Here is a 115,343-nt window from a genome sequence, read left to right as displayed (position 1 = left end):
CACGCAATCCAGAGGAAGTCGAAATCACGTCCCATACCAAGTTGCCATCTCTGCAACTTGGTATAACCGCGCGCGGGCTGCCTGCAGGCCCGATTGAAGGTCCCAGCAATCGGTACGCCGGCGCAAGACTTCAGTATAGGGGCGTTACTTTCCGTCTTGTTCCTGCAAGCCGAAGCTCTGCAGTAACGCGGGAATCACCTCCGGTTCGCGCGACTGATCCAAATCAGTCCAGAAATCGCGGGTCACGAAGGAAAGCCCCTGATAAGCCGCACCGGAGCCGCGCCCGGGATAGGTCATCACGTAACCGCCGCAGTATTCGTCCACACTGTAGGGCGAGACCGTAGGATCGCGATTGAAGGCCGCATCCGCTGGCGTATTTTGCCAGGACAAAGAGGTCAGGATCACATCGGGGCAGGATTCGACAATCACATCCAGAATCTCCGAAATTGCTTCCGAATCCGTCTCAGAAATCAGAATGGATTCCTGGCCAACCGTCTCTGCGCCCGCGCCCGGCGCGATATCGCTGAGATCCTGCAGCGTCAGAAGCGGATTTGTCGCGTTTGCAACGGGCGATGCATCAGCGACCCGGGCAGGTTCATCTCGGCGTGGAGCCTGGGTCGACGGCAAGGTCTGGTTCACGGGATCGACGGTGGGTGTCGTCGTCGGCTCAGTCTCTGTTGTCGTCGTGGTGTCATCAAACTCGGGCAGCAAGGCCGAAACGTTGAAGGTCGAGGGCAGCGGCTCGTCGTCGACCCGCTCGAAGCCTTCTACCAGCAGAATCTCCTCGCCCTCTGAACCACTCGCAATCAGCGTTGACGATCCTGTCGCATCGACTTCGCCAAGGCCTACTGAGTCGCCAACAAAATCTCCGAAATTGACAACCCCGTTACCCGAGGAAAGGGTTAGATCGGGATTGATCTCCTCCGGCTCTCCCCCGGAACCGTCCACGAATCCAGTAAAGACGATGTCGCCACCAGCCGTTTGGATCGATAGGTCGGCGGAGATGATTGCATCGCCGTCTAAGGTAAAGCCCTCATCAGCCACGATGTCGACCGTCGAACCGGTAATGAACACGTCACCGGCCGCGCTCTCGAGAACGACTTCAGCGTCAGCGGTCAAGTTATCACTCAACGCTATATCGTTGTCCGCATCGATGAAAATAGAGCCGCTCTCAGAGGTAATGGGGGAGGAAACAGTAACGTTCGCGACATCCGACCCGACTGTGATATCGCCGTTGGCAATCACCGGGTGAGAAACAAAGACACTCCCGCCGGTCGACACGAGACTGATGGCCTCGGCCGAATCGAGCCCCTCAACTGAGCTGCCTATGCTGACGAAGATGTCATCGTTTCCTTCGATGAAGATGCCTCCACTGTCCGTAGTCAGGGCCGCAACGCTTGCCTCACCGTCAATTGTGATCGGACTCTCCGAATCTCCGATTCCCGACCCTGCGATCAGCTCGAGGATACCGTCGCTTCCTATTGAGATGATTGTGCTGAATTCGCCGTTGTTGATGATCGCACCAACACCATCCGACGAAACGCCATCGGCCTGCAGGCTGATGCTCCCTTCCGCTCCGGAGTAATCTATGCCGCCGGACTCTGCAAAAATAATATCGTCGTGTGCGATCAAGGTCAGGTTTTGGGCGCCGGGCCCTCCAACGATCTCGGCGAGAACAATGATATCACCGTCTTGCGAATTGCTGCCTGCAGAACCGGTCTGAACCACGACATCTGCAATATTCAGTGCATTGTCGAGGGTGAACAGAGACAGGATCGAGTCATCGTCTGTCGAGGTAAAGGGATCCCCAGTGCTGCCGTCACCGGTGATATCCACATCCCCTTCAGTGGCATCGATAGTGATGTTGTTCGGATCGAGCAGCAGAGTTCCCCTAGCACCCTGCGGGGCCGTCAGATCAACGCTTCCCTGAAAAGCGAGATGCTGTTTGCCCGAAACCTCTGAAAAACCGCCGTTGCCACCAGTCGCGCCGCCGCGCGCGGTGACATTTCCTTCAAACCGCGTAACCTGATCCGCCCAAACGATAACGCGGCCGCCGTCGCCCTCGCTCAGCGCATCGGCCTCAACCCTGGCGTCTTTGCCGACATAACTGAACTGCGCGTTCGGCTCGGCACCGGCACCTTGATAGTTGCCCCCAATTAACACCTCCCCGCCCCCGATATCGCCGGAAACATCGATCAGCGCGTCATCGAACAGTCCCACCTTTTCACCCAAAACCGCGACCCGGCCACCGTGCTCCCCCGTTTCCTTGCCCGAAGCGTCCAGTGCTCCGCTCAGATTTACGATACCGGAGTCACCTCCGTTCAGCACGATCCGGCCCGCTGTCTGTTCGACGCTGCGTGCCTCGATGATTCCTTCCATATTGATGACATTGGCCACCAGAGTCTGGGCGTCGGCCACCGTCAGGGCCACCACGCCGCCGTCGGCGTTAATTGCCCCGAGGTTTGCCACCTTTGCCGCGCCCGATAATTCGTCGGGCATCTGCCCCGAAGCACCCTGTGTATCGGCAACGGCCAGTTGGATAAGCTGATCCCCGTAAAGGTCGACCGTAAAGGCACCGCCGGACGCCAACTCCACCCGCCCGAGGCGTGCGCCGATCAGGCCTGAGTTCTCCACCCAGGGGGCCACCAGCGCGACCAGGCCGCCTTCCGCCGCCGTAATCTGGCCGCGGTTGATGACGAAGCTCGAAGAATCGGAAGCTGCAGAAAAGTTGAGGCGCCCGTTCATAAAGTCGTTGTTGTCGATATCCGACGTACTCGCGATCAGGCCGTTCACGTCAACCCGCGCCGTATCCGTAAACACCACGCCGTTCGGATTAATCAGGATCAGATTGCCATTCGCGGTCAACTGGCCGGCGATCCTCGAGAGGTCGCCGCCAACGACCCGGTTAAGCGCAACGGACGCTTTGGACGGCTGCACGAAGTTCGTGCGCTCCGCTTGATCAATACTAAAGCTTTGCCAGTTGATAATCGCTTTGTCGCTGGACTGGTGCACATCCAATCGGCTCGGCGAGGTCTCGACGATCGTCGCGGAGCCTCCGACGACCTGCCCACCCTTCGGATTGGCGTACAAAGCGGAAGGCAACAGGACGCCCACCAGCGCGAGCGCCAGGCCCATGCGATGCGTCACCAACGCCGTGGACGAAAGCAGCTGATGCCGGCTTCGGTCGCCTCTACAGAACCAATATCCCTGCCGTCGCGCTGAAGCCGTTCCCTGCCAGTTCTTATTCATGCTCTTCGACCTTTATTACCTTCACCAACTGCGTGAAGTAAGACCCACTCTAACCCTCGGACTCTCACGGCACTTTGTGTCGCGCTCATCACACCGTTCCATATTTACCTGCCTGCGGCGCCCGGCCAGCCAGGGTCTGGCAAAGTGGCGGCAAAATTCCACACCTTAAACTTGCAATTCTTGTACCAAATCCCGTTGCCAGGTTTAGCGCATAAATTTCAAATGCTTGACTTCAACACTCTCGAAATACCGGTCGATAACCTGCCAAAACGCCCGACAGTTTGTCGGAATTTTTTACAGATTGATGTCGAGCACGACCTAAAACCTCTTGATGATGCTGAAGAAAAGCCGCGGTTTCTTATCACCGTCGTCTCGGTCCACCGTCGGAGAGCGCGTCATCGGAACGGCGAATTCCAACGATCCCCAGAAATCCTCGATCAGATTGGCGCGCGCCCCAACTCCGATCGACGCCAGGCTCTGCCGATTGTCCCGATCATTGTTGTCGATCTGCCAGACGGCTCCCACATCAGTGAAGCCGTAAAGTTCGAAACTGTCGATGTATTCCAACTCCGAAGCATCACCGTATTGCAGTTCGAAGCGCGCAGCCAGACAGTGATCTCCGCTTATCTCGAAAGGATCGTAAGCGCTGCCGTATTCCTCGCCGCCGAGACCACATTCCTCGGAGGCAAGCAGCTGACTGAAGGCATACTGCCCGGTAACTGCGGCGCTCAACGACCATCCGGGTGCCAGAGTCTGCTTGCGCCGCACCGAGGCGACCAGCTTGGTATAGTCGCTGCGGCCATTTGCGCGGGACAGGTTATCGGATCCGGTTTCGGTCGCATCGAGGATATCGATGCCCTGCCTCAACTCTGCACCCAGGAGCGTGATGCCCCGGAACTCATCGATAAAGTCATAGGTCCCGCCGACAAAAACGGAACGGATCCGGTCTTCTGAACTCGTCACTCCCAGGATCTTGGTCTCGGAATTCCTGTAATCGAAGCCGCCGACAAGAGACAGGTTCTGACGGCGGGACCGGATCATCGGGTGAGAAACCGTCAATGTCACAGCTTCGGAGCGCCCCTCGATATTAAGGACATCAAGGGTCGAACCCGGCTCGGTATCGGTCAGCGAGCCGATCACGGTCAGGGTCGTGCCATCGCTGTTGAGCTGCTGGGTATGAGTCAGCGCCGCAAACTTAAGCTCACTGATCTGTGCCGTTCCAACGACTTCCAGTTCCGTACTTTCATAGAGCCCCAGAAGATTATCCGCCCGAACACTCAGGCCGGCCTGATAAGGCCCCAAAAACCTGGAACCCCTGTTGTTGACCGAAGCCGCCCCGGAGAACGTGCTCTCTTCGAGAACGATCACGAGTTCGGAGGCCCCTGGCGTTGTGATCGACGGCCGGAGAATCGATTGTGCAATCACCCCCGGCAAGTCGTTGAGCAGCAGCAAATTGCGCTCCAGCACGTCCGAGTGCAGCGGCTGACTGTCCAGGATCGCCTGAACCTTGTCGTCGATCTGCGACATTGGCCCACTCGGTTCGCCTTCAATCACGACGTTGTCGATATAGCCTTCGATAACTTCAATTTCGGCGATGCCGTCGATGATTTCCTGAGGCGGCACCAGCGCCCGCGAAAGAATGTAGCCGTCGTTGCGGTACTTGATCGTGATGGCCGCGGCAATTTCGTAAAACTGAGTGAGAGTAATTTCTTGATTTAGCAGGCCTTCCCAAATCGGACGCAGTTCCTCTTCGGTGTAAACCGTGCTGTCGATGACCAGAAGGTCGGTCAGGACGAAACGCACTTCCCCGGCGCCCGGCGGCGGCGTCGACTGACCTATATCGGGAATGTCGATGGGCGGCGCCGCCTTAGGCAGCTCCGGTTGCTCAAGTTGTTTCTGAATCACGCCCGGCTCGACCGACGGCGGGAGCTGCTGCGCCATCACCGGCGCAGGAAAAGTGAGGGCAAAAACAACGGCTGCAAACAGCAAGCCGTATATAGATCGTGTGAAAACGCTGCGCATTTCTCCCCCCTCATTTGAAGGATCCACGCATACGTGCATTCGCCGATATCCCCAGGCCTGCAGCGGAACCAAGAAACACCCCCTTCGATACACCCGTTAACCAGCCTGTTCGACCTCGCCCCACCAACAAAATCAGGCTGTTTTTCTATTCTTGCAGTTTTACTTCATCAATACACGCCAAACCATTCGGAAAGGCGTTTTTTCAACTGAGACGATAAAAACAACTGGTAGCGTAACTCACTGATTTTAGCAAGACAAACCCATGTAGCCTCAGCTTGGATCACAAGCTAATTGAAGGTACCTTTCGGTCCGGTTCGGACGAAGAGATAAGCCCACTCACCTCGGAACGCAGAGTTCTCCGACCGAAGCTTGTTGATACGGTTGCGCAACCACGACAAATAACCCTCGGCATCCTCACTTAGCGGCCGCGGCTCATCGTGCAGCTTGATGTTTGTGCCCAGCACGACGGCGATGTCCTGACTGAAGGGCGGCGCAACGCGCATTTCAAATCCCGAGCCCGATGCGTCGTCATCGCCGATATCAAAGCGGGCATTGGCCGGATGCCTGTTGGCAGAAAGATATTTGTTGGGCAAAACGTGCACGACTGTGCCGTCCTTATCGAAGTAATCGACGTAAATATGAGCATCGAATTCCGGTGCCTGCAGCGAGAAAACCACCTTCTGCGCCTCCTCGAACGAGAGGATCTGGGCTTGGGCCTCCTGACCTACCTCCAGTGGGTCGTTTTCCTGGTCCTTCGATTGAGGAAGTCCGAGTCCTTCTACGGCGTCAAGCACACCGCACTGCGGCGCCGATAAAACCAACAGGCTGCTGCCGATGGGAATCGCACCGCCGACGGAGCGTTCCAGCATGGCCACGACATCTGCCTGCATAGCCGCTGCAGGCACATGTCCGCGAATCTCGAGGACGCCGCTGTCGGGCTGAAATGCGGCCTGCAGGCGGCTGCAGGGAAACTGCGCCAGTGCACCGCCGATCCCATCACGGACCGAGCCTGCAAAGGACGCACTCTGCGCGACCTCACCCGGCTGCATGAATGACTGGATTGCCGCCACAGACTGTTCGTCGAGGACCGTGTTGGTATCACCGGACCAGGCGATTGATGCCGTTGTCGCCACCGCGGCTTGCGATACGCTGGCCGGCGCCACCGCTCTGGCGAATTCGCGCGTCACACTGGGCTGAAGAGAGGTCGTCTCCGGATTCGCCGCCAGAGCAGAATCCGTGGCAGGCGCGATACTGTCGAGCCCCAGCCCGCTGGCGGTGATCTTACGCAGCCGGTCGGCAGCAATCTTCGAGGAATTCACGCCAAGCCCCTGCGCCGCCGCGCTCTCCAGCTTCCGGCTCTGTGCAGACACGGCCTTTGTTGTCTTTACGTAACGCTCCGTACTCGAAAGCACCGCGCCGGCACCTCGTGACGCCAATAGCTTCCGCGCCGGTACAGCAGCACTGCCGGTGATCTCGGCGGTCGGTACGACAGCGCGTGCGGCGGTTCCACGGTTATCCAGTGCCGCGACAGCTTTCACGGCCGACGAAGGATCGGCGGCCGTGACGTTTCGTGCAGTTGCCGCCGAGGGCGCAATTGAGGTCCCGGCGACTGAAGCCACCGTAAGCTGGTCGCTGGCAGGCGCCGAGGCGCGCATTGTCTCGCCCGCGGGCTGTTGGCCTTTTGTAACTGTGACCTGCGGCGTTGTCGCCGCCACAGACCGGCCCTCCGGCGTCACCGGCCGCGCGCGGCTGCTCGGTACGCTTCGCACGCCGAGAGACTCGCTGGCGGCCTCGGAGGCTTCCGCGGTTTCACCCTTAGTGTCCCCCGCTTCGGCCCGGTGCGCGGGAACATTCATCGCGGACATCTGAAAACGTGTCTTGATCTCTTCGGTAAAGGGAACCGAGTCGGGCTCAACCGCCAACAGGACGATTAAGATCAGTAATAGATTTACAGCCAATGACGCGGCTATTGCGGAAATCCAGGCCAGCGCCGGTTCGCCTCTGCGTGCTGCGGCATAGGTCATGTTGCATTCGGCGTCACGACCAGCACGATCTCAGCTTTCGCGAGCCCCTCCAGCGCCGTAACCAACTGTAGCAGATGCCGTACGGGCGCCTCCGCGTGGGCATTGATGCGTACCAGTAACGGTGCGTCCGAGCGCCTCACCGCTGCCTCAAGAGTCTCCACAAGGTCAATACGGGTCTGTTCCACTCCATCGAGGGCCAGACGCCCGTCGACAGAAACGCTGACGGTTGCGCCTCCGGCAGGCAGCGAATCGCCGCCGACCGAGATCGGAGGCGACAATTCAAACGGCGATGTCGCATCCATGCGGCCCACCAGCATGAAAAAGACCAAGAGAAAGAAAACGACATCGATGAGCGCAATGATGGTCTCATGGTGTGGGCGAACGGGTTGGCGGCGCAGGCGCATCACTGTGCCTCGATTCGGACAACCCGTACGTCCTGCGCGCCGGCTTGAGCCAGCAAGTCCATCAGGCTGACAAGCGCCTGCGTGGTGGCAAAACCGGACGACAAAACCAGAACCGGCTTTGAAGAGCCCGCTGCGGCCCGTGTCGAGACCATCGTTTGTAGGGTTGTGGGATCAACAGGACGTCCGGACACGTAGGCGCGCCCATCGGCGCTCAGCCTGACCATGAAACTCCCCACTCCAGTCATGGATGTGGATTTAGCTGCGGGCGCATCCCGCTGATCGGCGGTCGGACGACTGCTTCCCACCAGGGGGATCATGTCCAGATCGAGAAAAGTCGAAGTTACCATGAAAAAGACGAGTAGAATAAACATGACATCGATCAAAGGTGTCATCGATATCAGCGGCCCGAGTCGTCTTCGTCGCGCTAACCGCATTTCACTGAGCCCTCAATCCTCGCCTGAGCGATCGTTGCGCCCGTCTTCACGACTGTGATCGTCACGACTGTGATCGTCACGACTGTGATCGGCCACAAAGAGGCGGGTGACGCAATCCTCGATCACATGGCCCACCCGATCCAGCCTGGCTCCCAACAGGTTCGCGGCAATCGCAGCTGGAATGGCGACGATCAATCCCATTGCCGTGGTCAGAAGCGCCTGCCAGATACCGGCGGCCAGAACGGCTGCATTGGCGCTGCCGCCTGCCAGTTCGAGTTGCTGGAAGGACGCGATCATGCCGAGCACGGTCCCCAGGAGCCCTAAGAGTGGGCTGACTACAGCCAGAACTTCCAGCGTGCGCAGATGGCGCCCCAAAATCTCCAGGCGTTCGTTGGCAATACGTTCGACTTCTTCGCGCAGCACCGCGGCATCCCAACGCGTAATCATCCCTTCCATGGCCGCGACAACGACCTCATTGACCGGGTTTGCGCTGTCAAGAAGCAGCTTTCTGGCTTCGACGGGAGATCCGCTTCGCCAGGCTGCCAGAGCGGACTCCCGATCGGCCCGGCCGGACAGAGCCCCGCGGAACTGGATCAGCTTCAACACAACCAGCGCAAGGGAGTAGATCGAAAGCACACCGAGGATAATGACGATGGGACCGCCCGCTTCTAGCCAGTGGGAAAAGGTCTCCATCATGGTCCGGACTACCTCGCTTTACGCCTCGGTTATTTGACCAGCGGGGCGGTCGCGCGCGACTTCAGATCGATGACGGAAAAACAGTCGGGGGCCTCGCCTTGATCTGGTTCGCATTGCACGATCTCATGCAGCAAAATCTCACCGATACTGTCGCATTGGGTTTCCGGAATCTCGAAGAGCTTCAAGGTTGTGCGCTCGGCGGGCAAAGGCGCAGCTTCGACTGTCAACAGGCGGTCGATGATGCCTTGTGAATCGAGTATCGCGAGAGACATCTCGAAGGCCTTGAACGTAAACTCAGTGGTGTTCCGGAACAGAAAAAAAGTCCGGCAGCCGCTTTCAATCGGCTCAAACTTGTTCAACTCCACTGTCAGCCGGCCGCTTTGTGCCGATGCGGTACCCGACCATAGAGCGAGCACAACGATCAAACTAGCCGAGACCCATTTCACCGTCCGCATTCCCAAGCCTCCCAGCTTTTGCCGCTCACCGCGCCAGATCTTGTATTGCGCGTTTTCGGATTGCTCAATTCCAGTCTTAGCGTCTGGTATCTTTTCGGACCGGCTCATTGTCAGTCCGGTTCACAGCCTAGGCTAACTGGATCGCTTGTGGCAAGACGGCTTACTTAGCAGTGCGACGACAAGACTGCAGCAGGCGACGAATACGAAGACCGAGATGAGGGAACGCCTTGGTCTGAGAACGTACAAAAATCTCCCTTGCCATCCCACTCCAACGGCCGCTCTTGGGATACCTGCGGGTGCAATTCGCTTTGTGCGCCCCAGGACAAATGAGCCAAAATTAGGTACCCCCTACCAACGTCGACAGAGAAGTATCGAACTTTTCTCCGGCGACCTTTGGTTGCCGCCGAACCTCCTACCCGACTTGGTGCAGCGGTCTTCGCCTTATCTGCCAACCCGCATGTTTGGAGAGATTATCTGGGCTGCCGTCAACAGCCGGGTCATTCCGCGGGCGTCGGCAGGAGGAGTTCATGACCTTCGCCGCCTGGCATTACCGCAGCGAAGAGCGCCGTCGCTATCGTTGACCCCTTTCAACAAGGCGACGGCTCGCTGCCGGGCGAGCCAATGAGCCACGACCTAAAGCCTGTCTCTTACTTTGACATGCAGCCAGGCAGATTGCTCGTTGAGAGAATAGAGCGGCCGGTAATGCCCGACCTCGGACCAGGAAACCACGCGGTCGCTCAGGTTATCCAGAACCAGACTCTCCTCACCTAATTCGACCACCAGCACCGCATGGGCGACCCTGCGGCGCTTGTCCTCGAGCACAACGACACGAAGCTGCTCGGCAGGAATTCCAAGCTGGCGCAGCGACAGGTATTTCGAGATCGCGTAGTCCTCGCAGTCTCCGCCTCTGGTGAGAAATTCCGCCGGCGCGGCCCAGTAGTCCTTGGCGCCCCAGTTGTCCCGGTCTTCAATGAAACGGGTTTGATTTATGTAGCTGTTGATTGAGCGCAACTGCTCGGCCGGATCCTCTTTGCGAAGAGATTCGACAAACCGGGACCAGTTCAACAGGCGGCAGGGTCTTCCGAGGTTACGCGCGCAGGTGGCCTCATCCGTCGCGTCCCGTGCCCAGTCTTTCTCCATGACCTGCAGCCACTTCGAATAGGCCGGAAAGCGTTCCGTTCGAATAAAGCGCCCTTCTGGAAATGCGTCACCGTAAGACGCATAAACAGTTGAGACCGAGCCTACTTGGCCCAACAGCATTAAACCGATCACTACACCCAATGAGCGGTGAATAATGCTTGAGTGATTTACAAATACCACAAGGCATACCTCGCCATTTCAACGAGGCATCTTCCGAAATCGTCGTGAATATTTGTTTATTTATTATAGTGAATGAAGATTAACCATATTTACTTCAACACTATCAGCGTTCTTTGGACCGGCACGAAGGCCGCTATTTCCACAATTTAGTCCTACCCGCCATTGAACACCCGTTCCACGTCCAGTCCGTAACCCAGCAGACGCTCATCGGTCCCAGCCAGGCCGTTCAAGAGAAAACTCGTCGGCATACCCTCGGCATCGCACCCATTCGGCAAGGCAAGCCCGGGCAGATTCAAAAAGTTGCCGAGCATGGTATTGCGAAGCGCCTTGAGGTTAATCCGATGGAAGAGATCGTCATCGGCTTCCAGTGGCGCAATCTCGGGGGCCGTGATAGCTGTCGTCGGCATGGCGATCAGACTGTCGCCCATGCGGGCGGCAAGCTCACGGATCAGGTCCGCACGCGCCCGCTGTAGGGAAATCATATCTGCCGCCGACATCCCCTTCCCGCCCATAATGCGCGCAACGACCCGGCGGTCGATACGGCTTACTTGGTTGGACTCCACCAGCGCGCGATGCTCGACATAAGCGTCGGCCGCGGTGATTGACCCGAACTCAGCCGCCAGTTCAGCCGCCTTGGAGAAGATATCCAGAGGACCGCGCGTGACTCTTACACCCGCCGCTTCGAGTGTCCTTAGACTGGCCTCGAAATTTTCGGCCACCGCCGGATCGAGGTCGTCGAGCACGATGGTCTCAGGCACAAAGAGACTGAGCCCCTCGGCGGACCGGTGCTGAACAGGCGACCGTCGCAGTCCCCGCAAGGCCGCATCGAGCGACACACAATCCTCGACCGAACGCGCCAGGGGCCCGACCGTATCCAGCGTGCGCGATAGCGCGAAGACACCCGCGCCGTCAATCCAACCCTCGCTCGATTTGTAACCGACCAGTCCGTTGAAGGACGACGGAATCCGGACCGAACCACCTGTATCGGTGCCAATCGCGCAGGGTGCCAGCCCGGCCGCAACCGAAACACCGGAGCCGGAAGAAGATCCGCCAGGCGCACGCGGCACCGACGGGCTGTGCGGATTGGCCGGAGTGCCGAAATGCGGATTTAGGCCGATGCCGGAATAGGCGAACTCAGTTAAATTGACTTTGCCCAAGGCGACCATGCCGGCCGCCGTCACATTGGCAACGCAGGGGGCATCTCTTTGTGCAGGCGGTGCGTCGCGATAAATGTCCGATGCCGCCGTGGTCACCTCGCCCGCTATGTCGAAGAGGTCCTTCCAGGCGAGCGGCACACCATCCAGCGCGGAAAGCGGCCGACCTGCCGTCAACCGCGCTTCGCTGGCCCGGGCCTCAGCGATCGCGCGTTCCCTCGTAATCCGCAGAAAGACGTTGCTGTCGCTGGCAGCCTCGATCTTCTGCAAAAGATGTTCGGCCAGCGCGACCGGATTAGCCTCTCCCGCAGCCAGCGCACGGCCTATTTCAGAAGCGGTGCAGCGGGACAAAACGGCAAGATCAGTCATGGCAGAAAACCTCCAGGCATTTAGTCAGTCGAAGATTAAGTTTAGTGGGCGTTAAATCAGAACGGATAATCCGACGAGCGAACCGACAGTGGATATCAGAATTGCCCGCGCAATGGCGTCGACGGGAACTTCATAATGCAGAGCGATGACAAAAGCGAGCGCACCGCAGGGTCCGGCGGCAACCAACAGAGCCGGATCAATGGCGGCGACCGGCAGCGCGAGAAATGAAAAGACGGCCCAGGCGATGGCAGGATGAACAACAATCTTCAGACCGGCGATCGCCCAGGCCACGGCCGTTCCGACACCGCCGCCGCGGGCACTGAGCACCAATCCGATCGCGAAAAGCGCCGCCGGTGAAGCCGCCGATCCCACGAAGTCTGCAAAGACGCCGAGCCCCTCGGGCATAGACAGTCCCGACAGATTGACCGCAATCCCCAGGGCAATGCCGATCACATGGGGATTTTTTAGGGTCTGTCCGATCACGCGCAGCGGTGCCACGTTCTGGGCGCTAAGCCAGTCCATCATCAGAATGGTGCCGGCGTAAAGCACGACGGAATCGACCGCAACGATGGTCAGAATCGGCGGACCCGCATCTGCGCCATAGGCATTGAGCGCGACCGGAAGGACGAAAAAGACATGGTTGACGAAAGCTGAGGCCATCCCCAGTAACAGGGATTCGCGCAGCTCCCGGCGAAAGCCCCAGCGGGCAACGGCGAAGCCTAAGAAATAGAGCAGGAATTCGCTGGCAAGGTAACCGCCGGCAAGCAGGGCGTCGAAAGCCTCGCGCGGCGCCTCTGCCAACAGTCGGAACAGGAGCACGGGCAACGCGACGAAGAAGACGAAACGGTTGATCGAGCGTGCATCTTCGCCATTAAAGAGGCCTGCCCGGCCGAAGAGCCAGCCGACGACTCCCACCGCGGCAACCGGCGCCACATCTGTCAAAAAGGCTTCAAGCACCCTGGTTAGACCGCAAGGGCTTCATCCGTCAAACGTGCTGCCATCTCCAGAAACGCGATCAGAGACCTCCGGATTGCTGTTTCATCGATGTCCCGAACGATGAAAACAATCCGCGAATCCCGCCCGTCGTCCGGCCAGGCCCCCAGATGCATAGGCGGATGCACCACATGCTGCACACCTTGAATCACGACAGGTGTCTCGCTCTCACGCACATTCAGGATGCCTTTAACCCGCAGGATACGTTCGCCGTGGGCATGAAGCAGCGCGGTCAACCAGACGCCGAAGGCCGTCCAGTCGATGGGGCGCGGATAGCTGACCGTGAAGGAATGTACGGAAGCTGTGTGACCATGGGAATGATGATGATCATGAGCTGACTCGTGGGACTTGGTAGCATCGTCCTGGAGCCAACGGACGATCTCGGTGGACCGCCAACCTGCATCACCAATGTCTTCGGCAAACAGAAGCTGTGCCTCGAAATCCGCACCTGTCGAACGACCCCGCACGGCAATTGCGTTTATCGCGTCCACACGGGTTTCGAGCGCATCGACCGCCGCTTCATCGGCCATATCGGTCTTGGTGATCAGAATGCGATCGGCAACTGCAAGCTGCTTGGTTGCCTCCGGTTGCTGCGCCAGCGTCGCCAGTCCGTTCACGGCGTCCAGGGTGCAGATGATGTTGGCGTTGCGGAAGTGATTGCGGATCACCGGTTCCGCCGCGATGGTCGAGACAATCGGCGCCGGATCCGCAAGCCCTGTGGTCTCGATCACGATCCGGCGGAAGGGTGCGATCACCCCTTTGGCCGCCTTTTCTTGCAATCCACGAATGGTTTCCTGCAGATCGGAGCGGATGGTGCAGCAGATGCAGCCGCTTTCAAGCAGCAGAACACCCTCCTCCACCTCCTCCAGCAAGATATGGTCGAGCCCGATCTCGCCGAACTCGTTGACGATCACCGCAGTGTCGGAAAAATCCGGCCGCTGCAGGATCTCACGCAGCAGCGTGGTCTTACCCGAGCCCAAAAAGCCGGTGACGATGTTAACCGGAATCATCGCCCGATCCGATCCAGCGCCGCGAGATAATTGGGATCCAAGGGATCGACCGCAACGCCGCGCAGTTTTTCCGCTGCGCCCCAGACCGACTGGATGTCGTCGACGATCTCCTGCCGACCGGTCGGCGAGGAAAGAACATAGGCCGAGGCCTGAAAATCGCCGACCTTCATACGCAGCGGTGCCAGAGCCGCATTGACGATCCGGGTCCGCTGCAGGCGTTCGGCACGAATGGTGCGCCGTGCCGCGCCGGTAAAGGCGTCGGGATGCGCCGAGGTTTCGGTCCAATGGACGATGCCGAGCAGACCGCACAGGCCGCACATGTTGCTCTCCGGAAAAACGTTGGGCGGACCGCAGATAACGCCCCGCCCGATTGGATTTTAGCTGCGCGGATTACGCTTGGCGAAGTCGTCCGCGATAGCGTCGAAGGTCGTGAAGGACACGCCCGGATGGCTGATAATGTGATTGTAAAGCCGCTCCAGCATCAGCAACACCTGCGGTTTTCCGGATACGTCAGGGTGGATCGTGAAGGTCACGACCGCATAGTCCATCTCCCGGTAAACCCAGTCGAACTGATCGCGCCACATCTCTTCCAGATGACGCGGGTTGACAAAACCATGGCTGTTCGGGGCCGCCTTCATGAACATCATCGGCGGCAGGTCATCCAGATACCAGGAAGCCGGGATTTCGATCAAGTCGGTTTCCTGACCGCGCACCAGCGGCTTCATCCACTCCTCAGCTTTCTTCGTGTAGTCAATCTTGGTCCAGCTGTCGCCGACTCGCACGTAATAGGGCGAGAAGTCATTGTGCATCAGGGAGTGATCGTACTTGATGCCCTTCTTCAGCAGCAGCTCGTTGGACACCGGCGAGAACTCCCACCAAGGCGCAACATAGCCGGTGGGCCGACGCCCACAGAGATCCTCGATCAGCGTGATGGATTTGTCCATCACCGCCTCTTCCTGCTCCGGCGTCATGGCAATCGGGTTTTCATGGCTGTAGCCATGCATACCGATTTCGTGGCCGGCCTCGGCCACTGCCTTCATCTGCTCAGGGAAGGTCTCGATCGAATGACCGGGAATGAACCAGGTCGACTTGATGCCCCAGCGCTCGAAGAGCTTGAGGATCCGCATCGAACCCACCTCGCCGGAAAAGAGGCCGCGTGAAATATCGCAGGGGCTGTCTTCACCGCCATAAGATCCGAGCCAGCCGCCGACGGCATCCACATCGACGCCAAACGCGCACTTGATTTCCTTAGCCATACTCTAAGTCTCCTCTTGTTGGCGGGCCGCGGGGCGGCCCTTATGTGAAGAACTGCGTGGTTAAATGTACCGTCAGTTAAAGAGCCCAGCCCGTCCTAAGACCCGCCCAGCACGACCGTGGCGCGCTCGGGCCGCCAGCGGAGATCGACGCTGCTACCCGGCTCGATACCGCGACCGGCGATGTTTTCCATGTGGCTTTCCAGACGAACACTAAGCGTGCTGTCGAGCTCTACGGTGACGTAGACAACCTGTCCGGCTTTATCGATCGCCGTGGCCACGCCGCTCACCCGGTCGCGCAGCTCGTCCGAGGCCGAAGCACCCGCGGCGAAGATCTCGACGTATTCTGACGGCACGACGATCATGGCGTTTGCGCCGCTCGCTGAATCGGTGCGCTCAAAAGACGGCACACCCGAGAGAACACCAAAGCGCGTCGCCACGCTGGCCCGCCCGTCGTGGACTTCGTCCAGCGTACCGTCAATCATCTGATTGCGGCCGATGAAGCGGGCCACAAAGGGCGACTTGGGTCGGGTGTAGAGTTCAAAGGGTGCGGAGATCTGCTCCACGCGCCCCGTGTTCATCACCACCACCCGGTCCCCCATCGAGAGCGCTTCGGACTGGGCATGCGTTACGAAAATAAAAGTGATGTTGAGCGAACGCTGCAGCAGTTTGAGTTCTTCCTGAATGGACTTCCGCAGGTTCGCATCCAGCGCGCCCAACGGCTCATCCAACAGCAGGATGTCCGGTTCCGTTATTAAACCGCGCGCCAGCGCCAGGCGTTGCTTTTGCCCACCGGACAGCGCCCCTTCCTTGGCACCGGCTACATCGCCGAGTTGGAGCTTTTCGATGATCGCATCAACCCGGCGTTTCTTCTCGTCCGCGGCGACCTTGCGGACGGTCAGGCCGAACTCGATATTCTCCCGCACGGTCATATGGGGAAAAATCGCGTAGTTCTGAAAGATAGTCGAGGTCGGCCGCCGCTCTGTCGGCACCTTGGTAAAATCCTTACCACGAATGAGCAGGCTGCCCCCGGAAATATCCTCCAGACCCGCGATCATGCGCAGGGTCGTGGTTTTGCCGCAGCCCGAGGGGCCAACGAAGGAGATGAACTCTCCCCGTTCCACCTGCAGGTCGAAAGCCTCTACGGCAACCGTGCCGCCGGGATAGACTTTGCGCAGCTTTTTCAGTTCCAGATCGTGCTGGCTCATCAACGACTTCATTTCTTGCTGAAAAAAGGCTGGGAGGGACCAGGGATCGTTCCCTCCCAGTGTTTAGTCAGGGACCAGGGTATTGGTCAGGTATCAGGCGCTCAGGAATTCGTCCCAACGCATGATCAGGTGGTCGTACTCGTCCGGCCACTGGTGCCAGTAGGACACGTGCTTCGCGCGCTCCGCCAGCGAGCCGCCGTCACGCAGATCGCCTTCCTTGATGCCGCGCTCGGTGGCACCGATCCAGGGTTTGCCTTCATACCAGAAAGCATACTTCTCGGCTGGCATGGCCGTCTCGATGTTGGTGGTCGGTGAGTAGTAACCCTGCTCCGACACGATGACCGCAGGCGGACCCGACAGCCAGTAGTCGGCATAGGCCTTCACCGCATCCGCGTTGGAAGAATTCGCGATCAGTGAAATACCGATGGACCAGGCGCGATAGCCTTCCTTCGGCACGGCGTAGGAGCATTCGATGCCCTGGGCCTTCACCGCCATAACAGCCGGCTGCCAAGCATCGGCCAGGATCATCTCGCCGGAGGCCAGCAGATTGACCAGTTCGCCGAAGTCACCCCAGAGCGCGCGGAACTGGCCTTCCTTCTTTTTCGCGATCAGGAACTTCGCCGCTTCGTCGATTTCCTCTATGTTCGGATTGCCCGGGTTCGGTACGTTCAGCAACCCGAGCGAGTTCATGGCCAGGATGGCCTGTCCGAAGGCGATCAGCGGATCGACGTTCAGACCGGTCTTACCCTTGAACTTAGGATCGAACAGCGCAGTCCAGGTGTTGGCTTCTTCCGCACTTACCAGATCCGGGCGGTAGCCGATGGAATCGAAATTGTAGACCGTCGGTACCATCCAGAGCTGGGTCTTGGCATCGTCCGCCCAAATCTGGCCGGAGATCTGCGCCCGCGGTTCCATCTTGGGGTCGGCGTCGGTGAAGGTCGATCGGATCTTGCCCCAGTTGGAAAGATCGGAGGTCGCAATGGGCGCAATGGTCTTGGTTGCCGTCATGGCCGGCAGGCGTTCGCCAATGATCTCCCAGCAGTCGTAGGCATTGGAGCCCGACAGCAGCTCGGTCTGGGTGTTCGGAAAAATATCGGCCTTGCCGTTCACCGAGCCCACGCCCGACTTCGCCTTGAAGTCGTTCAAAATACGTTCTTGTACGGTCACCGACAGACCGACGGTCCGCAGGTCCTGGCTGCCAATACCGCCCGCGGCCCAGGACAACGACGGATGCATAAGTGCGGTGGCGGAGCCTAATGCCCCGGCGTTCGACAGAAACCGGCGCCGATTCATTGTAAAGCTATTCATGGAACCTCTCCCTTTCGTCTCATGGTTTGTTTTCTTTGTTTACGCACAAAGCCGACCTAGTAGCGGCCGACCAACAATCCCCCGTCGACAGTGACGACCTGCCCGGTCATGTAGCGGGCCGCAGTGGAGGCAAGGAACAGAATGACGTCCGCGATATCTTCGGGTTCGCCGACGCGGCCCATTGGAATAAAGTCCGCCGCGGCTTCCAGGCCTTCGGGCCCAAGCGAATTTTCTTTAGAGAGTGCCTGTGCAGTCCGGATGTATCCCGGAGCAACACCGTTCACGCGCACGCCGGAGGCGGCGAGTTCGACGGCGAGACCACGCACCAGTCCGACGACGCCCGATTTTGCCGCCGAGTAATGCACATGCTCATCCCAGCCGTAGGCGACCCCCATAATCGACGACAGGCAGACGATCGAGCCTTTACCGGCAGCGCGCATCTTCGGTGCAGCCGCACGTACGATCCGGATCATGCCTTTCAGATCCACGTCGAAGGTCTCATCCCAGCGCTCGTCCGTGAGTTCCTCAAGCGGCACCTTGATGGCGATGCCCGCGTTCGCGACCACGCAATCCAGTGCGCCATGGCGGTCTTCGACGGTGGCAACCAGAGCATTGGTTTGATCAGTCGAGGTCACATCGAGGGAATGAAACTCCGCCGCCCCGCCTTCGCTTTCGATCTCACCGGCAAGGGCCGCGCCCGCGTCTTTCAGGACGTCGGTCACGATCACCCGATACCCCGCCCTGGCAAAAGCCTTGGCGGTCGACCGGCCGATGCCGATGCCGGCGCCGGTGATCAAAACGGTTTTTTCAATCAGTTGTGACATACAGCCTTCCCTTCACAGCATCACGTCGCCAGAGTTGGGCCCGAGCACCTGCCCCACGTAGATCCTGGCATCTTCCGATGCGAGGAAGGCCACCGTTGCCGCGACGTCTTCCGGCTCTCCGAAACGCCCGAGCGGCAGTTCGGACGCTTTCGCCGCGCGCCAGCTATCCGACAGCGCCATAACCAGTTCGGTGTTGATAGGCCCGGGCGCCACCGCATTCACCCGAACGCCTTCGCTGCTGACCTCGCGCGCCAAGGCTTTGGTCAAACCGATCATTCCGGCTTTGGCCGCCGAGTAATGGACCAGCTCTACGCCGCCGATCTGACCCAGTTGCGAAGCGATGTTGATGATGACGCCGCTGCCCCTTTCGCGCATCGGACCGACCGCGCGGCGGCAACCCAGAAAGCAGCCCCGAAGATGCACGGCGATCATCCGGTCCCAATCGGCAACCTCCATGTCGGCGAATCGGGTCTGCTGTACGATCCCCGCGTTGTTGACAAGAAGACTGCAGTTGCCCCAGTGTTTTTCACAGAAGCCGAAGGCACGTTCGACATCCGCCTGATCCGAAACATCGCCGCGAACTGCATGCGCCTGCCCGCCGGCACGCGCAATCACCGCCACAGTCTCTTCCGCGGCCTGGAGTGAGAGGTCATTGACAACGACTTTCGCACCCTCGGAGGCAAGCCGCTGGGCGATGGCCCGCCCAATCCCCGCGCCGGCACCGGTGACAATGGCGCAGTGTTCGTTCAGCCGGCTCATGCCACATCCTCCTGGATACCGGAAGTGCGCAACCGGGAGCGGCGGGTCGACATGCCCATCAGCACGCCGTAGACCGTCAGAAGTGCAAAGGAGAAGAGCGTCGTCAGCACGCCGAAGGCAAAGAGGTTCGGGTGAATTTCCACCGCGAAGGTGCCGTAGATGGCGATCGGCATGGTGACTTCGGACCCGCCGGTGAAAAGCGTGCGCGGAAATTCGTCATAGCTAAGGGTAAAGGCAAAGAGCATTGCCGACAGCACACCCGGAAAGATCATTGGAAAGGTCACTTTCCGGAAAGTCCGGCCCGGCGGCACGCCCAGCATCCAGGCGGCTTCTTCAACCGATTTGTCAAAGCGGTTGAAGATCGCCAGCATGACCAGGAACGCGAAGGGATAAGTGTAGACCACATGCAGCAGAAACGCCGTGCCCCACCAGGTACGCGCGACATCCATCTGGTCTGCAACCAGCGCCATGCCCAGCCCGAGCAGCACACCCGGCACCATCATTCCCAGCACGACCAGGTAGAAGACGAAGCCCGAGCCTTTGAACTTTGAACGGAAAGCCTGCGCGGTCAGCGTTCCCAACACGGTGGAGACGACCATGGTCGCAAAGGCCAACGAGAGCGAACGGAACAGGGCTTCGCCGATCGGCAGGGGTGCGACACGCGACACCGGTGCGATGCCGATCACATGCTGATACCAAAAGGTCGACCACTCGATGATCGGGAACTGCGGTCCGCCTTCCGGTCCCTGCTGAAAGCTGATCAGCCCCATGACCACGAAAGGTCCATAGAGGAAAGCGATGAAGAGGCCGGTGTAAAAGGCGAGGCCCCAGCGGAGTCTGATCAGATGATACATGAGACGCTCCTCATCACAGCTCCTTGCGCAGGTTGACCACCCGCAGCAGTCCGGTAATCACGATGGCCATCACCGCGGTCAGGACCACACCAATCACCGCGGCAAAAGCCCATTTCAGAGAACCGACCTGGGTGACGATGATATTGCCGAGCAGGTTGACCTTGCGTCCGGATAGGGCGGCGGAGGTCGCAAACTCGCCCAGTACCATGACCGAGACAAAGATCGCTCCGACCACAACGCCCGGCAGGCTCAAGGGAAAAATGATTTTGCGGAAAATCGTGAAGGCATCCGCGCCGAGATCGCGGGCCGCCTCGAGCAGACTCTCGTCGATGCGGGCCAGCATGAATGCGATCGGCCCCACCATGAAGACGACGTAGATCTGCAGCATGCCGATCACGACCGAAAGTTCGGTGAACAGCAGCACCTCGATCGGCTCAGCGATCAGGCCGAATTTCTGCAGAACGATATTGATCGCTCCCTCCTTGCCGAGCATCGGCCGCCAGGCGAGAACCCGGATCAGAAACGACGTCCAGAAGGGAATAACGCAGGTGACAAGCAAAGCGGTCTGCACCGTCTTGTTGCGCACGAACTGACCGATGAAGAGCGCTGTCGGATAGCCGATAACAAACGTCAGTGCGAGCACGATCAACCAGATCCGGAGCGTACGAATCAAAGCACCGAAGTAGGTTTCCGAAGCGAAGAAAGTCACCCAGGATTTCGTGGTCAACTCCGAATTGATGGCAAAGGTCGTCTGGGTCCAGAAGCTGACGTAGACCATCATGATCAAGGGCACGACCAGGAACAGCAGCATCCAGAAAACACCTGGTGCCAGCAGCAAATACTGACCGTTACGGCGCCAGAAACTCTCTTTATGAGCGTCGCTCTTGATCTGTCGTTCGGCAACCGCGCTCATTGCAGTCTCCCCTCGGCAGCGGGCATATCGAGCAGCCGTCCATCGCCGCCGTACAGAAGCACCTGGCTCAGCGGCCAACTAAGCGCGCAAGTCTCGCCCTGTGCGTAATCCTCGGGATCGTCGCGGCTCAAATGGCGTTCGACTTCGAAGACCCCGCCGTCCGGCCGGCGAAAGAAGTAGATGACGCGCGATCCCATGAATTCGCTGGCGATGAATGCCGCCTCCATCGAGGCCATGCCGGACGCAATTTCCTCGCCGATCCCGCCGATCGCAACCTGATCAAAACGGATCACATAGTAACCGGCCACCTGCGCCGGTTCGGGAAGAGCGAGACGGCTATCGCCGTGTTGGAAGCCGCCGCCTTCGACCCGTCCAGGCAGGATGTTGTAGTTGTTGACGAGTTTCGCGACCGCGACCGTTGCCGGACGTGTGAACAGGCGATCGGGCGTGTCTACCTGAATGGCGCGGCCCTGATCCAACACGATTAGCCGGTCACCCATGGTCAGCGCCTCGGCTTCGTTACCGGTCACATGCATGAAGGTGACGCCCAGCGTTGCCCGGATGTGGCGCAGCTCAATCGTCATGCGTTCGCGAAGATTGGCGTCGAGCGCGCCCAGCGGTTCATCGAGCAGGCAGATTTTCGGTTCGGTCACGAGGGTGCGCGCAAGAGAGACGCGCTGCTTCTGACCACCGGAAATCTGTCCGACCATGCGATCGCCCAATCCGCTCAACCCGACAAGTTCGAGCATCGCGTCGCAGCGTCTGGCCACTTCGTGTTCGTCCTGTACCGGATCGACCAGACGGTAGCGCAAACCGAAGGACACGTTGTCCCGCACCGACATGTGGGGAAAGAGCGCATAGGTCTGCTGCACGAACCCAAGCCCGCGCAAATGACTGGGCTTTCCTGTGATGGCCTCGCCGTTCAGCGTGATGGAACCGGAATCGAGCCGATCCAGACCCGCAATCAGACGCAACAGTGTCGATTTTCCCGAACCGGACGGACCCAGAATCGTCAGGTACTCATCGTCCTGCACGTCGAGCGAAAAGTCGGCGATCGCCGGTCTGCCATCATAAGATTTCTCCAGACCCGACATCACCATCATCGTCAGCAGACTCCAAATAGAGGGAAAGCGCGACGTCTCGGCGTCACGCGGCAAAGATTGTGTCTTTCGTGTTCAAGAGTCAATTATTAATTATCAGAAAACTTGGAAATCCCTGTTTTTCCTTGGATTTTTTATCAAAATGAGTTATAAATTACACATTAAAAACGTACCTCGTGCACGAAATGCAATATTAAAGGTTGATAAAATAACCGTGGCAGATAGCATCGCGACCGGCTCTTCCTTTGAGCTTGATCAAGCAACCCCCCGTTACGCGGCCATTGAAAGTCTTATGGCCTCGGCGATCGAAAACGGTCGCCTCCCCGCCGGAACGGTGCTCACTGAGGAGCCAATTGCGCGGCTCTTCGGCACCAGCCGCACACCGGTCAGGACAGCGTTGGGGGATTTGCTCGAACGGGGCCTTTTGGCCCGCTTCGACGGCCGTGGTTTTGTGGTCCGGGGCACGGAGGGGACGGCCCCGGCGCGCACGCCCCTGACTCGGGAGATGTTCGGCCTGCCCGAGGACGAACCGATTCACCCCATGCCGGTGACGTCAGAGCGAATCGCCCGCGACTTTGAAACCAAGCTGATCCACGCCCTGCCCTTTGGACAGTTCCGGGTCAACGAGCAAGGCGTCGCGGATCACTACGACGTCAGCCGGACGGTCGTGCGCGAGCTGCTTTCACGCCTTCAGGACCGGGGTCTTGTGCAGAAGAACCGCCAGTCCCACTGGATCATCGGCCCCTTGACGGCGCGTGAGGTCGCGCATTATTTCGCCGTGCGTGGAAAGCTCGAACCTCTGGCACTGGCCGAAAGTGCGCCGCTGTTGCCGCCGCGGGAGGTCAAGGCCATGTGGCAGCGTCACGAAGCGGCCCTGGCCCAAGGACCGAACCTTGAGGCAGACGCATTGGAAGAGCTCGAGACCGACATCCATATTCGCCTGCTGGCCCGTTCACGCAATCCGCACCTGCTGCGTATGGTGCACCAGAGCCAGCTAGCGCTTGTGGTCAATCGCGTCTTTGCCTCCTTCGTCGGCGCCCAACCCTTTCAGGTCGCTCTGCGCGAACACGCGATCATTCTCGAATTCATCATGCGCGGCGCCTATCCGATGGCGGCGCAGGCACTGGAGGAACATCTGCGGTTATCGGCCGACCGCACACGCCAACGACTTATGGCGATCTCGGTCTTCCCGCAACCCGACCTGCCGTCTTATCTCAAATGGCGGGAGCCCTGACACTCTATGGCCGGGAGAACCAGTGACTGGAAGAATTGGCGTCTGGCAGAATCAGCGCCCGGAGAGGGCATGTTCCCATCGCCGGACCAGATAATTGTGCTCATCCATCACCGCATCCCAGACCACGATACGTGACATGCGCTGGCTGTAGGAACCACCCTCTCGTGCGTCACCCGGCGCATAGATCTCGCAGCCATCCGGATCAGTGATGGCGTCACGAGCCGGTTTGCCTTCATACCAAAAAGCCCATTCATTGGCAGACAGATGGGGGCGTACCGCTTCGGGGTTGGACATATAGGCGCCGTTGCGCGCCATCATCGCGCCCGCATAACCATCGAGCCACCAATTGAGGTATTCGTAGGCCGCATCAAGCACGCGGTCTTCGATATGCACCGAAAGAGCCATGCCACCGAACCAACCGCGATACCCCTCTTCAGGCGTGGCGACGACCACAGGCACGCCACGCGCGCGAAGTTTGATAACTCCCGACCACCAGAGACTGCCGATCACGGGCTTCTGCTCCTGCATGGCCGCCACTGCTTCGGCTTCGTCGGCCCAGTAGCGCCGGAAATGGCCACGCTTGCGATAGCCCCGCAACAGATCGGTCAGCCCTGCAATTTCCTCAAGCGACAGGTTACCGATATCCTCGGCATCAAATTCCCCACGAGCGCGGGCGGCCAACAGCATATCGAGACTGCCGATCGCCGCATCACTCTGCAGCACGGCCCGGCCGGCCCACTCCGGATCAAGCAGACTGCCCCAGCTGCTCAGTGCTTTGGGATCGGCACCGACCCCCGCAAAACTGTCGGCGTTGTGGACCGTCGGCAGCATGGAGATGAAATCCGACGGTGCATCGCCGAGAGAACCATCGAGTTGAACGTAGAGCCGCTTACTAGGGTCGCCACCACCCGCCGATCGATTGTGCGGCGAGAGCCGGCCCGTCTTCGGCAGGGCATTGATCTGCTCCCAGCGATCGATCCGGCTGACGTCGATTCCTTGAATCGAACCGGTCGGCCAAATCAGATCGATGTCGTGGAACCATTGATCGTAGACATCAAACGACTGCGGCGCCAAGACGCCACGACGCTGTGCTTCAGTGCCGTCGAGAGTGATGAAATCCAGGACAATGCCAAGGTCCTCTTGCGCCGCCTTCCGCAGAGGTTCGATCTGTGTGACCGAAGTTCCAAGAACGCGCAGCACCGGCTTTCCGGCACTCACTGCGGGCGCCGATGTGGGCGCCGGTTTCGAGGTTGAAACGGATTTACCCCCGGACACCGTTTCGACACTCATGCTTCGGCCACGCCGACGCATTGTGGAAAGCAGGAATGATCGGTTTCAGACATCGTTACGGCCTTCCTTCATCTTTAAAGCGGCACCGCAGGAACCATCAGTGTCAAGACATCAAGGCCACGATGCAAGAGAACACAGTCTCCAGAGCCTGGAGCATTCGCTTGGTGCAATTTTCCATTTAGCTTGGCCCGCTGGCATCCAGCCATTTCACGAATGACATGTGAGTATCTCGATCATTTAGCCGCTTAGACCATGACACCGCTTTAGCATACGGAACTTCAGAAGCAGAGACCCAGACATTGAGATAAAAGTTCCCCGAAAAGAAGAGATTTCGCTTCAACTTTTCGAGGGTGCGCACTGCGAGCTGATAAACGCGATTGCTATACTCTTCATGCCAATTGTCATCGTTGTCATCATCTTGACTCACTTCATACAGCTCGTGGATAGAATCTTGGATGGCATCCAACGCATCTGTGTTTACTTGGACGTCCCAGTTATCAGGGTTAAACAGCATTCCTCATCCGTACCGAATTCTCTGAAATCTTCCATACCGGATTGAGTGGCAACCCTTGGAGAAAAGGTGATTGCTGTTTCATCGGAAGAAATCGCAAAAGCTATAGCATTCTCTTTCCCGCACCTTTCAAGACATACAGTAAAGGCTTCCTCGGTCGCCTCAACCATCTTGTGTAATAGTTCTTCTTCATCCAGCACGATGCTTGATTGTTCCGATCAGAGTGAAAGCAATGATGCCTGATTAATGACACCTGATTAATGATACTACACGTGTCTTCCCCGCAAATGGCGATGTCAGCAGTGTGCGCTTCACGGTCACTTAGACCAGGCGAGGCAACCGGCAACATAGGCGCTGTCCGGCAGTTCGTTCTATAGCTCATCACTGACGAAAACGCGGATAAATTCGCAATGGCAGAATTTTTCCAGGAAAGAGGTCAACTGGACACCGGATGCCCATCGAACTGCTTCGCATTGTCACAGATTTCGTACCATGAGGGCTTTTCGGCGACAAACTCATGGAACTGGTTCTTCAAATCGAGTCCTCCATCGAGGGCATTTGCCGCAATTGGAAAGCTGTCTGCTTCCGACAATATCTCGCCAAGCGAAGTACCACAGTTCTTGCAGAAGCATCGGCCATACTTATAAGGGGACGTCGGCTCGAAAAGCCGCACGTAATCCTGTCCCTGAATCCACTTCAGGTCATCTTTCTTCACGAATACGATAGTGCTCGCGCCGACCTTGCGGCACCTCGAACAATGACAGGTCCCAATCATTGACGGTTCAGCCAAGAGTTGGAATTTGACCGCACCACAGCAGCAGCTACCACCAATCATCAAACGATCCTCTCTGGCAAAAAGCGATTCTCCACATGAGAACATTATGAGAACATATAAAGAGATTCAATGTCAAAAATAGGCTCGCTCCAGGCTAAAATTGTAATTTCACCGGACGTCCGACAGCATGGAATCTGCCTTTCTCTGTAGAGCTATCAGGTGACCGCTGTACAGGGCATAATGGACAGTTTGAGCGACTCGAACCTTGTCCGCTGACGATCAATTTCTGACTTAGTGCCATGGAGTATCGATGCGTGGCATACAGGTGCTCGATGTTCTCTATCATACCAGGCGGCACGAGATGTTCCTGTCGGAAACACACAAATTGTCCCTGCCCGAAATTCCTCACCAACCGAACCCGCAGAAACCCCAGACGGCGGCGAAGAGCTGATCTGTTTGGGTACCCGGTAAGCTGTGTTTCGCGCACGAGGGGCTGGAGCGGCATCAGTTCCGCAGTGTCCTACATGCGCGAACCAAAGCGGAAAGATATTCCCAAACGAGAGCAGGCACTGAGTTACGCTCGATTTGCCCACCATCTTCTTTTGCTATCCAGCTGTGTTCCTGCAGCGACGATCCGCGGCAACGAGGGCCTATGCTTTGATCCTTGTTTGAATATCTGTGCGGATTTCCTGCGCCATCTTCGACACTCTCTGAAGACCTTCGTCAAGGCGCCGAGCAGTGGCTTTGTCTTCCTTTTCAAAGAACTTTTCAAAATCTCCTTCAAGGCTCATTAGCAAGCCACGAATCTCATCGAACCTTTTCATATCGGCATCTCCGCTCCGGTGTGTTGACGTAATCTCCCCAATCATCGACCTATCCCGAAGTAGATTATCTTATCAAATTTGGTTGAAAGACCAACAGGCACCGGGGTGTTGCCTACTTGATCCGGCGCGTGCTAGGACTGCGATGCTTCATGGTTTCGGACAAGGACGACTTCGGATTACCGTCGTGGTCAAAATTATCGGGGGCCAGCCAAGCGGCGATGTTGGAACGCACTTCGGGCCACTCGTCGTCGAGGATCGAGTACCAGGCGGTGTCGCGGTTCTTGCCCTTAAAAATGAGGTTGTTGTAGAAGATTCCTTCGAAACGAAAGCCCAAGCGACGGGCAGCATTTCGGGATTTTACATTCAATGCATTGCACCGCCACTGCATCCGCCGATAACCCTGATCGTCCATGGCGTTGCAAAGCATCAGGTACAAAGCTTCGGTGGCGCCTCTCGTGCGTTGCAGTTCCGGCCCGAACCATATGTGCCCGATCTCGGTCACACCGTTCTGGGCGTTAATGTCTAGAAAGCTGGCCTGCCCGCAGGCGTTCCCCGAACCGTGCGAGCGGATGGCATAGAAGACTGGATCGAAGCTCGCCGATTGTGCACGCAGCGCGGCTTGATGGGACGCCACGTCGGGATAAGGACCGTAGGTGAGATAGTCCCAGATTTTCAAGGCGTCATCATTGCCGTGAGAGGCTTCGTATAGCTCACGTGCATGCCGGCTTGGGTCCAGCGGCTCCAAGGTTACATAGTCGCCTGCCAGCGGAACACGGCTGGGAATCAGGGCGGGAGGGAGCCTGCCGACCTGCGCGCCTGACAGAGGGCGGGGATAGATCTCTTCATAACCGGTTGGCCTTGTCACGACACAACTCCTCTTGAACGGATCATCTTTTTTTGGGGACCGCATTGTGGTTTCGCCAAAACAGGTGATCTCGCTCTCAATCATATGTTTAGGGTAGAGTCACCGAAACGACGGATCGCCCGGGGCGAACCCGCCTCACCTCGATCTACTCTATGCGTTCATTACATCAACACTGGCACCCGGTCCCTTTTTGGGGGTCCAGGCAGGCGCCAATCACTGTAACGCGGGTAGCAGTCTGCGCGATGAGAATGGCCCGGCAAAAGATCCATTCTTACGAAATGAACCATGCCATTACAGGTTCGGGCCATCGATGAAATCATCGGCTCGGCCATATAATTGAGAAGTGTAAGGGTGGCAATATGCCGCCCCTGTATTCCCTATCGGGGTGATTTTACCCGTGACAGTCTTGTAAGGCATCAAGCGAGACAGTCGGAGGGAACCTAATGAACGAACTGTTTTCAGCAAGAGCGAAAGAACTGCTGTCCCAAGTTGATAACGCGCGGTTGATTTCCGCACGCAGAAATCGACTTCAAAAGGAAATGCAACAAGCGGGTGTCGCCGCATGTCTATTCTTTCTTCCGGCAAACATTCGCTACGCGACTGGCGTCTCGGTAATGGATGTTCACTGTCTTGCGGCGTCCGAGCGATATTGCATCGTTGCTGCACATGGCGAACCGATACTGTTTGAATGGGATGCGGCTGTTAAGCGCTCAAAAGAAGTTGTGAGCGATGTTCGAAATGCACTCTGGTGGCAGTATCAGGGGAACCACGGAAAAGAACTTATCAGACAGTTTGTGAATGAAACCCTCTCCACGTTGAAGGAGTTAGGCGTAAATCGAACTGAAACTGTTGCCGTGGATAGAATGGATCAGAGTGCGCTGTTTGAGTTACAGAAAGCGGGATTGAACCTGGTCAGCGCAAGCCCTCTGACAGATGCGGCGCGAGAAATTAAAACTCAGGATGAAGTAACTTTGTTTCGCGTAAATGGTGAAATCGGCAGAGATATGCTTGCTGAGTTTGAGCTGGCAATCGCCCCGGGGGTTCGCGAAATCGACCTGTTAGGGGTTCTAACGAACGCACTCATCAGACGCGATGGAATTACGCTTTTCACAAGGTTGGTTTCTTCAGGCCAAAACTCTAATCCTTGGGGGACTGAAGCAACAAATAAGAAAGTTGAGGTCGGCGAGCTGGTAGCACTGGACACTGACGCCACTGGCTACGAAGGTTATGTGATCGATGTGTCGAGAACGTTTTTGTGCGGTGACGTCGTGCCCACGCCTGAACAGCGCCGTTGCTATAGCTTAGCCAAAGAACAGCTGCTGGCAATGCGACAAGCAGTAAGGCCGGGAAGATCCTATGCTGAATTTGCAAGCATGATTCCTCCCTTGCCGGAAGCGTTCAGACCACAGGCATATGAATGTGTCGTTCATGGTGCCGGATTGATGAATGAAGGCCCCGTCATCTATCAACCTTGGAACGAAAACAATCCACACGACAAGTTTCTCGAAGAGAACATGGTTCTCTGTCTTGAAGCATATGTTGGCCGTGACGGTGGGCCATGTGGAGTAAAACTGGAAGATCAAATCTTGGTCACCAGGGACGGTGGAGAAGTGCTGATTGATTACCCATTCGATGAACGGCTGAGCAACTAGACCCATACCCAATGACCTTATTTGCCCGCTACAAAGTACCATCCCAGTTGGCACCAGGCGGACACAACGGCAGCCTTTGCATTCTGTCCCGTTCCGCATTGAACATCGGACAGTCGAGTAAAGTACTTCGGAAGTCGGCGCTGGATCGAATTGAATCCTTACAACGAAGGGCTGGCACGTAAAAGGTCTTCAGTTCTTGTCAGTTCTCTCTCTAGAATCAGGCCCTATTGATCTGCCAGGACCTAAGAACAGAAAGGCGGATAATTCAGTCATTCCGTATCGAGGCGATACTTCAGAAATTTGGCGCCCTCGTAGTCGATCTCTCCGACAAATCTTGCTCCAAGCCTCGCAAGCCCTCCGAGATTTTTACGCGACGGTGGCAAGAGGAATGTCACGAAGGGGATCCGCTCATCGGCTATGGCAAACTCAATTGCCTTCCGAGAGATAGCCTTGCCAAGTCCAAAGGAATTGGGCTTCAACACCAACCCGTAATCCCACTCGTCGCCTTCTTTCTGAAATCCTCCCCATCCGACATAGCTGTCGTTACAGAGGATCGCCCAATGGCCAAGGCCATCGCGGCGCCAACACTCTTCTTTAGCTGCAACGAATTCGGTAACTCTGTCGCGGTCCCACTTGAATGTAAGAAGGGGCATGTGCTCCGCAACACGCTCGTCAGACATATGCGCGATGATCTCGTCAGGCGAAATGTCCGGCAATCGCGCGAAGGTAAGCTTGCGTTCAGTCTTGTTGGTCAATTCAGTGCTAATTCCGGTGATGATTGAATCCGCAATGCACTCAAACACACGTACAACAGTCAGACAAACGTTCAGCAGTCAAGCGTGCGGTCCAACCGCTGAAGAGCGAGACTCAGGGTCATGGACGGCGCATTAAAAAGTCTTGATAGGGTTCGTTCGGGCAGTTCGTTGCAAAACTCACCGACAACTTCGGCGCGGGACAAAGCCGATGATAACCTTGTGAGATCCTATCGGCCATCCAGGCCTACAGCCCGGCTTATTCGGACGCCGATGTCGGTCGCCTGATAGGTCGGTCGCAGTGGTCGTTTCGAAAGGTCTATATCGCGCCGAAGCCACTCCCGATCGTGAAGTTGGTACAAAGACTGCGACAGCGCGCGATCTGTCACCGACAAAAGTTTGGACTTTATTTCGGTGAAGTGTCGGGGCCTTCCAGTCACAGCAAGAATGGGAATTGTCCAAGATCGTCGCAGTATTGCAGTTTCGGCAGAGCCGGGCACGGCATCCGCTATTTTGCCCGCGATTTTTGCGATCTCTGCTCCTTTTGGTGTCAGTCGGTATTCGGGGCGCAATGGATGGCCATGTCCGGGATTTCTCTCCAACAAATCCAGATCGGTCAAATGCACTAAGCTTGCACTGAATGCGGTTCGGCTGGCCTGCGAAGCAGACAGAAGCGGAGCCTGTCTGCCCGTTATTCCTGCATACATTAGAGCCAATATGTTCAGCGACCACGCGCGTGACGTTACCTTGACAAGTGTTTCTATGTCCATAAAGTATAGTTAATATATTTTTAGTCAGCAGGAAAGTGCTATGCCTATTGTATCTTTGGATAACACCATCACCATCGCGATGTCGGTTCGAGATCGTCATCTTAGCGCTGAATGGTATGGCGATAAGCTCGGTTTCACTCTTCTCCATCACATCGATGAAGCGGGGTGGAGCGAGCTCCAAACCAAGACAGACAACGTGACTTTGGGTCTTGGTGAACAGGCGGAGCCAGCTCCGGGCAACATGGTTCCCGTCTTCGGCGTATCTGATATCGCCACCGCACGTTTAGACCTCGAAGCAGCGGGAGTTAGATTTGACGGCGCAACAGAAACCGTCGAAGGCATGGTAAGCACCGCAACGTTTTATGATCCGGATGGTAATGCTTTGATGCTTGCGCAAGACCTGTCTGCTGCTGGCTGAAGTCCAGGCGTGTTTGTCGGTTCGATGTTGCCACAAAAGGTAAACATGGGCATCAAGCCGACAAGGCACCGGTTCGGCGATGTGGAAACCCGCCTTTCACTCCACTCGCATGTACAGTCGAATGAGAGACTGGCGTCTGAGACTACTCCGAAACCGTAAAGCGTTCGATGTAGTCCCGATCCGGTTCGATGCCGAGGCCGGCGCCGGTCGGGACCTGGACCATACCGCCTGTCGACTTGACCTGACCCTGGATGTCCAGCGGCTCCTTCAGAAGCTCATCGCGGAACTTGTTGTCCGTGGTGTCGAACTCGAGGTAGGGCTGCCAAGGATGGAGGCCGCCGGGCATGGCGGGAATTGCTGCCAGGAGCTGGAGGTTTGCCGCAACTGATACCGCAGACCCCCAGACGTGGTTGATCACTGGCGTGAAATGGGCGTGACAGAGCGTCAGGACACGCAGGTACTCGGTGATCCCGCCCAGGCCGCAGACTTCGGGCTGTGCGATGTCGAGGCCACGGTTCTCCAAGAGTTGACGCCAACCCCAGCGGCCGAACTCCGCCTCGCCGCCCGAGATGTTGATGCTGAGTCCGGCCCTAAGCTCCCGATAACCGTCGAGATCTTCTGGCGCAACAGGTTCCTCGAACCAATAGGGCTCGAGCTCCTCCAGTGCGCGTCCCACATAAAAGGCGTCCGAGGTCGTGTAGCAATGGTTGGCATCGACCATAAAAGGAAAGTCATCGCCAACGCCCCGGCGCACGGCCTGACAGAGTTTCACGTCGTTCTTCGGGCCGAGCCCCACCTTCATCTTGGCGGCGGTAAATCCCATGTCTTTGATTGCTGCAGCTTCGTCGGCGAAGCGCGCGATGTGATCTTCCAGACTCTCGCGTTTCAGCATCATGCCATAGCCATAGGCCCTGACCTCGCGCCGATGCGCGCCGCCGATCAGCTTGTGGACCGGCAGACCGGCGACCTTGCCCGCGATATCCCAAAGCGCGATATCGACCCCCGAGAGCGACTGGATCGGCATTCCCTTCTGCCCGTGGTCGCGGGTCATGTTATAGACCTTGTGCCAAATGACATCCCGGTCCAAAGGGTCATCGCCAAGGATCATCGGCTGGATGACCTTTTCGACGATTCCCTTGTTGGCCAGGGCGATATTGCCCGGACCAAAGCATTCGCCCCAGCCGGTCACGCCTTCGTCGGTTTCCACCTCGACCAGATGCGCCGTGCGCTTGGCGTAATAGAGTTGGGAATAGCCCAACTCTTCGGGCAAGTCATAAGCCAGAACATGACTCTTAACTGCGGTGATCTTCATGCGGACCTCCGATTCAAGGCGCGATCGGTCCGCTTGACCGCAAGAGGAGGCATGCCGTGCCGGACTTGAGCAATCCTGCCCATATGCATCTTGTTTGGATATTCCATGAGCGGCCTCAATCAAATAGCGTTTCAATGTTGGTCTTGATGCTGTCGCCGATGTAAAGCGCCAGCGCCTGAATTGTCGAGGTCGGGTTGACCGCTCCCGCCGTCACGAAGATCGAGCCATCGACGATGAAGAGGTTCTTCACGTCGTGGCTTCGCCCCCAGCCGTTCACCACGGAGGTCTCGGGGTTGTCGCCCATCCGGCAGGTACCCATCTGATGCCAGCCCGCGCGCCACCATACCTTGTCGTCGCTTTTTCCCAAGATCCTGCGCGCGCCCGCCGCCAGCAGTAATTCGGTCGCCCGTTCCTCGCCGTGCTTCAGCATCTTGCGGGTGTTTTCGCCAAGCCTGTAGGTGATCTTGGGCGCCGGAATACCATCGCTGTCGGTCAGTTCAGGATCGAGCGTGACACGATTGTGCTCTTCCGGCAGGTCTTCGCTCACCACTGTCAATCCGGCGAGATAGGGATAGACATTGTCCATGATCTCACGATGTTCGGCCCCCCAGGGTATCGGATTGTCGATGCCATAGCCGCCAAGAGCGTATGTCATGGGCGTCGTGGAGCGACCTGAATGCAACCCGTAACCCCGCACGAAACCACGTGAGGGATCGGATTCATAAAACTCCTGGCTGAGGATCGAACAGGCCATCGGCCCCTCGTGCCCCTTCATCGGTTCATCGAAGACGCCCACAACTCCGGTCAGCGGGTGGAACATCAGATTCTTGCCTACCATCCCGGACCGGTTCGCAAGACCATCGGGAAAGAGCTTTGAGCTGGAGTTGAGAAGCAGGCGCGGTGTGCCGACGCCATTGCAGGCGACGACTACCAGCTCAGCCTTCTGTTCGTGCAGTTGCCCGTCCGGCCCGTGATAGAGCACGCCCTTGGCGAAGCCCGTGTTCTCGTCCACCTGGATCTCGCGCACGCGGCATTCGGTGCGAAGCTCGACACCCGCGCTTTCCAGCATCGGCCAATAGGTAAAGTTGGTGCCGCCCTTTGCGCCCGCCGCACAGCCCAGATCACAGGTGCCCGCATTCACGCATTTCTGACGGCCATCGCGATCCTGACTGAGGATCGAGACGTCGGACGGCCACCAGTGCCAGCCCATTTCGTTGAACCCCTTGGCCAGTGTCTGACCCAGCTTGCCGATCGGAATTGGCGGCAAGGGAGGCGTGTACTCCGGATAACCCGGGTTTCCACCGAGGCCGGATACGCCCGTGTTCTGATCGTTGATGTCATAAAAAGGGGCCAGTGTGTGATAATCGACCGGCCAGTCTTCGCCAACGCCGTCCAGCGTCCTGGTACGGAAGTCCGAGGGCTTCATCCGCGGCCAGTGGCCCAGGAAGTTGATGGTCGAACCGCCGACGCCGTTCCAGTTGACCGGCGTGATGCAGCTGTCCTGCGAATTGATCGGATAGTCCTGCTTCAGTTGTCTTACATTCGGATCGCAGGAGAACTCGGCATAGCGCGCGAGTTCGTAGTCCTCTCGGCGGGACGGAAAATCCTGGTCGCTCAGGTGGGCGCCCTGCTCCAGGCAGAGGATCCGCATCCGGGTTTCCAGAAGCGACCAGGCAATGGCGGCGCCGGAGGCACCAGCGCCAATGATCAAAACGTCAACCGGCTCGTTTGCCATATCAGGGCCCCTGGGTCAGCGCGCCGGATCGCGATAGAAGGGGCCGCGCGCCCGGACCGGCGCGGTCAACTCCGCTATCACTTCCGGAGGCTCGGGCGGAACGCCATAGCCTTCAGGGTGAACCGGGTGCTCGCCAACGCCGAAGCACGCACGCATGTCGGGGCGGCTGTAATAGCCTTTGTAAGTCGCAATCAGCAGCTTTTTGAATTCGCGGGGCAGAGCAGCCTCCAGCTGTCGGACGACATCGGGAGACGTGCCGCCCTCCAACTTTGCCGCCTTGGCGAGCAGCGCTGATACGGCCGCGCAAAGATCGGAATTCTGGTTGGCCTCGGCTGTGAGGAAGTCGGCGATCCCAAGCTCGCCCGCAGCCGGGATGTTTCGGTCCCGGTTCGCCGGTATGAGTTGATCGAGGATGGCGTCCAGCTGCGTGCGCTCTCTTCCAGTCCAGTTTTCCATCATCCGCAACTCCTATCGTCCTCCATTGCTGCCCGAGCGGGACACCGCATCAATTGCCACGGCCAGTAAAAGAATGGCGCCCGAGACCATCAGCTTGTCGGCCGCACTTGCCCCGGTCAGATCCAGCCCATTGCCGAGCGAGCCGATGACCAGCGCGCCTAAAATCGCGTTCCAGACCGATCCCCGCCCACCGAAAAGCGAAGTGCCTCCAATCACGGCCGCGCCGATGGCTTCCAATAACAGCGAGCCGCCGGCGAACGCGGTGTAGGAAACCGAACCAAAACGCGAGGCCCCGAAGATGCCACCGATGGCGGCCATGAGGCCCACGATGCCAAATGCTGCGACGCGGATACGTTTTACTTTCATGCCGACGCGGCGCGCAGATTCCGGATTGCCACCGACCGCAAACAACGAGCGCCCAAAGGGGGTCGATGTTGTAATCCATCCCAGCAATGCGGTGATGCCTACAAGAAGAACCAGCAAAAGCGGCAGGGAACGGTAAGCGTTTAAGGTAAGAATGATGGTGATGACGAGACCCGAGAAAACGATCACTTGCCCCCAGAGCGCGAGGGGCGCGTCAAGCTCCAGGCCGCGCGCCTTCCGCTGCGCTTGTTTGCGCAGATTAAGTGTGGCGAAAGCCGCGACACAGATCAGGCCGATTGCAAGGCCCCACAAGTCGGGGATCAGAACACGGGCGATGCCGCGGACAAATTCATCGCCGACATTGAGGTTCCCGGTCGGCAGAATCTTCTGCATCAACCCCTGATATCCGAGCAAACCGGCAAGAGTCACAACGAAGGATGGGATGCCCACGTAGGCCACTAAAAGACCCTGTGCCGCGCCCATAACGATGCCTGCCGCCATCACCATCACACAGGCCAACCAGCCCGGTACGCCCGCCAGAACGAGAACGCCAAGAAGAGCCGCGCAAACGCCTGCGGTCGCGGCGGCGGAGAGGTCGATATCGCCCAAAAGCAGGACGATCGTGATTCCAACAGCCAGCGTCGCAATCACGGCGGACTGCATGAACAGGTTGTAGATGTTACGGGGGCTGAGAAAGATCGAGCGGAAGCTCTCGGCCTCGCCCGACAGCAAATCATAGAACGGCAGGGCCAGTCCAAAATAGGCCCAAATCGCCGCCAACGCCAAAAGTACGGGCACGAAGGCCCCAAACCGGGTTTCGCGCATGGCCCGAAAACGGTCGAGAAAGGAAAGCTGGGCTTCAGGCTGCATTGTTTGCCCCGTCATCACGACTTGCCCCATCATCAAGGCCGCGCGTCATGGCAGCGACAATCTTGTCCGGATCCGTCTCTGACGTGGTGTAAGTGGCGACATTGCCGCCGTGGCGCAGGACGCATATGCGGTCTGAAACCTCAAATATGTCCCGCATGTTGTGCGATATATAGACAACCGCGTGGCCCGTCTCGCGCAGGCGTTTCACGACCTCGAGCACCTGTTTTGTCTGAGCGACACCGAGAGCGGCGGTCGGCTCGTCCAGCATCACGACTGTGCTTTCGGCTCCGACGGCCCGCGCGATGGCAATGGCCTGACGTTGCCCGCCCGACAGCCCGCCGACCTTGTTCCGGACCGATTGCAGCGTCCGCACCTCGAGCCGGTCAATGGCCTTCCTTGCCTTCAATTCCATCTGCAGCTCATCGAGCGGCTGTAGAATGTGCGGCAGAAATCCCCATCCGGGCTTAACCAGCTCTGCGCCAAGCGACAGGTTTGCCGCCACGTCGAGATTCTCGCAAAGCGCCAGATCCTGATAAACGATCTGAATGCCCAGATCGGTTGCGTCGTTCGGGCTGCCGATGGTCACTGGCTGGCCATCAAGGAAGAACTGTCCCTCGTCGGCGGTGTAGGCCCCAGCCAGAACCTTCATCAGCGTGGATTTGCCCGCACCGTTATCCCCCACCAGCGCCATGACTTCACCACGCGCCACCTCGAAGTCGACGCTGCGCAAGGCATGGACACCGCCGAAGCGCTTTTGAATACCCTCAACACGAAGGTGGGTTGGCGGAGGGTGGGCCGGTGGAGCATCACGCCCCACCGGTTTATTTTCCAAAGACATTGAGCCGTCTTATTTGCAGAAATTCGTCGCTGCGGCTTCACCCTGACAGATCATGTCTTTGGTGATCGACGGATCGTTTTCGACCACATAGGCAACGCCGTCTGCTCCGACAGCCGAGTAGGAACCGACCGGCACATAGGCCACTTCAGCGCCGACGCCGTTCTTGACGGTTTGCGAGGCCAGATCCGAGAAGTCTTTGCCATTGACCAGACGCACGGTCACTTTTGCCGCTGCCTCGGCCATGTCGGCAAGAGGACGCCAGCCGCACTGGGTCTGTTTGCCGAGCAGCATCAACTGTTGCGCCTGCACCGTGCAATCCAGGCCCGAGACCGGAACACTGCCTGCCATGCCTTGTTCTTCCATCGCCGCAATGGCGGCGCCTGCGTTGCCGTCATTCGAAGACACAACGCCCTGCACGTTGTTGTTCAATTTGGTCAGCGCCTGATCCATTGAGCGCCGTGCAATCGCCGGATCCCAGCCCTGCGTCCAGTTCTCGTAACCCATGACCCGTTTGCCGCTCTCGTAAAGCGGGGTCAGGGCGCGAAGTTGACCGTTATGGATGACGGCGGCATTGGGATCGGTGGGCGAGCCCTTGAGCATGACGAGCGTGTCACCGTCTTTGGTGTTCTCGATCACGTGCATCGCCTGATCAAATCCCATGCCTTCCAGATCGGCCTGCACCCAGAACGTGGTGTTGGGTGAGTTGATCATCCGGTCATAGGCGATCGTCGGCACGCCTTCCTCGGCTGCCGTATCTGCGATGATGGCCGAGCTTTCGCCGTCAATCGGAATGACGACCAACACCTTTGCGCCCTGCGTCAACGCCTGTTCGGCCTGCCGCTGCTGCACAGATGTGTCGTTGTTGGCGTTGAAAACTTCGACTTTGATCTCTGGCGCAATCTTGCCCATCGTCGCGACGAATGCGGCGGCGTCCTGCTGCTCCCAACGCGGGTTCACGTTCTCGGGAAGAAGCAAGGCGACCATGTCGGCCGAGGCCACGCCGGACATGGCGACAGTTGCGGCAGTGGTTGCAAGCAACCCTTTCATAACATTGGAAAACATCATATCCTCCTGGAAGGTTCATCAGGCGTCTTCGCGCCGGTTGTATCTGGTGGTTAAATCTCCCCATCTCGGGATTTTGAGTGCGTTGCGAGCCTGGTTCAGCTCTGGCTCGTAACGCGGCCACGCAATCCGCCACCAAGTCGGATTCGTGGATTGTATTTGCCGTTATTTCGCGGCCGTTTCTGATTCCTTGTGTTTCGCGGTGGTGAGTCCGCCCGTCGCTTCATCAAGCCGAACAGTCGTGTCTGTCAGGAGTGCGCGCATCTTGCTTTCCGCAAGCGTCGCGTCCCGCACAACGATCGCCTCGGCAACCTGGCGATGGAAGGGGATGGAGCCTTCGTTCTCGCGCGGGTCCGTATTCGTCAGACGGATCGAGCTGAGCAGAGCCGAGAAGATCACGCCTTCCATGGAAAGCAGGATTTCGTTGTTCGCAGCGCGCAGCACGGCACGGTGGAACAGAGCATCGGCTACGACAAACTCCTCGACCGAACGCGCCTCTTCCTCCATCTTTTCCTGAGCCTTCATGATCTCGGCGTGCGCATCGTCCGCCCCATATGTCGCCGCCCAGGCAGCGGCATTGGGTTCGATGATCCGTCTGATATCCATCAACTGACGCAGGAAATCCGGTCGCGGGTCGGCCGAGAGATGCCAGGCCAACACATCGTCATCCAGAAGGCTCCAGCTGGCCCGCCGGCGAACCCTTGTCCCACTGCCCCGCCGCACTTCCAGAAGGCCCTTGCCGACGAGAAGCTTCACGGCTTCGCGCACAACGGACTTGCTGACACCGAAGCGTTTGCCAAGCCGGGTTTCATCGTCAATCAGATCGCCTTCGCGGACAACACCGCTTACGATCCGGCGCCCAAGTTCCCGGCACACATGGGTCGCGAGGCTTGGCGCAACGCCGACGGCATCCTTGAGATCATAGTAAATCAACTCAGACATAGGATAATTCAAAACATCAGATGTTTTCTTTGTCCAGATGTTTTTCTTTTCGTCGCCCATTCGCTCAGAACATGCTCTAGCAAAGCGCGCGTTCGGACGTTTCGTCGAATACGTGCAAAGCCTTCGGATTAAACGCGATTTTGGCAGACTGCCCGACCTCGGGCAGCGCAACTCCACCAACCTCGGCCATCAATTCCCGGTCTCCGACTTTGAGTGCAAGAAGCGCGTCGGCACCCAGCAGCTCCACAACCTCGACTGATGCGTGAGCCGTCATCGCGTCGGTGGAAGACGGATTTACAAGCGTTATGTCCCTGGGCCGCACGCCGACAACCACCGTCTGGCCGGGCAACACCTGATGACCATCCTCGCGCAAAAATGGGATGGTCAAGTCGGGCGCATCCATAACCAGTCCAGCCTCGCCGGCTTTCGCCACCATCGGGATCGTGTTCATCGACGGGCCGACGACGAACGTCCACTTTTATTCGACCCAAGTTTTTCAGGCGAGGTTCACCTTGCGGCCAGGGCTTGACATTTAAACTAAATATCGAGATATTTCGATTTATGAACTTAGAGAAATCGATCGCAGCCTTAAACAATCCAGTCCGCCGCCGAATTTTGGAGTGGCTGAAAGACCGTACGAACTTTCCTCCTGCGTTGCCGGAGCACGCTGATTTGGACGGAGTATGCGTCGCCTATATTCAGGAGAAGGCAAAACTCTCCCAGTCCACGATCTCAAATTATATGGGGCTGCTCAAGCAAGCAGGGTTTGTCGTCGCCGAGCGTCACGGACAATGGACGTTCTATCGGCGCGACGAAGAAAATATTCGCGCGTTCCTCGCGGCTGTTCAGAATGAACTTCTGAAACCCTGATAGACGGAAATTCTTAGTCCGGAGCTAATCTGTGAGTGCGAAAAGTGGAATATCGAAATATCTCGATGGAGAAATAAAGTGACACAACAAACCGTAAAGCCAACATCTGTGTTAGGGCATCCCCTGGAGCTGCCTTGTGGCGTTGTCCTGAAAAATCGTTTGATCAAGTCGGCAATGTCCGACTCGCTTGGCGACGGCGAGGGAAATCCCACTGAAGCACAGACGCGGCTTTATGAGCGTTGGGCCGAAGGCGGTGCTGCCCTGTCACTTATTGGCGAGGTTCAGGGCGACTCTCGCTTTCCCGAGAAACCCGGCAATCTTGTTGTTACGGCTGATGCCAATCTGCAGGCCTTGCAGACTTTAGCGAAACGAGGCTCAGCAAAGGGAGCACAGATTTGGCCGCAGCTTGGCCACGCAGGCGCACTCGCGCATTTACCAATCAGCTGGCCAAAAGGGCCGTCTGCGCTGAATGTCGAGGGCCTGCAGTGCGAAGGTATGTCACTGGACGACATTCATGAATTGCCCGGTGTATATGCAAGAACCGCGAAACTCGCGAAAGATGCAGGATTTGGCGGCGTGCAAATCCATGCTGGCCACGGGTTCCTGTTCAGCCAATTCCTTTCGCCTTTATTCAATCACAGAACGGATGCTTACGGCGGCTCGGTCGAAGGGCGCTTCCGCATTATCCGCGAAGTCATAGGCGCGGTTCGGCAGGCCGTTGGCGAATCGTACCCGATCGGCATCAAGATCAACTCGACGGATAAACTTGCTGGCGGTTTCACTGAAGACGAGGCATTGGAGGTCGTTCACATACTCAATCAAACTTCTATTGATCTGATCGACATCAGTGGCGGCACGTACTTCCCGGGGGCAGCAGCAAGCTCCGACAGCACGTCTTCATCCGGACCTTACTTTATCGACTTCGCAAAGCGAGCCAAAGAGGCGACGTCTATCCCAATCATGACAACGGGAGGGTTTGAGACGAGAGATCAGGCCGCAACTGCCATCGACACTGGTTGTACCGATGCCGTGAGCCTCGCCAGAGCAATGGTCCTCAATCCGCGACTTGCGGACACATGGTTGAGCGAAAGTGGCGGCGATCCCGAGTTTCCGAAGTTCGATGCTCCACCCCGCGGCGGTGTGACCGCGTGGTACTCGATGCGTCTCACTGCGCTGGGTGAAGACAACGAGAACCAATTTGATCTTGAGCCTGCCGAAGCTTTGGAGATTTACGATGCGCGGGACGCTGAACGCTCGATCAGATGGCGGAAAAAGTTTTCGAAGTGACGTAACAGGATGATGGTGAGAACGAATTCCGGCGAACCAAAGGACCGACAATTATGCCTTGGAACTGGAACCTAGTTTCGGAAATCTCGCAAACCGCCAGCGGGATCGCAGTGGTCATTTCACTCCTGTATCTTGCGGTTCAAATTCGGTTTGCGCGGATCGCAGCAGCAGACGCCTCTCGGACGGCCCGAGCAATCGGCGTTCGAGAAAACGTACTTGCGATGGCGGATAATGCTCAGCTGAGTGAACTCTGGATGCAATCAGCCAGCCTGGAGACGGTCTATGAAGGCTTAGGGAAAGAGATGAAGGTAAGTGCGGCCGGTGCGGTCCAAGTTGACAATATGTGCCAAGCTTGGATGTGGGTGCACTGGGGACAGTACAAATCCATCAAGACAAGTGGTGATCTAAAGGAGTTGGAAAATATCATATCGGTTTTTTATTCCGTTCCACCGATGCGCAATTGTTGGCAGAAAGGTCCATACGGAAAGAAGGTATTTGACGAAGAATTTGTTCGGTTCGTAGAAACCTCGATCTCCAAACGAAGTATGTCAGCAATTCCAGCCGCGCACCGGCAGCATTCCGCATCCGAAAGATAGGTCGCAAAAAAATGTTCACTGCAGCGCCCACCAATAACAGCTCTGCCAATTTTGCCGCCGTTCAATTTGCCGCCGTTCAATAAGTCTTACCCTTGGGATGGGACGGAAGCGCCGGGTCAATTTCTGACCATTCGACTTTTGATTGGCACCAACTCTGATGAGTTGGTTGGACCAGTGACTGAAGGTCGAGAATTCCAGCCTTTACATAGACCCGGCCCGGATGCTCGGGAGACGTCCCAAAAAGCGGAGAACCGCAATCCAGGCAAAAGTTGCGGGTCAGTTCGTTTCCACTATCGGCATGCTTCGTAAAGGAGCCGATCCTGCCTCCGAGCACACGAAATTGATCGACTTCGAAAGGAATGGCGACACTGAACGCACTGCCCGTGGACTTTCGGCAATCCTCGCAATGACAATAGCTTCCCCTCCCAACAGGGTTGCCACATAAAATCTGGACCTCCCCGCAAAGGCAAGACGCGGCAATTTCTTTGGGCATTGGTCAGTCCAACTCTTTTGCGATCAACCAAAGCTATTCGAATTTGGCTTGATTTCATACCTTCTCAAAGGCAGCGCGACAGCACAGTTCGGCAGTTCGCTGGAAAACGCGCGAATGACGGCAGCGCAGAACAAAGCACGCTGCCGAAGGGTACGGCCTAGGACTGAGACTTTTCCGTCAGTTTCGTACGGCAACAGCCGGTTTTGCCAGGCGCCCAGATTTCAAGCTCATAATCGAACCCGGCCTCCTCCCACACCGCTTTATCGAAGGCGGTGGCGCAGCTCAAGAGCGTGCAGACCTCTTCATCGCTGCACCCCATATCAAGCCATCCGTCCTTGAGCGGACAGGTCATCATTTGAACATCAAGACTGCTGTCGCTGATCTCTTTGACCTCGGGCGAATAGGTAACGCCCTCATCAGGGCCCTTAAAAAACTCTTCGAGCATTCCCGAGAAGTCCCGAGGGGCAAGATGCGCCAGCGACGCACCGACTTCGAGCCCATGCGCCCGGCTGGCACTTTGCATCACACTGATTGCTTCGGCTTCGCCGTAGCGCTGTGACAATTCACGAAACACAGCAAGGTAAATCCTGCCGCGATCTCTCACGGCGCTGTAGTGAAGGGTGTTTTTGTCTGTCTGGGTCATTCCACTCTGGGTCATTCTGTTGCCACCGCTTCAATTTCCAACAACCAGGCTTCATCAAAGATACCGGCGATGATAACCGTCAAGGCCGGCTCGTACGGGTTCAGCACCTTGCGGCGCACGGCGCTATTTTCAGCGCGATACTTTCGGTCCGACAGATAGGTGGTATGCCGGACGATGTTGACCATCCCAAGACCCGCCGCGTTGAGCTGTGCCTCGACATTTGCCCATGCCTGCTCGGCTTGCTCGACAAAGGTCTCCGGCAAGGATCCATCCGGCCGCACCGGTATTTGCCCGCTGACGTAAACCGTCCGCGTGTGACTTGATACGGCGACGCACTGGGCATATCCGCTCTTTAAGTCGTGGGCTTGTGGTGATGAGATGTAGTCTACAGTCATGCAAAGTCTTCTTTCGTTGCTCCAAACACAGCTGCAAGGCTACGGGCCGAAACCAGTATCTCACAAAGCAAAAGACCTCTTCTGGAGGGATAGAATTACTAAGTCTGCAGACGCGGCCTATTATGCCATTCTGGGCCGAGTAGAAACGAGATGAGACGAGATGACTTACAGGCTTCCATCATTGAATACGCTGCGCGCTTTCGAAGCCGCGGCCCGGCATCTCAGCTTCAAGACCGCAGCGAGCGAGCTTGGCGTAACCGCCGGCGCCGTAAGCCAACAGGTGAAAAAACTTGAGACCTCATTGGGCGTTTATTTGTTCCGCCGTCTGCCGCACGGGCTGCTTCTGACGCGCGAAGGCGAAACCTATCTGCCTTCGATCACAAAAGTCTTTGAGGACCTCACTCAAGCCACGGAAACAATCGCGCCCCGGATCAACAGCAAGAAATTCAGGGTCGGTATGTGTTCAGCAGTTAAGGCAATGTTGCCGGCCAATTGGCCAAATCACAGCGACGGTCTGCGCAATCACGTCCGGGACTGGATTGAAACCAGGGATGTCGAAAAGCTCCGGACCAACGAAATTGATTGCCTTATCCGACCGGGCGGAGGTCCATACGGAGAGCTCGCCCTCGTCATCATCCCAATCGCAAGCAGCCCAGAAGCCTTGCACTTCGTTTGCAAACCCGGTCTGGCCGACTGTAGTCAGTCCAAGGCCATCTTGCATGACCTGATGCGCATCTGCAGCGAAGGTCCGCTCCCCGTCCACGACAATCATCTATCGCACGGCAATTGACGCATGTCGCGTTCAATTGAATAGGTATATTCGAAGGCGGTCCGAGGCTACGTCTGCGGAGCACAACGCATTCGGATCGACTAGAGAGTGCAATCAAACGCGACATGCGCTAACGCCTAAAAAGCTCCAGCCAAGCACTCGCCGCAATCTGGATCGGGGACTTGCTGATCGGGACTGAGTCGATGTTAAAGACCGCTTCAACTCGCTCTCAAGCCGGATTTTTCCGCATTGATATCAAAAAACCAGCGAGGACGTTAATGGCAGCGTTCATGTCCCCGGAAGATGCGAATTCTTCCGGCCTATGGCTGACGCCCCCCCGGCACCGCACAAAAAGCATGGCAACGGGGCACAGGTCCGCCATGGCCGAGGCGTCATGCGTGGCGCCCGAGGGCAAGAAAATACAAGGTCCGCCTGCCTGCGGCATCGCGTCTTCCAGATGTTTCGACAGATCACGCGAACAAGGCTGCGCCGCTTGGCTGTATGTGCGCTTGCAGTCGATCTGCAGGCCGGTGTCATCGGCAAGCTGCTGGGCAAAGCGATGAAGCCTGTCACCCGCAGCCTGACGCGTTTCATCCTCAGGCGATCGGATTTCGGCGGTCAACTGCACCGCACGTGGCACGGCATTTACAACGTTTGGCGCGACCGAAAGCGCCCCAACCGTGGCGCGCAGATCCGATGTACTTGTGGCAATCCGGTTGACTTCGGTCACCACCGCAGCGGCCCCGACAAGCGCATCCCGACGGTCTTCCATCGGCAAGGTGCCCGCGTGCCCGGTTTCCCCGATAACCGAAATCTGATGACGTTCGATACCGCAGATCGCGGTTACGATGCCGATGGCTTCGCCTTGCCGTTCCAGGACCGGACCCTGTTCAACGTGCGTCTCAAGAAAGCCAATGGTTTCCTTCGGGTCGCGTCTTAACTCGCCGATCGCTCCGGGGTTCAAGCCGAACGACACCATGGCGTCATGCAGTGACACGCCGGAGTCATCCTTCATATCAAGAACGGAAGAGTCATAGCTGCCCGCGAGCGCCCGTGATCCCAGCAGTGCCGTGGGAAACCGCACCCCTTCCTCGTCGGCGAAGGCGAGAATCTCGACCGAAAATGGCAGCTTGACGCCGTCGGCTCTAAGTTTCTCGAGCGCAATAAGAGGCACGACCACGCCCATGATTCCGTCATAAGCACCGCTCTCACGCCCTGAGTCCTGATGCGATCCCATCAGAAACGTGCCGCCTTCCGGCGGTCCCGCCAGACGCCCGACCAAGGTTCCGGCGTCGTCCAGCGAAACCTTCAGGCCTGCGGTCTCCATGCAAGAGGACAGCAGATCAAGGGCGGCTCTGTGTTCGGGTGTGAAAGGTAGCCGCGTAACACCGGGGCCTGGTTCGGAAAGATGCGACAGTTCGATCAACAGCGCCTCAGCGCGCGCGCCCCAATCAGTCAAGAATACGCTCCTTATCGTTTAAAACGGGCACTTGGCGCGCCCAATCGGCATAGGCGCCGCTCGTGGCCCGGTCATAGAGTTGCCGGAGCGCCGCCACAGGATTATCGGAATGGTGGTCGATCCGAAGGGTCAAAGCCGGCCGGTCCGGATGAAGGATCAGAAGCGCGGCAGACAGCAGGCCTCGAAAATCGCCGCCCGCGTCTCGTGCAGCCTCGAGCGAGGCGAGCAGACGCTGCTCGAAAGAGCCTCCGGACGCGGTGAAACATGAGACCATCGCCTGCAGAACATCTTGATTACTCAGCATGTTTCCCGCAGCAATCCCCTGCTTGAACACGACGCTCCCCTTTACATCTTGGTTCATCGTTCCGGTGAAGGCGCCGGCATCTCCTTGCAGATCAAGGGCCGCGAGTTGGCGGTGTTCGCGCCCGCTGTCGCCGGATGTCACCTGCTCCACGGCGCTCTGAGCGTCTGACCCGGCGCGCATCACGGACAGCACGTCTTCGCCCCAAAATGTCGAGGGTGAAGCCCCCTGGCTCGCAGAGAGGCCTGCCGAAAGGTCACCGCGCAAAACCCAACCGCCGACGCAAAGGCTGCCGGTGGCTGCGGCTCCGCCCACGGCGCCGGTGCCGGGGTCACGTGCAAGAATCGAAAACGTCATAATTCACCTTAGTTGAGAGCTTGGTATTTATCATGATAAATTGACCTTTGCAATTTATCATGATAAATAGAGCGATAAAATTCCAACAGGGAGAACTGAAATGAATCTTCTATCCTGGACCAGAAGGGGTCTCATGGTTGCAGCGGCCGGAGCGGTCGTCGCCGCTGCCGCTTTGCCGATCACTGCCGCCGCGCAGACTCCGCCGGATGTTTTGATCGTAGGGCAGATCGCGGAACCGAAATCGCTGGATCCGGCGGCTGTAACAGCGGTCAATGATTTCCGGATTCTTGTGAATGTTTACGAGGGTCTGACGCGTTACAAATCCGGCACACTTGAAGTTGAGCCGTCGCTGGCGACCGGTTGGTCGATCAACGAGGACGGCACCGAATACACCTTTACACTGCGCGACGGCGTCATGTTCCACGACGGCACGCCCTTCAACGCCGAAGCGGTGAAATTCAACTTCGACCGTATGCTGGATGAAAAACACCCCTACCACGACACCGGCCCCTTCCCGCTGTCGTTCTTCTTTGGCGCAGTGCAATCGACCGAAGCCGTCGATGCCACCACCGTCAAGTTCACGCTGAACGCCCCCTATGCACCCTTCCTGTCGAACCTCGCCTACCCCACCGGCCTGATCGTCTCGCCCGAGGCGGTGAAGGCCAGCGGCAAGGAGTTTGGCCGCAACCCGGTGGGCAGCGGTCCCTTCAAATTTGCCGAATGGCGCTCGAACGAGGCCGTCGTGGTCGAACGCAACGATGACTACTGGGGGGAAGCCGCCGGCACAAAGGCCGTGGTCTTCCGTCCGATAACCGACGCCAACACCCGCGTGGCCGAGATGCTGGCCGGCGGTATCGACATGATGGTCGAAGTGCCTCCCACCTCTCTGGGCGAGTTCGAGGGTGACAGGTTTTCCGTCGCTGAGCAGGCCGGCCCGCACGTATGGTTCCTGATACTGAATGCCAAGGAGGGTCCCTTTGCCGACAAGCGGGTGCGTCAGGCGGCAAACTACGCGATCAACAAGGAAGCCATCGTGAACAACGTGCTGGAAGGCACCGCATCCGTCGCCGCGGGCCCAACGCCGCCCGCCTTCGCCTGGGCCTATAACGACGCGCTCGAGCCCTATCCCTACGATCCAGGGAAGGCCAAATCGCTGATCAAGGAAGCCGGCGCCGACGGTGCGACGCTGACCTTCTATGTGACCGAAGGCGGATCGGGGATGCTCGATCCGGTGCCGATGGGTACCGCCATTCAGGCCGATCTCGAGGCGGTTGGTTTTGACGTCAAGATCGAGACCTACGAATGGAACACCTTCCTGGGTGAAGTGAACCCCGGTCTGGAAGGCAAGGCCGACATGGCCGAGATGGCCTGGATGACCAACGACCCCGACACGCTGCCCTACCTGGCCCTGCGCTCAAAAGCATGGCCGGCAGATGGCGGATTCAACTCCGGCTACTACGCCAACGAAAAGGTGGACAAGCTGCTTGAGGCCGCCCGCACCGCGACCGATCAGGAAGAACGGGCCCGTCTGTATCGCGAGATGCAGTCCATCGTGCAGGAAGATGCGCCCTGGGTCTTTGTCGCCAACTGGAAGCAGAATGCGGTGACGAGCGACCGGGTCAAGAACTTTGGGCTGGAACCCTCGTTTCTGTTGCATCTGCAGAAGGTCGTGAAAAACTGACCTGTGAAACTCCGGGCCGGCTTGTTCCGGCCCGAAGCTTACGGCCTGTTGAGAGTGAGGACGCGGCCGAGGTTGCGCAGAAACAACGCACGCCCGCGTCGCTCACTCAAATTCTCAACAGACCGTCGCACCTGGGGAGCTACGATGGGCGGCTATATCCTTAAACGACTGGTTTCGGCTGTCCCCGTCCTGCTGGGGATCACGATCATCGTTTTCCTGATCATGTCGCTTATCCCCGGCGATCCGGCAACCGCGATCCTCGGCTCCTATGCTACGCCCGAAAACGTCGAGAAGCTCAACCGCGACCTGGGGCTGGATAAGTCCATGGTGCAGCGGTACTTCATCTGGCTCGGCAATATGCTGACGGGTGATTTCGGACGCTCCTTCTCACTCAACCGGCCGGTGATCGATGAGGTTCTGGAGCGCTTCAACGCAACGCTGATCCTCGCCGGCACCAGTTTTGTTCTCTGCGCGATCCTGGGAATCCTGGCAGGTGTTGCTTCGGCGGCGCGGCAATACGGGCTGGCGGACAAGGCGATCACCTTCGTGGTGCTGATCGGCATTTCCGTGCCGTCCTTCTTTCTTGGAATGATGATGATTCTGCTGTTTGCGGTAGACCTGCGCTGGCTGCCGGTCAGCGGCATGTTCGCAATCTACGGCGGCGGCGATCTGCCCGACCTCATCAATCACCTTATCATGCCGGCACTGGCACTCGCGGCTGTCGCCACCGGCGTCATCGCCCGGCTGTCACGCTCCGCCATGCTGGAGGTGCTGCGCCAGGACTATATCCGCACGGCGCGCGCCAAGGGCGTGCCGGAGCGCCGGGTGATCATGGGCCACGCCCTGCGCGCCGCCATGGTTTCCGTCATCCCGGTCCTCGGCATCCAGGCCGGGTTCGTTCTGTCGGGCGCGGTCTATATCGAGATCGTCTTTCAGTGGCCCGGCGTGGGCCGGATGCTGGTTGACGCAATCCTCAAGCGCGACCTCTTGCTGGTTCAGGGCGGGGTGGTGTTCGTGGCGGCCTGTTATGTGATTTTCAATATCGTCGTAGACGCGGCGCAAAGCCTGCTCGATCCGAGGATCAAAACGTGAGCGGCTTTCTGAAACTCCTATTCCGGAACCGGCTGGCGGCGATGGGCGCGCTTGTCCTGATGATCATACTGGCGTTGATCCTGATCGCACCGCTTCTTCCTCTGCAGGATCCGGACGTGACCGCCACCGCCGACCGCTTCAAACGGCCTTTTGCCGATGGGCATCTGCTGGGCACCGACCACCTGGGGCGCGATCTGCTGTCACGTCTTCTCTGGGGCACAAGGCTCAGCCTCGCAGTTGGCATCGCCGCGGCGCTGATCGCCGCCGCCATCGGTTCGGCCATCGGCATCACCGCCGGATACTTCGGCGGGCGCACCGACAACATCATCATGCGCGGCGTCGACATGCTGATGGCGTTTCCCTATATCCTTCTGGCGCTGGCCATCGTCGCCGCGCTGGGCCCCGGCCTGATGAACGCGCTGATCGCCGTGGCCGCCGTCAACGTCCCCTTTTTCGCCCGTAATATCCGTGGTGTGACCGTCGGACTTGCAGGACGCGAATTCATCGATGCCGCCCGGCTGGCCGGCAAGGGGCACATGCGGATCATCCTCACGGAACTTTTGCCCAATGTCCTGCCGGTGATCATCATCGCCATGTCCACCACCGTGGGCTGGATGATCCTCGAAACCGCGGGGCTCAGCTTCCTTGGCCTGGGGAGCCAGCCGCCGCAGGCCGATCTGGGCTCGATGCTGGGCGAAGCACGCTCGGCACTGATCTCGCACCCTCATACATCGATCGTGCCCGGGATCATGATTTTTTTGATCGTGATGTCCATCAACCTTCTGGGCGACGGCGTGCGCGACGCGCTCGACCCCCGCCTGCGTTCGGGGGCGCTCTCCCGGCCTCGTGCAACGACGCTGGTTGAGCGCACAGGCGATATCCCGGCCCGCACAGATGACCTGCTGGCCATTCAGGATTTACACACGGAATTCCACGTCGGCAGCCGCATCTATCGTGCGGTGGGGGGTGTCAGTCTTGCCGTCAAGCCTGGCGAATGCCTCGGAGTCATCGGCGAGAGCGGTTCCGGCAAATCGGTCACCGCGCTGTCGGTCATGGGACTGGTCGCATCCCCTCCCGGCGTGATCACCGGCGGTGCGGTGCGGTTCCAAGGGGAAGACCTGATCGGAGCGCCCTATGAAACCCTGCGCCGCAAGCGCGGCGACCGGGTGGCCTATATTTTTCAGGACCCGCTCTCGACACTGCACCCGCTCTACACGGTCGGCCAGCAGCTGGCCGAGGCCATTCAGTCACATCACAAGACGAGCAACACGGAGGCGCGCGCCCACGCGATCCAGCTGCTGAGCGATGTGCGCATTCCCAACGCGGCGGCGCGCGCCGACAACTACCCGCACGAACTTTCCGGCGGCATGCGCCAACGCGTCGGTATCGCCATGGCCCTGGCCAATGAACCGGACGTGATCATCGCCGACGAACCGACGACGGCACTGGATGTGACGGTGCAGGCACAGATTCTTTCGCTGCTTGACGATCTGCGGCGTGATCGCGGACTGGCGATCATCTTCATCACCCACGACTTTGGTGTGGTGGCGCAACTTTGCGACCGGGTGGCCGTGATGTATGCGGGCCGCATCGTTGAAGAAGGGCAAACGCAAGCCGTGCTGGATGCGCCCGCGCACCCCTACACCAGGCGCCTGATCGCCTGTGTGCCCGAACTGGGCGGTGGACGGCGGGAACTGGCGGCTATCCCCGGTCTGCCGCCGCTGGTGGACGATCTGCCGCCGGGCTGCGCCTTCGCTCCGCGTTGCGATAAGGCGCAGGCGACCTGCCGGACCGGAGAAATCGCGCTTGCCGGCACAGCCCCCCGCGCGGTGCGGTGCCTCTATCCGGAAGTGACCGTCTGATGCCCGCGCTCAAGGTCGACAACCTCGCCAAGACCTTTCCGCTGAAAAAGCCGCTGTTTGGTCCGGCCCCGCCTGGCGTGCGCGCGGTGCGGCCGATGAGCTTTTCCGTCGAGGCCGGCGAGACCCTTGGCGTCGTGGGAGAATCCGGTTGCGGCAAGTCCACGCTGGCGCGGATGCTGGTGGGACTTTTAGAGCCCACGGAAGGCACGATCGAAATCGAAGGGCGCGCGCTCGACAATGCCGACCCGGCGGAGTTCGGTAAGCTGATCCAGTACGTCTTTCAGGACCCGCAAAGCAGCCTGAACCCGCGCAAGACCATCCGGCAGGTGATGGAAGCCCCGCTCGAACGGCTGCACAGGATGCCGAAAGCGGAACGTAACAAGCGGATTTCCGAAATCTTCGCCTCGGTCAACCTGCGCGAAGAGTTCCTTGACCGCTACCCCCACGAGTTCTCGGGCGGGCAGGCGCAGCGGATCGGGATCGCCCGCGCCCTGGCCGCCAACCCCAGGATCATCGTTCTCGATGAGCCGGTCTCGGCGCTGGATGTGTCGGTACAGGCGCAGGTGCTGAACCTGTTGGCCGACCTCAAGGCGGCATTCGGGCTGACCTACCTCTTCATCACCCATGATCTTGCCGTGGTCGAGGCGGTCAGCGACCGGATCATCGTTCTCTATTTCGGTGCCGTCGTGGAGATCGGCAAGGCCGCAAGCATCTTTGCAAAGCCTCGCCACCCCTATACAAAACTGCTGGCGGAAAGTGCGCCGGTCGTTGGCCGGCCTCTGACAGCGCCCGAGCAGAAAGAAACCGAGCTTCCCGATCCGCTCAATCCGCCGCCGGGATGTGCCTTTGCCGGCCGCTGCCCGCGCGCAACAGATCTCTGCCGCGCGCAAGTGCCGGTGTTGAAAGAAATGGGAGAAAACCAGCTTGCCGCCTGTCACCACCCGATCGAAGGATGAACCCAAACTCAGCAGGCCGGTTCAGGTCGCCGAAGCGATCAAAGACTGGGTTGTCGAGCAGGGCCTGCAGGCCGGGGACAGGTTGCCTGGTGAAGCCGAACTGATCGTGCGCTTCGGCATGGCCAAGGGCACGATCCGCGAGGCGATGCGCATTCTGGAGGCGCAGGGCCTGATCAAGACCCGCACCGGCCCGGGCGGCGGCGGCTTCGTACATGAAGTCAGCCGACAACGCGCCAAGGCGCTCCTGGGCAACTATTTCTATTTCAAGGACCTGACCATCGGCGATATCTACCAGTTGCGCCTGACGTTGGAGCCGGAACTGGCCGCATCCCTGGCCGGCAAACTCTCCGATGACATCCTGCAGCAGCTCGAGAACAACATCGCCACTTATTCCAAGCCGGCCGGTGATCTGGAAGAAGAACGCGCGCAGCACATCGCCTCACTCAGATTTCACGCCATCATGGCCGAACAGGCGCAGAACCCGCTTCTGGGCTTCATCATCGACTTCATGGTCAACCTGCTTTCGGATCTGACCGTCTATCGCCGTCTTTACTCGCCGCCCAACATCGAACTCTGGAAGCAGGGACGCGATCATCAGCGCGCACTTGTCAAGGCGCTGCGCGATGGAGATTCGAACCTGGCGCGCTCGATCATGAGCGACCACATGGAAATCGCCTGGGCGCTGATGCGCCAGCAGGAAGTCGATATGCAAAACCGGTTTATTTCGGAATAGATGCCTGCTGCCCCGGTTTGAAATTCGCCCCGCCCGCACTGCCATTTTCGACAACCTTGATCAGCATCCATTCTCAGCTGCTCCCACGCTATCGAAGGCCGGCATAGAGCCTCCATCGCGCTCGTTACTGACTTAGGCACTTACGCTCGAGCAAAAGTCTCTAAGCGAGAGTGTGTGAACCACGTCCGGTATTGAACGAGAGATGAAGCACGTGCCGATGTGTTCGAGTACATTGAGGTGTTCGATAATCGAAAACATCGCCATGGGTACTTTGGCAAAAATCAGCCCGACTGACTTCGAAAGTCGGCCAGCAAAACCATTGAAACTATCCACTGAAACGAGGCAAGGTGAGAGAACGTCTATTCATCGTGGCGCGCGGGAAGCGCTGCCTTCGGCAGGAATGCGCGCGTTCGTCGCGGACAGAGACGGCCAGCCGGATTTGTGCCGTTACAGTCTATCTCTGTTGCGATAGGCTGGGTGCATGCGTCGCCATTCGGTCGAATTGAGCGACGCTCTCTCAAAGAGGTTAGTCAATGGCAAGTCGTTGCACAGTAGTCATGCTTTTTGGCGGGCAGTCCGCCGAGCACGAGGTGTCCATCCAGTCGGCGGAAAATGTCGGTAAGGCGCTCAAAAAAGCGGGCTACAAAGTCGTATTGGTCGGAATAGACAAACAAGGGACCTGGCGTCTTGCGCCGGATGTGAGAGCGCCTGAACCGGCTTGGCCTAAGGTGGTGATATTACCTGGAGGCGGTGGTGAGATTATCGTTCTAGGCGATGATCCTAGAACAATTCAGGCAGATGTTGTTTTCCCGGTCCTGCATGGTCCACTCGGTGAAGACGGATCATTGCAGGGATTGTTAAAGCTGGCAAACGTCGCCTTTGTCGGTCCGGGCGTACTCGCGTCCGCCGTCTGCATGGATAAGGAGTTTTCAAAGCACCTGCTAAATTCTGCGGGGATTCCTACGGTAAAATCCTTGTCGTTCGATCGGGATGGCGCCGCGAATTTTTCGACTGCGGTACGCGAACTCGGATCCCCTTTGTTCATCAAGCCGGCCAACATGGGATCGTCAGTGGGCGTGTCCAAGGCACATGATGAAACCGAATATCAAGCGGCTCTCAACTACGCCTTTCAATACGACACGAAGATCGTTGTAGAAAGCTTTGCCGAAGGCCAGGAGATCGAGTGCGCAGTCCTCTCCGCAGGTGGACTGAAAGCGTCGTTGCCGGGCGAGATAGTGCCCACAAGCAATGACGGATTTTATAGCTATGATGCCAAATACCTGGACGACAAAGGCGCCAAGCTCGTTTTCCCCGCCAAGCTGCCGGCAGAAATCACGCAGAAAGTTCAGGAATTGTCGCTTGCTGCCAGCCAAGCCTTGGGTTGTGAAGGCATGGTCAGAGTCGATTTTTTCCTGAAGGCAGACGGCGAACTGTTGGTCAATGAACTGAATACCATCCCCGGCTTCACCGCTATCAGCATGTATCCCAAACTGTGGGAAGCAACCGGGATTCCACCTGACGAACTGGTCGTGCATCTGGTCGAGCATGCAATCACCAGGTTTCATCGGGAATCGGCGCTGACGTCGGATCGCGGTAGCTAACGAACTCGACGAAGAGCACGTAACCCTAGATTGAGGACTCCTATTCCTTGATGACCTTGATGGAACGGCGACGCGGTCGACCGCGTATTTTGCCGAACTACAAACTTCCTGGTTCAGGGCTCTTGGCGAAGTTCAAACCCGAAACCGTCCCTTCGTGCTCGGCGCGACGCACGGCCACGGCCTCTCTTTCCAAATGAGTGGAAGACGATCGTTGTCCGCATTGGATGAGAGTGGGCCAGATGGGATGGTCAGGGCGGCTCAGAATGGCTTCATCCCTGCCCTATCGGCAGAAATGCCGCTCATAGTTCCAAGATGGGATCATTTCGGCTATCATAGGTACGCGAGTTATAGCGGCACCTGGGGGATGTCAGTCAAATCAGACCTGACAATGGGATCATTGCTTGGGTTTATCGACACGATCTAACGATCCGTTTCTGATCGGCGCCACGCAGAGCTCGCAATGCAGGCAAAGAGATCCTGGGCCATCATCCCTCACACAGGCCCCTTGAGCACAGAGTTGCACAATGGTTCTAACAACCAAGTGTACATGCTCGAGGTTTCGATATGAACGGGACCGCCTTTCTCGTACCCACTATCCTTTGGGATCTTGGCTTCGCGGCGAAACCCTGGATCGCGAGCCCCTCTCAGCCGTGGATGGGCGGTGTTATCCAAAATCCAGTGGGACTGTACCAGTTTCTGTCAGTGCTCGATCCCTTGATCCTTGGACTGAACATGGCTGGATACGAGGTCGATGGCATCTCGTTCGCCGCTAAGCCCGGTGGTTACATACTTCCAGAGGACGCGACGGGGTGGCTTTTTCTCTCCGACCTGAGCACGATGGAACTTGTCGTCGAACCTCGCGGGTGGTCGCAAACGCAGCCCATCGCTGTTCGCGACGGTGCGGAAGCTATCGTCGCCATCGCGGTTCGACCTCGACGGATGTTCATGGACCGGGATCCGAGCTACGCTTTACCGCTGCCAACAACGGCAAGTCAATTCGACTTCGAGCAGATTCCAGCTGAGGATGGGACGCCTCCGACCAATACGGATGCGTTCTGGGACCATGCACTCGACACGCTGGTCGACGGCACTGAACTCAAGCATCTTCAACTCTCGCTCAAGCGCGCAGCACCCTCTTCGTCGGTGGAGGGTTTCCTAAGCGCTTTCCTTGCAGCGATGGAGCGCTCTGTCACCTACGTCCTCGGCTTGATCGAATATGATATTCTCGACGGCGCGGCGGCATGGATGGAAAACCCGGACCCAGCACATCCACACGGGCTACTCGGCGCTTACATCCATTCCCAATGGACCTTTCCCGGCCAACGCTGGACCTCGACACGTGACGTGAAGACAATGGATTCGGTGGGTGAGGACTTATGGACGCTCGTCTTTCCGGACGCGGCGGGTCTGGCAGACTTTCTCCATAAGGAGCTGCGCGACGAACACAATTTGGGGGACCTTGTCCCTAAATCTCGCTCCAAAAAACCCTTCAGTCGCGAGTTCGAAACCGCCGTCGAGGCGCGTTGGAACGAGCTCTACGGAACAGGGCCCTTCGCGCTCAAGCACAAGCTGAGCATCGACTCCTACATCAACTGCCTCATGCGGGCGCATAACCTGGGCGCCGTAGACATCCTCGGATCGGTTACCTCCCTCACGAGTGGCTTTGATCCGGCATCGGCCAACGTTGTCGAATTCGACGCGACCGGTTGGTACGAATCCAGGATGTCGGACGCTGGGCGGACTCTTCCGGGACTGGGATCGGAACAGGACGCGGACATCCAGCTGCTACAGATCAACCAAGCCGGACCTGTGCTCTCGGGATACTGGCAAACCCGAACGACCGACCCAGGGACAGGCTACACCGTTGTCACGGATCATATTCTGGGTGCGACAGCGGAATCACGCCCGAGTGCCCTTGTCACGGTGCAGATTGGCGACACGGCGTACGATGCGGTTCGCCACGAATACCTCTTTGCACGCACCCCCGTGGGCACGGTGGATCCGCCGGTCACAGGGAGACTGATTCTCGAGGAAATCTACGAGCCAAATGTGCAGCCGGGCGACGACACGATCTTCGAAGTCGGCATGGATATCAACTACACCTTCCCGTCAGACGACCCACATGTCGGAGCGCCCGTCCGGTTCGTGCGGATCTCTCAAAAATCCCATCTCAGTCGGGAGGCCATCCTCAGCCTTTCTAATCAAACACAGGCAGGAATCGAAGCAACTCAAAGACGCTCGCTGCACTCGGCAGAGATCGTAGCCTGGGCGCAGATGCTGGACACGGTCATCCATCACGTTGACGAATACATTCACCTGTCGGATTCGGCCAACAAGGAAAGAGAGGCCCGTGCGGCGGACCAGGCCCTGCGGAGCGGCGCGGCCCGCTACATGGAGCTCGCCGCGGATGGCACGATCATCAACGAAAACGGACAAGTGTTGGTCCTTCGCGCGTTCGCCCAACACTATCTAGCCGGACGCACTCTCGCCAACGGTCCGGACTCCCGAACCGCTTTTGCCTGGTTGAATGAAATGTTGCTTGACCAAGACCCCGTCGCCGCGGGGATCGAAAAGGCTCTGGATCTCACCCAGACCATGCAGGCAGTAGGTGGGACAAGGCCCTGGACCTACAGATGGGTGGCGGAATTTTCTGGCGCTGCTTTCGACATTCCGGCGTTGCCGGCGGCGTTCGGTGGTTTTGGAGGCACTATTGAAATTACCAAGGTAGACCGTGTTTCGAAAACGAAAATCTGGTCGGAACTTTACACACCAAGCGCGGGCTTCGTCGGCAAGGGCCCCGGCATGGGCGTTGTGTTCCAGATGGCTTCCGACGGGGAGATCGTCTGGTCGATCGACTGGTCAGAGTACAATTTTGAAGGCAAGCTCGATTTCACGTCCGGTGGTGCCGACCTTGTAGTAGGAGGAGGTATCTCTCTTAGCGTGGGCTCGGTCACATTTTATGGCAACCGTGTCTTTGTGTTGCCAATGTCAGGCAACGCGTCCGGGATGACCCGTATGTCGGGATTTCACGCCGGAGCCGGCGCGTCTGTCGTTGCCGGGGCCATGACTCTCCGGAGTCAGGCAAATCCCACACCGATTACCGAAGAGGAGATTGCTGACTATCTGGGGCGGTCGGTCGCTGTCGATCACTTACTGGATGACGAGCTGCCCTTTTTTAATGTGGGTGTGACAACGCTCACGCCGGAGGGCTGGTTCACGTTGGCCCGAGCCTGTGCCGAGCACCGAGCGGCCCTTGAATCGCCGATGACTGATTTACACCTGACTGGGCATGCCTCGACGACGGCGGGGGACAATGTCAATCTGCCTCTCTCGGCAGAGCGCGCCGCATATACCTACGATGCCATGCGAGCGCTGCTGGGTCCTGCCTTTGGGGTCGCGGAAGCCAACACCTTCGTGGGGCACAGAGGAGAGTACGACGCCCTTCTGAATATTCCGGACAACACCGAGGATCCGAAATGGCGGAGGGTCGACGTATGGTTCGACGCCAGCATGTTGGTGAGGCTCTGATATGAGCGGCGATCCGATCACCAACACGCTCTCCGGCATCTTGCTGCCCTTGGATGACGCCCTCAGCAGAAGCGACGCGCTTCGGGCGCTGCTGCATTCGCTGGGCGTAGAGGTAGAGGTCGATGGCGCCTTGCGGCAACAGCTCGATGCGTTACTCGGCCTGGGTCCAGCGTTGTCTGATTTCGCGGCGGCACTCGATCCTTTCGACCCACCCGCGCTAACCTCCGCGGCTGGGCGCGTTTTCGAGTCGATCGACGATCTGAAGAATCTGAACCCCGCTGCGCTGTCCGAACTTCCAGCTCCCCTCAACGAAACGGCGACATGGTCTCGCATGGCCGATGATCTGCCCATTCAACTCTTCGCTTCGTGGATGAAGGACGCCGCGCCGGGCGTGCTTGCGTTCCTGGAAGCTGGCGGGGTTGTAACCCGCGAGCAACCGGGGCCGCGCAGCTGGAACCCCAGATTTACGGCCGACCTCTCGCTGCTCGGTGATCTAGTGACCGATCCTCTTGGACGGATTAGCGATAATCTCGGATGGGGACAAGACTTCCAAGCTGAGCGGCTGCAGGAAATCGTCAGAGTCATCGCGGGACGGTTCGGTCGAGTCCATTGGCAGCGTGTGCCACAACACCTTGTGGATGCGCACTATGGAGGCGTGCCACCGCTCTCTCACGAGGCTCGCGCGATCGTAACCGAAATCGGCCCGTTGACGTCGCTGGACTTGGCCGGTCGCGGTTCGATCCAACTGTCCGTCGTACCGGTGGGCGATCGCGCGCTGTCGCTTCCGACGGGTGTTTACGTTGGGCTCACGGGTTGGCACGTCCCGGCGGAAGCACAACTCTCTTCAGGTTGGAGGCTGACGACGCGCGGCCTGCCGGGCGAAACGACCGGGGCAATTATCTTGTGGCCTTCCGGAAACTCGTTTGAAGACCCGATCTCGGAAGACGGCGTGGGCCTGTCGTTGGTTCAAGATCCTCCGGCGCCGCAGCTGCTTCTCGGATCACGTGACGGCAGCTACTTCGAACTCGGCTCGACCGGCCTGTCGTTGGATATTCTTCCGGGCAGTGGCGGGGCGGAGCCCGAGCTCGTGGTGTCCATTACATTTGATGACTTCCGCGTGGCGTTGGGCGATGGCGCCTTTGGCAGTTTCTTGTCGTTCCTTTTTGGGGATGCGCTCGAACAGACATTTGATATCTCGATGTCTTTCTCGACCAAAAAGGGGTTTCGTCTGAATGGAGCCACCAACACCTCAATTGCTTTTCCCGCATTGATTCGTATTGGTCTGGTCACAATCCACGAACTGACCCTTGGACTGGACAAGACCGACGAAGGCGGTGTCGTCCTACGCTTCAGCGCCGCACTGGACTTTGGCCTTGGACCACTGCAGGGGTCGATCGAAGGCCTGGGATTGGACGCGGAGCTGCAACCGGATAGCGGCGGAAACCTTGGTCCAGTCGATCTCGCCCTGCGCATTGTCCCCCCAAGACGTGTCGACCTTCTGATCAATGCCGGAATCGTCAATGGCAGCGGCTTTGTTGAGTACTTCGAAGAGACCGGCCGCTACCTAGGTGGGTTGTCACTCGACATTCTGACAGTGGGTGTCGACGCCATCGTCATAGTCGATACGCGATTGCCGAACGATCCTAACGGCTGGGCTTTCTTCGCCAGTCTGACCGCGACTTTCCCCGGCATCCCATTGGGTTTCGGCTTCACGCTCGAAGGCGTCGGCGGACTTATAGCGCTCAACCGCTCGCTCGACGAGGAAGCGCTGGCAGTCGGGTTGCGCTCCGGTGCGGCCGATGACTTGCTGTTCCCGAACGATCCGGTCGGCGGCGCACTGGAGCTGGCCGCGCAGATCGACGAGTACTTCCCATTCACTGCCGACAATACGGTCGTCGGGCCGATCATCAAGATCGGCTGGGGCAGTCCAACGCTCATCACCGGCCAACTGGGCATAATTATCAGCATACCGGAAGGCCTGATCGCGGTCTTGGGTTCGGTCGAGGCGCTGTTGCCCACACCGAACCAGCCGCTAATAACGATCCGCATGGATTCCCTTGGCGTGATCGACATAGTCGGTGGAACCATGTCGCTGACCGCATCGCTCTACGATTCGCGGTTACTTGCCACGATCGACCTAAGTGGCGACATGGCGATGTTCCTCAGCACCACGTCACAGCCCTATTTCCTGTTGTCGGTCGGCGGTTTTCATCCCGGTTTCGAACCACCTTGCGTTGTGCCATCTTCGATGCACGACCTGCGGCACATGAGGGCGTCCATAGAGATTGCCTCGAATGTCGCGGTCAGTATTGAAACCTATTTCGCCATCACCTCGAATTCCGTGCAGTTCGGCGCGGCGGTCAACCTTGAAGCCTGGGTCAACGTCGGGTTGACGACCTATTCCGCCCACGGATGGTTTGCCTTTGACGTGTTGCTGGAATTCTCTCCCTTCCGAATCGAGGCAAGTATGGCGGCTGGCGTAGGCATCTACGCCAACAACCGCGAACTCATGGGCGTTAGCCTTAGTTTCCTGTTGGAAGGCCCAAAACCTTGGGCAGCCAACGGCAATGCTTCCTTCAAATTCTTCGGTATCAAGGTCGGTTTTTCCTTCGACGTCGGCGCAGGCGCCGGGTCCGAGCCACGGCCGGTTTGCTATCCGCTGGACGAGGCCTTTAGGGTGTTGGAATCACCTGCAGCTTGGGAAGAGACTGCCTCAGCTGATGGCTTGGGTGCAGGCCTGCTCTACACGGGCTCTGCGGACGCCGGCGACGATACGATCTGGGTCCGGCCTGATCATCAGCTCACGGTCCGCCAGAACGTGGCACCGCTGGAGCGCGAACTGGAGATCGTCGGTCAAGCGGTTCCCGAGCCAGGGCAATCTTACCTGACTATAACCGGCGCCGGTTTCGGTGACGCGACGATTGAAGAGCCGCAACCCGCCAACGACTGGTTCGCTCCAGCACAGTTCGAAGAGCTCGGCACCTCGCAACGGTTATCGCGCGACTCCTTCGAAGAAATGCAAGCCGGAGTGAGCTTCGGCAATCCCGACACAGTCATCTCCCTCCACGCGCATCTCACGAGCTCCGTCGTGACCGACTACGAGGAAGGCTCACTCGAGAACGCGATCGGGACAGGTGCAGCAGGCATGGCGCTCCGCCACCGTGCACCACCTGCCGAACCGATGTTTGTCATTCAACCGACCTCCTATACGGTCGCGCGAACCAGCACTGGCGGTGAAGCCGCGCAGGTGCTCCGGCAAGCCGGCGCTGCAACCGGAGGGGTTAACCAATACACGGCCTTGGCCGCGCGCCGGACACAGATTGATTCGGATCCGGCCGGGGCGTCACAGTTCGTGGTCGTGCCATCGACTGCGACTCAAGCGGCTCGGAAAGCAGTCTGATGAAGAAACCGCAACCTCAGCCAGAAACCCTGTACTTTCTGCCATGGATGCGGCGCGGGCTCGGGTTGACGCTGACCGGGCGGGACCCGGCCGATGGCACGGAATTGCCGCGCGCCGCGCCAGTGGAAGCCTGGGTTGAAATCAACGGCCAGCGGGCTTTCGCTCCTGTCTCACTACGTCCGGCGGATCATGTCACGGGCATCGACGCTGCCCAGATTATCCGGCGCTACCCGGCACCCTCTGCCGGCGAAGCGGAGTATGGCTACTTCCCGTTGATCGAGATCGCCGCACCGGACCTGCCATGGGTGGTCACCCCGATTGGCCCGGATGAGACCGGAAATCCAAACAAACCGGGGAAGTCCACCGGCAGGCTGCGGCCCTGGGTAATGCTGGTTTGTGTTGAAGAGGAAACAGCCGAACTGGTCGTCGCGGCCAACGGCAAACCTGCACGGTTGATTGTGCCGGTGGATCAGCTACCGAATCGGACCGAGACCCACGCCTGGGCGCATGTCCAATCCGCAGTGCCGCCCGAAGACGTCGTCCCGGCCCTATCGAACCAGCCCGGCGCCGTGATTGCCCGGGTCGTATGTCCACGCCGCCTGCAGCCGGACACGGCCTATCGTGCTGCGCTTATTGCGGCCTTCGCACGCAATGAGGATATCCTGGAACCGGCCTGGCCGGCGAGTGGGATCGCTAATCTATTGGTTTACGACACCTGGACCTTCAACACAGGCCAGGCGAGTTCCTTCGAGGCACTTTGCGATCGCCTTGGACCGGTCGCCGATCCCGAACTGCAATTCGGCATGACGCCAATGAATGTGCGTGACCTAGGACCCTTCGGGCCCTGGCCGAACAAGATCAAGAACACACTCGTCGACTATACGGGAGCGCTTTGGGACGTAGGCCTCACCCCCAAAAAACTCGAGCCGCCGGCCGACAATCAATTCGAGGACGCGGTTACTGCGCTGCTCAATCGTGGCGATGTTCGGCTGGAAATCGAGCCCGAATCACCGGACCCGGTCGTCACGCCGCCCTTTTTCGGCGCCTACGCGACCGGCGTACATCAGGTGCCGGAGAGTGAACCGAGGCGTGAGATCAGCTACTGGCAGCGCGACGTAAACCTCGATCCCAACCATCGCGCCGCAGCCGGGCTCGGCGCCAAGGTGGTGCGACGAAATCAGGAACGCTTCATGGCACAGGCGTGGCAGCAGGCAGGCCAGCTTCGCGAGACCAACCGCCAACTCTCGTTTGCGCGGCTGCAAATCGAGATCGGCCGAACCGCAAAGGCACGCATCGACCGGCTCGACGCGCATCAACAAGTCGCGCTCCTGCGGCCACAGCTCTCCTTTATCCGCGACGAGGACGGACAAGCGCCGCGCCGACTGCTAACTCGCAGCAGCATCCCTAACGCGCTCCTCAGTCCCGCCTTCCAGCGGTTGACCCGGCCGGGCAGCGTTGTGACCAAGGCGGCCGTTGGGCGGGTGCCGAGCTGGTCATCGGTCCGATCGGCCGTCGGAGACCTGTTTGGAAGGTCCAGCATTCGCCAAAAACTGGTTTTCGGCCAATCGGTCAGACCTGCGGGCATGAACGGTGTGATGCCGCCACCCGACACAGGAGGTGATCTGCCGGATGATCCGCCACCACCAGGCGACGGTTTGCGCCCGGCCCGGCCAGCCGCGGCGATCAGAGCATCCTTGGCGCTCGGCACTTCCGACCAGCTCGAACTCGAAGACGTGGCCGCAGTTGCCGCCGCCGGTGTAAAACCGCTCCCCTCCGCACGCAGCCGTATGGAGGCGCGGATCCCCGCCTTGACGAGTGTTTTTTCTGCGCTTGGCGTTGCCGTCGACGAGATGCCCAGCCAGATCCGGGTCGGGCCGAAAATCGACGAGGCCCTCGCCTGGTCGCTGATCGACTTTTCCGCCGACCTCCTTATGCCGGGTGCCGGTGTGTTTCCAGATAATGCCGTGCGAGTGGTCGAGACGAATACTGCTTACATTGCCGCCTTCTTGGCCGGCGCCAACACGGAGATGACCGAGGAATTGCTCTGGCGCGAGTATCCGGCCGCGCTGGGATCGACCACTTTCTGTCGCTTCTGGGACCGCCCAAACCGGGCCGATACCGACATTTTACCGATGGAGACCTGGCCCAAAAAAGGTAACTTGGAGAATCTCGGCACCTCGGGGTCCGGTGGGCAGGCACTCGTTGTGTTGGTTCGCGGCGATCTGATCCGCCACTACCCGACAGTAAGGATTTTGCTTTGGAACAAGCGTTTGGACCTGCAAATCATGCCGTCCTTCGGTGGATCGATTCCACCCGATATCCGCTTCCTCGCCTTCGAGGTGGAGAGCATAGATGAGGTGACAGCACCCGGATCGGATTGGGAGGTCGTGTTCGAGGAGCAGATCACCGAGCCACGGTTCGGCCTCGATACGACGGAGGATCCCAAACCTCTTGAAACCTGGAACGACTTGAGTTGGGAACATCTGTCCGGCCAGGGTGGGCCGGGGTCGCATCTGGTGATCACCGGCAGCTTCGCATCCGAATTGACACTGGAAGATACGACCTGGGGCCTCAATGCCGCGCATATGGCCCGCGCCACCTATCAGGCGCCATACCGCTACACCATGCCTATAACCCGGCTGCTTGGATAGCCCGCATGACCGAAGAAGCCATCTCGAATCTTGACCCGGCGCTGCCACTCACCCTGTTTCCTGTCCGGCTCGAGGCCCGCTACAACGCGACTCACCTCCTGGTGCGGATCTTTCCGGACGTAATCCACGCCGACGGGCATCGGCGCGGCTTGAACGAGCATGAGGTGACGATCGGCAAGCAGTACTGGACCTCACTCTGGAACCAGACAGATGCCGCAGTCATCAGCGAGGCGCGGCGCTGGCTTGGTGCTCAGACCGACCCGCACCGGGCGCTCTGGGTCTCGACGGCGACACGCCCGAGGAACCTCGGCACCAGGGACCAGAAACCGGTCTTCCCCAAGCTGACGGTCGACAACGAAACCGAGCCGGTCTTCGCGCGAATGCTGCCGGATGAATGGATGTTGCGGCTTTACGACACCGATATGACGCTCGTGCGCACGCAGTTCAGCAAGGCGGTTCGGCCCGACCTCCCTATGGCACCGACGCTGTCGGGCAACATGAAGGACAGCAAGCACCCCAAGACCGGTGATCCCTTGTCAGCGCCGGAATCGTTCCTTTATAGCCAGGAGCTTTTGTGGACGATCGACTTCGATCTTGCCGAATTGATCGGCATGGGCCTGCGCATTCCGCTCGCCAACGTACCAGACCCCGTCGGCGCCTTGGTCGTACTCGGCGTGCGTGCGGAGCGAGATCCAATTGCTGAGGGTAATGCGCTCGACGATTTGCTCACAGCGCAGTGGTACACGCGCGGTCTCGACCTTGTGCCCCAGGGCACGCCGACCAACAATAGCGACGCCGGGCGCTCTCAAGTCTCACTGTCGGATCCGGACCTTGAGGAGCTGTTTGAGCGCGAGACCTCGGAACGCGAACTGCCGCCCATCGGGCGGGCGGGGTTGATTTCTTTGAACCCTGCTTTGATGTACCGGCTGCCCTGCGCGGATTCCGCTTCGCTGGCGCTCGGGCGCGTGCGGACCGGTGCTCTGGACCGCACGGCCCATGCCGAGTGGGGCGAAGGCGCCGCCGCCTGGGCGATGAATGTCGCGCTCGGCTATGCGATCTTCGGGCGGTATCTCTCCGGTCCCTTCGGTAAACTCGACGGCGCGGCCGCGACCAGCGAATTCACCGGCAACTTCCGCGACTGGTACGTAGACTGGGTCCGCGGCGCCGGTCCCCTCCCGGTCCTGCGCGTCGGCGAACAGCCTTATGGTCTTCTGCCGATCACAAGCCGTCCAGCAGCCCGTTATCTCGCCCTTGATTTTGCCGACAACTTCGAGCACCAGCTGACACAATTCTTGGAAGTCTGGAAGGCATCGCTTCCGGTCCCGGCACTCGATCCCGACGCGACCGATGGGCGACCGGCGGAGTCCAGTCAGAGCGATGTCTTAGTGGTCGGCGAAGTGCTCGGCGCCGTACCGCACCCAATCGCCTTCAAATTGCGCGGTGCGACCAATCAGCTACCGGACGACATGGCTCGTTTCGATGAACTGATTGTTGAACTCGAACAGCTTATCGAAACAGACAAATTCAACGCAGATAATAACTTACGAAATCCACAGACGTCGCTGATCTACGAAGATTGGTGGAACAACAAGAAACGCTACGTCACTGGACTGCCGGGAGAGGACCCGCCGGTGCCAGTGCCGGGTATTGGTACGCAGATTGCCAACATCGGGTTTTACCGGGACCAAACGCTGATCTTCCAACCTCGGGCAGAGTACCCCTCCGTCGGCCTCACGATCGTGCAACTCATCGAAGACGACATTCTGCCGCTGCTTGAGCAGCACAGAGACACACCGGCGAACTTTCCAGAGGCGATTGATGATTGGCTTGGCCGACCTGGCCTCGGGTCCAATCAGAACGTCCGCTTGACCCGGACCATTTATGAGGAATCAACAGAAGATATCGCCGAACTCGTGGTGAGCAACGCTGGTGATGCAGCGGAGGTGCGCACATTCATTGCGGACGTGATTGCGAACCTGGACGACGCGGTCCAGAACAATAAGGCGCCGGACGAACGAGACACGCTCGTCGGCCCAGCCTCGCCGCTCCTCTGGCAACTGATCGACATCACCTGCCGCACGGTGCCAATCGACGAAATTGGCCCGGTCCGCGCGGGCCTGCTCGTGCTCAAACTTATGATCGACCACCCAACGGTTGCCGACCCGATCGGCGAGCTGGAGCGTTTGACGCGCGAAACGCTGGGATTGGCGATGTACCGCCTGGATGCCTGGGTGACGAGCAGAGCAGCCGAACGGCTTGCGAAGAAGCGTCAGCTCAAAGCCGGCGCGCAGATCGGCGGCTATGGGTGGCTGCTCGATTTGAAGCGGTCGGACAACCCAACTTCGCAGGGGTTCATTCACGCCCCTTCCCTGACCCATGCGGCCACGGCCGCCGTGCTGCGGTCGGGTTGGAGCGCCTATGGTACCGAGAGTGGCGAGACGCCGCTTTCGGTCGACCTTTCTTCCGGTCGCGTCCGTGGCGGGCAGTGGATTCTCGACGGCGTACGTAACGGCCAGGACCTTGCCGAACTGCTTGGCGCCCGATTTGAGTGCTATCTGCATGATCGGGAGCGCGATGTCTGGATCGAAACCGTACGCCGCAAAGCCTTGGAAGTGATGGGATCGGCCAGGCCGGCGAATGCTGTTGTCGACGGATTGCTGGTGGCCCGCGCCGCGTCCGACATGGATCAGACTGACCGAGAGACCAACTTATGGCAGGCACTGGAACAAGAGCTCGCGGCCGCCAAAGACGCCGATGAAGAGCAGGATGTCCGAGAAGCTCTCGAGGCCATCGCCGCAGATCTCGATTCCGTGGCTGACCTGATCCTGACGCAAAGCGTGCACGCGATTCTACAGGGCAACGCAGATGCCGCCGCAGCGACGATTGCGGTGGCCGGAGGTGGTGACGGTGCCGTGCCACCTGTTACGGTGACTGAGACACAAAGGGACGGCCGCCTGATCAGTCATAGGGTGGTCGCCATGTGGCCCGCCCAGTCAAACGACAAAGCTACGTCGGCATCGGGTGAACCGATCCCATCCCCGCTCCGACTTGCCGAACCGCGATTGTTTGACTGGCTCGAACTCCAGCTCCCGAAACCCCAACAGGTGATCGCGGACGTGACGGTGCGGGACAGCGACGGGGAGATCGTCCGCGCCGACACAATGACGTTGGAGGCGCTCGAGCTGACGATCTGCGAAGCAGCACTGTTAGCCGGAACGCGCGCGGAACAGGACCGGTCGCGGCTCGGGCGAATGCTCGCGGCGGCGGCTGTTGGGACGGCCGGAGAAGATGAGTCTGTTGAGGTCGATTTCACCGCGCCGGCTTCGTTAGAGGATGGTGTCTTCAGTGTTAACGAGTTCGGCCTGATTGCAGCTGCCTTGATTGACGCGCTGGGCCGGAGCCGGGCGCTGCAGAGCGATGACCTTGTGTTGCCGGGGGCCGACCCTGGTCCGCCTTTGGTCGATCGAGGCGAGCTGGAAACACGGGTGTCCGGTGTCGAGGAAATGCTCGTAGACATGATGAATGATCTGTCGCAGTCCGGCGCTAACTTACGGACAGCAGCGTTGCAGCGCGCCGGCGTGATCAAGGTCGCTGGAGCCGTGACCGTTTTGGAGTCCGGTGTCGATGATGAATCGGTCGGCCCGGTGATCGGCGCCTTGAAGAAACGTCTGAAACGGGGTGATTTGCCGGCTGACCCGGTCGATGCATTGATTGAGCGACTAAGAAGGTTGACCGGCGCCGTGGTGCCGATCCTTCCGGTGTTCGTGCTACCAGCCGATCCCGATCGTGCGACCTCGGCCAGATCCTCCATGCGGGCTCGGCAGGTGACCGCCGACGGCCATCGCTGGCTACGTCAAGTCAGCCGCGTGCGCAGGGATCTCGGCCCAATGATCAATTGGCTGTTGTTGAGCGAAACCACGCTTGGAGGTCCCGCAAGCAGGTTTGGTTTGGCACAGGTGCCTGAGACTGGCGGACCCTGGGCTGCTGTGGACGAGCCAAATGGACAGGGAAACCGTCTTAGCCTGTTTTCACTGACCGGGCCTGAAACGCTGGCGCTCGACGGTGAGCCGGTCGCCGGACTATTGATTGACAGCTGGACGGAAGCTATCCCGCGGCGTGATCAGCAGACCGGCATCGCCGTGCATTTCGACGCGCCAACTGCGCGGCCACCGCAGACCGTGCTGATTTCCGTGGTGGAGGACGACCCCGGCTTCGACGCCGACGAAATCGTGGATCAGCTGCTGCACACCATCGAGCAGGCAAAGAGCCGCGCGCTCGCACCAGGAAGGATCGGCGATCTTGGTCACTATCTGCCGGCAGTGTTTCTGCCCCCAAATGTTGGAGCCTAGCGATGGCCTTGACCTGGAAACGTCTCGAAGGCAGTGCGGTCGATCCCGAGATGACCGAAGGCATCAGTGCCCGTGTCGCAGACCCGTTGTGGCTCCTGGCTCGACAATGGCAAGTCGGTGAATTCCGCGGCGAGGACGCGGCAAGTCCCGTATTGATGACCGGAACAATCGTGTCAACACCGGTCTCGGAATACCGGGTTGGCGACAGGCCACCACACATTGTACCTCGGCAGGATGCGGGAATTCCTCTGGAAACTTTGGCAGAGCACGAGTCGGTAGCAGACGGTCCAGCGGCTCCGGCGATCCGGCTGGAAAGCGGTGCGGCGCTGCTTCGGGCTCTCTCTTTGGCTCGGTTGCCCAAAGGGTTTTTGCAGACGTTGCGCGATGCCTATGCTTTCACTGACCCGCTCGAGGATCCGCTCGACCCCGTTGGCGTCGCCCGGCTTCGGCTCCTGGCACGCAGGTCGATCGACGGAGCGCACGTGGTCACTGCGATTGAGGACGCGGGCGACGACCCTGCAGCTTTACCGGAAGTCGCTGCCCTCAGACAACGCACTGCCAAGCGGGCGGCCACGACGATCCGCGCTTGGCTCGATCAAGAGGCAGCAATCTTTCGTGCGCCGGCGCCGGACCTTCCCTCGGCCTGGTCGCCACGCCGTCTCGAATACAGCTTCGGCCTCGGTGCAGAGTTTCTGAACGGCAAGGTCGAATTACGCGCCCCGGAGTATCCGGGTGGCCGACTCGAATGGTATCACTTCGACGTTGATGCGATGTCTTCGCGACCCGGCGGGCTGGAACAGGTCCCAGGCCTGCAGTTGAAGAAACTCGACTCCCTGCCGACACCCCTGCAACTCGCCGGCATGCCGGCTGCGCGCTGGTGGGAGTTCGAGGACGGTGACGTCGATTTCGGCGATCTGGCGTCTGGTCCGGAAGATCTTGCGCGCTCGGTGATCGCGGCCTATGCGATGGTGGCGAGTGATGACTGGTTTATGCTGCCTTGCACGTTACCTTCAGGGTCGCTGTCGCGGGTTGTCTCATTGAAGGTTCTCGATGACTTCGGCACCTGGACGAAAATCGAATCCACCGCTGTCAACGATGGCACCGTCAGACCATGGCGCTGGTTCGAACTGCAGGGCGATGTGGGGCCGGAACGCGGTCTTGCACCCGTACTGTTCCTGCCACCAGTGGTCAACGCCGTGGAACAGGGACGGCCATTGGAATCGGTTGAGTTCCGCCGAGATGAGATGGCCAACATGGGTTGGGCTATCGAGCACCGGGTGGAAAGCGGGGCCGGCCGGCCAGTCGACCGCGAGGCCGGCAACCGTCCCGATACCGATGCCCACGACAGCGACGAGACCTGGCAGTATCGACTCAGCACCGATGTCTGGGACAATTGGGTGCCACTGGTACCCGTGCGCATCACGGCGGATTCGCCGCAGATCGTACTGCGACGCGGAACCATCGCGCTTGGAAAACCTTCCGACGCCCACCAAGCGAAGGGGCGTATCCTGGAGCCCGAAACGATCTTTGTGCTGAACGAGGAGGAAATCCCGGCCGGTGGCCTGCGGGTCACACGGCGCTATCAGCTCGCGCGCAGCGCCGATGGCGGCGTTCACCTGTGGGTCGGCCGGCGCAAGCGGCCATCAGGAGGCCCGATGCGGCGCACTCCACTTCGCTTCGACTCGCTTACCGGCTGGAGACAACCGAAAGCACTGACACCAAAATCAATCGAGTAACTTCATCTGGAACCGACTGGCGCACGCTGAAGCGTGATCTTCCAAATACAAATGCAGGCGTTTTCGTTGAGCGAAAAGCGGCATTTTTTTCTGAAGTTGAGCGCGCGCCGGATTCAGGCTGTCCCAGTCCCGAGTAAATCCGCTGCAACGAATTTCTTCGTCAGGGCACTAAAATTGAGGCGTTTCAACTTAAATCTCGACACCGCCGCAAAATGGTGCCGCCGTCGCCGGCTGCGAAAACGCCCAGGGCAGTGGTTGCCGAAACCGTGCGCAACCCTCCATCAAAACCAGTGGGCTCGGATTGCCAGTTCCGATCACCTAGGCTGAGAGCCGTACCACCCGCACCAACTGCAAACACGCCTTGTTCGCCTCCGGAGACGGCCAATAGATCCGCCCGCGCCCGCGCCGGAGTCAGGGTCCAGCGACGGCCGTCGAACTGTCCAATGGTGCCTGACAGACCGACGATGAAAATTCTATTGAGGGCATCGCCCCAGACGTCGAAGAGAAAGTTCTCAGTGCCGGCATGGAACTCGTCCCAGCGTTCGCCATTCCAGCGCAGGATCAGTCCAAAGTCACCGACCGCCAGCAGGTGCTCCGCATCGGTGCCCCAAAGACCATAGAGCGCAGATTTGGTACCGCTGATCATTCGTTGCCATTCTTTGCCGTCCCAGTGCAAAACCAGTCCTTCATCGCCGACTGCGAAGATGTCTTCCGGACCTGCCGCCCAGAGCGCCAGGATCGTGATGTCGACGTGCAGGTCGAAGTGTTTGCGCCAAGTCGTGCCGTCGAAGTGATGGATTTCGCCCAGCTGTCCGGCAGCGAAAAGCCCGCCGTCGCCGGCATCGCAAAGAGCATGAAGACCGATATCACCGGCAGGCGGCAAAGCCTCCCAAGCTTCCCCGTCGGAACGGAGCAGGATACCTTCTTCACCGAATGCATAGAGAGTTCGGCTGCCGGGCCGGCTCCACAATCCCCAGAGCTGCCGGTCGGATCCGCTCTCCATCCTTTCCCAATCTGAGCGGGCCTTGTCGCCGGCTATGCTGGGTGCGGCCAGTGCCTGATAGAAATCCGGCGCCGCTGTCATGGCCGTGCCGAAATCGCCAACAACAAGTGCCTCGCCGGTGGACAAGGGCACGACGCCCATCAGGTCGTGTGTCGTGTCGCATTCCAGGCGATCGACCCGGTCTCCTCTGATGAAATAGATGCGCCCCCTGTCACCGACCGCAAGCGCGCCGTTTCGGTATGCGGCCAGATCGCGGAGCCGCGGGAGGGGTTCCTGCGCCTCAAGCTTCTCGAAGCTGCCGTTCCGCCAGCGCAGCAGATCGCCGCGAAAGCCGTTGCTGTCGACGAAGTACCGCCCGCCTGCGATAAGCAGGTGTTCCGGACTCAAGGCCAGGATCGCTTGGAAGTTGCTTCGAACAGGGCATTGGAGGATTTGCCAGATTCCATCTCCGGAACTGGAGAGAAGAGTTCCGTCGGCACCGGCGGCGAACAAACGCCCGTCGACCCAGGTGACTGCGCGAAGATGGGCCTGAGTCCCGCTCTCTTCTCGGCACCACTGGCTGCCCCGGAAAGTCAGGATGGTCCCGTTGTCCCCAACCACCCAAAGGCAGCCCTCGGGATTGCCGGTGATGTCAAACAGTGGCGTGTTGTCCTCAACGGCGGCGTATTTGCCATTCTCTCCGATGACGCATCCACGCTGCGCATGCCAGTGCCCGCCATCGAAAGCCAAGATCGCACCCATCCAGCCGACCGCATAGAGTTGGTCGCGGGACAATCCCCAGACCGCATGGATCGGCACCGGGGCGAGGGCTGTCGCGCGCTGCCATTTGCCGCCCGCCAGATGAAAGATCGCGCCTTCATCTCCAACGACGAAAATTTCACTTTCCGACGCCCATCCCGACCAGAGAACGTCACCGGATCCAGCTGCCAGACCATCTATCTGCTGCCAGGGCTGCCGGCGCGGGTCGCTTTCTTTTTCACCCAAAAGGTCGCGGAAAAAACCTCGCCGGTCCTTCGTGGTTTCGACTGTCAGAAGACTCATGGCTGCTCTGCTTTCTGCAGCTTCGCACCTGCCTTGCCGTGAAGCCGCTGGGCTTCGCCCTCGAGCATGCTGGCAAGATCGTCACGCATAGCAGCTTGTTGACAAGGGTCGAGTTGGGAGAGCGCCTCTTCCAGTCCCTCAGCTTCGAGGTTTTCGGCAAAGACATCGTCGAGCGCGCGTGCGACCGCACCATCGAAGTCTTCTCTTCCCAGAGTGGCGCAGGCTTCGATCACCGGCGCGAAAGCCTTGGCGGCCGGGTTTTCGGGTTCGGATAGAATAAGCGGAAGTCCGTCGTCGGACGCGCTCGACAGCGAAAGCGTCATGGGGATTTGAGTGAGAGCCTGCACCTTCGCCGCCGACAGATTTGTTTTTAGAGCGGCATCCGGGAACAGCTGAAAGGTCCCGGCGCAGTGAGGGCATACAACCTCTGCCATGTTTTCCACCGCACCAAGCAGCGGCAAGCCGCGCTCCCGGCAAAACCGCGCCGCTTTCATGCTGTCCATCTGTGCAACGGCCTGCGGTGTCGTGACCAGCAGAGCCGAAACATTGGCACCTTCAAGCATATCGCAGAGCGTAATCAATTCGTTACCCGTGCCAGGCGGCATGTCGACAATCAGGAAATCCAGGGAACCCCAATCGAAGGACCCGATCAGGTGATGAATAAAGTCGTGCTTGTAAGCATCGCGCCAGACGACCGGTGTGTCGTCGCTTTCCAGCAGGAAGGCAAGAGATCCGACCTTGACTGGTTCCGGGATCGCCGGGTCAGCGAAGTCACACGTTGCCAGACCGCTGTCGGTGAGACGCACCTTGCTGCCGGCGAACCCAAAGAAGCGGCTTTGATTCGGTCCGTGAATATCTGCGTCCGCCACACCCACTGTGAAGCCGCGCTTGGCAAGGCCGCCGGCCAGGTTTGCCGACACGGTGCTTTTTCCCACGCCTCCCTTGTTGGCCAGCACAATGATGATCTGGTCGATTTCCGCCAGGCGCGCCTCGACCAGCACCCGGTTGTGATGCGGTTTGTCGAGCGCGCAGACGTCTTCCTGCGGGCAGAATTGACAGGCATGGCCGAGGCCGCAGTCTATGGCCGCAGGTTTATCATCCGTTTCAAAAAAGGATGTCTTTGAATCGCAGGCCATCGGTCTCTCCTTGTTGTCCATAGGCCCTAATGCGGCTTCTTCTACTGGGCGGCCAGATTCACAAGAATCCAGTCCTCAGAGACTCGCTTCAGTCCGTCGCGTTGGCCGTCACTGCCCTGCCAGAGTGCAAAGGCCATCGGGACCTGTTCGCGCTCAAGCGAAACCTGGTGTTCTCCGGCCGCTGCGATCGGCCTGGACATGACGACGACCCATTGATTGGCCAGGCTTTCCTTGCCGGTCATGTAGCGGCTGTCGCCGCTGACGGATTGTTCTTCCAGTCGGGTCGTGCTGCCCGGACCGCCGGCTGCCAGGTTTTCGACCTTGTTGGCGTCCGAGCGCCAGTACCAGATGTTCACCGGCTCGTCCGGTCCGCTGCCCATGATGTAAGAGGTTTCATCTCCACCGATCGCAAACTGCACCGCCGCGCCGTCCCGGAAGCGGTCAAGCAGAGTCGAAGTGTCTCGGGTTTCGTCGCGCCAGCGTAAGCGCACGTAAAACCGGTCTGAGGTTCGCGCGAGGCTGAAGTAGACATCGTGCCCGGGATCGTCTTCGTCGATCCGAAGCTCCACGGACTGATGGACTGGTGGTGCTGACGCGAGATGCATCCGGTATTCAGGCAAACGCTCCCAGATGATGTCATCTGGATCGTTGACCGAGCGCAGGTAGATACCGTCGGGAATGCGCGCCACAGCCACTTCATCGCCGGGTTCAAGCGCCTTAACGTTCGCCTCGATAATTGTATCTCCGGCGGCGAACGATACGCCGGCAAACGCGAGCGTGACGCAGGTTGCTGCGGTGAAACCGCTGGTCAGGGCCCATTTCATAGCCTTCTCCTCATCCCCATAAGTTCTGGTCGATAACGCGGGCCTTGCGCCCTTCCGCTCCCAGACCGGGATTGCTCCTTGCCGCGTCCGTATCGTGATAAGGACCGACACGTGCCTCCAACTCGGCGATCTGGCCACTGGCCCAATCCGGCAGTTCGCTGACAAGCTGCGCGAGGGTGCGATCCAGCTTGCCGGCGGGTCGTTCACGCAGACCCTCGGCAACGGTGTATAGCAAGGGGCTGAGATACCGCTGAAGGAAATCCCGCTGCGCCCGGCGGCTGTCGGCCGGATCCCGGCCACGCGCCAATGTGCGACTCTCCAGATGGGCCAGCACAGCCATGAATTCCAGCATGCTGGCTAGATGGTCAGGTTCGTCGTTGCGCCCTTCGTCGCCAGTCGCCGCTTGCAGGCCGAAGTGGCGATAGAAGGCGGAGATATTGAGCATGAACACCGGCCTCGACAGGCCTGCCAAAAGGCTTTCGTGGTCTCCCGCCAACAGGGAAGCGATAGGTTTACCCACCGGCCCATGCAGGAATGCCGTGATGTAACCTGCCTCCAGGTGGGCGAAATCCCGCGACGCGAGGGCTCGTGGCCAGGGCCGACCGGTGACCGTGCTCCAGGCGGTGTCAAATGCCTCATGAAAGCTGCCCTGTTCGATTGCGGATTGCAGCTCCGGCGTTGGATGGCCAAGGGCGATGGCGGACAGTCGCCAAATCGTCTCCTTTGCGGCTGCGCGCTCCGCCGAATTCCCACCGGGCAATGCCTGAGTTCGTTTCGTTGACACCGCTTCGGCCTCAGCTCAGCTTAAACATTTCGGCGTGCCGGTAGCCGATCAGAGTATCCATCAACTCGCTGTCCGCTCCATCGGCCTTTTTCTGCCGTTCCGCGGTCAGGGTGTCCAACGCCGCCTTGACGCCGTCGCCGAACAGGCCTTCCAGATAGTCGACCGGCACGCGGGACTCGGCCGTCGGCGCGCCGTCCTCGCCGATCTTCGGCGGCGACAGGGGCGGCACGTAGAAGACGTTTGGTTTGGTGCCCCATTCCGGGTGCAGCGGCAGCGCCACCTTGTACTTTTCCACCAGAAGATGGATCGGTCCGGCTTCGTCGTCGCGGTAGCCGATCCAGCGGATGCGGCCGACACACTGCTTCGCGCAGGCGGTGGGCAGGCCTTTTTCGATGCGCGGATAGCAGAAGATGCACTTTTCCGACTTCGAGATTTCTTCGTTGAAGTAGACCTTTTTGTAGGGACAGGCGCTGACGCAGTAGCGGTAACCGCGGCAACGCTCCTGATCGATCAGTACGATCCCGTCTTCCTGACGTTTATAAATCGCGTTGCGCGAGCAGGCAGCGAGACAGGCCGGGTTTTCACAGTGATTGCAAAGTCTTGGCAGATAGAAGTAGTAGCTGTTGGGATATTCGCCTTCACCCTGGTCTTCGTCCCAGTTTGCGCCCCAGGTGGGTTTTACGTTCGGGCGTAGCCACGGGTCGGTCCCCGTCATCAGAGCTTCTTCGTAGTTGTACTCCCAGGGAATGCCGTAGTCTTCGGCGCCCGGCTCCTTGCCGAGCCGCAGTGCGCCTTCTTCATCGAAGCCGCCACCCATCTCAGCGTAGTCGCGGGGGTAGCCCGTGCCTGGCATGGTCTCGACGTTGTTCCAATACATGAATTCCCGGCCGTTCCTGTTCGTCCACTGCAGCTTGCAGGCCGACGTGCAGGTGTGACAGCCGATACACTTATTGAGGTCCATGACCATGCTGAGCTGACGTTTCACAGCCATTTTATCTCTCCACCGATTCTTTGTTGGATCGCCAAATCACCTGTCGGCTTACGCCGGCTCGACATCGACACTGCTTTCGTGCGCCAGCTGGTTGGCATTGTACTTCCAGAGCTTGAAGCCGAGATGCCCCCAATCGCCGCAGAGTTCCAATGGTTGGATCAGTGTCGCCATGGTGTTGTTCATGGGCTTGCCCTGTTCGTACTGATGCGGCTCCCAACCATGCTCCATCATGATCGAGGTCTCGGGCAGACTGGGATAGAACTTGGCCTGGGCGAAGAACTCGCCGATCCCGTTGAAGATCCGAACTCGCCCCCCATCGACGATGCCGCGTGCGGCCGCCAGTTTCGGGCTGATGTAAATGTTGGGCTCGCCTCGCTGCAGGCGCATCATGAATTTATTGGATCGCCAGTTCGAATGAATGCCCCATCGGGTGTGCGGCGAATAGAAGGATAGCGGGTAGTTCGAGGCCTCCCGCCCCGCGTGATGTCGCGCTGTCGGGGTTGCGGCCCCGAGTTGCATGAAGCGCGGATGGTCGCAGTAAAAGGTGATGCGACCGGTCAAGGTATCGTAAGGCTTTTTCCCCTCGGTTTGTGAGAGGAAGGGATTGTAAGGCTCGGACGCGGGGATCGGCTGGTTCGCTCCGCCTTCTGCACTCATCACGAAGAACCCTCTTTCGGCACCTTCCTCGAGGGTGACGCCGCCGAATTCCGGACCGTTGTCGACAAGCCACTTGGTGGCGTCGTAGTCGGTGATCAGACTGCCGCCCATCGTGAAGTCGTCGTGGATGGTGTGCAGATCCCGGCTGACGTTGCCGTCCGGATAGGCACCGACGCCCCGTGCGACCGCCCGCTCCTGAATCTTCCGGGTCAGCAATTCCATGATGTCCCAATCGGGTTTTGCCTCGCCGATAGGGTCGACCGGCCGTGAGAAGACATTGACGAAGCGATGGTAGCCGACCGAACGAAGGTCCCAGGCTTCGTAGTGACTGGCCGCAGGCAGCAGATAGTCGGCCCACTGCGCGGTCGAATCCATTCGCACGTTGATGTCGACGAACAGCTCCTCGACCTCTTCCAGAATCCGCTCGCGGTATTTGTCGGCATGCTTGTTGCGGCGGAACTTGTTGTCGGCGATGGAGATCAAACCTTTCATGTCACCGTGGTAGGGCATCCAACCCTTATCCACCGACTCGTTGATCATGGTCTCCATCTCGTCGATATCGAAGCCGACACGCGCCTTGAGCTTTTCGTTGTCGAAGTGCTGCCGTGCGTGATCGATCATCTTGCCGCGCAGGAATTCGCCAAGCCCACCGGCTTCCAACCGGGGGAACTTCTTAAATCCGAAGAGGGCGAGTTCGAGCAGCTTGCCATGATTCCATTCTATCCAGGAGGTATCGAAACCGCCTGTCTTGCCGCCATGACCGGTCAGGGCCAGCATCAGGGACTGCGCCCAGCCGGTGTAGATGCCGTTGGAATAGCGGCCGATGTTGAAACCGGTCATCAAAATGGCTTTGCGCGCTGCCGCGAAGAGACGGGCTTCCTGCCGGACGGTGTCGGGGTGAATGCCGGTTTCGGCCTGGGTGTTTTCCGGTGTGAACTTTGCGGCTTCCGCCTTCACCTTTTCGAACACGGTCGTGACGGCGATGCCGTCGACCTGAAAACGGCCTTCGATTGCCGGATCGATCTCGCCCAGCTGAAGCGTTTTTTCTTCCGATCCCATGGAGCCCTTGACTGCGACAGCGGTACCGCTTTTCAAGTCCCAATGATAGAAGACCTGATCCGATCCTCCGTCCTTCAGATCCGCTTCGCGCAGCAGCTTGCCGTTGTCCTCGCGAACCAGTACGACAAGATCGGTCTGCTCCTTGACGAAGTCAGGCTTATGGAGTCCTTCTTCGATGATTACGTTCACGATGGACATGGCGAGGAAGGGGTCCGCGCCCTGCTTGATCGGCATCCAGAGATCTGCGTGGATCGAGGAGGGATTGTAGTCGGGCGCCACCGAGACCACCCGCGCGCCGTTGTACTTGGCTTCCCAAAGGTAATGGGCATCAGGAATGCGGGTCGCATTCGGATTGAACAGCGACAGCATGATGTAGTCCGCGTCGAACCAGGCGTCCGACGTGAAGCTCTCCAGGGGATTACCATAGGCAAGATGCGCGCCTGTGTTGAGGTCGCCAACATCGGTAAAGATATCTAGCTGCACACCGCCCACCAGCGAAGCAAAACGGTAAGGAGCGGCGAGACGCACCATCGACAGATTGCCAGAGCCGGTGTGTGTCATCAGCTTGCCGGGCCCGTGCTTTTCGAAGATGTCGATTACCTTATCGGCGATTTCTTCGGTGATCTCGTCCCAAGAAACTCTCTGCCACTTACCTTCGCCGCGTTTGCCAACCCGCTTCAGCGGGTAGCGCAGCCGGTCGCCCTCGTACATCGCTGCCGAGTGGATGGCACCCTTCTGGCAGCCGCGCGGGTTTGCATCGGGCACATTGGGATTGATTTGCGGATACTTTGCGAGCTGCTCTTCGCGCAGAACGATGCCGTCCTTGACGTAGACGTCGAAGGCACAGTTGCCCACACAGTTGATGCAGTGCGCCGCCTTGCCGACTTTGTCCCAGGTGAACTCGCGCCGATAGAGATCTTCCCAATCACGATAGGGATATTCCGCGTCCAGCGTATCTTCGATCGGCTCCAGACGATTGAGCGCCCAGGTATTGTTTGCGGCTAGCACACCGGCACCGGCGAGACTCGCCCCTTTCAGGAATTCCCGACGCTTTACCCTCAGCATTGCCTCTCTCCCCTTGGCCGTCCGTTCTCTGGCCGTTTTTTGAGGCCAGCCACCGCGGAACTTGGCGCGGCAACGGATCGCAATTCTTTGTCCTAAGCGTAGCGGGAAGTGGGACTGAGAAGGCTGCAGGTATGTTAAAAGTTGTAATGCAAATGTAAACGAACGGCGCTCCGCGATTGCCGCCAAGCGTGGAAAGTGCTGTAGTTACCGCAAGCAAGAATAACTGGGACGGGCCATGGTCGATCCCAGAGTACGATATTGAGGCTGATACACGGCTTTCTCTGAACCAGGGAAAAACGATCAGGCTCCAGGGAGGGTAAATGCCGTTTACTGCCCGGGAACAATCGATTGAGGCTGGTGCTGCCGATCAATGCCCAGCAAGTCTGCCAGACTTCTTGCGGAGTAAGCGCGAGCTCTTGGTGGACCAGGCGATCCAAGTCGCCAAGGATTACGGCTACGCCCAATATACCACGACAATCCGGGCCGCGTGGATCGAGGCCATCGATACGCTGACCGACTGTATCTCGACTTATCTAACAAGCGAGATGACTTCGCTCGATAGGCCTGAAGCGGAAATCGACTACCAAAGAGACCCTCGTTTTATCCAAATGCGAGAGGTGGCGCAGCGGCACAGATCACTCGGCGTGACGCTGCAGCTTTATCTCGGTCTCTTCAAGCACTTCCGGACACTTTATCTCGATGCCGCTGTCGAATTCTCAACCGACGCCGGCGCTGTGGCCGAGGCGCAAAACGGGCTGCAGGGTTTTTTCGACGCCGCTGAGTTGAGTATTGGCGCGGATTGGGCCGAAGCGACCGAAGATGAACGTCTGATGGAGCTGCAGGCCCGGGCGCGCAGTGTCACACTAGACAAGGATCGCTACTTCTCAGTCTTCGAAAGTCTGCGCGATCCGGCCTTTCTCCTGAACCGGCAGCGCCGGCTGATCAATGCCAATCAAGCGGCAGCGGAGCTGTTCGTCGGCGAAGCGGGCGCCGGCGAGATCGTCTATCTGACCTCGATGCGCGGCCGCAAAACACCGCTGGAGGAAGTGATCAATACGGCCTCTTCGGCAGATGATGGCGATGACGGTTCGGTGTGGCTGGACACGCGTCAGGGGCCGATGTGTTTCGATCTGCGCGAACGGGCAATCCACGATGCACTGGAAAACACCAGGCTCGGCTATGTCGTTATCCTTCACGACGTCACCCCCCATCAACGCGCGACGGAGGACGCTGTGCGGGCGCGGCGCGCAATGTCCCGTTTTCTTGCCACCATGAGCCACGAGATCCGCACACCCTTACACGGTGTTCTGGGCGCCACGGAGCTGCTGCGGGATGCCGAGACCGAACGGCACGCCGTCTATGTCGATGCGATTGAGACCGCGGGGCGGCACCTTCTGCAAACCCTGAACAAGGTTCTCGATTATTCGCGCCTGGAAGCGCGGCCGCCCGAACCGACACTGCAGGTTTGCCGCCTGCTGCACCGTTTCGAGGACTATTGCCATTTTGCCCTGGTTTGGGCGCGCCAGGCCAAGGTGCCGATGAGCTTCTCCGTTGCCGGAAATCTGCCGCAGTCGGTGTTAATCGATTGGGATATGACCCAACAGATACTGACGAATCTGGTCTCCAACGCCATTCGTAATGACAGCGGAGCCGGTGTGAAGATTACGGTCCGGCGTCGCAGAGGAGACGGCGACAGGCCGCTTCTGAGATTTGAAGTATTGGACAACGGCCCCGGCATAGCCCCCGACGTGGGGGATATACTTTTCGAGCCCTTTGCCGCCCGTAAACCGGGCGCGGGGAACGGCGGTGCGGGTCTGGGACTGGCTATTTCCCGGCGCTTGATCGAAGCGATGGGGGGGAGCATTGGGTTTCGCAATCGCCGGGCAGGTGGCGCCGCTTTCTGGTTCGATCTGCCTTATCGACGTGTAGAGGTGCGGGCCGCGCCCGACGACCCGCGGGTCACTGTCCTGGACGATGCTGCCCCGGATGATGCTGTCCCGACAACGCAGCGCTTAAGTTGCCTGCTGGTCGATGATGACCAGATCAGCCGGATGGTGACGGCTGACCAGCTTCGGCGGCGCGGCATGTCTGTCATGGAGGTAGAGACGTCTGCAGCTGCCCTTGCCTGCGCCAGGGAGACCGCGTTCGATGTATTCCTGGTCGACTACTATCTTTCAGACGGTGATGGGGCGACGCTTGTTGGCCGCTTGCGAAGTGACGGCATGGCGGGCGACGCACCGCGCTTCATTGCCCTGACGGCAAACGCCGATCTGGTCTCCAGAACGAATGGCAAAGGCCATCCCTTCGATGCGCTGCTTGCAAAGCCAGCCGCGGGCGATGCCCTGATCCGGGCGATCCTGCCCGAGGGCGGAGAGATCCCGGCACAGCGCCCGGAGACCCAGCCGCAGACGTCCGCAAACTGCCTCTCGGATCTATCGCCCCGGATCGTCGATGCCATGGCTGCAGCCTTCACGACCCAATGGGACGGTGAGGCCGGCAAGTTTCGTGCAGCTTTGGCGGATGGCGACCTTCATCGTCTCGCAGATCTTGCGCATCGTGTTGCGAGCAGCTGTGCCGTCATGGGAATTACGGATTTGGCGGCTATGCTGAGGGATCTGGAGTTCGAGTGCCGCCGCGGTCAGCAGCGGCCGGACCTTGGGGCTTGGCAGGTGCTTCTGGATCCTCACTTGCGGACGGCGCCAAAGCGGGCACGTGCGCTGGCTGCGGAGGTGAGCAGATGATTCCTCGACCGGCCCAGGCTCATCCGCCTTCCGTTGCCGTGCAGCAGCCCGACAGCATTTTGGTGGTCGACGACGATCAGGTTGTTCGCGTGCTTTTGCGGGAACTCCTCCTGGCGGAGGGCTATGCGGTTTCAGAGGCTGGCACGGCGGAACAGGCGGAGCGGCAGTTAAGGAAGAAGGCCTGGGATCTGGTGTTGCTGGATCGCCGTCTGCCAGATTGCGACGGCTTGCTCCTGCTGCAGACGATCAAGGATAAATGTGATTGCCCGGTGATCATTCTAAGTGTTCTGGACGACGAACACGACCGGACGCTGGGTTTGGGATTGGGAGCACAGGACTACATCACCAAACCCTTCAGTGCGACGGAGCTCTCCCTGCGGATCCGTAATCTTCTTCTGGCGCGCAATGCCTCTCCGCTGCCCCTGCCTTCACGCGAGATCGAATACGGATGCTTCCGGCTGATTCAAACCACCCGCAGGCTGATTGTGAGTGGCGTTGTCCATCAACTGACCCTGGCCGAAACCCGTCTTGCCGCGGTCTTTCTGACGCATCCCGGAGAAATTCTGGACAGGAACCTGCTGACCCAAAGCATCTGCCATCGCGAATGGTCTCACAACGACCGTTCCATCGATGTGCTGGTTGCCCGCCTTCGAAAGTACCTCGAGCCGAACCCGAAGTTCCCGCGCTGGATCGTCACAGTGCACGGCGCAGGCTATCTCTTCAATCCGGATGCCGACGTTGATTCAAGCATCAGCCCATAGGTGCTGCCGTCAGTGTCCGAACAAACCGGTTTGAGGCAGAGAAGGCTAGTTTCTCGCCTCCGCTGATAAAAAAACTGGCCCAGAACTTCGACAGTCGAGTTGAAACCAGAAGACCAAGAGAGATCGGCACTGCTTCGAGTGAGGAATGCACCTGCAATCTCAATAACCCCACAGAAAACTCGCATTTACCGGCTCGATAACGCGAATGACGAATGCAGCGTTTTATATCACCAGCATCAGCCCAGCGATTCCTCCCAACCTACCCTGCAATTTACAATAGTTTTTTTGTTCAACGCCATCTGATCCGCCATAAGACACTACGTAAGTTCCGTGCCCCAGCCTTGAACACATAGTGCACTTTGAGTGTTACCGCGTAAGTCGATCAGTAAATTCTCTCGAGCCGGTTTTGTCTTCATTGAGTTGACAGTACCGCGACGGCCATCGCTAATCTGGATGATGGCAACCGGCACATGAACTATGTTCAGAAATGGGATCTGATTTCATCGTCCGACCTGGCACTTAAGGACGGAAAACCGGAAACTATTCAAGGCCCCGGAGTGGGTTTTTGAAAGTGATGGGGACAATGTTGCCGGGGTGGCAAAGATGTTTACCGATACCAATCCTATTTGAGGTCAGATTAAACAATGGCGGACTTGTGATGAAAAGACATAACTACCTGAATGTCGGCGTACTTGGGGGAATGGGACCAGAAGCATCCGCCGCATTTTATCTTCGCATAATCAAATTATTTCAGAGCGAACTTCAAGCCAGGTTCAACTATGAATACCCCGAAATGTTGATCCACAACATTCCATCCCCAGACAATGTTGAGGGTGGTGTTGACATGGAGTTGTGTGAATATCTCGTCGACAGTGTAAACTTACTTGAAAAAGCTGGAATGCAGCTGCTGGCTATCCCCTGCAATACTGCTCACATACATATTGATGCCGTCATCAAAGCAGCAAATGTGCCTGTAATGAACATTCTTGAAGAAACAGCGAAGGCGATACAGCGTGCTGGCCTGAAAAATGTTCTGTTGCTTGGCACAAAAAACACTTTGAAGCATAGTATTTATCAATCGCACTTGGCGAATTACAATATTGAAGCACTGGTTCCCAATCTTCAGTGCCAGAAATTAATCACCCAGTCTATTGTCGCCGTCTGTAATGGAACAGTGAACGAGACAACCCGAAAAATAGTGCTGGATGTAATATCAAATTATCCGCAGGCTGAAGGGGTTGTTCTTGGCTGTACTGAAATTCCACTTATTGTCAGGCAGGAAGATATAGACATTCCATGTTTCGACACTGCGGAAATTTTGGCCCGGGCAACTTTTGAACAATGCCGAACTGCGCGACCCTGAGGGCACTGCCAGAATAAAGGAACTGGCATCCAGCGGCCTGAATGATTCCGTGTGATCGTAACATACTCCAGTCGACGACCGGAGGCGTTGAATGACGTCCGCGCCTTCAATAGGATACTCGATGTCGACGCTGTTTTATCGGGGGTTTTCTTGAACGACTTGGCCTATGAGCTTTGGGAAGCGAGACGCCTCGGGCACACCATTGACGCCACGAGAAATGACCTGCCAAAGACAAAGGCTGAAGCCTACGAAGTGCAGGAAGCCATCGTGGAACTAAGTGAGTTACCCCGATGCGGCTACAAGGTAGGCTCGACCAGCAAGGAGGCCCAGCGGCTCCTCTCGACAGACGAGCCCGGCCTGGGCGTTCTCCTAGCTCCCTTTGTTCACGAAAGTCCCGCCCGGATTAACATCGTTCCTGAGCAGATGCCTGCAGTGGAGGGGGAGTTCGTCTTTCGCATCGGTCGGGATCTTCCTTGGCGCACTGAGCAATACACCCTGGCTGAAATTGCTGATGCAATCGATGGCGTGACCGGTGCCATCGAGGTTGTGGGAACCCGCTTCTCAGGTGGACTTGAAGGCAAAGGAAGGTTGCTTACGACAGCGGACGGCGGCGTGAACATCGCGCTTGCCACAGGGAACTGGGTGAAATTCTGCGGACAGAATTTACGCGAGCATGGCGTCATGATGACGATCAACGGCGTCCCCGGGGGAACAGGAACGGGCAGCCGGGCATTGGGTGACCCGCTCAACGTCTTGTGTTGGCTCGTGAACCACCTGTCCAATCGCCGTGTAGGCCTTAGGGCCGGAGAAATTGTCGCGACTGGCACATGCACTGGCTTGGATCCAGTGCGGCCCGGGGACGTTGTTCATGCGGACTTTGGCATGCTCGGTACGGTCGTCATCGAGTTTGAACGGAACAATTGAAATCAAGGCCGTTCGCAAGACGATAGACTTATAGCGCCTATCTTGGCACACCCGGCGAGACACCGGCAGTGTGTCTTGCTAAAAAAATTGAATTAGCTGGATAGTCCGCTTTGGGGTGCGAATTGCCACCGGCTCTATGTCTCAAAAGCCCCAAACAGATCCAATTTAACGGGCAGCACCAAACGGCGGATTTGGGTTCAGCCACTGCTGTATCGATTCAGGCAGTTGTTCGAACCGAAGCCTATAGTTGTTTGGCGACGCGTACAGAGAGTGGCCGGGTTGCCGTGTTTCGTTGATCGTTCCCGCGGTGCCCACGCTGACGGCGCCTGGCGTCATGCCTCCAGGATTTCTATGTTGCCGTTCTGCCATTCCTGATGGAGCCAGCCGGGGGCGATGGTCCAACGATGATCGCTTTCGCCCGGGGCACGTGGCGGCTCACGCTCCAACGTATCGGGCCCGCGCGCCACGCTCAGAAAAAGCGACGACCGGATCCTGATGACCCAAAGCCTTTTGGCTTCGTTATTCGCGTGCCCCTGGGCGTAGCCTCGCAGGTGCGTGATCCAGAGATCTTGCAGCATCATACCGGTCCCGGTCCGGAGGTAATCGAGCAACGTCCTGAAGCCGCCGTGATAGGCGACCACCCACTGGTTGTCGCTTCTGGCCTGCGTGTCGAAGCTCTCTTCGGCCTCGGTGGCCTGCCCTGTCCTGTCAACGTGCTCAACCGCCTGGCGGATGAGCTCCGCCATGAGGTCCTTTCGTTTTTTCGCGTCGTCGGTCATTGCTTCAGTCTCCCTATTGAGGTCAACCTTGGTATCCATCGTCAGTACGGTCGAGGCGTCAAAATGGATCACTTTGTCGTTCAAGGGAGCGAAGCCGGAAAGGGGCGGTATCCTACGGTAACGAAACCGGAACATCGTGGTAGCGCGCTTAACAAGAAATCGGGCCCGAACCAGCTGTTCGCTGTGCTCCGCACCAATGGTGACAACACGGACAAACCAGCCATTGCCCTATTGTCTGCTTTAGGGTTTCTTGCCGGTAACACTCTGTTTTCAAAGGAACGGTTATGCCCGACAAAGAATACACGCTCACAATGGCCAGATATAACCTCTGGCAGAACGAAAGCCTGCTTGCAGCGGCTGACAGCCTATCTGCTGCCGAACGAGAGAAAGATCGGGGGTCATTCTTCGGCTCGATTCAGCAAACCCTCTCACATATTTACTGGGGCGACATGATTTGGCTGAGCAGATTTGCAGGAACGCAAGCGCCAGACGGCGGCATTCCGGAGTCTGTCGCTCTCATCGAGAGCTGGGACAAATTCCGCGACGATAGAAAGGTCTTTGATGAGCGGATCTTGCAATGGGCACATGAAGTTTCGCCGACTTGGTTCGAAGGTGACCTAGGCTGGTTTTCTGGCGCACTTGGCCGTGATGTTACAAAACCGAAAAAGATTCTGGTGATACAGCTGTTTAATCACCAGACGCACCATCGTGGGCAAATTCATGCGATGCTGACATCGGTTGGCGCAAAGCCAGATGATACGGACGTGCCATTCATGCCAGAGCGTTTTCTGCGCATGTGACTTCGGATTAAACACCCGAAACGCAGTCGCGTATCAACCCAGTTCCCGGTACAAAGCAAAAAAGGTGTCGTTGATCTGTTGATTCATCGATCTATGCAAAGTTCGAAGCGGTTCTTGATTTGCCTCAACGTATTTATAGCACGCAAGTGACGCGGGATGATCGTGAAACCGCATTTCGACCAGAATTGGAACTGGCGGTGGCCTGTTGTCATACCCACCATGGGGTAATCTTTCCCAAAGTCGCCACGAATGCACATGACCCTGTTGCCGTAGGTGCTCGCAAAAGCCGTCAAAGGCTTTTTTGAACGAAACTAGATCGTTCCCGGCTTGCAAATCAAAGGCTCCAAACATTGAGCAGTATTCGGGTCGTCGTTCAGTCATATCAAATCACAGTTTCTAGCCGGAGAGCGGTTCCTCATTTGCTTCCGCATAGGGACAGCAGTTCTCGGCTTCCTCCATATCGGTGAATTCAATCGATTTGTGTTATCCCGCACCGGGTGGTTGAGCATCATTCTCTCAATGCGGCTCAATTCGCACAAAGCGGGCCGAAGTGACCAAGCCCCGTGATCTCAATCGATCAAAAAAAGCTTTAAAGCGAGAACTGAATTGCTCATCGCTGGCATCTGATCTTCGACCGAATAGCCCATGCGACAACGTCGCGTTTGGGCTCAGTACTGGAAAGCAATTTGGGCCGTTGTCAGTAGTCCTCGCCAGCGTAGCGGTTCGGCTGACCGACGGCTTCCTGGCTTCCAATGAATTTGGCCCAATCGTTCCCCGGTTTCCAAATGCCGTCCATCAGCGTGTGAGCCTCCGCCTCGGAAATGCCTTGTCCAGTCTTGGCATAGCGATAGAAGAAAGCGGTAACGCGTGCATTGTAAATGCAATGCACGTGGATTTGTGTGTTGGGACAGCTTTCAATGGCGTCACAGAACTTTGCAAAATCTTCATCCGTCGGATTGCCGAATTCCACTGGAATGTAAATGTATTCCATACCAAGCGTCACGATCGTGCCTGCTTCATCCGCAAGTGCACCCTTGTTGTGATGAGGCCCGAGATTGATGACATGGGTTACGCCGAGGTCTCGGATTTCGGCGAGTTGTTCTTCTGTCGGCTGGCCCGACAAGGTGATCCTGTCATCGAGCCTTCTCCAGTTCAAGATGTCCGGTAAATCGCGCATCGCACTCTCCAATCATCAGGTATTCAGGGCGCGCATTCGAATCTGCACATTCGGGCGTCGGTCGACGAAGGTGGCGGACCTTTGTCGCAACATTCGTAATTCGGTTTAACTATCAACTTGAGGAAAACTTCATTCCGTAACCTGATAGACTAATAGAATTAGGCATGGCATGAATGACAACATGACCTCTTTTTCTGCCAATTCTCGTAATTCCGATAATGACCCCAGACAGGTGGTTTTTGTCGTATATCCCGACATTGTCCTGCTGGATCTTGTCGGCCCGCTGCAGGTTTTCTCTCATGCGCTCGACCCGGAAACCGGGGCAAATGGATATGAATGCGCAGTAACGTCCTTCGAAAGTGGCATGGTAGAAACCAATACCGTGATCTCTATCCCAAGCGAACCGATCTCCAGTTACCTAAAACGTCGAATCCACACACTTGTGGTCGTAGGAGGTGATGGTGCCAACACCGCCATGCGGGACAGGGCGTTGTTGGAAAAGATCTCGAAGCTTGCATCAACCGCACAGCGCGTCTGCTCGGTATGTTCGGGTGCCCTGGTTTTGGCGGCAACCGGCATTCTGGACGGTCGCAGGGCGGTTACACACTGGGATGATTGCAAAACGCTCGAAGAAGAATTTCCAGCTGTTCAGGTCGAAATTGACCCCATCTACATCAAGGATGGTCATGTGTGGACTTCGGCTGGCATAACTGCCGGAATGGATATGGCGTTGGCGATCGTGGCAGAAGATTTGGGACGGCCGACCGCACTTCAGGTCGCAAGATCAATGGTCACGCATATGGCCCGCTCCGGCGGTCAGTCCCAGTTCAGTCCCACTCTGAACCGACAGTTGTTGGATGCGACCGGGCGGTTCGAAAGCCTTCATCAGTGGATAGCGGAAAATCTTAAACTGAACCTTGGGGTCGCGGTTCTGGCCGGACGGGTGAATATGAGCGCCCGCAATTTTTCAAGACTCTATTCCAGACAGATGGGATTGACACCGGCAAAGGCAGTAGAAGCGATACGAACGGAAGCGGCCCGTAATCTGTTGGAGACAACTGATCTGGGCATGAAGCAGATTGCGGCGCAATGCGGCTTCAACGATGAAGAACGCATGCGCCGCGCCTTCATGCGCCTGCTAAACGTATCGCCGTCCGACTATAGGCAGGGGATCCGAGCAGCATAGGCCTGCAATTTCCTCTAACTGACATTTCATCAATGACCTCTTCGTCCGCGTAGTCGCCATTGGTGCGGCGGGCAGCGAACGGCTGGTTCGAGCTTGAACTACCGCATGCTGCGACGCGTTCGAATGGGCGTTTGTCGGAACAAGCAGACATCGCGGTCGACAAGACCAGTCGTCGCCCGACACTCCAAATTATGCGCTCAATTTCTGATTAGAGCGCCCTTCTAAATTTCGCAGAGACTTTTTTTGTAGTATCCGCGTCGAAACGAGGGCCTGCAATGAGGCAGAACGAGAGCTGTAGGGTTTGTAGTGAATTCTTAAGTGGTGCGGGCGCAAAACGCTCTGCCATTGAAGTGGGTAGCAAAGCTCGACAGAACCCTGCTTCCACGGCATCGCGGAGAGACGCAACGGTTGCCGCTTCCAATACGAGGTCGAAAGCACATGAGCTTTCCTTCAGATGGTGGAGCGCATGCTCTCTCAATACACAATCCGTGGTGAGAACACCAACACGTGCTGGTTCATCTCCATTCAGGGTGGAATTGAACCAGGCGATTTCCTCAGTCCAAAGTTCGCTTCCTTCGTTGGTGCCAGGTTCGCGAGCGACAATTGCCATATCCAATGTGCCTGCATTGACCCTTCGCCGAAGAACACGGCTGGGTTCCAGAGTTATGTTCGGCAAAACGCGCGGGAAATCTGTTTGGAAGATCGGCAATAGCTTCTGCAGCAATGTCGGTGCGTAATCGGTGGGGGCACCAAAGTTAAGCTGCCCTGATAGTTCATTTTCCCGCAGATCACCTAGAAGTTCATAGTTCAGGGTCAACAATCTCTGGCCTTTTTCTTTCAGAATTTCGCCCGCCGAGGTCAGGGAAATTCCCTGATTGCTTCGCTCCAGAACCCGTTTTCCAAGAATTTCCTCAAGCCGTTTGATTTGCTGGCTCACGGCTGCCGGTGTTTTGTACATCTGCTCGGCGGCGGGTTTAAATCCCTTTGCGTCGATCACCGTCAAAAACGTCTTGATCAGTGCCAGATCCAGGGCAGCGGGCATGATTAAGAATCCATTTATTATTGGTTAAAGTAGTTTAGTTTGTTTGAATTATCATTCATCGCCAGAATTGACCAGTCATGCTCCAAAAAGGTGAATCATGCTGGATCTCCCGCATATCATCGACGAGAAACGCGTACGTGCGTATCGGCTGAACCGTACGCGCGAACTGCTGGCGCAGTTCAAGATGGACGCCGCAGTGCTGTTTGACCCGCTGAACCTGCGTTATGCGACAGGATGTCGGAATATGCAGGTCTGGACCTCGCATCATTTGTCCCGCTACGTCTTTGTGACGGTCGAAGGGCCGATTGTCCTGTTCGACTATGGCGGGGCCAAGCATCTTTCGGACGACCTCGAAACCATTGACGAAACGCGCCCGGCAAGGAGTTGGGATTATTTCGGGTCAGGCAACCGTGCCGAGGAGCATGCGAACAAATGGGCGGACGAGATCGTCGACCTGCTGCATCGAACCTGCGGCCGTGGCGCGACCCTGGGCATTGACCGCGCTGACCTCTTGCCGACGCTGGCCATGCAACATCGCGGCATCAAAATGAAGGACGCTAAGGGTCCAATGGAATTGGCCCGCTCTATCAAGTCAATGGACGAAGTAGCGATCATCAGGAATTCGATGCAGGTCTGCACAGATGCAATTGCTCATATGCGTCAGTTTGCCGAACCGGGCGTGACCGAGAATTTCCTGCTGGCGAAGATGAACGAATACAATATGGGCCATGGAGGCGAATACCAGGAAACTCGCCTTCTGACTTCGGGGCATCACACAAACCCATGGTTCACCGAGACCACGGACAAGCTGATCGCAAACGGAGAAATGTTGGTTTTTGACAGCGACCTGATCGGCCCCGGCGGGGTATTCGCAGACCAAACGCGTGCCTTTGTCGTTGGCGACCGAAATCCGACCGATGAACAGCGTCTACTCTATGCTCATGCATTTGAGCAGATGCAGCACAACATGGCGCTGCTGCGTCCCGGCATGACATTCGAGGAATTTGGCGAGTTGTCATGGAAGATGCACGATATCTATGTGCCCAACCGCTATGCCGAGATGATTCACGGCATTGGATTCGGAGTGGAGTACCCGGTCATCTACTATCCTGAAGACCACGAGACCTGGCAGTACTCCGGCACTTTCATGGAAGGTATGACCGTTTGTGTCGAAAGTTATATTGGCCCAGTGGGTGGTGACGAAGGCGTAAAGCTTGAACAGCCAGTTCTGATTACGAACGACGGCCCCGTTTCTCTGACTGATTGTCCGTTCGAGGAAGACTACCTGTGAGAACTGAATATGACTATGTCATCGTCGGCGCCGGCACGGCGGGCTGTGTTCTGGCCCACCGGTTGAGCGAGGATGGCAGTTTCTCGGTGTTGTTGCTTGAACACGGCGGAGATGACCGCAACTGGATCATTCAGATGCCAGCCGGTTTGCGCTCGGCATTCAAACCGACCAGCAAGTACAATTACTGGTTCAAGACGACGCCCCAGAAATTCCTCAACAACCGCGAGATCGATCAGCCGCGAGGAAAGGCACTGGGCGGGTCGTCTTCGATTAACGGGATGACCTTTCTACGTGGAAACCCGCGCGATTATGATGATTGGGTCGAGGTCGAGGGCTGCGCAGGATGGTCTTTTGCCGACTGTCTGCCTTACTTCAAGAGGTTTGAGCGCCGCGATGGTCCCAGGAACGAATATCGCAACACCACGGGTATGGTGGGTGTTAAAACTCAACAAGAACTATCCACGCTCAACAATGCCTTTCTGGAGGCAGGCCAGCAGGCGGGTCACGCTCTGACGGAGGACGTAAACGGATATTCTCAGGAGGGCGTCAGCCGGTTTGAGATGTCGGTCGAAGGCGGCATTCGCAGCACCTCAGCGCGAGCCTATCTGCATTCCCAGCCAAAACGAAGGAATCTGGAGATCAAGACCGGCGTTAAGGTTTTGCGCGTGCTTGTCGAAAAAGGCCGTGCCGTAGGTGTCGAATTCGCCAAAGGCAGCAACAGGCACCATGTCCGCGCCAGCCGCGAAGTCATCCTGTCTGCCGGGGCATTTGGTACCCCGCAATTGTTAATGTTGTCTGGTGTTGGTCCCGAGGGGCATCTGAAAGCACATGACGTGCCGGTCGTGTTCAATGCTCCCAATGTGGGCGAGAACCTGCAAGATCACCTGGAAGCGCATATTCAGGTCGAAACTGTCAAGTCAGTTTCGCTCAACAAATACCTCAAGCCGCATTTGATGGTCTGGGCCGGAATGCAGTGGTTTGGCTGGAAGGGCGGCGTAGCAGCGGTGAATCAGTGCCACGTAGGTGCGTTCCTGCGCTCAACGCCTGAAACGACCCATCCAGATATCCAGTTCCATTTCTTCCCTATCCTCTTTGGGCCGAACTGGATACCCGATCCCGACAAGAACGGCTATCGCCTCGGGGCGGGACCCATGCGCCCCGAAAGTCGCGGCACGGTCAGGTTGGCCTCGGCCGATCCAAACGATGCGCCATTGATTGACCCGAACTATCTGGCAACGGACAGCGATTGGTTCGTCATGCGTGAAGGATTGAAACTGGGTCGTGAGCTGTTGTCGCAGCCCGCGTTCAAGGAGTTTCACCACCGCGAAGACTTGCCGGGCGTTCATGTGCGCACCGATGCCGAATGGTGTGACTTCATTCGCGAAGACGCGTCGTCGGCCTATCACCCCTGCGGGACCGCGCGGATGGGTGCAGACGGTGATGCGCGTGCCGTCGTCGACCTGAATCTGAAGTTCCGTGGAATAGACGCGCTGCGCATTGTCGATGCCTCGGTTATTCCCGCCGTGCCAAGTGCCAACATCAACGCCTGCGTCTTCATGATCGCAGAGAAAGCGGCCGACAAAATTCTGGACCGCGCCCCACTCCCGCCTGAGGTGGTGCCATACCACCGCGCCAACTGAAAGGACCCCGGTATGAGACTGAACGAACGCATTCTGGATTCTGATCAATTCAAGCGACGTAGGGCTACTGAAGACACCAAACGCAAAATCGCGAGTTGGGAGATTTGGGAATGTGCCGATCCCGCATTCAGCTATGACTATGACCGTACCGTTACGATGTATGTTCGCGAAGGTGTGGCCGTTCTGACCTTTTCGAATGGTGCCTCCGTAGATCTGCAACCCGGCGATACGCTGACTGTTCATAGCGGAGCCAGCGCAGATTGGGTCATCTCGGAACCCATTCGCAATAGCTACATGTATCACGACACATTCGCATCCGCGTCGAACCGCGGGACTCAAGTGAAGTGGCAGAACCAGTAACCAAATGAAGACTGCGCGCATGCATGCGCAATGGGAAGACGTCAAAAATGGAACCGTCTATTCTCGAGAACTTTGTTGAACGCGCCTGCTCCGCGGCAGCTTGTGAAAACCCCACAGCGGCCCTTCGGAGCCTGCTGGAGGAAAGTATCTCGGACAAAACAGCAATGGCCGAAGCAATTGCCAGGCAACCTGACGACGAGGTCCTGATCTTCGAAAACGAGACCTGTTCCATCTGGACATGCCGCTACCATTCTGATGTCGTGCTGCCTCCCCACGAGCACCTCATGACCGTGCATATTGCTGTGTACCGGGGAAATGAAGTTGAAATCCTATACCACCGCGACGCAGACCGCCTGCGCCATGCCAAGAACCGAGTGGTGTTGGAAGGAGAGGTCGTGAGCCTCGGGCCTGATGCCGTCCATGCAGTGACGGCAGAAGGCGACATGCCAAGCTATGCCATTCATATCTACGAAGGCGCGACCACGCAGGTGACACGCTCATTGTTTGACTGGACCAGCGGTGGCGAGATCGAATTCACAATGGCGAACTTCCACGCGATGCTCCGGAAACCTACAGACGTGGAAGAGCTTCAGTAGCAATTTGTCAAAAGCTGCACGAAGTTGTAACGGATGAACTCCCTGCAGACGATCAGGTCAGTTGATGCCGACGTGCTGTATATAAAGATGCGCAGATAGCTGCCACTGGAGTCTGGACAGCGAATTGGCGCTTTATCCGCAGTGTAGCCGGTCGTGCAAGTTGCAGCGAACGCGCACTTTCCGCCCGTTTCGTTCGGTTTAATACACTGCGGTTAACGTCGCAGAAGGACTCGAAGCAGTCACTAGCCCCCCATTGCCAACAGTGTTAAACCGCGGCACAACAGCCGGCCTCAAGGAAGCTCAGGTAGAAATTCCAGGATAACTTGTCTTTGGCACGAACCTGCATCAGACTCCTGATACAGATTCCGAAGAACCATTAATTACGCTCGTTGCGATTAGATCTTTTGTCTGTCGGAAACAATTTTGAAGGCGCCGCACCGTGCCAGCTTCCTCCAAGCGGCCAAGCAATGCCGCCCTGCATTTAAGTGTCACCCACGACCCGGGCAAATCGGAACTGTTTGGTTTGCTCATTTGCCTGGTGATTTGCCTCATTTTCGGCAGCTTCTTTGTTTACGAACTCATTCAGGATAACTACGGCCCCTACGACGACCCGAGCGAGGACGTCATCCCCCTTGCCGGCTTTTCCCTGGGGGCGTTGTTCTTTGCCGGTTGGAGCCTGCGGGTTTTCCTGGGTCGGCTGAAAAAGAAACGTATCTACCGTCTTGAGGAAGACGAAATCCTTTGCCTGGACGGGAGGGGCTTGCTCTGGCGCGAACCGAAAGAAAACTATCGCCAGGTTCGATGGCACGAGGAGACAAGGTCCTATCTCACAAAGTACGGCAGGAAATATTACACGGTACAGGTCATCACCCTCGATCATGTCGAACCGAGCCGCAGTTTCGAAATATTCGCCCATCAGGATTCACCGCAGTTGCAGGATGATTGTACGCGTTGGGCAGAGGCTTTGGGTTTGCCGGTCGTCCGGACGGAAGCGGGCCAGAGTGTCGAACGCGCCGCAGAGGAACTTCACAAGCCACTCACCGCGCTGGCGCGCGAAGGGAGGCTTCCGGCCGGTTTCGACGTTACGGAACCGCCGCCTCCTGGCGCGAAATGGGGTGAAGCCTCCGGTTTGCTCTGGGTGAAGCTTCGCCCCACGTTGGTTTTCGCCGTCGTCCTGGCACCACTCTTTGTCTTGGTCGGGACCAGCTCGGTCATTGAAGCCGGACAGTTCGTCGAAGAAGGAATGACATCGCTGATTTTCTCTCTTTCTCTCGCGCTGTTTTTGATCCTGGTTACAATGGGAGCACGTCAGACGCTTCGCATTACCCGCGCAGAAATTGTCATCGAGTATCGCCTTTTCGGTTTGAAGTTCTGGCAGCAGCGCCTGCCCTGCAACGCAGTGACGCGGATTACACGAAGCGATGTGCCTCTGTCGGATGGAGTCCTTGTCGAGGCTGACCAGAAGCGCCTCTACGTCCTGTTTTTAAACCGGAAAACAGCGCTCTGGCTGATAATCTTTTTGCAGGCTGCGATCGTCAAAACGGAAACCGGCTGACCATGGCTTCCCACAACGCCCACGTCATTCGCCTTACCGTCCTTGTGGCTCTGCTTCTCAGCCCACGGGTTCATGCCGATGCGCCGCCGAGGGCACCCGCCGACAAATCTCTGTGCGCGCCGAGCGGAATATTCTGCGCCCAGATGGACGTTGATCCCGCTGAAACCCGTATCGTCACCGGCCACCGGATTCTCTGGCGCATGCCGGGCTGGTACCGGGACGCCCACCTCGCCGACGACGGCGAACACTTCGTAGTCGGTTACCACGGGCGGAACCTGCTTCAGCAGGACTACAAGCCCGAAACCGTGATGATTACCTTTTGGCGGCGGGACGAAATTATCCGGCGCGTTACGCTGTCGGAGATTATTGAAGACGAATCCAACCTCAAGCCAACGGTCTCTCACTTCCTTTGGGGGCATAGCGTCGGCTTCGACTGTCAGGGACGCTTTGTCATCCACACCGTCGAAAACCGGCGCATCGCCTTTGATGCCGAAACCGGTGTCGCGATCGAGGTCCGGCAGGAAACTTACCCTGGGAACTGAACGCGCAGAGGAACTGAACGAGCAGTAGTTGCCCCGCCGAAGAAGCAACAACCCGCCTCCCCCTTGCCTACCCCTTATGCCAGGGACCGTGGTGCGCCCCTTCTTCACCGATACGTTCGAAGCTATGCGCACCGAAAAAGTCCCGCTGCGCCTGGATCATGTTGGCGGTCGAGCGGCTCGTGCGCATCATATCGAAGTAGGCGAGCCCCGATGACAAGGCAGGGGCCGGTAATCCCGCAAGCGCCGAGGCCGCAACGACCTCACGCAACGCCAGCTCGCTTCCCTTTAGACGCGCGGCAAAGAAATCCGAGAACATTAGATTGAGGGTCGGGTTTTTCGTCAGGGCCTCGGCCATGTCGTTGAGCATGCTTGAGCGGATAATACAGCCGGCCCGCCAGACCCGCGCGACTTCCGGCAGAGGAAGCGACCAGCCGTAGGCATCCGAGGCCGAAGCCAACAGCCCGAAGCCCTGGGCGTAGCAAACGATCTTCCCGGCGATCAGCGCGTTCTCCAAAGCATCGATGGTGAGCGCGTCCGGCGCGAGGGCGCGCGGGGCGGCACCGAAGATGGCTTCGCCGGCCTTCCGCTCCCCTAGCCTTGAAGAGAGATTGCGCGCGGCGACCGCCGCTTCGATCACCGTCGCGGGCGAAGCCAGATGCAGCGCCTCGATCGCCGTCCAGCGTCCGGTGCCCTTCTGGCCGGCACGGTCCAGTATCACGTCCAGCATAGGTTTTTCGCTTTGCGCGTCCCGGCAGCTTGAGACCTCGGCAGAGATTTCGATCAGGTAGGATTTCAGCGGACCTTTGTTCCAGCGGGCGAAGACCTCTCCGATTGCCGCCGCCGTCATGCCGAAGCCGTCGCGTAGGATGCCGTAGACCTCGGCGATCATCTGCATGTCGGCATATTCGATGCCGTTGTGGACCGACTTCACGAAGTGACCGGCACCACCTTCACCCATCCATTGGGCACAGGCCTGGCCGTCATGTTTCGCGGCGATCGCCCCCAAAATGTGCGACACGCGGTCCCAGGCTGGACGGGGGCCACCGCCCATGATGGAGGGGCCGTGGCGTGCACCTTCCTCACCACCGGAGACGCCGATCCCCAGGTAGGGTACGCCCGTCGCCTTGGCCTCGGCGGTCCGCCGGTTGGTGTCGTGGAAATTCGCATTGCCCGCGTCGATGATCAAGTCGTCGGGATCCAGCAGCTCCCGCAGAACCGCAATCTGCTGGTCCAAAATCTCCCCTGCCGGCAGCATCAAAATGATGGAGCGGGGGGGTTTTAGGGCTGAAACGAGGTCTTCCAGGACGTCACAAGGCACGATTTGCTGCGCCAACCCGCCCGATTGCGCATGAAACCTGCGCGTTGTCTCCACTGTGCGGTTGAAAACAGCAATCTTGAAGCCCTTTTCCGCGATATTAAGGGCAAGATTGGCCCCCATTGTCCCCAATCCGAGCAAGCCTATTACGGCGCTTTCCTTGTCGCTACTAGCCATTTTACCCCTTGAAATTCCCAACTGACGGAAGGCCGGTTGCCCCCCGACAACCTAATCAGGCAAGTACATCACGTCCATCGAAACAGACGCCGGAAGGCTCGATTGGGTCGGGCCCCAAAAAGGATCAGCGCTCGAAAGGGGTCGGCTCGACAAAGGGGAAGCGTGACAGGCCCTTGGTTTCCACCGCGCCGGAGTTTCGCACATAGCGGTGCTCGTCTCCGATCCGGCTTTGGTGCGCCCAGTTGGGCTCGCCGCCGGTCGCAGCCTGAATGAACATGCGCTCTTTCTGGCTCTGAATGCAAAGCGCGTAGATCTCATCGGGGTTCCAGCCCTCAAGCAGATCAGCGAGAAGCTGCTGCTCGAGTTCCAAAGTATCGGGGTTGCCGGCCAGATTGGTGAGTTCCAGGGGATCCCGGTCCAGATCGAACAGCATGCCGGGATGTCCGTGGGTATAGACATACTTGTAGTTATCACGGCGCAGCATCCGGCAGGGCGCGATCACACCTTCACCGGTGTATTCCGAAATAACCACGTTGTCCCACCGTGGGTCGTCACCCGTCATCAGGCGCATCAGAGAATGGCCGTCCAGAGGCGAGACCGGCTCCGGCGCGTTTCCTTCGGTCGCCACATCCATAAAGGTCGGCAAGAGATCGACCAGCGACACCAACTCGGAGACGCGGCCGGACCCAAGTGCGTTCGGAAGGGATTTCGGTGCGGAAATTATCAAGGGGACACGTGTCGAGGATTCAAAAAAACTCTGCTTGAACCACATGCCGCGCTCGCCAAGCATCTCCCCGTGGTCTGATGTAAACACGACCATCGTATTCTCATCCAGGCCGGTTTCGCGCAGAACCCCCATGATACGTCCGACTTTATCGTCGAGGTAGCTGCACATGCCGTAGTAGGCATGGCGCGCATTGCGCACGTGTTCTTCCTCGATGGTCAGTCGATCCTGCGCATGGGCGTAGTGAAGCCAGCGCGAGAAGGTGTCCAATTCCTCGACGGGAATGGGTGGAACCTTCGGCATGTCGATGGCGTCGTGATCGTAGAGATCCCAGTATTTCTGAGGCGTGATAAAGGGCGAATGCGGGTGGGTGAAGGACACCCAGTGCAGGAAAGGTTTATCGCTATTGAAGCGGGCCAGATCGTAGAGTTTTTGTATGCCGGCATGCTCGACTTCATCGTCGTAGTCGATCTGGAGACTGCGAGTACAGACCCCTGCCTCGACCACGGCGCGTGGAGAGATTCCGGTCGGGCGATAGCGTTCGCCCACGATCCAGTCAGGTGTCCAGGCGAAGTTGGAAGGGTAGACATCGGTGGTGATGCGTTCGTCGAAACCATGCACCTGGTCGGGCCCGATAAAGTGCATCTTGCCGCAAAGCACGGTGTGATATCCGGCATTACGCAGATAGTGCGCCAGGGTCGGCACCGAAGCCGGCATCTCGATAGCATTATCCCAGGCACCGATGGCATTTGCCAGTCGGCCTGCCATCATCGAGACACGTGACGGCACGCAGAGCGGAAAATTGCAATAGGCGTTTTCGAACACGACGCCGGTCTCTGCGAGCGCGTCCAGATGAGGCGTCTTGACCAGTGGATGTCCATAGGCCGACATCGCCATGGGGGTCATTTGATCGACTTGGATGACCAGGATGTTCGGGGTTTTCATCGGCGTCCTCTTGTCATTCGCCTTCAACAAATTACCAGCGGTTCATGTTCGTGGCCGCACTATGGAGAAAAAGGGGCCGGCATAAAGCCGGCCCCTCCGGGAGGCACAGGCCGCAAGTCACTTAATTGTCAAACCAAGACGTTCGGTGACCTCGCGGAAAGTCTCATACTGCGCCTTTACGAATTCGTGGGTATCGGTCGGGTTCATGATCGTCGGCACGGAACCGAGGCCCGCAGTCATCTTGTTCCAGGCTTTGTCTTCTCCGAGCCCCTGCAGCACGCCCGTCCACTTGGTGACGACGTCATCAGACAGATCCTTCGGTCCCCATAGGCCGCTCCAGCCAACAATGACCCCCAGACCCGGATGTCCCAACTCGCTAACGGTGGGCACATCCTTAATCGAGGCCACGCGTTTGTCGGTGGTCACTGCCAGGGCCCGAAGCTTGCCGGATTGGATATTACCGATAACACCGGACAGATTCTGGAAGAGCAGGTCGACATGGCCACCCACAACGGCAGCTGCCGCCTTCCCGCCGCCCTTGAAGGGAATATGCTTCAGCGACGAAGCCTCAACACCCAGATCGTCCTGCAGAACCACCATGGCAAGATGCAACAGCGTGCCGACACCAGCAGAAGCATAGCTTAACTTTTCGCCGCCTTTGATCGCAGCCTTAAGTTCATCGAAGGTCTGGTAGGGAGAATCCGCGTTGATGGTCAGCACGAAAGGGTTCTGTTCCAGCATGCCCAGAAAGGTGAAGTCGTCCCATTTGTAGGGGATCTTGCGATTGATCGCCGGCACCGCCGCTTGTGAACCGACGCGGGCAAGTAACAGCGTGTAGCCATCAGGACGTGATTTCGCGACAAAGGTCGAACCGGTGACACCGGCGGCTCCCGTGCGGTTCACGACGAGGATGCCGTTACCCAGCAGTCCTGGCGCAGTGGCCGAGAGTGTCCGCGCCGCGAGATCCGCTGCGCCGCCTGGCCCGTAGGGCGACACAAGCGTGACGGGTTTGGTGGGATATTCCGCTTGTGCGGCGGTGGTTAGGACAGTCGAAGCGGCAAACGCAGCCCCGGCAAATGTTTTCAAAAGACGGTTCATTCATACCTCCCAAAAGAACGTTTCCCCATTGCAGTGCCCCTGATCGTTATCAGCGACCCGTCCGAGCGGTCTCGATCGTTAATCGACACCTTTTCGGCACGGAGCCCTGGGGTCGCAACAGCCTTGCTTACCCGGCACATTAGCCGAAAACCTCAAGGTTTCTGCGCTTCTTGCGCTTTTTTCGTTGACTTATGAGAATTATTCAATCATATTTGCTTACAGTATGCAATTAAATAATGAACACAGGGAACACTGCCGTGTCGATCGTCGCTTTGGACTTCTCCCGCCAGGACGTTAAGCTGATCAACCGCCGACTGGTGTTATCCGAGATCATTCTGAACGGACCGCTGGCGCGCACCGAGATCTCGCAGCGCACAGGCCTGACCAACGCTTCGGTCTCGCGCATTTCACGGGAATTCATCGAGGCGGGTCTGGTAACCGAAGGTGAATCCCTCCCCGCCCCCAACCGGCCGGGGCGCCGCTTCGTAACCTTGGATGTAAACCCCAAGGGCGGATATGTCCTGGGCATCAGCATCAATGCTTTTCAGCAAACGATCACGCTCGCCGACGTTAAGAACCGTGCGGTTGCCCGGCGCGAACTGAGCCTAGCGGATTTCGCTGACCCGAATGACGTTCTTGCGCGCGTCGCAGAGGCTGCTCTGGATATCATCAGAGAGGCAGAGGTTCCAAAAGGCAGGATCTTCGGCGGCAGTATCGCCGTAGCCGGCGCCGTCAATCCGGACGCTGGAACCGTCCTCCACGCTTCGTCGATGGGTTGGAAAAACGTCGAAATCGGAAGTTTCCTGTCGCAGGCCCTCGAAATGCCGATCCATGTCGAGAGCATCCCCAACGCAGTGAACCTGGCGGAGACCCGTTTCGGCATCGGTCGCGGACATCACAGTGTCGTTCTCTTTAATGCCTCGCTCGGGATCGGCGGCAGCCTGTTGCTCGACAACCGCCTGCTGCGCGGCAAGGATTTTTCGGCTGGACTTGTCTACGACGTGGGACTGTGGCGCGACGCCAAAGGCCAGCGGCTGACCGTGAACGAAGTCGCCGGCGGCTGGGGTGTGCTGCGTCATATGGACGTCGGACGCCGCCCCTCGCCAGACGCACCGCTGCCCTCCGCCGCCAGCCTGATCGAGGCCATGGACGCTGCAAATGGTGGGAATGATTCCGCCCGAACAGCGCTGACCAAGGCTGGACAATCGCTCGCCGACCTGGTCGAGACAGTAACGGAAATTCTTCATCCCGAGATGGTCATTGTCTCGGGCCCGCTGGTCAACAGCCCACAATACGTCGAAGGCCTGCGTGCCGCGATTGACGGCATTTGGCCACGCGACTCGGAATTGGACCGGCTGCGCATCAGCGCCATGACCAGTCAGGCTGCGGCCCGTTGGCTCGCCATCAACGAGTTTCTTCTCTGCCGCGATATTGACCTTTCGCAATTGGACAGGACCCAAGTGGCATGATCAGCAATGCAAACCGTGAAATCGGACTGGGAGCCGCCATCGTCGCGCTGGCAATGCTGGGGCTGTTCGTCGCAATCCCCCTCGGCGTCGACGCTCCGGAAAACATCGAAGTCAGGCCCCTGGCACCCGACTTCTGGCCCTTCATCGTTCTGGTCTTTGCAGGGCTCGCCGGCGCCGTTGTCGTTCTGGAAGGCCTGTCGGATCGCAGACGGCAGACAGCCACCTCGCCGGTCATTGCGTCGAAGGACACAACGCCTGAAACCGAAGTTGTCGAACAAGACCGCCCTCCGGCAGAGGCCGCAGTTCGGGTCGTCGCGGCATTAGGGGCTATTTTTGCTCTCTACTTTGCCCTTCCCTACACTGGCATTGTCCTTGGAACCATGCTTCTGCTTCTGTTCATGATGCGCTTCACCGGCGAACGCCGCTGGCGCTACATCCTGCCGATCGCAATCCTGCTGCCAACATTGCTTTACGTCTTCTTCGTTTACGTCGCCAACGTGCCGATGCCGCTCGGCCTGTTCGAACAACTCCGTTGAGGCCGGGAGAACCGCCATGATCGAAAATCTGACCGAAGCCTTTTTCCTGTTCCTCAGCTTCGAAAACATCCTTGTCATTTTCATCGGTGTGCTGATCGGCACCATAATAGGCGCCATTCCCGGCATGACCACACCAATGGGGGTGGCCCTGGCACTGCCCTTTACCTTCACCATGCACCCGGTGACCGGCATCCTACTTCTGCTCGGCGTATACAAAGGCGGACTCTACGGCGGGTCCATCACCGCAATCCTGTTGAAAGCGCCGGGAACGCCGGCTGCATCCTGCACCGTGCTCGACGGCTTTCCGATGGCCCAACGCGGCGAGGCGCGGCGGGCACTTGACATGGCCCTTTACGCTTCCTGTTTCGCCGACTTCGTATCGAATCTGTCGCTCATACTACTGACCGGGTTTCTCGCGAGCTTTGCGCTGCGCTTCGGCCCGCCCGAATTCTTCACCCTGATCGTTTTCTCCCTGACCATTATATCCGGCGTCTCCGGGGACCGGCTTTCGAAGGGGATCGTCTCCGCTTGCCTTGGTCTGCTTCTGGCAACGATCGGACTGGACATCATTTACGGAACCGAGCGCTTTATCTTCGGCGAGTACGAGCTGATGTCCGGGCTCAATTTCATTCCGGTTCTAATCGGCCTCTTTGCATTGCCGGAGATCATCAACCACTATGCCAAGAAAAACGACGGCCACGTTTCGGTCGGCGCTCTGGGCAAAGTCGGTGCGACCTTCGCCGAGTTCCGCAGCTGCTTCAAATCGATCCTGCGCGGCAGCCTGATCGGCGTCGTACTCGGCGCCATCCCCGGCATCGGCGGTGCGCCCTCCGCCTTCCTGTCCTACAGCGAGGCGCGGCGGACATCGAAGAACAAAGAGAACTTCGGTAAGGGTGAGATCGAAGGGGTTGCCGCCGCCGAAGCCGGCAACAACGGGGTGGCCGGAGCGACCATGATCCCGTTGCTGGCATTGGGTGTGCCCGGCGATGTCATTACCGCGGTCATCCTCGGCGCCTTCATGATTCACGGCCTGAAACCCGGCCCCGTAATGTTCGAACAAAACCTGACGATGATCTACGCCATCTTTATCGGCATCATGCTCAGTTCAGCTTACCTCTTCGTCATCGGCAAATGCTCCATCCGCACCATCAGCCGCATATCAGACGTACCCAACAACCTGCTCTACCCAATCGTGCTGGTGCTCTGCATTTTCGGCGCCTATGCCGTCAACAACAGCCTGTTCGACATCCTTGTCATGTCCTGCATGGGGATCGTCGGGTTTACCATGCTGCGCCTGGAGGTCCCAGCCGCCCCCTTCCTGATCGCCTTTATCCTGGGTCCGTTGCTGGAGGATAATTTCCGCCAGTCATTGCTGCTCTCAGACGGCAGCTACGGTATCTTCTTCCACAACGCCATCTGCTGGGTGTTCTGGGCCCTCACGGCCCTCTCGATCTTCTTGGTCGTGCGTAGCCATATTCGGGACTCCCGGGCGAAAGCAAAGGCAAGCACAACCGCGGAAGCCGCCCGCACATGAACGGCCAGCAAAACACCGGTTCTGACCAGGGTCTGGGTAGCCTGCTCTTCTCCTTCGCCGTGATAACCGACACCCACCTTAATCAGGGAGAGGACGAGTGCAACTCGCCCTTTGAGGTTAACCGCTTGGCAAACCGGCGCATGCGTCATGTCGTGCGTGACCTCAACCAACGCGACCTGGCCTTCGTCATCAACGTCGGTGATCTGATCCATCCGGTGCCTGCGATTCCCGAACTCTACGAACAGGCAGCGGCACGCTTCCACGAACAGGTCGCCGACCTTCAGCACCAACTCCATCTGGTTCCCGGCAACCACGACATCGGCGACAAACCCAACGACTGGGCGCCCGCCGCCCAGATCTGCGATGCCTATGTCGCCCTCTGGGAAAAGCACTTTGGCGCGCATTACCATGCCTTCGATCATGGTGACTGCCACTTCGTCATCATCAACGCACAGATCATCAATTCAGGCCTCGCCTGCGAAGAGGAACAACGGCTGTGGCTGGAAAATGACCTGAAGGCCAATAGCGGCAAGCGTATCTTTCTCAATAGTCACTATCCGCCCTATTTCACGCGGCCCGATGAAGAGGAAAACTACGATAATATCGGCGAGCCCGGCCGCAGTTGGATGCTGAACCTGCTGAAGCAATACGACATCGAGGCGCTCTTCATCGGACATGTTCATAACTTCTGGTACAACCGTTACGCCAACACCGATTGCTACCTGCTGCCCTCCACCGCCTTTGTGCGACAGGACTACAGCGAGATGTTCCGGATCAAGCCGGGCCCTGACGACCAGGCCGGGCGCAATGACAAAGCCAAACTGGGCTATTTCGTCGTCCGGGTTTACGAAGGCGGCCATCTCTGCGACGTCATCCGGACCTACGGAAAAACCCTCGATCCCGGCACGCCCGAGCGCGCGGCGGTTCAAGGGGTAATGCCGGTTCATCCGCGCCTAAATCCTCACGCAGGCTTCGGCTTCGACATGCGCCAGAACTGGATGGAGATCGTTGAGATTCCTCCGACTGGCGGACTGGACGAATTCGACCGCAAGGAAGTGCGCAACGACTATCCGCTCATGGCACTCTGGGAGATGGGCGTTCGCAAACTCCGCGTCCCCCTGCGCGATCTTATGGTCACCGACGCCTGCGAACGCATGCGCATGCTGCGGGGCCAGGGTCACGAATTCACTCTGTTTTCCTTCGGTGTACCGAACACGCACACGACGAAGTTGATCCTCGACAACCAGGACATTTTTTCGGCCTGGGAAATCGGCGTGAATTGGGAGGTCTTTGAACGCATTGCCAGTGACATCGGCCAGATAGCGCGCCAAGCCGATCTACCGGTTTACCTGTCAAGACTGCGATCGATCGACGAGCTTCGCGAAGAAGCGGGACGCTATTACCACGTGATCAACCAGGGTTTCCTCGCTGAAGATTACGAACAAATGGAAGCCATTCTGGACCGCGAAGACATGACGGGCGCGTTGGACGGCTTCGTCTTCCGGCTCACTGCAAACCGCAGACCCTGGGAAGCGATTCAGGAAGCAGGTGCACTTGCGGCCGGATTGGGTGTCAAGGCCTCGGTACACCTTCGAATGTGTGGAGCGGATCCCGCCGAAGCCACTCAAGACGATGTCTGGGCAGGCAATCGCATCGCCGAAGCCCTCTTCGCATCCGTCGCACAGGATAACGTCTCCGTCTACGCCGATACCTTCATCGACAATGACAGAGGATACTTCGTCCGCAACGGTGTGCTCGACCGTCTGAACAACCCGCGGAAGGCTTTTCACATCGTGCGGCACCTGAACGCGGCTCTGAGCCAGGATCCGGGTCCTTTCACCGCCGGTTCCTGCAGTATTGTCGACGGCGGACGGGTTATGTCGATCAAGGGAATGCGATTTACGTTCTTACTTGCGGTCGCAGAAGCTTCCCGCTCGGAGATCAGGATCCCACTCCCCTCTTCCAGCAGAGTGCATTCGGTCGACCTGGGAACCGGAATCATACATCCCGTAAGTTACCCGTCTGAAGCCGGAGAAACTCTTATGCGGGTTCGCGACGACTTACCCATCCTGCTGCAAATCTAGCAGGAACCTTCCGCAATCCTTTGCCGTGCAATCAGTCTATCGACAGGTGGCCGCAGATTCATTTAACAAATTTGTTGAATGAATCTGCCCATATGCTACATTCAATAATTATGTTGATTGTATGTGAGGAGCACAATGGTGCGCCAATCCAGATCCGATATGGATGCCGTCTTCGGCGCTCTGGCCGATCCGACCCGGCGCGCAATTTTAACACGTCTTTCCCAAGGCGATGCTACGGTCAATGAGCTTGCAGAACCTCATGACATGTCACTGGCTGCAGTTTCCAGACACGTCCACGTCCTGGCCGACGTTGGGCTTATGAGCCGGATCAGGGAAGGCAAAAACATCCGTTGCCAGCTTAACGCCGCACCCTTGAGAGAAGCCACAAGCTGGCTGACCGGCTACCAACGCTTCTGGGACCAAAAGCTCGATGCATTAGGAGAATTTCTCGAGGGTGATGATGTCTAGAAACGATTCGGTGGAAAACCACGCCAGTCTGATTTCGGCGGAAAAGCTAATCGCACAACGGAGCTACAGGGCCACACCCGAAGCCGTATTCGACGCCTGGGTAAATCCTTCGTCCCTGGCAAAGTGGTTCGGCCCGCCCGGCTTTCGTGCGGAAGTATTGTCTCATGATCTGCGCGTCGGCGGCCTCTGGCGCTTTCTGATGAAGAATGACGGCGGCGACGCCTTTCATCACTTCGGAACCTTCATTGAAATCAGACCGCCACACAAATTGATCTTTAGCTGGGCATCAGAAGAACAGGTTGAAGGTTGGCGCGACGCGAACGGCAAGCCAACTCTCGTAACCGTCGAACTCGCGCCCTGCCAGATCGGAACTGAAGTGACCGTTACACACGAAAAGCTCGTTTCGGATTTTGCCCGCCAAGCTCTGTTCGGTGGCTGGAACGGTGGCCTCCTGTGTCTCGAAGATTTCCTGTTAAGTAAGGAGACGACGACATGAGCCCGAAGCTGTCCGGAGGCTGCGCTTGTGGTGCCGTGCGTTACAGTGCCAGCAGCGAAGTCGAGTTCGCCTTCCATTGCCATTGCCGTAAGTGTCAACGCGCCACCGGTGGCGGCCATTCCTCAGCCTTCGCCGTTCAGCGCAACGAGGTAAGATTGGCCGGCGAGATCAGGCAATACGAACAGACGATCGAGAACGGCACCGTCACCTGTTCCAGCTTCTGTCCGACCTGCGGCTCGCCGCTCTTCAGCAGCACGGCCCGCTTTCCCGAACGGCTGTACATTCACGCTGCAACGCTGGACGACCCGTCGCGCTTTGAACCGAAGTTCGTGGTCTTCGAGGAGGCCGCCCAGCCATGGGACCAGGTCAATCCAGAGCTTCTGACCGCAGGCAGGTAGATATTCTCAAACTTTATCAAGAACAAGAGCGCCAAACCACCTTTGAAGGATGATCAGGTCTTTGTCCAAATGGCGAGTTCATTGCCCGAAGGATCGGTAAAGTGGAACCGTCGACCGCCGGGAAACTCGTGCCGTTCAATGATGTCGCCTCCGGCTGCGGTGACGGCCTTCTCGGCCGCATCCAGGTCCTCCGCCAGAAGAATAACCAGGCTTCCGCCACGCGGCGGCGATGTATCCGCTTTACGAAAGCCGCCCTCGAGTCCTGAATTCGAGAAGGACATATACTCGTCGCCCCATTCTTCGAAATCCCAACCAAACGCGGCGCCGTAAAAGGCTTTCATGGCGCCAAAATCCAACGCCGGCATTTCCACATAATCGATTTTCATAACATACCTCATGTTCACTATTTGTTCTGATTATGCACGCCGGTTTTGCAAAAGCAAATGTCAAAGCCGCATCATTTGACCAAGCGCTGGAGAGCACAATGCTCAGGGACTTTTCTCTGTGCAAAAATCTGTAAACGGTAGCTCGAAGAGACCGATGTATCGGTCGTAAAACGCATCAACACGGCCTTTTAGAAAAACATATTGCGCCCCGGAAGGCCGTTGCTCACCTCCAATAGTATCGAAAACGATACTATATACGAAAATTCTGCCTTCTTGCGAAATCGAACCACGAGCTTATCGTTTCCTAAACGACAGTCATTCGTCGAAAGGAAAAGATATGACGCTGACACTACATACCGTTAGCGGTGCGCCTCGCGGATGGCGCGTCCTGCTCGGTTTCGCCTTCAAAGGCCTGGAATACAACACCCGCTATCTGCAAAGTTCAAAACGGGAGCACAAAATGCCGGCGTTCCTTGCCTTGAACCCGCGTGGAACGGTGCCGGTTGTCGAAGCCGGCGATCGGATTCTACGGGATTCGATTGGCATCCTTGCCTGGCTTGACCGGCAACACCCAGAAAATCCGCTGTTCGGTGAAACAGCGGAAGAAGCCGCCGAAATCTGGCAGATCGCATTGGAATGTTGCGACTATCTGCGAGATGCGATCACCGGCGTGCTCGCACCCGCCTTTACCGGCGACGGCAGCGTGCCGCCACTCGACAGCGACGAGATGATCGCGCTGAACACCGCAGCAAGAGTGCTCCATGACGAGTGCCGGTTCGTGGAAGACCTTCTCGCTGACCGCCCCTTCCTCGCAGGCAATGCGCCGAGCGCAGCAGATGCCGTCGCCTTTCCTGAAATTCGCCTGATCCAGCGAGCGGTCGAAACCAAGCCAAAGCTTATGTCGGCGCTTGGCTTTGCCAACCCGCCATTCAGCTATCCCAAGCTCGATGCCTGGAAGGCCCGCATCGAATCTCTGCCGGGTGTCGATAAAACTTTCCCTATCCACTGGAACGCATAGAGCCTGAAAAATGAAAATGAAAAAGCGCTTCCTTCACTGCGCCTGGCATGGCGCCGTTTTATTGTTCCTGTCATTGATCGTGGGCGGCCAGGCCACACCATCTGTGGCTCAGGAACTCGTCGACCTACCGCGCGATCTTGAAGTCGAATTGGCGCTGAGCGCGCTCCCCGAACGCCTGCAGCAGGATGCATTGGTCTATGTGCTGGACCCCGCGCGCGGCTATATTCTGCACCGCGAAGGAAATAACGGCTTCGCGACCTTCGTCGGGCGGACAAGCACCCGCTTCTACGGCTCGGATTGGTCTTATGCCTATCCGCGGGACCAGCTTATCCCCATGGCCTTCGACAGCGTGGGCGTACAACATCACATGCCCCCCTGGTTCGATCTGGCGGAAATGCGTGCCAAGGGTATCTCGCCCCAGGAAGCCAAAACGGATCTTAGAAACGGGTACCGCGACGGCCGCTACAGGGCGCCGTCCAAGGGCGGGCTGTCCTATATGCTGGCGCCGATCCACCGGGCCTACATGGCGCCGGAAACCTCCGACGAAATGATTACGGTGAGCATGCCGCATTACATGCCCTATGCCCCCTACGTCACCAGCGCGCAGCTCGGCAACGACACGCCGATGAACGGCGGTCCCTTCGTCCTGAACCACGGCGGCACGGACAGTGGTCCGCACGGTTACATGATGTTCATGCTGCCGACACCAAAAGCCGACGTCCTGCGGAAGAAGCATGCCGGCCTGCTCGAACGGCTCTGCGCGCTTCATGTGAACTGGTGTCTCGAGAAAAAGAAATAGGAACAGCAATCATGTCCATAGATAACTACGCCAGAACCATCACGGTCAGCGCCAGTCCGGCAGATGCCTATCACGCGCTGACTCAGGGCTTCGCAGAGTGGTGGACCACACCCGATCGCCCCATCAGAAAGCTCGGCGACAGGGCAAAGTTCACCTTTCCGCCGGGAAAATCCTATTGGACATTCGAGGCAAGCGAACTCGTTTCCGGAGAACGGGTCGAACTGACCTGCGTGGAAGCTCTGCATCTGCATGAGGGACAGCCAGCAGAAATCGAACAGGAATGGCTCGGCAGCAAGGCGCTCTGGCAGATCGGAACACGCAGCGGTGCGACCGAAATCGCTTTCGAACACGTCGGCCTCAATCCCCGCCTTCTTTGCTATGACATCTGCAGGCAGGGCTGGGATCTGTTCTTCGTCGACAGCCTGAAGAAATACCTCGATACCGGTGTCGGCAAACCTTATTGAGCGTGCCGTCTTTAACCGGATACAAGCAGTCCAAGGCCTGCAGGAGGCAGTGTTCGCGAGGCTCAACGCGTGCGGAGGAACCGGTGAACTCAAATTGTGCGACAGGCTCTAGATAAAATACGACGTCACAAAACGGCAGGCTCAAACGTCTTCTCTTTGACAGTGTAACGAACTGCCATGAAGGAGATAAAAATGGCGAGCGCAAACAGCATCAACTTTTACGAACAGGGTGCAGACATTCTGGGCGCTCTGGAAAGCGTGGAAGGCGTGATCGGAGAGCGGGGCATCGAGGTCGGACTTCACCATCTGATCCTGCTCCGCGCCTCTCAGGTCAACAAGTGCGGCTTCTGCGTGAAGATGCACACCCGGGACGCCCGGCGGGACGGAGAAACCGATAAACGTCTCGACCACCTGATCGTCTGGCGGCAGGTCGCCGATTTTACGTTGCGCGAGAAAGCGGCTTTCGCCTGGACCGAAGCGCTGACCGAGCTGGGGCAAACGCATGATCTGGCGGCCTTGCGGGGCGAGCTGAAAAAACATTTCTCGGACAATGAGATTTCGACTCTCACCTCGATGATCGCCATGATCAATCTCTGGAACCGCATTCAGATATCGAACCACTGATGACCCAGAACCTGGAAGCCAACAAGGTCTTCGAAGCAGCCAGGCCCATGCTTATGGGTCTGGCGTACCGGATCCTGGGCTCGGCCGCCGAAGCCGAAGACGTGGTGCAGGATACCCTCCTCGCCTGGATGAGTGCCGATCACGAAAAGGTCGACCGCGCCCGGAACTGGCTGGCCACGGTCTGTACACGCAAAGCGGTCGACACGCTGAGATCGGCGCGTCACGCACGGACGAACTATGTCGGCGCGTGGCTTCCGGAACCGATCCATACGCAGGTGCTCGACACACCGGAAAGCGAGGTCGCCCTGTCGGAAAGCATCACCACGGCTTTTCTTCTGGTGCTTGAGCGGCTGGCGCCCAAGGAGCGCGCGGCCTTTCTGCTGCGTGACGTCTTTGCCATGGATTACGGAGAAGTCGCCGAAAGCCTCGAGATCTCTGAACCGGCCTGCCGGAAGCTGGTTTCAAGAGCCCGGGCCAATGTCCGCCGCGGCAACAGCGCCCACAAGGTGCCACGCGCGCAGCAGGACGAACTCGTCGCTGCCTTCAATACGGCAATCACCGAAGGATCGACCGACCGCTTGGCAGGTCTCCTGTCGCACGACGCCACCCTGAGCGCCGACAGCGGCGGTAAGGTCGTCGCGATCCGTGAAACGCTGGAAGGCGCGACGGAGATCCTGGCCTTCGTCGAGAATGTCCTCTCGCCAGCCTGGCAAGCCGGAGAGGTTTTCCCCACGGAAATCAATTCGGGCCGGGCGCTCATCGTGCGCGAACAGGGATGCGCGGTCGCCGTCGTCTCCTTTGCCTACGACAGTGCTTTCAATGCTTCCGGCATCTTCATCATGCGCAATCCGGACAAGCTGGCACGCATCGATAAGTCTCTGCAGCTGACGCCACAGTCGTAGCTGCATTCGAAATCGCAATCGAGGCCGCGCCCGACGAGATCGGTCTGCACTGACGGGCAGGCGGCGGGTTCGCAGGGCTTCCTCTGACGATCTTGCGTCCGCCGCCACTCCCCTTTTTCGGATAGCGGACTTCAACCCGATCCCCGTGCGTGTTCGCCCGTCCTCGGGCAGATCCCTGCGCGAACAGGATTTCATCAAGATGAAAAAACGATCGAAGAACACCGAGACAAGAACGATGGTCCTCGTCTTCATGACGGTCTTCATCGGCTGGATAGGCTTCTCACTGCCCTACCCGGTCTTCAGCCACCTGTTCCTGGACCTCGACGGGTCACTGCTCGCGAATGACACGTCACCGCAGGCACGCACCCTGTTGCTCGGTGCCGCGATTGCGGTCTATCCGCTGGGACAGATTATCGGCGCACCACTTTTCGGACACTGGTCCGACCGCATTGGCCGCAAACCGGTGTTGAAAGCCGCGCTGCTGACGGCCGTCGCCGGCGGTGCTTTCCTCGCGGCAGGTGTTTCCGCTGATTCTCTGCCGCTATTGTTTCTGGGTCGCTTCGTCGCAGGTTTGGGCGAAGGCAATATCGCCATTGTCCAGTCGCTCGCCGCCGATGTCAGCAGTCCGGAAAGCAAGGCACGCAACTTTGCAGTGATCGGCATTGCCATGGATCTCGGGTTCGTCGTCGGACCGGTGTTAGGGGGAGTGCTTGCCGATCCTTCGCTGTCGGAGGCTTTCGGGTTTGCTTTTCCTTTCTGGACCGCCGCCGGACTTTTCGCGCTCAATGCGCTTGTCGTACCGCTCTTTTTGAACAGCGGCACTCGTACCAACCCCAGCTGTGTTACAGAGCCCACGCCCCCGCTGGTTCGCGCGGTCAGCGACCCGCTGATTGTCCGGCTACTGGTTCTGTCGTTCCTGACTTACTGGGCAGTTATGATCTTCTTCGACTTCTTTCCGGTCTTTTTCGTTCAGCTTTACGACACACCGCCGCGGGAGCTGGGGATAAACGCAGCTCTCCTATCGCTGCCCCTTATTCTTTCCGGCCTGGTCGTTGGCCGTATCGTCACGCGCTATGGACCCGGCACGACCGCGGCGGCTTCGTTCGTCCTCTTGTTTATCGGCATCGCGCTGTTTGTGCGGGCGACCTCGCAAACCGGCCATATCCTGCCCGCGATCCTGGTCTCCATCGGCATCAACTTCGGTCAAACGGCAACCTCTGTATTGGTTTCGGATGCCGCCTCAAAGGCTCAACAAGGTCAAATATTGGGGCTCTATCGCGCGATAACCGTTCTTGCAGGCGGTTTGGCGGCCGCCGTCGGCGGTTACTTTGCGTCTCTCTCGCCGCAGGCCCCCTTTATGACAGCCTTGGCCGCCGCAGGCATGGGCTTGGTCATGCTCATGGTGATGTCAAAAAAGGCCAGGCGTGCCAAAGCCTAGCTGCTGGCTGAAACAGGCGTATATCATCAGCTTGATGGCCAGCCCCTGCGTTGTGGCAACTGCGCCTGATTTCCGGCTCTCCCCAAAATCGGGAAAAGCGCACAGGCTCCAGCCTCTTATTCTGTATCCTCTCCGCAACCGCTGTCCGGTTCCGTCGAGCCTAACCCAACGTCCTCAATCTCCTTGGTACGGCGCCAAAAAACCTTATGAAGTTCCTGCATCGATGTCGTACCGCAATCCCGCACGACGGCACAGCGGTCAGCAAAGTCCGCAATGTCGGGAAAAGGACCGCCTTTTACGTCATCCGGCGCAATCATCTGCAAGCCTTTACATTGGTGGCAGATGCCCTTTTTGCTGACCAGGGCGCAAAGGCCCTCGTATTGTTCCTGCATCACGCTTCGGGCCGCCGTTAACCGATGGCGCAGAACCGAATCAGAGACCCCCAGCGCGGCAGCGGCCTCGCGCGCCGACATACCGACAACGTCACGCAATACCAAAGCGGCCAGCTCATCAGGTGGCAAAGACCGGCCAACGCAACTGAAGCAATAGGCAATATGTTCGCGAACTTCGTAGGAAAATTCCGGCGAAGCGTAGGACGCCATCACCTCGCCACTGAGATCTTCGGAGTTTGCGCAAAGATTGGCATAGGCAACCTGAGATTCCGCACGCCATCTCTTTTGTGCGCGGAGAAAATCGACCGCTGCCCTGGAAGCAATCGAAACCACCCAAGTGGAGAATCTCGCCTGCCCCTTAAAGCTACCAATTCCATTCCATGCCTTAGCGAGGGCTTCCTGCACAACATCGTCCGTATCCTCCGGATGCCCAATCATCTTTTGGACCACGCTGTACAGGCGTGATTTGCTGGGCCCGACTAACTCTTGGAACGCTTCGGCATCGCCGCTTTTCGCTCTCTGAACTAGTGATTTTTCCAACTCCTGCTCAGACATGACCGTCTCCTGTCTTTCGGTGGACATCTCTGCAGGCAACGCCGCCCGAAACAACCGCCGCAACGAAGAGAAGGATACCCGCGATCGCTTCCAGCCACCCCACAAACCCCGGCAAGAGCAGGAAAAAGACCAAACCCGTTTCCGTAAATCCCACCAACGTCGTGTTCAGCAGGAGTCCCGACTCACTGTTTTTCCAGTTTCGCCTGGCACCGACATAGACCACAACGGCACCGACCCAGACGAAACCATACGCCAGGCAACCAAGGATCGCACCGGCCAAGGCAGAATGGCCGTTCTCGGAACTGCTATAAAATGCGAAGCCCGCGTCGACGGACCCACTTAACGCAATGAGAACCGCACCTCCGCCAACAACATGCAGTAACCCCCAGAGAATAAAACAAAGTGCGCCGGACTTAGCGTAATTGATCATTGTAAGCTCCCCACAGATGATTGGATTGCGTTCGTGATCTTTAGACGCTCTCGGGGAAGATTTCCGCCAACGTATTGTTTTACCGAATAAATACACCCGGAAACGACGTCATTTCCTCGCAGGGTTCTGAATCGGCGTCGAACGCGAAATTGCGATCGATTGAGCGCGCACGGCGAAACTAAGTCTATATGTGGCTGCACAAAAAAGGAGAGATAGGTGGAATCCCCAACTATTTCTCAGGAATGGAAAATGCTTCTGTTTTGCAGGACATGGTTTCGCACCCCGACACCCTGCCCTTGTTTCTGCTTTCTTCTACCAAGGCCCGCCATTGTCGAGATCACACCTCATTTTCGCCGCCCTGTTGATCGGCCTCACCACCGGCTGCTTCTCTTTGCCTGCGCGCGCCGTCCTGATACAGGATTTAGGCAGCACCAAGACGAGCAGTGAATCCACGTTGTCGGCCGGCGACAGCCACGGCAGAATCACCAACCGGCACACCGTCGCATTTCACGCACCGCTTCCAGAACGGAGCGGTGTAAACCGCAGCCCAAAGAGCAGTGATCCCTGCGCCAGGGAACAGGGCTGGCTGGCGCAAGAAAGAAACGGCGAGGTTTTCTGCGGAACTCTCGCCGATTTCTATGCACCAAAGATTGTCTCCTATCCGCCGCCCCGATCGGCCAGCATAGCCGGCGGTTCCGGCCTGGCACTCCTGCTGTTGGGACTAGGTATACTCGGCCTTGCTGCGCGCCGGCCGGTCTGGATCTCCCGTCTTATCCGCTGATCTGCGAACACTGATCCGGATTACCAGCGAAGCGCCAACAGAACTCCACCTTTGTTTAGTTTAAAGGCGATGAGCCGTTGAAACAGGCTCGCTCTGCCAACTCACTTTTCTCTTCGCTGCAAACGAGCAACCATCAGTGTGTTTCCCTGCTGCTCAGCCAATCCGATCGCCGTGTTTCCGGCCGCATCCCGGATCGCGCGGTCGGCGCCTTTTGCCAACAGCAAGTCGACCTGTTTGCTGCGTCCAAAGAGAGCAGCCATCATCAGGGCCGTCTGCCCCGAGGCATTTGTGGCATTCACGTCGCAGCCAGTGGTCAGCAGACGTGCTGCCATCCTGTCGTCGCCCTTGAAAGCCGCTCCCATCTGGGCCGTGTTACCCCGGTGATCGGAAGAACAGGCATCCGCCCCGCGTTGAGACAGAAACTCGACTGTATCCATATGCCCGTTATAAGCCGCAAGAACGAAGGCCGTGTAACCGGCTTCGTTCCGGGCTTCCATATCGGCGCCTGCATCCAGAAGTTCGGTCAGAATATCGCTTCGGCCACTCCGTGCAGCGTCGAAGTAGATGGCCGAGATCTGTTCGGGAGTGAAGGACTGGTTTTCGGCTTTCACCGCCATCGGCAAAACGAAAGCCGCTAAGAAGACTGCAGCGAGGACTGCCTTGAAATGCTTCATGACAAAGTGCCTTTCGATAGGGTTTGACTGTGCCGGGGTGCGTTAAATTAGAAATGGCCGGGTCCGAACCGCCGCTCTCCGGACCCGGTTAAGGTTCAGGTCGCCCCTACTGGAGACTGGCCTGCTTCACCCTCTCAATATTCACATCAACGGCCTTTGCCAGCCGCTCGCCGAATTCGCGGTCGGCGGCATAGAAATGGCTGACCATCACTTCCTTGACCTCCTGACTGGTCACCTGGTTCAAATCACCCGCTAGATTGGAAATCAGGTTGTCCTGCTGCGCGGCCGTGAAGGCTCGATAAGCCTCGCCCGCCTGTTTGAAGGGTTGCGGTTTTTTGATAGCCAGCTGCTGAGTCAGGCCTGCCAGTGCATAGCGGCTCTGGCGCTTTGCATTATTATCGGCATAGGCGTTGTCGCCCTGCTTGCGCGAAGGCTGATAGTTGACGTCACCAGTCTTGGCAACGAAGTTCAGGCGGCCATCCTGCGTGTTGTTTCTGACGTCCGGCTTGGGTGCATTGATGGCGAGAGACTGATAGTTGGCG

The 115,343-nt window shown here is 58.2% G+C and carries 105 protein-coding genes and 1 pseudogene (1 of these 106 running past the window's edge); 46 read left to right on the top strand and 60 right to left on the bottom strand.

Annotated features, from left to right (window positions below; translation table 11 throughout):
• Window positions 1-144 precede the first annotated feature (144 nt).
• The 20 genes from QMZ18_RS18720 to QMZ18_RS18625 all read right to left on the bottom strand — a co-directional run bounded on the left by QMZ18_RS18720 (window position 145) and on the right by QMZ18_RS18625 (window position 22,352).
• Window positions 145-3,249 (bottom strand): filamentous hemagglutinin N-terminal domain-containing protein, encoded by a 3,105-nt coding sequence (locus QMZ18_RS18720; RefSeq protein WP_282607852.1) that lies wholly within the window; start codon window positions 3,247-3,249, stop codon window positions 145-147.
• 318 nt (window positions 3,250-3,567) lie between these two features.
• Window positions 3,568-5,271: a ShlB/FhaC/HecB family hemolysin secretion/activation protein gene (locus QMZ18_RS18715; protein ID WP_282607851.1), complete on the bottom strand. Its 1,704-nt coding sequence runs from the start codon at window positions 5,269-5,271 to the stop codon at window positions 3,568-3,570.
• A gap of 287 nt (window positions 5,272-5,558) precedes the next feature.
• Window positions 5,559-7,295, bottom strand: coding sequence for a DUF4384 domain-containing protein (locus QMZ18_RS18710; RefSeq protein WP_282607850.1), 1,737 nt, complete (start codon window positions 7,293-7,295; stop codon window positions 5,559-5,561).
• Entirely contained in the window at window positions 7,292-7,699 is a 408-nt protein-coding gene (locus QMZ18_RS18705) for a biopolymer transporter ExbD (protein WP_282607849.1), read from the bottom strand. The genes QMZ18_RS18710 and QMZ18_RS18705 overlap by 4 nt, the downstream gene beginning before the upstream one ends.
• Window positions 7,699-8,133 (bottom strand): biopolymer transporter ExbD, encoded by a 435-nt coding sequence (locus tag QMZ18_RS18700; RefSeq protein WP_282607848.1) that lies wholly within the window; start codon window positions 8,131-8,133, stop codon window positions 7,699-7,701. The genes QMZ18_RS18705 and QMZ18_RS18700 overlap by 1 nt, the downstream gene beginning before the upstream one ends.
• A 12-nt stretch (window positions 8,134-8,145) precedes the next feature.
• On the bottom strand, window positions 8,146-8,829 hold the full coding sequence (locus tag QMZ18_RS18695; protein WP_282607847.1) for a MotA/TolQ/ExbB proton channel family protein: 684 nt from the start codon (window positions 8,827-8,829) through the stop codon (window positions 8,146-8,148).
• A 29-nt stretch (window positions 8,830-8,858) separates the two neighbouring features.
• Entirely contained in the window at window positions 8,859-9,392 is a 534-nt protein-coding gene (locus tag QMZ18_RS18690; protein WP_282607846.1) for a hypothetical protein, read from the bottom strand.
• Window positions 9,393-9,917: 525 nt separating this feature from the next.
• A complete protein-coding gene (locus tag QMZ18_RS18685) occupies window positions 9,918-10,544 on the bottom strand; it encodes a transglutaminase-like cysteine peptidase (RefSeq protein WP_282607845.1) in 627 nt (208 codons plus the stop codon).
• A 212-nt stretch (window positions 10,545-10,756) separates the two neighbouring features.
• Complete coding sequence (locus QMZ18_RS18680; RefSeq protein ID WP_282607844.1) at window positions 10,757-12,127, bottom strand: amidase; 1,371 nt, start codon at window positions 12,125-12,127, stop codon at window positions 10,757-10,759.
• A 51-nt stretch (window positions 12,128-12,178) separates the two neighbouring features.
• Window positions 12,179-13,084, bottom strand: coding sequence for an AEC family transporter (locus tag QMZ18_RS18675; RefSeq protein WP_282607843.1), 906 nt, complete (start codon window positions 13,082-13,084; stop codon window positions 12,179-12,181).
• A 5-nt stretch (window positions 13,085-13,089) separates the two neighbouring features.
• Window positions 13,090-14,130 (bottom strand): GTP-binding protein, encoded by a 1,041-nt coding sequence (locus tag QMZ18_RS18670; protein WP_282607842.1) that lies wholly within the window; start codon window positions 14,128-14,130, stop codon window positions 13,090-13,092.
• Complete coding sequence (locus QMZ18_RS18665; protein WP_282607841.1) at window positions 14,127-14,450, bottom strand: hypothetical protein; 324 nt, start codon at window positions 14,448-14,450, stop codon at window positions 14,127-14,129. Before QMZ18_RS18665 ends, QMZ18_RS18670 begins: the two co-directional genes overlap by 4 nt.
• A 57-nt stretch (window positions 14,451-14,507) precedes the next feature.
• Window positions 14,508-15,386 (bottom strand): polysaccharide deacetylase, encoded by an 879-nt coding sequence (locus tag QMZ18_RS18660; protein ID WP_282607840.1) that lies wholly within the window; start codon window positions 15,384-15,386, stop codon window positions 14,508-14,510.
• 95 nt (window positions 15,387-15,481) lie between these two features.
• Window positions 15,482-16,591, bottom strand: a complete 1,110-nt coding sequence (locus QMZ18_RS18655; RefSeq protein WP_282607839.1) for an ABC transporter ATP-binding protein — start codon at window positions 16,589-16,591, stop codon at window positions 15,482-15,484.
• A gap of 93 nt (window positions 16,592-16,684) precedes the next feature.
• The gene (locus QMZ18_RS18650) at window positions 16,685-17,899 is read right to left on the bottom strand and encodes a PotD/PotF family extracellular solute-binding protein (RefSeq protein WP_282607838.1); all 1,215 of its coding nucleotides are present in this window, start codon (window positions 17,897-17,899) and stop codon (window positions 16,685-16,687) included.
• A 56-nt stretch (window positions 17,900-17,955) separates the two neighbouring features.
• Window positions 17,956-18,723, bottom strand: a complete 768-nt coding sequence (locus QMZ18_RS18645; RefSeq protein ID WP_282607837.1) for an SDR family NAD(P)-dependent oxidoreductase — start codon at window positions 18,721-18,723, stop codon at window positions 17,956-17,958.
• A gap of 12 nt (window positions 18,724-18,735) precedes the next feature.
• Window positions 18,736-19,482: an SDR family NAD(P)-dependent oxidoreductase gene (locus QMZ18_RS18640; protein WP_282607836.1), complete on the bottom strand. Its 747-nt coding sequence runs from the start codon at window positions 19,480-19,482 to the stop codon at window positions 18,736-18,738.
• Entirely contained in the window at window positions 19,479-20,336 is an 858-nt protein-coding gene (locus QMZ18_RS18635; protein ID WP_282607835.1) for an ABC transporter permease, read from the bottom strand. The genes QMZ18_RS18640 and QMZ18_RS18635 overlap by 4 nt, the downstream gene beginning before the upstream one ends.
• A 13-nt stretch (window positions 20,337-20,349) precedes the next feature.
• Window positions 20,350-21,249, bottom strand: a complete 900-nt coding sequence (locus QMZ18_RS18630; protein WP_282607834.1) for an ABC transporter permease — start codon at window positions 21,247-21,249, stop codon at window positions 20,350-20,352.
• Window positions 21,246-22,352, bottom strand: a complete 1,107-nt coding sequence (locus tag QMZ18_RS18625; RefSeq protein WP_282607833.1) for an ABC transporter ATP-binding protein — start codon at window positions 22,350-22,352, stop codon at window positions 21,246-21,248. Before QMZ18_RS18625 ends, QMZ18_RS18630 begins: the two co-directional genes overlap by 4 nt.
• Window positions 22,353-22,563: 211 nt before the next feature.
• Between QMZ18_RS18625 and QMZ18_RS18620 the strand changes: the two genes are divergently transcribed.
• Window positions 22,564-23,583 (top strand): GntR family transcriptional regulator, encoded by a 1,020-nt coding sequence (locus QMZ18_RS18620; protein WP_282607832.1) that lies wholly within the window; start codon window positions 22,564-22,566, stop codon window positions 23,581-23,583.
• Between the two features lie 51 nt (window positions 23,584-23,634).
• Here QMZ18_RS18620 and QMZ18_RS18615 read toward each other — a convergent pair whose 3' ends face one another.
• From QMZ18_RS18615 to QMZ18_RS18600, 4 genes are all read right to left on the bottom strand, one after another.
• Window positions 23,635-24,873 (bottom strand): PotD/PotF family extracellular solute-binding protein, encoded by a 1,239-nt coding sequence (locus tag QMZ18_RS18615; protein ID WP_282607831.1) that lies wholly within the window; start codon window positions 24,871-24,873, stop codon window positions 23,635-23,637.
• 178 nt (window positions 24,874-25,051) lie between these two features.
• Window positions 25,052-25,387, bottom strand: coding sequence for a hypothetical protein (locus QMZ18_RS18610; protein ID WP_282607830.1), 336 nt, complete (start codon window positions 25,385-25,387; stop codon window positions 25,052-25,054).
• Window positions 25,351-25,584, bottom strand: a complete 234-nt coding sequence (locus tag QMZ18_RS18605) for a hypothetical protein (RefSeq protein WP_282607829.1) — start codon at window positions 25,582-25,584, stop codon at window positions 25,351-25,353. The genes QMZ18_RS18610 and QMZ18_RS18605 overlap by 37 nt, the downstream gene beginning before the upstream one ends.
• Before the next feature lie 236 nt (window positions 25,585-25,820).
• Window positions 25,821-26,159, bottom strand: coding sequence for a GFA family protein (locus QMZ18_RS18600; RefSeq protein WP_282607917.1), 339 nt, complete (start codon window positions 26,157-26,159; stop codon window positions 25,821-25,823).
• A 310-nt stretch (window positions 26,160-26,469) separates the two neighbouring features.
• On the opposite strand from QMZ18_RS18600, the gene QMZ18_RS18595 reads away from it, so the two are divergent.
• Complete coding sequence (locus tag QMZ18_RS18595; protein WP_282607828.1) at window positions 26,470-26,610, top strand: hypothetical protein; 141 nt, start codon at window positions 26,470-26,472, stop codon at window positions 26,608-26,610.
• Between the two features lie 199 nt (window positions 26,611-26,809).
• On the opposite strand, the gene QMZ18_RS18590 is transcribed toward QMZ18_RS18595, so the two are convergent.
• Both QMZ18_RS18590 and QMZ18_RS18585 read right to left on the bottom strand, forming a co-directional pair.
• Window positions 26,810-26,983 carry a hypothetical protein gene (locus tag QMZ18_RS18590; protein WP_282607827.1) on the bottom strand — a complete coding sequence of 58 codons (174 nt, stop codon included), beginning with the start codon at window positions 26,981-26,983 and terminating at the stop codon, window positions 26,810-26,812.
• A 112-nt stretch (window positions 26,984-27,095) separates the two neighbouring features.
• Window positions 27,096-27,848 (bottom strand): GNAT family N-acetyltransferase, encoded by a 753-nt coding sequence (locus QMZ18_RS18585; protein ID WP_282607826.1) that lies wholly within the window; start codon window positions 27,846-27,848, stop codon window positions 27,096-27,098.
• Between the two features lie 443 nt (window positions 27,849-28,291).
• Here QMZ18_RS18585 and QMZ18_RS18580 point away from each other — a divergent pair, with 443 nt between their 5' ends.
• Window positions 28,292-29,500: a Xaa-Pro peptidase family protein gene (locus QMZ18_RS18580; RefSeq protein WP_282607825.1), complete on the top strand. Its 1,209-nt coding sequence runs from the start codon at window positions 28,292-28,294 to the stop codon at window positions 29,498-29,500.
• 269 nt (window positions 29,501-29,769) lie between these two features.
• Here QMZ18_RS18580 and QMZ18_RS18575 read toward each other — a convergent pair whose 3' ends face one another.
• Together QMZ18_RS18575 and QMZ18_RS37090 are read right to left on the bottom strand one after the other, a co-directional pair.
• Window positions 29,770-30,255, bottom strand: coding sequence for a GNAT family N-acetyltransferase (locus tag QMZ18_RS18575; RefSeq protein ID WP_282607824.1), 486 nt, complete (start codon window positions 30,253-30,255; stop codon window positions 29,770-29,772).
• Window positions 30,256-30,482: 227 nt separating this feature from the next.
• A complete protein-coding gene (locus QMZ18_RS37090; protein ID WP_282607823.1) occupies window positions 30,483-31,022 on the bottom strand; it encodes a winged helix-turn-helix transcriptional regulator in 540 nt (179 codons plus the stop codon).
• Between the two features lie 40 nt (window positions 31,023-31,062).
• Here QMZ18_RS37090 and QMZ18_RS18565 point away from each other — a divergent pair, with 40 nt between their 5' ends.
• A complete protein-coding gene (locus QMZ18_RS18565) occupies window positions 31,063-31,440 on the top strand; it encodes a VOC family protein (protein ID WP_282607822.1) in 378 nt (125 codons plus the stop codon).
• A gap of 142 nt (window positions 31,441-31,582) precedes the next feature.
• Here QMZ18_RS18565 and QMZ18_RS18560 read toward each other — a convergent pair whose 3' ends face one another.
• The 8 genes from QMZ18_RS18560 to QMZ18_RS18525 all read right to left on the bottom strand — a co-directional run bounded on the left by QMZ18_RS18560 (window position 31,583) and on the right by QMZ18_RS18525 (window position 39,469).
• Window positions 31,583-32,752 carry a mandelate racemase/muconate lactonizing enzyme family protein gene (locus QMZ18_RS18560; protein ID WP_282607821.1) on the bottom strand — a complete coding sequence of 390 codons (1,170 nt, stop codon included), beginning with the start codon at window positions 32,750-32,752 and terminating at the stop codon, window positions 31,583-31,585.
• 115 nt (window positions 32,753-32,867) lie between these two features.
• Window positions 32,868-34,487 (bottom strand): GMC family oxidoreductase, encoded by a 1,620-nt coding sequence (locus tag QMZ18_RS18555; RefSeq protein WP_282607820.1) that lies wholly within the window; start codon window positions 34,485-34,487, stop codon window positions 32,868-32,870.
• A 15-nt stretch (window positions 34,488-34,502) separates the two neighbouring features.
• Window positions 34,503-34,946 (bottom strand): hypothetical protein, encoded by a 444-nt coding sequence (locus tag QMZ18_RS18550; RefSeq protein WP_282607819.1) that lies wholly within the window; start codon window positions 34,944-34,946, stop codon window positions 34,503-34,505.
• A gap of 9 nt (window positions 34,947-34,955) precedes the next feature.
• Window positions 34,956-36,191, bottom strand: coding sequence for a sugar ABC transporter permease (locus QMZ18_RS18545; RefSeq protein WP_282607818.1), 1,236 nt, complete (start codon window positions 36,189-36,191; stop codon window positions 34,956-34,958).
• Window positions 36,166-37,014: an ATP-binding cassette domain-containing protein gene (locus tag QMZ18_RS18540; protein WP_282607817.1), complete on the bottom strand. Its 849-nt coding sequence runs from the start codon at window positions 37,012-37,014 to the stop codon at window positions 36,166-36,168. The genes QMZ18_RS18545 and QMZ18_RS18540 overlap by 26 nt, the downstream gene beginning before the upstream one ends.
• Before the next feature lie 9 nt (window positions 37,015-37,023).
• A complete protein-coding gene (locus tag QMZ18_RS18535; RefSeq protein ID WP_282607816.1) occupies window positions 37,024-38,076 on the bottom strand; it encodes a sugar ABC transporter substrate-binding protein in 1,053 nt (350 codons plus the stop codon).
• Between the two features lie 165 nt (window positions 38,077-38,241).
• Window positions 38,242-39,018, bottom strand: coding sequence for a FadR/GntR family transcriptional regulator (locus QMZ18_RS18530; RefSeq protein WP_282607815.1), 777 nt, complete (start codon window positions 39,016-39,018; stop codon window positions 38,242-38,244).
• A gap of 76 nt (window positions 39,019-39,094) precedes the next feature.
• Window positions 39,095-39,469 carry a TOBE domain-containing protein gene (locus QMZ18_RS18525; protein ID WP_282607814.1) on the bottom strand — a complete coding sequence of 125 codons (375 nt, stop codon included), beginning with the start codon at window positions 39,467-39,469 and terminating at the stop codon, window positions 39,095-39,097.
• 110 nt (window positions 39,470-39,579) lie between these two features.
• Between QMZ18_RS18525 and QMZ18_RS18520 the strand changes: the two genes are divergently transcribed.
• The 3 genes from QMZ18_RS18520 to QMZ18_RS18510 all read left to right on the top strand — a co-directional run bounded on the left by QMZ18_RS18520 (window position 39,580) and on the right by QMZ18_RS18510 (window position 41,771).
• Complete coding sequence (locus tag QMZ18_RS18520) at window positions 39,580-39,888, top strand: helix-turn-helix transcriptional regulator (protein WP_282607813.1); 309 nt, start codon at window positions 39,580-39,582, stop codon at window positions 39,886-39,888.
• Between the two features lie 78 nt (window positions 39,889-39,966).
• Entirely contained in the window at window positions 39,967-41,175 is a 1,209-nt protein-coding gene (locus QMZ18_RS18515; RefSeq protein ID WP_282607812.1) for an NADH:flavin oxidoreductase/NADH oxidase family protein, read from the top strand.
• 53 nt (window positions 41,176-41,228) lie between these two features.
• The gene (locus tag QMZ18_RS18510) at window positions 41,229-41,771 is read left to right on the top strand and encodes a hypothetical protein (RefSeq protein WP_282607811.1); all 543 of its coding nucleotides are present in this window, start codon (window positions 41,229-41,231) and stop codon (window positions 41,769-41,771) included.
• A 76-nt stretch (window positions 41,772-41,847) separates the two neighbouring features.
• Here the strand turns inward: QMZ18_RS18510 and QMZ18_RS37085 are convergent, their stop codons facing one another.
• The 3 genes from QMZ18_RS37085 to QMZ18_RS18500 form a co-directional block, all read right to left on the bottom strand.
• Window positions 41,848-42,264 (bottom strand): GFA family protein, encoded by a 417-nt coding sequence (locus tag QMZ18_RS37085; RefSeq protein ID WP_367575956.1) that lies wholly within the window; start codon window positions 42,262-42,264, stop codon window positions 41,848-41,850.
• Window positions 42,265-42,421: 157 nt separating this feature from the next.
• On the bottom strand, window positions 42,422-42,922 hold the full coding sequence (locus tag QMZ18_RS18505) for an L-2-amino-thiazoline-4-carboxylic acid hydrolase (protein WP_282607810.1): 501 nt from the start codon (window positions 42,920-42,922) through the stop codon (window positions 42,422-42,424).
• Window positions 42,919-43,302 carry a RidA family protein gene (locus tag QMZ18_RS18500; RefSeq protein ID WP_282607809.1) on the bottom strand — a complete coding sequence of 128 codons (384 nt, stop codon included), beginning with the start codon at window positions 43,300-43,302 and terminating at the stop codon, window positions 42,919-42,921. The genes QMZ18_RS18505 and QMZ18_RS18500 overlap by 4 nt, the downstream gene beginning before the upstream one ends.
• Before the next feature lie 160 nt (window positions 43,303-43,462).
• Between QMZ18_RS18500 and QMZ18_RS18495 the strand changes: the two genes are divergently transcribed.
• Window positions 43,463-44,092 carry a LysR family transcriptional regulator gene (locus tag QMZ18_RS18495; protein WP_282607808.1) on the top strand — a complete coding sequence of 210 codons (630 nt, stop codon included), beginning with the start codon at window positions 43,463-43,465 and terminating at the stop codon, window positions 44,090-44,092.
• A gap of 208 nt (window positions 44,093-44,300) precedes the next feature.
• On the opposite strand, the gene QMZ18_RS18490 is transcribed toward QMZ18_RS18495, so the two are convergent.
• Together QMZ18_RS18490 and QMZ18_RS18485 are read right to left on the bottom strand one after the other, a co-directional pair.
• A complete protein-coding gene (locus QMZ18_RS18490; RefSeq protein WP_282607807.1) occupies window positions 44,301-45,530 on the bottom strand; it encodes a M20 family metallo-hydrolase in 1,230 nt (409 codons plus the stop codon).
• On the bottom strand, window positions 45,523-46,188 hold the full coding sequence (locus QMZ18_RS18485) for a DUF1028 domain-containing protein (RefSeq protein ID WP_282607806.1): 666 nt from the start codon (window positions 46,186-46,188) through the stop codon (window positions 45,523-45,525). Before QMZ18_RS18485 ends, QMZ18_RS18490 begins: the two co-directional genes overlap by 8 nt.
• Window positions 46,189-46,288: 100 nt before the next feature.
• Between QMZ18_RS18485 and QMZ18_RS18480 the strand changes: the two genes are divergently transcribed.
• The 12 genes and pseudogenes from QMZ18_RS18480 to QMZ18_RS18430 all read left to right on the top strand — a co-directional run bounded on the left by QMZ18_RS18480 (window position 46,289) and on the right by QMZ18_RS18430 (window position 69,777).
• Window positions 46,289-47,869, top strand: a complete 1,581-nt coding sequence (locus QMZ18_RS18480; RefSeq protein WP_322097233.1) for an ABC transporter substrate-binding protein — start codon at window positions 46,289-46,291, stop codon at window positions 47,867-47,869.
• A 144-nt stretch (window positions 47,870-48,013) separates the two neighbouring features.
• Entirely contained in the window at window positions 48,014-48,961 is a 948-nt protein-coding gene (locus tag QMZ18_RS18475) for an ABC transporter permease (protein WP_282607805.1), read from the top strand.
• On the top strand, window positions 48,958-50,823 hold the full coding sequence (locus QMZ18_RS18470) for a dipeptide/oligopeptide/nickel ABC transporter permease/ATP-binding protein (protein WP_322097232.1): 1,866 nt from the start codon (window positions 48,958-48,960) through the stop codon (window positions 50,821-50,823). Before QMZ18_RS18475 ends, QMZ18_RS18470 begins: the two co-directional genes overlap by 4 nt.
• Window positions 50,823-51,779, top strand: a complete 957-nt coding sequence (locus QMZ18_RS18465) for an ABC transporter ATP-binding protein (protein WP_282607804.1) — start codon at window positions 50,823-50,825, stop codon at window positions 51,777-51,779. Before QMZ18_RS18470 ends, QMZ18_RS18465 begins: the two co-directional genes overlap by 1 nt.
• Complete coding sequence (locus tag QMZ18_RS18460) at window positions 51,748-52,512, top strand: FadR/GntR family transcriptional regulator (protein WP_282607803.1); 765 nt, start codon at window positions 51,748-51,750, stop codon at window positions 52,510-52,512. The genes QMZ18_RS18465 and QMZ18_RS18460 overlap by 32 nt, the downstream gene beginning before the upstream one ends.
• Before the next feature lie 198 nt (window positions 52,513-52,710).
• Window positions 52,711-52,819, top strand: a pseudogene (locus QMZ18_RS37080) (IS3 family transposase); the annotation flags it as partial.
• A 226-nt stretch (window positions 52,820-53,045) separates the two neighbouring features.
• Window positions 53,046-54,113 carry a D-alanine--D-alanine ligase family protein gene (locus QMZ18_RS18455; RefSeq protein WP_282607802.1) on the top strand — a complete coding sequence of 356 codons (1,068 nt, stop codon included), beginning with the start codon at window positions 53,046-53,048 and terminating at the stop codon, window positions 54,111-54,113.
• Between the two features lie 564 nt (window positions 54,114-54,677).
• A complete protein-coding gene (locus tag QMZ18_RS18450; RefSeq protein WP_282607801.1) occupies window positions 54,678-57,641 on the top strand; it encodes a hypothetical protein in 2,964 nt (987 codons plus the stop codon).
• Between the two features lies 1 nt (window position 57,642).
• Window positions 57,643-61,041, top strand: coding sequence for a DUF6603 domain-containing protein (locus QMZ18_RS18445; RefSeq protein ID WP_282607800.1), 3,399 nt, complete (start codon window positions 57,643-57,645; stop codon window positions 61,039-61,041).
• Window positions 61,041-63,692 carry a hypothetical protein gene (locus QMZ18_RS18440; RefSeq protein ID WP_282607799.1) on the top strand — a complete coding sequence of 884 codons (2,652 nt, stop codon included), beginning with the start codon at window positions 61,041-61,043 and terminating at the stop codon, window positions 63,690-63,692. Before QMZ18_RS18445 ends, QMZ18_RS18440 begins: the two co-directional genes overlap by 1 nt.
• Before the next feature lie 5 nt (window positions 63,693-63,697).
• Window positions 63,698-68,041, top strand: a complete 4,344-nt coding sequence (locus QMZ18_RS18435; protein WP_282607798.1) for a hypothetical protein — start codon at window positions 63,698-63,700, stop codon at window positions 68,039-68,041.
• Between the two features lie 2 nt (window positions 68,042-68,043).
• Entirely contained in the window at window positions 68,044-69,777 is a 1,734-nt protein-coding gene (locus QMZ18_RS18430) for a hypothetical protein (protein WP_282607797.1), read from the top strand.
• Between the two features lie 184 nt (window positions 69,778-69,961).
• On the opposite strand, the gene QMZ18_RS18425 is transcribed toward QMZ18_RS18430, so the two are convergent.
• Genes QMZ18_RS18425 through QMZ18_RS18400 form a run of 6 tightly spaced genes read right to left on the bottom strand, consistent with a single transcriptional unit; the run spans window position 69,962 to window position 78,337 of the window.
• The gene (locus tag QMZ18_RS18425) at window positions 69,962-71,821 is read right to left on the bottom strand and encodes a hypothetical protein (protein WP_282607796.1); all 1,860 of its coding nucleotides are present in this window, start codon (window positions 71,819-71,821) and stop codon (window positions 69,962-69,964) included.
• Entirely contained in the window at window positions 71,818-72,957 is a 1,140-nt protein-coding gene (locus QMZ18_RS18420) for a P-loop NTPase (RefSeq protein WP_282607795.1), read from the bottom strand. The genes QMZ18_RS18425 and QMZ18_RS18420 overlap by 4 nt, the downstream gene beginning before the upstream one ends.
• Window positions 72,958-72,998: 41 nt before the next feature.
• Window positions 72,999-73,781: an ethylbenzene dehydrogenase-related protein gene (locus tag QMZ18_RS18415; protein WP_282607794.1), complete on the bottom strand. Its 783-nt coding sequence runs from the start codon at window positions 73,779-73,781 to the stop codon at window positions 72,999-73,001.
• Window positions 73,782-73,791: 10 nt separating this feature from the next.
• Window positions 73,792-74,565, bottom strand: coding sequence for a molecular chaperone TorD family protein (locus tag QMZ18_RS18410; RefSeq protein WP_282607793.1), 774 nt, complete (start codon window positions 74,563-74,565; stop codon window positions 73,792-73,794).
• A gap of 10 nt (window positions 74,566-74,575) precedes the next feature.
• Window positions 74,576-75,556 (bottom strand): 4Fe-4S dicluster domain-containing protein, encoded by a 981-nt coding sequence (locus QMZ18_RS18405; RefSeq protein WP_282607792.1) that lies wholly within the window; start codon window positions 75,554-75,556, stop codon window positions 74,576-74,578.
• Between the two features lie 48 nt (window positions 75,557-75,604).
• Window positions 75,605-78,337 carry a molybdopterin-dependent oxidoreductase gene (locus QMZ18_RS18400; RefSeq protein WP_282607791.1) on the bottom strand — a complete coding sequence of 911 codons (2,733 nt, stop codon included), beginning with the start codon at window positions 78,335-78,337 and terminating at the stop codon, window positions 75,605-75,607.
• A gap of 320 nt (window positions 78,338-78,657) precedes the next feature.
• Here QMZ18_RS18400 and QMZ18_RS18395 point away from each other — a divergent pair, with 320 nt between their 5' ends.
• The 4 genes from QMZ18_RS18395 to QMZ18_RS18380 all read left to right on the top strand — a co-directional run bounded on the left by QMZ18_RS18395 (window position 78,658) and on the right by QMZ18_RS18380 (window position 84,126).
• Entirely contained in the window at window positions 78,658-81,078 is a 2,421-nt protein-coding gene (locus QMZ18_RS18395; protein WP_282607790.1) for an ATP-binding protein, read from the top strand.
• A complete protein-coding gene (locus QMZ18_RS18390) occupies window positions 81,075-81,839 on the top strand; it encodes a response regulator (protein WP_282607789.1) in 765 nt (254 codons plus the stop codon). The genes QMZ18_RS18395 and QMZ18_RS18390 overlap by 4 nt, the downstream gene beginning before the upstream one ends.
• 574 nt (window positions 81,840-82,413) lie before the next feature.
• Window positions 82,414-83,202, top strand: coding sequence for an aspartate/glutamate racemase family protein (locus tag QMZ18_RS18385; RefSeq protein ID WP_282607914.1), 789 nt, complete (start codon window positions 82,414-82,416; stop codon window positions 83,200-83,202).
• 87 nt (window positions 83,203-83,289) lie between these two features.
• Window positions 83,290-84,126 (top strand): 2-keto-4-pentenoate hydratase, encoded by an 837-nt coding sequence (locus QMZ18_RS18380; protein WP_282607788.1) that lies wholly within the window; start codon window positions 83,290-83,292, stop codon window positions 84,124-84,126.
• A gap of 332 nt (window positions 84,127-84,458) precedes the next feature.
• Here the strand turns inward: QMZ18_RS18380 and QMZ18_RS18375 are convergent, their stop codons facing one another.
• The gene (locus QMZ18_RS18375) at window positions 84,459-84,977 is read right to left on the bottom strand and encodes a hypothetical protein (RefSeq protein ID WP_282607787.1); all 519 of its coding nucleotides are present in this window, start codon (window positions 84,975-84,977) and stop codon (window positions 84,459-84,461) included.
• A 212-nt stretch (window positions 84,978-85,189) separates the two neighbouring features.
• Here QMZ18_RS18375 and QMZ18_RS18370 point away from each other — a divergent pair, with 212 nt between their 5' ends.
• A complete protein-coding gene (locus tag QMZ18_RS18370; protein ID WP_282607786.1) occupies window positions 85,190-85,705 on the top strand; it encodes a DinB family protein in 516 nt (171 codons plus the stop codon).
• A gap of 33 nt (window positions 85,706-85,738) precedes the next feature.
• On the opposite strand, the gene QMZ18_RS37075 is transcribed toward QMZ18_RS18370, so the two are convergent.
• The 3 genes from QMZ18_RS37075 to QMZ18_RS37070 all read right to left on the bottom strand — a co-directional run bounded on the left by QMZ18_RS37075 (window position 85,739) and on the right by QMZ18_RS37070 (window position 86,998).
• The gene (locus QMZ18_RS37075) at window positions 85,739-86,056 is read right to left on the bottom strand and encodes a DUF6614 family protein (RefSeq protein ID WP_367575955.1); all 318 of its coding nucleotides are present in this window, start codon (window positions 86,054-86,056) and stop codon (window positions 85,739-85,741) included.
• Between the two features lie 346 nt (window positions 86,057-86,402).
• Window positions 86,403-86,882: a protein tyrosine phosphatase family protein gene (locus QMZ18_RS18365; RefSeq protein ID WP_282607785.1), complete on the bottom strand. Its 480-nt coding sequence runs from the start codon at window positions 86,880-86,882 to the stop codon at window positions 86,403-86,405.
• 23 nt (window positions 86,883-86,905) lie between these two features.
• Window positions 86,906-86,998, bottom strand: coding sequence for a DUF1272 domain-containing protein (locus QMZ18_RS37070; protein ID WP_367575954.1), 93 nt, complete (start codon window positions 86,996-86,998; stop codon window positions 86,906-86,908).
• Window positions 86,999-87,063: 65 nt separating this feature from the next.
• Between QMZ18_RS37070 and QMZ18_RS18360 the strand changes: the two genes are divergently transcribed.
• Window positions 87,064-88,068, top strand: coding sequence for a GlxA family transcriptional regulator (locus tag QMZ18_RS18360; RefSeq protein WP_282607784.1), 1,005 nt, complete (start codon window positions 87,064-87,066; stop codon window positions 88,066-88,068).
• Window positions 88,069-88,276: 208 nt separating this feature from the next.
• On the opposite strand, the gene QMZ18_RS18355 is transcribed toward QMZ18_RS18360, so the two are convergent.
• Complete coding sequence (locus QMZ18_RS18355; protein ID WP_282607783.1) at window positions 88,277-89,110, bottom strand: LysR family transcriptional regulator; 834 nt, start codon at window positions 89,108-89,110, stop codon at window positions 88,277-88,279.
• A gap of 97 nt (window positions 89,111-89,207) precedes the next feature.
• Between QMZ18_RS18355 and QMZ18_RS18350 the strand changes: the two genes are divergently transcribed.
• The 6 genes from QMZ18_RS18350 (at window position 89,208) to QMZ18_RS18325 (ending at window position 95,094) form a co-directional block, all read left to right on the top strand.
• Entirely contained in the window at window positions 89,208-90,401 is a 1,194-nt protein-coding gene (locus tag QMZ18_RS18350; protein WP_282607782.1) for a Xaa-Pro peptidase family protein, read from the top strand.
• Window positions 90,398-92,041, top strand: a complete 1,644-nt coding sequence (locus tag QMZ18_RS18345) for a choline dehydrogenase (RefSeq protein WP_282607781.1) — start codon at window positions 90,398-90,400, stop codon at window positions 92,039-92,041. The genes QMZ18_RS18350 and QMZ18_RS18345 overlap by 4 nt, the downstream gene beginning before the upstream one ends.
• A 12-nt stretch (window positions 92,042-92,053) precedes the next feature.
• A complete protein-coding gene (locus QMZ18_RS18340) occupies window positions 92,054-92,401 on the top strand; it encodes a cupin domain-containing protein (RefSeq protein ID WP_282607780.1) in 348 nt (115 codons plus the stop codon).
• A 47-nt stretch (window positions 92,402-92,448) separates the two neighbouring features.
• On the top strand, window positions 92,449-92,997 hold the full coding sequence (locus QMZ18_RS18335) for a hypothetical protein (RefSeq protein WP_282607779.1): 549 nt from the start codon (window positions 92,449-92,451) through the stop codon (window positions 92,995-92,997).
• Window positions 92,998-93,436: 439 nt separating this feature from the next.
• Window positions 93,437-94,552: a hypothetical protein gene (locus QMZ18_RS18330; RefSeq protein WP_282607778.1), complete on the top strand. Its 1,116-nt coding sequence runs from the start codon at window positions 93,437-93,439 to the stop codon at window positions 94,550-94,552.
• A gap of 2 nt (window positions 94,553-94,554) precedes the next feature.
• Entirely contained in the window at window positions 94,555-95,094 is a 540-nt protein-coding gene (locus QMZ18_RS18325) for a hypothetical protein (protein ID WP_282607777.1), read from the top strand.
• Window positions 95,095-95,161: 67 nt separating this feature from the next.
• Here QMZ18_RS18325 and gndA read toward each other — a convergent pair whose 3' ends face one another.
• The 3 genes from gndA to QMZ18_RS18310 form a co-directional block, all read right to left on the bottom strand.
• A complete protein-coding gene (gene gndA, locus QMZ18_RS18320; RefSeq protein WP_282607776.1) occupies window positions 95,162-96,586 on the bottom strand; it encodes an NADP-dependent phosphogluconate dehydrogenase in 1,425 nt (474 codons plus the stop codon).
• Between the two features lie 124 nt (window positions 96,587-96,710).
• Window positions 96,711-98,255 (bottom strand): choline-sulfatase, encoded by a 1,545-nt coding sequence (betC, locus tag QMZ18_RS18315; RefSeq protein ID WP_282607775.1) that lies wholly within the window; start codon window positions 98,253-98,255, stop codon window positions 96,711-96,713.
• 117 nt (window positions 98,256-98,372) lie between these two features.
• A complete protein-coding gene (locus QMZ18_RS18310) occupies window positions 98,373-99,353 on the bottom strand; it encodes a tripartite tricarboxylate transporter substrate binding protein (protein WP_282607774.1) in 981 nt (326 codons plus the stop codon).
• A 257-nt stretch (window positions 99,354-99,610) separates the two neighbouring features.
• Between QMZ18_RS18310 and QMZ18_RS18305 the strand changes: the two genes are divergently transcribed.
• The 7 genes from QMZ18_RS18305 (at window position 99,611) to QMZ18_RS18275 (ending at window position 106,338) form a co-directional block, all read left to right on the top strand.
• Complete coding sequence (locus QMZ18_RS18305) at window positions 99,611-100,822, top strand: ROK family transcriptional regulator (protein WP_282607773.1); 1,212 nt, start codon at window positions 99,611-99,613, stop codon at window positions 100,820-100,822.
• Window positions 100,819-101,358 (top strand): tripartite tricarboxylate transporter TctB family protein, encoded by a 540-nt coding sequence (locus tag QMZ18_RS18300; protein WP_282607772.1) that lies wholly within the window; start codon window positions 100,819-100,821, stop codon window positions 101,356-101,358. Before QMZ18_RS18305 ends, QMZ18_RS18300 begins: the two co-directional genes overlap by 4 nt.
• A 16-nt stretch (window positions 101,359-101,374) precedes the next feature.
• A complete protein-coding gene (locus tag QMZ18_RS18295; RefSeq protein WP_282607771.1) occupies window positions 101,375-102,892 on the top strand; it encodes a tripartite tricarboxylate transporter permease in 1,518 nt (505 codons plus the stop codon).
• Complete coding sequence (locus tag QMZ18_RS18290; protein ID WP_282607770.1) at window positions 102,889-104,976, top strand: metallophosphoesterase; 2,088 nt, start codon at window positions 102,889-102,891, stop codon at window positions 104,974-104,976. Before QMZ18_RS18295 ends, QMZ18_RS18290 begins: the two co-directional genes overlap by 4 nt.
• 138 nt (window positions 104,977-105,114) lie before the next feature.
• Window positions 105,115-105,444, top strand: coding sequence for a metalloregulator ArsR/SmtB family transcription factor (locus QMZ18_RS18285; protein WP_322097230.1), 330 nt, complete (start codon window positions 105,115-105,117; stop codon window positions 105,442-105,444).
• Window positions 105,437-105,940, top strand: a complete 504-nt coding sequence (locus tag QMZ18_RS18280; protein WP_282607768.1) for an SRPBCC domain-containing protein — start codon at window positions 105,437-105,439, stop codon at window positions 105,938-105,940. Before QMZ18_RS18285 ends, QMZ18_RS18280 begins: the two co-directional genes overlap by 8 nt.
• The gene (locus tag QMZ18_RS18275) at window positions 105,937-106,338 is read left to right on the top strand and encodes a GFA family protein (RefSeq protein WP_282607767.1); all 402 of its coding nucleotides are present in this window, start codon (window positions 105,937-105,939) and stop codon (window positions 106,336-106,338) included. Before QMZ18_RS18280 ends, QMZ18_RS18275 begins: the two co-directional genes overlap by 4 nt.
• Before the next feature lie 53 nt (window positions 106,339-106,391).
• Here QMZ18_RS18275 and QMZ18_RS18270 read toward each other — a convergent pair whose 3' ends face one another.
• On the bottom strand, window positions 106,392-106,724 hold the full coding sequence (locus QMZ18_RS18270; protein ID WP_282607766.1) for a VOC family protein: 333 nt from the start codon (window positions 106,722-106,724) through the stop codon (window positions 106,392-106,394).
• Window positions 106,725-107,061: 337 nt separating this feature from the next.
• On the opposite strand from QMZ18_RS18270, the gene QMZ18_RS18265 reads away from it, so the two are divergent.
• The 6 genes from QMZ18_RS18265 (at window position 107,062) to QMZ18_RS18240 (ending at window position 111,969) form a co-directional block, all read left to right on the top strand.
• The gene (locus QMZ18_RS18265) at window positions 107,062-107,742 is read left to right on the top strand and encodes a glutathione S-transferase family protein (protein ID WP_282607765.1); all 681 of its coding nucleotides are present in this window, start codon (window positions 107,062-107,064) and stop codon (window positions 107,740-107,742) included.
• Between the two features lie 10 nt (window positions 107,743-107,752).
• Entirely contained in the window at window positions 107,753-108,541 is a 789-nt protein-coding gene (locus tag QMZ18_RS18260) for a hypothetical protein (protein WP_282607764.1), read from the top strand.
• Between the two features lie 11 nt (window positions 108,542-108,552).
• Complete coding sequence (locus QMZ18_RS18255; RefSeq protein WP_282607763.1) at window positions 108,553-109,005, top strand: SRPBCC domain-containing protein; 453 nt, start codon at window positions 108,553-108,555, stop codon at window positions 109,003-109,005.
• Between the two features lie 192 nt (window positions 109,006-109,197).
• Window positions 109,198-109,629 (top strand): carboxymuconolactone decarboxylase family protein, encoded by a 432-nt coding sequence (locus QMZ18_RS18250; protein WP_282607762.1) that lies wholly within the window; start codon window positions 109,198-109,200, stop codon window positions 109,627-109,629.
• Entirely contained in the window at window positions 109,629-110,531 is a 903-nt protein-coding gene (gene sigJ, locus QMZ18_RS18245) for an RNA polymerase sigma factor SigJ (RefSeq protein WP_282607761.1), read from the top strand. Before QMZ18_RS18250 ends, sigJ begins: the two co-directional genes overlap by 1 nt.
• 199 nt (window positions 110,532-110,730) lie before the next feature.
• Window positions 110,731-111,969, top strand: a complete 1,239-nt coding sequence (locus QMZ18_RS18240) for an MFS transporter (protein WP_282607760.1) — start codon at window positions 110,731-110,733, stop codon at window positions 111,967-111,969.
• Between the two features lie 116 nt (window positions 111,970-112,085).
• Here QMZ18_RS18240 and QMZ18_RS18235 read toward each other — a convergent pair whose 3' ends face one another.
• Entirely contained in the window at window positions 112,086-112,916 is an 831-nt protein-coding gene (locus QMZ18_RS18235; protein ID WP_282607759.1) for an RNA polymerase sigma factor, read from the bottom strand.
• A complete protein-coding gene (locus tag QMZ18_RS18230) occupies window positions 112,909-113,346 on the bottom strand; it encodes a hypothetical protein (RefSeq protein ID WP_282607758.1) in 438 nt (145 codons plus the stop codon). The genes QMZ18_RS18235 and QMZ18_RS18230 overlap by 8 nt, the downstream gene beginning before the upstream one ends.
• A 328-nt stretch (window positions 113,347-113,674) precedes the next feature.
• Here QMZ18_RS18230 and QMZ18_RS18225 point away from each other — a divergent pair, with 328 nt between their 5' ends.
• The gene (locus QMZ18_RS18225; protein WP_282607757.1) at window positions 113,675-114,127 is read left to right on the top strand and encodes a hypothetical protein; all 453 of its coding nucleotides are present in this window, start codon (window positions 113,675-113,677) and stop codon (window positions 114,125-114,127) included.
• A 101-nt stretch (window positions 114,128-114,228) separates the two neighbouring features.
• Here the strand turns inward: QMZ18_RS18225 and QMZ18_RS18220 are convergent, their stop codons facing one another.
• Window positions 114,229-114,801 (bottom strand): ankyrin repeat domain-containing protein, encoded by a 573-nt coding sequence (locus QMZ18_RS18220; protein ID WP_282607756.1) that lies wholly within the window; start codon window positions 114,799-114,801, stop codon window positions 114,229-114,231.
• A gap of 106 nt (window positions 114,802-114,907) precedes the next feature.
• Window positions 114,908-115,343 carry the 3' portion of a catalase gene (locus QMZ18_RS18215; protein ID WP_282607755.1) on the bottom strand. 1,091 nt of this gene lie beyond the right edge of the window, so the window shows 436 of its 1,527 coding nt (coding positions 1,092-1,527); the start codon falls outside the window, past its right edge; its stop codon occupies window positions 114,908-114,910.

This window comes from Pelagibius sp. Alg239-R121, from assembly GCF_947331435.1.
In the GTDB taxonomy this organism is placed as follows: Bacteria; Pseudomonadota; Alphaproteobacteria; order Kiloniellales; family Kiloniellaceae; genus Denitrobaculum.
The sequence above is the reverse complement of the archived record's forward strand: the minus strand, read 5'-3'. Positions and strand labels throughout refer to the sequence as shown.

Excerpts from the sequence above, each read along its gene's own strand:
- gndA (WP_282607776.1), bottom strand. The coding sequence starts at position 96,586 with ATGGCTAGTAGCGACAAGGAAAGCGCCGTAATAGGCTTGCTCGGATTG.
- QMZ18_RS18720 (WP_282607852.1), bottom strand. The coding sequence starts at position 3,249 with ATGAATAAGAACTGGCAGGGAACGGCTTCAGCGCGACGGCAGGGATAT.
- QMZ18_RS18480 (WP_322097233.1), top strand. The coding sequence starts at position 46,289 with ATGAATCTTCTATCCTGGACCAGAAGGGGTCTCATGGTTGCAGCGGCC.
- QMZ18_RS18255 (WP_282607763.1), top strand. The coding sequence starts at position 108,553 with ATGTCCATAGATAACTACGCCAGAACCATCACGGTCAGCGCCAGTCCG.
- QMZ18_RS18370 (WP_282607786.1), top strand. The coding sequence starts at position 85,190 with ATGCCCGACAAAGAATACACGCTCACAATGGCCAGATATAACCTCTGG.
- QMZ18_RS18695 (WP_282607847.1), bottom strand. The coding sequence starts at position 8,829 with ATGATGGAGACCTTTTCCCACTGGCTAGAAGCGGGCGGTCCCATCGTC.
- QMZ18_RS18340 (WP_282607780.1), top strand. The coding sequence starts at position 92,054 with ATGAGACTGAACGAACGCATTCTGGATTCTGATCAATTCAAGCGACGT.
- QMZ18_RS18615 (WP_282607831.1), bottom strand. The coding sequence starts at position 24,873 with ATGAGTGTCGAAACGGTGTCCGGGGGTAAATCCGTTTCAACCTCGAAA.
- QMZ18_RS37085 (WP_367575956.1), bottom strand. The coding sequence starts at position 42,264 with ATGCCCAAAGAAATTGCCGCGTCTTGCCTTTGCGGGGAGGTCCAGATT.
- QMZ18_RS18395 (WP_282607790.1), top strand. The coding sequence starts at position 78,658 with ATGCCGTTTACTGCCCGGGAACAATCGATTGAGGCTGGTGCTGCCGAT.
- QMZ18_RS37075 (WP_367575955.1), bottom strand. The coding sequence starts at position 86,056 with ATGTTTGGAGCCTTTGATTTGCAAGCCGGGAACGATCTAGTTTCGTTC.
- QMZ18_RS18230 (WP_282607758.1), bottom strand. The coding sequence starts at position 113,346 with ATGATCAATTACGCTAAGTCCGGCGCACTTTGTTTTATTCTCTGGGGG.
- QMZ18_RS18610 (WP_282607830.1), bottom strand. The coding sequence starts at position 25,387 with ATGCTGTTTAACCCTGATAACTGGGACGTCCAAGTAAACACAGATGCG.
- QMZ18_RS18240 (WP_282607760.1), top strand. The coding sequence starts at position 110,731 with ATGAAAAAACGATCGAAGAACACCGAGACAAGAACGATGGTCCTCGTC.
- QMZ18_RS18445 (WP_282607800.1), top strand. The coding sequence starts at position 57,643 with ATGAGCGGCGATCCGATCACCAACACGCTCTCCGGCATCTTGCTGCCC.
- QMZ18_RS18505 (WP_282607810.1), bottom strand. The coding sequence starts at position 42,922 with ATGACCCAGAGTGGAATGACCCAGACAGACAAAAACACCCTTCACTAC.
- QMZ18_RS18700 (WP_282607848.1), bottom strand. The coding sequence starts at position 8,133 with ATGCGGTTAGCGCGACGAAGACGACTCGGGCCGCTGATATCGATGACA.
- QMZ18_RS18405 (WP_282607792.1), bottom strand. The coding sequence starts at position 75,556 with ATGGCTGTGAAACGTCAGCTCAGCATGGTCATGGACCTCAATAAGTGT.
- QMZ18_RS18555 (WP_282607820.1), bottom strand. The coding sequence starts at position 34,487 with ATGGCAAACGAGCCGGTTGACGTTTTGATCATTGGCGCTGGTGCCTCC.
- QMZ18_RS18290 (WP_282607770.1), top strand. The coding sequence starts at position 102,889 with ATGAACGGCCAGCAAAACACCGGTTCTGACCAGGGTCTGGGTAGCCTG.
- QMZ18_RS18715 (WP_282607851.1), bottom strand. The coding sequence starts at position 5,271 with ATGCGCAGCGTTTTCACACGATCTATATACGGCTTGCTGTTTGCAGCC.
- QMZ18_RS18250 (WP_282607762.1), top strand. The coding sequence starts at position 109,198 with ATGGCGAGCGCAAACAGCATCAACTTTTACGAACAGGGTGCAGACATT.
- QMZ18_RS18295 (WP_282607771.1), top strand. The coding sequence starts at position 101,375 with ATGATCGAAAATCTGACCGAAGCCTTTTTCCTGTTCCTCAGCTTCGAA.
- QMZ18_RS18420 (WP_282607795.1), bottom strand. The coding sequence starts at position 72,957 with ATGGCCTGCGATTCAAAGACATCCTTTTTTGAAACGGATGATAAACCT.
- QMZ18_RS18560 (WP_282607821.1), bottom strand. The coding sequence starts at position 32,752 with ATGAAGATCACCGCAGTTAAGAGTCATGTTCTGGCTTATGACTTGCCC.
- QMZ18_RS18335 (WP_282607779.1), top strand. The coding sequence starts at position 92,449 with ATGGAACCGTCTATTCTCGAGAACTTTGTTGAACGCGCCTGCTCCGCG.
- QMZ18_RS18350 (WP_282607782.1), top strand. The coding sequence starts at position 89,208 with ATGCTGGATCTCCCGCATATCATCGACGAGAAACGCGTACGTGCGTAT.
- QMZ18_RS18365 (WP_282607785.1), bottom strand. The coding sequence starts at position 86,882 with ATGCGCGATTTACCGGACATCTTGAACTGGAGAAGGCTCGATGACAGG.
- QMZ18_RS18500 (WP_282607809.1), bottom strand. The coding sequence starts at position 43,302 with ATGACTGTAGACTACATCTCATCACCACAAGCCCACGACTTAAAGAGC.
- QMZ18_RS18355 (WP_282607783.1), bottom strand. The coding sequence starts at position 89,110 with ATGCCCGCTGCCCTGGATCTGGCACTGATCAAGACGTTTTTGACGGTG.
- QMZ18_RS18440 (WP_282607799.1), top strand. The coding sequence starts at position 61,041 with ATGAAGAAACCGCAACCTCAGCCAGAAACCCTGTACTTTCTGCCATGG.
- QMZ18_RS18645 (WP_282607837.1), bottom strand. The coding sequence starts at position 18,723 with ATGTCACAACTGATTGAAAAAACCGTTTTGATCACCGGCGCCGGCATC.
- QMZ18_RS18435 (WP_282607798.1), top strand. The coding sequence starts at position 63,698 with ATGACCGAAGAAGCCATCTCGAATCTTGACCCGGCGCTGCCACTCACC.
- QMZ18_RS18390 (WP_282607789.1), top strand. The coding sequence starts at position 81,075 with ATGATTCCTCGACCGGCCCAGGCTCATCCGCCTTCCGTTGCCGTGCAG.
- QMZ18_RS18655 (WP_282607839.1), bottom strand. The coding sequence starts at position 16,591 with ATGAGCCAGCACGATCTGGAACTGAAAAAGCTGCGCAAAGTCTATCCC.
- QMZ18_RS18465 (WP_282607804.1), top strand. The coding sequence starts at position 50,823 with ATGCCCGCGCTCAAGGTCGACAACCTCGCCAAGACCTTTCCGCTGAAA.
- QMZ18_RS18535 (WP_282607816.1), bottom strand. The coding sequence starts at position 38,076 with ATGTTTTCCAATGTTATGAAAGGGTTGCTTGCAACCACTGCCGCAACT.
- QMZ18_RS18260 (WP_282607764.1), top strand. The coding sequence starts at position 107,753 with ATGAAAATGAAAAAGCGCTTCCTTCACTGCGCCTGGCATGGCGCCGTT.
- QMZ18_RS18670 (WP_282607842.1), bottom strand. The coding sequence starts at position 14,130 with ATGATTCCGGTTAACATCGTCACCGGCTTTTTGGGCTCGGGTAAGACC.
- QMZ18_RS18660 (WP_282607840.1), bottom strand. The coding sequence starts at position 15,386 with ATGGCTAAGGAAATCAAGTGCGCGTTTGGCGTCGATGTGGATGCCGTC.
- QMZ18_RS18300 (WP_282607772.1), top strand. The coding sequence starts at position 100,819 with ATGATCAGCAATGCAAACCGTGAAATCGGACTGGGAGCCGCCATCGTC.
- QMZ18_RS18425 (WP_282607796.1), bottom strand. The coding sequence starts at position 71,821 with ATGAGTCTTCTGACAGTCGAAACCACGAAGGACCGGCGAGGTTTTTTC.
- QMZ18_RS18685 (WP_282607845.1), bottom strand. The coding sequence starts at position 10,544 with ATGCTGTTGGGCCAAGTAGGCTCGGTCTCAACTGTTTATGCGTCTTAC.
- QMZ18_RS18520 (WP_282607813.1), top strand. The coding sequence starts at position 39,580 with ATGAACTTAGAGAAATCGATCGCAGCCTTAAACAATCCAGTCCGCCGC.
- QMZ18_RS18690 (WP_282607846.1), bottom strand. The coding sequence starts at position 9,392 with ATGAGCCGGTCCGAAAAGATACCAGACGCTAAGACTGGAATTGAGCAA.
- QMZ18_RS18550 (WP_282607819.1), bottom strand. The coding sequence starts at position 34,946 with ATGATGGAAAACTGGACTGGAAGAGAGCGCACGCAGCTGGACGCCATC.
- QMZ18_RS18385 (WP_282607914.1), top strand. The coding sequence starts at position 82,414 with ATGGGGACAATGTTGCCGGGGTGGCAAAGATGTTTACCGATACCAATC.
- QMZ18_RS37090 (WP_282607823.1), bottom strand. The coding sequence starts at position 31,022 with ATGGACATAGAAACACTTGTCAAGGTAACGTCACGCGCGTGGTCGCTG.
- QMZ18_RS18325 (WP_282607777.1), top strand. The coding sequence starts at position 94,555 with ATGGCTTCCCACAACGCCCACGTCATTCGCCTTACCGTCCTTGTGGCT.
- QMZ18_RS18640 (WP_282607836.1), bottom strand. The coding sequence starts at position 19,482 with ATGAGCCGGCTGAACGAACACTGCGCCATTGTCACCGGTGCCGGCGCG.
- QMZ18_RS18580 (WP_282607825.1), top strand. The coding sequence starts at position 28,292 with ATGAACGAACTGTTTTCAGCAAGAGCGAAAGAACTGCTGTCCCAAGTT.
- QMZ18_RS18530 (WP_282607815.1), bottom strand. The coding sequence starts at position 39,018 with ATGTCTGAGTTGATTTACTATGATCTCAAGGATGCCGTCGGCGTTGCG.
- QMZ18_RS18265 (WP_282607765.1), top strand. The coding sequence starts at position 107,062 with ATGACGCTGACACTACATACCGTTAGCGGTGCGCCTCGCGGATGGCGC.
- QMZ18_RS18625 (WP_282607833.1), bottom strand. The coding sequence starts at position 22,352 with ATGATGGTGATGTCGGGTCTGGAGAAATCTTATGATGGCAGACCGGCG.
- QMZ18_RS18400 (WP_282607791.1), bottom strand. The coding sequence starts at position 78,337 with ATGCTGAGGGTAAAGCGTCGGGAATTCCTGAAAGGGGCGAGTCTCGCC.
- QMZ18_RS18630 (WP_282607834.1), bottom strand. The coding sequence starts at position 21,249 with ATGAGCGCGGTTGCCGAACGACAGATCAAGAGCGACGCTCATAAAGAG.
- QMZ18_RS18280 (WP_282607768.1), top strand. The coding sequence starts at position 105,437 with ATGTCTAGAAACGATTCGGTGGAAAACCACGCCAGTCTGATTTCGGCG.
- QMZ18_RS18495 (WP_282607808.1), top strand. The coding sequence starts at position 43,463 with ATGACTTACAGGCTTCCATCATTGAATACGCTGCGCGCTTTCGAAGCC.
- QMZ18_RS18545 (WP_282607818.1), bottom strand. The coding sequence starts at position 36,191 with ATGACGGGGCAAACAATGCAGCCTGAAGCCCAGCTTTCCTTTCTCGAC.
- QMZ18_RS18455 (WP_282607802.1), top strand. The coding sequence starts at position 53,046 with ATGGCAAGTCGTTGCACAGTAGTCATGCTTTTTGGCGGGCAGTCCGCC.
- QMZ18_RS18710 (WP_282607850.1), bottom strand. The coding sequence starts at position 7,295 with ATGACCTATGCCGCAGCACGCAGAGGCGAACCGGCGCTGGCCTGGATT.
- QMZ18_RS18705 (WP_282607849.1), bottom strand. The coding sequence starts at position 7,699 with ATGCGCCTGCGCCGCCAACCCGTTCGCCCACACCATGAGACCATCATT.
- QMZ18_RS18275 (WP_282607767.1), top strand. The coding sequence starts at position 105,937 with ATGAGCCCGAAGCTGTCCGGAGGCTGCGCTTGTGGTGCCGTGCGTTAC.
- QMZ18_RS18590 (WP_282607827.1), bottom strand. The coding sequence starts at position 26,983 with ATGAAAAGGTTCGATGAGATTCGTGGCTTGCTAATGAGCCTTGAAGGA.
- QMZ18_RS18510 (WP_282607811.1), top strand. The coding sequence starts at position 41,229 with ATGCCTTGGAACTGGAACCTAGTTTCGGAAATCTCGCAAACCGCCAGC.
- QMZ18_RS18430 (WP_282607797.1), top strand. The coding sequence starts at position 68,044 with ATGGCCTTGACCTGGAAACGTCTCGAAGGCAGTGCGGTCGATCCCGAG.
- QMZ18_RS18360 (WP_282607784.1), top strand. The coding sequence starts at position 87,064 with ATGACCTCTTTTTCTGCCAATTCTCGTAATTCCGATAATGACCCCAGA.
- QMZ18_RS18220 (WP_282607756.1), bottom strand. The coding sequence starts at position 114,801 with ATGAAGCATTTCAAGGCAGTCCTCGCTGCAGTCTTCTTAGCGGCTTTC.
- QMZ18_RS18665 (WP_282607841.1), bottom strand. The coding sequence starts at position 14,450 with ATGTGCGGCCTGTGCGGTCTGCTCGGCATCGTCCATTGGACCGAAACC.
- QMZ18_RS18475 (WP_282607805.1), top strand. The coding sequence starts at position 48,014 with ATGGGCGGCTATATCCTTAAACGACTGGTTTCGGCTGTCCCCGTCCTG.
- sigJ (WP_282607761.1), top strand. The coding sequence starts at position 109,629 with ATGACCCAGAACCTGGAAGCCAACAAGGTCTTCGAAGCAGCCAGGCCC.
- QMZ18_RS18565 (WP_282607822.1), top strand. The coding sequence starts at position 31,063 with ATGCCTATTGTATCTTTGGATAACACCATCACCATCGCGATGTCGGTT.
- QMZ18_RS18650 (WP_282607838.1), bottom strand. The coding sequence starts at position 17,899 with ATGAATAGCTTTACAATGAATCGGCGCCGGTTTCTGTCGAACGCCGGG.
- QMZ18_RS18600 (WP_282607917.1), bottom strand. The coding sequence starts at position 26,159 with ATGATTGGGACCTGTCATTGTTCGAGGTGCCGCAAGGTCGGCGCGAGC.
- betC (WP_282607775.1), bottom strand. The coding sequence starts at position 98,255 with ATGAAAACCCCGAACATCCTGGTCATCCAAGTCGATCAAATGACCCCC.
- QMZ18_RS18450 (WP_282607801.1), top strand. The coding sequence starts at position 54,678 with ATGAACGGGACCGCCTTTCTCGTACCCACTATCCTTTGGGATCTTGGC.
- QMZ18_RS18595 (WP_282607828.1), top strand. The coding sequence starts at position 26,470 with ATGCGTGGCATACAGGTGCTCGATGTTCTCTATCATACCAGGCGGCAC.
- QMZ18_RS18680 (WP_282607844.1), bottom strand. The coding sequence starts at position 12,127 with ATGACTGATCTTGCCGTTTTGTCCCGCTGCACCGCTTCTGAAATAGGC.
- QMZ18_RS18540 (WP_282607817.1), bottom strand. The coding sequence starts at position 37,014 with ATGTCTTTGGAAAATAAACCGGTGGGGCGTGATGCTCCACCGGCCCAC.
- QMZ18_RS18415 (WP_282607794.1), bottom strand. The coding sequence starts at position 73,781 with ATGAAATGGGCCCTGACCAGCGGTTTCACCGCAGCAACCTGCGTCACG.
- QMZ18_RS18270 (WP_282607766.1), bottom strand. The coding sequence starts at position 106,724 with ATGAAAATCGATTATGTGGAAATGCCGGCGTTGGATTTTGGCGCCATG.
- QMZ18_RS18310 (WP_282607774.1), bottom strand. The coding sequence starts at position 99,353 with ATGAACCGTCTTTTGAAAACATTTGCCGGGGCTGCGTTTGCCGCTTCG.
- QMZ18_RS18235 (WP_282607759.1), bottom strand. The coding sequence starts at position 112,916 with ATGTCTGAGCAGGAGTTGGAAAAATCACTAGTTCAGAGAGCGAAAAGC.
- QMZ18_RS18525 (WP_282607814.1), bottom strand. The coding sequence starts at position 39,469 with ATGAACACGATCCCGATGGTGGCGAAAGCCGGCGAGGCTGGACTGGTT.
- QMZ18_RS18635 (WP_282607835.1), bottom strand. The coding sequence starts at position 20,336 with ATGTATCATCTGATCAGACTCCGCTGGGGCCTCGCCTTTTACACCGGC.
- QMZ18_RS18485 (WP_282607806.1), bottom strand. The coding sequence starts at position 46,188 with ATGACGTTTTCGATTCTTGCACGTGACCCCGGCACCGGCGCCGTGGGC.